Source organism: Streptomyces flavofungini (genome assembly GCF_030388665.1).
In the GTDB taxonomy this organism is placed as follows: domain Bacteria; phylum Actinomycetota; class Actinomycetes; order Streptomycetales; family Streptomycetaceae; genus Streptomyces; species Streptomyces flavofungini_A.
Map to the genome: position 1 here is coordinate 6,324,900 of NZ_CP128846.1, position 113,365 is coordinate 6,438,264.

Here is a 113,365-nt window from a genome sequence, read left to right on the forward strand (position 1 = left end):
TCCGTAAGGTTTCGTCAATCCGCTGGGCCACATCCAACTGCGGCTTACGAATAGCCTGTTCGAATTGGCCGATGTAGCCACCCGACACGAAGACCCGCGCACCCAGCTCGACCTGCGTGAACGCGGCCTCCTCGCGCCTCCGCTTGAGCTCGGCGCCGAAGAACTCCCAGGCGGCCTGCCGGGATCCATGAGCACCTTTGGCCATGGATGAACTCCCCTCCTCAGCCGCGCACTTGTAGCGCACAGACTCCTGCCGAGTGTAGGCGGAACGCGTCATCGTGGAGACACGAAGCGTGAAATCCGATGGCAAAGGGGAGCCACGTGACGGCGATTAACGTCGCAGGCCACCGGCACTCTGCGGGTGGGCTCCAAGAGACGGAGGAAACAGTGGAAGAATTGCGCGCCGCCCCGGAACGGACAGGAATTTCTTCGCCGAAAGCGGCCGGACACGGCCGGGGGGCGGTGCGGGCATGAGGCTGCCGATCGGCACGTACGCGGTGGACACGAGGTCGGGCCGGGTGGGCCGGGTGATGGGCTACGAGGGGCCGTACGTACAGCTGCGGCCGTACGGGGGCGGCCGGGAGTGGGACTGCGCCCCGGAGGTGCTGAGGACGGCGACGAGCGCGGAGCGGCTGCGCGCGGCTACGGCGTACGCGAACGCCCGCAGCCGGGGCGAGGTCCCTTGACCCTGCGGGTCGGCCGTCAGCCGGTCCAGGTGATGTGGCAGACGTAGACGCACTCGTGGCGAGGGACGGCAAGAAACTGAATGAAGCCGCGCCCGCCTAGGAGGCTGAATACGCGCAGCCCACCCTCGCGGTCGTCTGGGCTGCCGGCCCGCACGCTGTCCGGCCCAAGGGCGGCGAGTTCGGTTGCCAAGCGCTCGATCTCGGCCACCACGCCGGGGGGCAGCCCTTCGGTGAGGAACTCCTCACTGGGGTTCCAGTCCCAGGTCCAGTCGCTCACCGAAGTCCGGCCTCGACTTCCGCGGCTTCCCAGATCTGGCGGATCTCTGTCACGGCGTCCATGGGCTCGCCTTCGCCAGCGTCGATGAAGAGCTCAAGCTCGCGCAATCGGGCGGCGCGCTGCGGGTGCCGATGGATGGCCACGAAGGCGGCCCAGTAGTGGATGAACGCGCGCAGGGGGGCGAGGCTCTGGGTCTGCTGCGCGTTCGTCGTTGCCTCGAAGAGGCGCCGGGTCAGTTCGGGAACCCGACTGGGCGCGATCTTGGCCACGGCGGCACGCAGTGCGTCGGGCGTCAGCTCGGGCATCGGGATCAGCGGGCCGTACGGGCCATCGGGCTGGCCGCTCATGGAGCCTCCGGTCTGCGGGACTGATTCTCGTACGCTACCGGGTCACAGGCGGGTCTACGCGGCGAACGGCGGCCCGACGGGGCCTGGGTCACCGCCCCCGCGCCGTACGCGAGAATGGCCCCATGAGCCTGTTCCGTGACGACGGTGTGGTGCTGCGCACCCAGAAGCTGGGTGAGGCGGACCGCATCATCACGCTGCTCACGCGCGGGCACGGACGCGTGCGGGCCGTGGCCCGCGGGGTGCGGCGGACGAAGTCCAAGTTCGGGGCGCGCCTGGAGCCCTTCTCGCACGTGGACGTGCAGTTCTTCGCGCGGGGCAGCGAACTGGTGGGCCGCGGGCTGCCGTTGTGCACACAGAGTGAGACGATCGCTCCGTACGGTAGCGGAATCGTCACGGACTACGCCCGGTACACCGCCGGGACGGCCATGCTGGAGACGGCGGAGCGGTTCACCGATCACGAGGGCGAGCCCGCCGTGCAGCAGTATCTGCTGCTTGTGGGCGGCCTGCGCACCCTCGCCCGCGGCGAACACGAACCGCACCTCGTCCTCGACGCGTTCCTGCTGCGCTCCCTCGCCGTGAACGGCTACGCGCCCACGTTCAACGACTGCGCGAAGTGCGGCCTGCCGGGCCCCAACCGCTTCTTCTCCGTCGCCGCGGGCGGCTCGATTTGCGCCGACTGCCGGGTGCCGGGCAGCGTCGTGCCGTCGGCGGAGACACTGACGCACCTCGGCGCGCTGCTGACCGGGGACTGGGCGACGGCCGACTCCTGCGAGGCCCGGCACGCCCGCGAGGGCAGCGGCCTCGTGTCGGCCTACCTGCACTGGCACATGGAGCGCGGCCTGCGCTCGCTGCGGTACGTAGAGAAGAACTGACCAAGCAAGCTCAGCTAGGAGTGAGAGTCCCTCATGGCAGTCGCACGACGCGGAATCCTCGGACGGAGCCGCCGCGAGTACAAGGTGCCGGAGCCGCACCCGTCCGGCGCGCGGCCGCCGAAGATCCCCGGCGAGCTGGTCCCCAAGCACGTCGCCGTCGTCATGGACGGCAACGGCCGGTGGGCCAAGGACCGCGGTCTGCCGCGCACCGAGGGGCACAAGGTCGGCGAGGGCGTCGTCCTCGACGTCCTCAAGGGCTGCCTGGAGATGGGCGTCAAGAACCTCTCCCTGTACGCCTTCTCCACCGAGAACTGGAAGCGCTCCCCGGAGGAGGTCCGCTTCCTCATGAACTTCAACCGCGACGTCATCCGGCGCCGCCGGGACGAGATGGACGAGCTGGGCATCCGGATCCGCTGGGTGGGCCGCATGCCCAAGATGTGGAAGTCCGTCGTCCAGGAGCTCCAGGTCGCCCAGGAGCAGACCGTCAAGAACGACGCCATGACGCTGTACTTCTGCGTCAACTACGGCGGCCGCGCCGAGATCGCCGACGCCGCGCAGGCCATCGCACGCGACGTGGCGGCGGGCAGGCTCGACCCGGCGAAGGTGAATGAGAAGACCTTCGCCAAGTACATGTACTACCCGGACATGCCGGACGTGGACCTGTTCCTGCGCCCCAGCGGCGAGCAGCGCACGTCCAACTACCTGATCTGGCAGTCCAGCTACGCCGAGATGGTCTTCCAGGACGTCCTGTGGCCCGACTTCGACCGCCGCGACCTGTGGCGCGCCTGCCTGGAGTACGCCTCCCGGGACCGCCGCTTCGGCGGCGCCATCCCGAACGAGGAGCAGATCGCCAACAGTTGATCAGGGGGTGTGGGGGGCACGAAGTGCCCCCCACCACCTGAAAGGGCGGGTGGGTGGGGAGTGCGGGCCCGCCACGGGCGTGCTGTTCAGGCCTGCGCCGAGCAGTCCGCGCACGTGCCGAAGACCTCCACCGTGTGCGCCACGTTCACGTACCCGTGCTCCGCGGCGATCGTCTCCGCCCACTTCTCCACGGCGGGGCCCTCGACCTCCACGGCCTTGCCGCAGACGCGGCAGACCAGGTGGTGGTGGTGCTCGCCGGTCGAGCAGCGGCGGTAGACCGACTCGCCCTCGTTGGTGCGCAGCACGTCGACCTCGCCGGCGTCGGCGAGGGACTGGAGCGTGCGGTAGACCGTCGTCAGACCCACGGAGTCACCGCGGTGCTTGAGCATGTCGTGGAGCTCCTGCGCACTGCGGAACTCGTCCACCTCGTCGAGCGCGGCCGCCACAGCGGCGCGCTGCCGGGTGGACCGGCCTCGTACGGGGGGTCCCGCAGCGGTCGTCACAGGTGCCTCCTAGCACTCGCCAGCACTGGTCCGCACTCTCGTGGTGCGTCGTCTCTCGCCCGGCCATTGTGCCAGGTCGCTGCCGGACGGTGACCAGAGTGATCTCAGACAGTGACCTCGTCGGACGTGCCGCGCGCGCCCGGCACGTCCGCCGTGCACGCCGCCTCGCGCGCCGCCGAGGCCCGTGCCCGCCTGCGCGCGAGGGGCGTCGCGAGCAGCGTGAGCACGATGAACACGCCGATCGTCAGGAGCACGATCGTCGCTCCGGGCGGCACGTCCTGGTAGTACGACGTGACCGTGCCGCCGAGCGTCACGGAGACCCCGATGGCCACCGCGATCGCGAACGTCGCCGCGAAGCTCCGGGTGAGCTGCTGCGCCGCCGCGACCGGCACCACCATGAGCGCCGAGACGAGCAGCAGGCCCACGACCCGCATGGCGACGGTGACCGTGACCGCCGCCGTCACGGCCGTGAGGAGGTTCAGGGCCCGCACCGGCAGGCCCGTCACACGCGCGAACTCCTCGTCCTGGCTCACCGCGAACAACTGGCGGCGCAGCCCGACCGTGACGAGGACCACGAACGCGGCGAGCAGACAGATCGCCGTCACGTCCTCCTCGGAGACCGTCGAAAGGGAGCCGAAGAGGTAGGAGCTCAGGTTGGCGTTCGAGCCGCCCGGCGCGAGGTTGATCAGCATCACGCCGCCCGCCATGCCGCCGTAGAACAGCATCGCGAGGGCGATGTCGCCGCGCGTCTTGCCGTACCAGCGGATCAGCTCCATCGCGACAGCTCCGACCACCGCGACCGCCGTCGCCATCCACACCGGGGAGGTGGAGAGCAGGAAGCCGAGGCCGACGCCCGTCATCGCGACATGGCCGATTCCGTCACCCATGAGGGCCTGGCGGCGCTGCACCAGATAGATGCCGACCGCGGGCGCCGTGACGCCGACGAGGGCGGCGGCGAGCAGCGCCCGCTGCATGAACTCGTAGTTCAGGAATTCCATCGCCGGGTCCTCAGGTGAGCAGGCCGGTGCGGACCGGGGCCGCGTCGGCGTCGTGCGGGTGGACGTGGTCGTGGCCGGGCAGCGCGTGCTGGCCGACGGCCTTGGGCGGCGGGCCGTCGTGCAGCACGCAGCCGTCGCGCAGGACCACCGCGCGGTCGATCAGCGGCTCCAGGGGGCCCAGCTCGTGCAGCACGAGCAGGACCGACGTGCCCTGCGCGACCTGGTGGCGCAGGGTGGCCGCGAGGACCTCCTGGCTGGCCAGGTCGACGCCCGCCATCGGCTCGTCCATGATCAGCAGCTCGGGTTCGGAGACCAGGGCGCGGGCGATCAGGACCCGCTGGTGCTGGCCGCCGGACAGGGCGCTCACGGAGTCCTTGGCGCGGTCCGCCATGCCGACCTGCTCCAGGGCGTGCGCCACGGCCTCCCGGTCGGCCTTGCGCAGGACGCCGAAGCGGGCCCGCGAGAGCCGCCCGGACGTGACGACCTCGGCGACCGTCGCGGGGACGCCGCCCGCGGCCGTGGTGCGCTGCGGGACGTAGCCCACCCGCGCCCAGTCCCGGAAGCGCCGCCGCGGCGTACCGAAGATCTCCACCGCGCCGCCGGTGACCGGGACCTGCCCGATGACGGTGCGCACGGCCGTGGACTTGCCGGAGCCGTTCGCGCCGAGCAGCGCGACCACCTCGCCGCGCGCCACGGCGAGGTCGATGCCGCGGAGCACCGGGCGGCCGCCCAGCTCCGCCGTCACCGCGCGCAGGGATATGACGGGCTCGCTCTTGGAGTCGGCCATGGCGGATGCCTTCCGTGACGGTGACGGGCTTGTGATGGGGGTCACTTGGCGCCGAGCGACTTCTGGAGGGCGGCGAGATTGGACCGCATCACCTCGATGTAGTCGTCGCCCCTGGACTTCTTCGTGATGCCCTCGATCGGGTCGAGCACGTCCGTCTTGAGCTTCGTGTCCTTCGCGAGGGTCTTCGCCGTCTTGTCGCTGACCAGCGTCTCGTAGAACACGGTCGTGACGCCGTCGGCCTTCGCCATCTCCTGGAGGTCCTTGACGCGGTTCGCGCTCGGCTCGCCCTCGGGGTCGAGGCCGGAGATGGCCTCCTCGGTGAGGCCGTAGCGCTCGGCGAGGTAGCCGAAGGCCGCGTGGGTGGTGATGAAGACCTTGGTGTCGGTGTTCTTCAGGCCGTTCTTGAAGTCCGTGTCCAGGCCCTTGAGCCGCTTCACCAGGGCGGCGGTGTTCTTCTCGTACGTGGCCCTGTGGTCCGGGTCGGCCTTCGCGAAGGCCTTGCCGACGCCCTCGGCGACCTCGGCGTAGCGCACCGGGTCCAGCCAGATGTGGGGGTCCTTGCCGCCCGGGGTCTCGTGGGTGTGGCCCTCGTGGCCGTGCTCCTCCTCGGAGCCGTGCTCGTCGTGCTCGTCGTCCTTGCCGTGCTCGTCGTGCTCCGCGTGCTTGTCGGTGGACCCGCCGACCTCGGTGCCGTGCTTCTCCAGGCTGGTCAGCGAGGCGGTGTCGATCTTGGTCTTGATGCCGGACTGGCCGATGGCCTCGTCCACGGAGGGCTGCAGCCCCTTCAGGTAGAGCGCGGCGTCCGCGTTCTCCAGCTGTGCCGTCTGCTTGGCGCTGATCTCCAGGTCGTGCGGCTCCTGGCCGGGCTCGGTGAGCGTCGTGACCTCGACGTCGTCGCCACCGATCTCCTTGGCCAGGAACTCCATCGGGTAGAACGACGCCACCACGTCCAGCTTGCCCTCGTTGTTCTTGTCCGCCGCGTCGGCGGAGCAGCCGGACAGGGCGGTGACGCCCAGGACCGTGGCGGTCGCGAGGGCGGCGGTGGGTATGAGGCGTCGTCGTACGTTCATGACAGTCATTTTCAACAAACTTGGAAACGGTTGTCAACAAAGTGTCGATGTGTACGCAAACGCTCGCGCTGAGCGATGGGTGTATGGCCCACCCGCCGCCGCCGTGCCCCGCGTCGCGCGGCCGGAACCCATCGTGAGCACAACCGATTTGATCCGAGGGGTACGGCCGCCGGTAATCTGAAGCATTCGCTCCTGAGGCATGCGCTTCGTCAGCCCCGAAGCGTGGCTTCGCCGTCGTCGTAATGAAGAGAGCACCGTGGCCGCCGACAAGATCGACACCATCGTCAGCCTGAGCAAGCGCCGAGGCTTCGTCTTTCCGTGCAGTGAGATCTACGGCGGCCAGCGAGCCGCCTGGGACTACGGACCCCTGGGCGTGGAGCTGAAGGAGAACCTCAAGCGCCAGTGGTGGCGCTACATGGTCACCTCGCGGGAAGACGTCGTCGGTATCGACTCGTCCGTGATCCTGGCCACCGAGGTCTGGCAGGCCTCCGGCCACGTCGCCACCTTCACGGACCCGCTCACCGAGTGCACCTCCTGTCACAAGCGCTACCGCGCCGACCACCTGGAGGAGGCGTACGAGGAGAAGAAGGGCCGCGCCCCGGAGAGCCTCGCCGACATCAACTGCCCCAACTGCGGCACCAAGGGCCAGTTCACCGAGCCCAAGCAGTTCTCCGGCCTGCTCTCCACGCACCTCGGCCCCACCCAGGACAGCGGCTCCGTCGCCTACCTGCGCCCCGAGACCGCCCAGGGCATCTTCACCAACTTCGCCCAGGTGCAGACCACCTCCCGGCGCAAGCCCCCGTTCGGCATCGCCCAGATGGGCAAGTCCTTCCGCAACGAGATCACGCCCGGCAACTTCATCTTCCGCACCCGCGAGTTCGAGCAGATGGAGATGGAGTTCTTCGTCAAGCCGGGCGAGGACGAGAAGTGGCAGGAGTACTGGATGGAGCAGCGCTGGAACTGGTACACCGGCCTGGGCCTGCGCGAGGAGAACATGCGGTGGTACGAGCACCCGAAGGAGAAGCTCTCCCACTACTCCAAGCGCACCGCCGACATCGAGTACCGCTTCCAGTTCGGCGGCTCCGAGTGGGGTGAGCTGGAGGGCGTCGCCAACCGCACCGACTACGACCTGTCGGCGCACTCCAAGGCCTCCGGCCAGGACCTCTCCTACTTCGACCAGGAGGCCGGCGAGCGCTGGACTCCGTACGTCATCGAGCCCGCCGCCGGTGTCGGCCGCACGATGCTGGCCTTCCTCCTCGACTCCTACGTCGAGGACGAGGCCCCCAACGCCAAGGGCAAGCTGGAGAAGCGCACCGTCATGCGCTTCGACCACCGCATCGCCCCGGTGAAGGTCGCCGTCCTGCCGCTGTCCCGCAACCCCGAGCTGTCCCCGAAGGCCAAGGGTCTCGCGGCGGCGCTCCGGCAGAACTGGAACATCGAGTTCGACGACGCGGGCGCCATCGGCCGCCGCTACCGCCGCCAGGACGAGATCGGCACGCCGTACTGCGTGACGGTCGACTTCGACACCCTTGAGGACAACGCGGTGACGGTGCGCGAGCGCGACACCATGAAGCAGGAGCGGGTCTCCCTCGACCAGATCGAGGGCTACCTGGCGACGCGCCTCGTCGGCTGCTGACGTTCACCCTTTCTTGGCGTCGAGGCCCCCGGTTCCGGCCACGGAACCGGGGGCCTTGCTGCACACTGGGCGCCATGCCTTCGACGACCACGAGCAAGGTCACCAGATGGGACCAGCACGGGCGTGAGCACGTCGTCCACGTGCAAAGGGTGGGCGTGCAGCGGCAGTTGACCTGCGACACCTGCGGCTGGACCCGCAAGGCGCAGTTCCTGCCGTGGCTCAAGGCGGAGGAACACCTGGCCCAGGAACATCAGGCGACGGTGGATCCGTCGGGGTCGGCCCCGTGAGGGGCGCGGGGAACCCTATCCGGCGCCGCGGACGAGGTCGGCCGCCTTCTCCCCGATGACCAGGGCGGCGGCGTTCGTGTTGACCGACACGATGCTCGGCATCACCGACGCGTCCGCCACCCTGAGCCCCGTGACCCCCCGCACGCGAAGGTCAGGCCCCACGACCGCCTCCGGCCCCACCCCCATCGCGCAGGTCCCCGCCAGGTGGAAGTAAGGACCGGTGGCCGCCGAGAGGAACGCCCGCAGCCCCGCCGCGTCCCGCACCCCGGCGCCCGGCAGCACCTCACGCGCCCCCCACTCGGCGAACGGGCCCGCGGCCACGGTCTCCCGCGCCACCTCTAGCCCGTGCAGCATCCGCCGCACGTCCGACTCGTCGCCGAGGTACCCCGGGTCGATCAGCGGCGCCGTCCCCGGGTCGGCGTCGGCGAGCCGCACCGAGCCCCGGGCGCGCGGAACCGTGGCCACGCCGAGGGTGAAGCCGTTCTCCGGCGCCGCCATCGTGGGCGGGTGGTACGGCACGTGGATGAACATCAGCTGCATGTCGGGGCCCGGCAGGGACGGGTCGCCGCGCCACGAGAGGGACGCCTCCGAGAGGTTCAGGGAGCCCGCGGGCACCGGCCGCCGCGCCTCGTACACGAGCCCGCACAGCGGATGGTCCTGGAGGTTGCGGCCCACCCCCGGCAGGTCGTGGCGCACGGCGACCCCGGCCCGGCGCAGCTCGTCGGCGGGGCCGACGCCGGACAGCATGAGGAGCCGGGGCGAGTCGACCGCGCCCGCGCTGACGATCACTTCGGCGCGCGCGTACGCCCGTACCGTCCGGCCGGCGCGGGTGAACTCCACGCCGGTGCACCGGTCGCCGTCGAACAGGAGCCGGTGGGCGCGGGAGTCCGTGGACACCGTCAGGTGCGGGCGGTGCGCGGTGACGGGGTGCAGATAGGCGTCGGCCGCGCTCTGCCGGACCCCGTCGGCGACCGTCAGGTCGTGCAGGCCCGCGCCTTCCTGGCGGGCCCCGTTGAAGTCGTCGGTGCGGGGGTGACCCGCGGCCACGGCCGCGTCGACGAAGGTGCGCGAGAGCGGGTGGACGTCGGCGTCCGAGGCGGGGGCGGGCCGCAACGGGCCGCGGTCGCCCCGGAGTTCGGCGCCCGCGCCGCCACCGCCGGGCACCGACTCCATCCGCCGGAAGTACGGCAGCAGGTCGTCGAACCCCCAGCCGTCGCAGCCCGCCGCCGCCCACGCGTCGTAGTCGGCGCGGTGGCCGCGCAGGAACACCATGGCGTTGATCGCGCTGCAACCGCCGAGGGCGCGGCCGCGCGGACAGGGCGGCGCGATCCGGCCGAGCCCGGCCTGCGGCACCGAGGTGTAGCCGTGGTCCACGTCCGAGCCGAACAGCGACGGCCATGCCGAGGGCGTCGCGAGGTCCGCCTTCGTCTCGCCGGGGCCCGCTTCGAGGAGCAGCACGCTGGTGTCCGCGTCCTCGCTGAGCCGCGCGGCGAGCACGCATCCCGCCGACCCGGCGCCGATGACGACGTAGTCGGCCTCGATCGCCCCTCGCGCCGCCAACTCGCTTGCCCCTGACGCCACTTCAGCCTCCTGATGTCCCACGGGTGTGCCGGGGTTCAGGGAACCAGGAGGGGCGGGGGCGAGTCAGCGGAACGGTGGAATCGGGCGCCCTTTCGGGTGTCCGTCAGGGCCGCAGGCCCCGGACGAGCAGGTCGAGCAGGGCCTGGAAGGCCTCCTCGGCGTCCGCGCGGGACCAGTCGGGCGCGTACGCCGGGTCGTGGTACCTGGCGGTGGCCTCGAACAGGGCGCGGGCTGTGACCTCGGGGTCGGACGGGGTGAACTCGCCGCCCTCGACGCCCTGTCGGACGATCGCGGCGAGCTGTCCGGTGAGGTCCGCGATGTGCTCGTCGACGACCTCGCTGGCCTCGCCGACCAGGACCGTGTACGTCCCGAACAGCTCGGGGTCGTCGCCCGCCTTGTGCTGCTTGGCCTCGAAGAGCCCGGCGAGCCAGCGCCGCAGCCGGTCCTCGGCGGGCCCGTCCGCGTCGACCACGCCGGACAGGGCGTCGGACGTCCGGTCCAGCCATCGCTTGGTGACCGCCTCGCGCAGCGCGGCCTTCGTGCGGAAGTGGCGGTACACGCTGGCGTGGCTGACGCCGAGCACACGGGCCACGTCCACCACGGTCGCCTTGGCGGCGCCGTGCCGGCGCAGCACCTCCTCGGTCGCGGCGAGGACGCGCTCGGCGGTCAGGGTCTCGGTCGTAGCCATGGTCAAGAAGGTACCTGGCGCGACCGGCGGACCTGACAGCGCCGACGGGCCCGACAGCGCCGACGGCGCCGGCAGGGCTGACGGCGCCGGTGTCCGGCCATGTCAGTGCTCGCTGTCCAGGTGTGCCATCTGCGCCTCGGGGTAGCGGGCGCCCGCGACGGCGTCGGCGGGGACGGCCTGCTCGATCGCGGCGAGGTCGGCGTCGTCGAGCGTGACGTCCAGGGCGCCGAGCGCCTCGGTGAGCCGGTCCCGGCGGCGGGCGCCGACCAGCGGCACGATCGCGGCGCCGGACTTCGGGCCCTGGGCGAGGACCCAGGCGATCGCGGTCTGCGCGACGCTCACGCCCTTGCCCTCGGCGACCTTGCGCAGGGCGTCGACGAGGTCGAGGTTGCGCTGCAGGTTGTCGCCCTGGAAGCGGGGGCTCATGCCGCGGAAGTCGTTCGCGGCGAGCTGCCGGTCGCGCTCGAAGTGCCCGGAGATCAGGCCGCGGGACAGCACGCCGTACGCGGTGACGCCGATGCCGAGCTCGGCGGCCGTGGGCAGGATCTCGGCCTCGATGCCGCGGGAGATCAGGGAGTACTCGATCTGCAGGTCCGAGATGGGGGCGACGGCGGCGGCGCGGCGCAGGGACTCGGCGCCGACCTCGGAGAGGCCGATGTGGCGCACATGGCCCTTCTCGACCAGCTCGGCGATCGCGCCGACGGTCTCCTCGACGGGGACGTCCGGGTCGAGGCGGGCGATGCGGTAGACGTCGATGTGGTCGACGCCGAGGCGCTGCAGCGAGTACGCGGCGAAGTTCCGCACCGCCGCCGGGCGGCCGTCGTAGCCGGACCAGCCGCCGTCCGGGTCGCGGAGGGCGCCGAACTTCACGCTGGTCAGGGCCTGTTCGCGGTGGGCGGCGGGGGCGGTGCGCAGGGCCTCGCCGATGAGGAGTTCGTTGTGGCCCATCGCGTAGAAGTCGCCGGTGTCGAGGAGCGTGACGCCCGCTTCGAGGGCGGCGTGGATCGTCGCGATGGACTCCGCGCGGTCGGCCTCGCCGTACAGCGCGGACATGCCCATGCAGCCGAGGCCGAGGGCGGAGGTGGTGGGGCCGGTGGTGCCGAGCTTCAGGGTGCGCATGAGGGCTCCAGAGCCTTGGGTGGACGAGGGGGTGCCCGGCCACGGGATGCCCCTGCCGGGGGGCGGGCGCGCTCCCGTGGCGGGGGCGTGGTTCCACCATGCACCCTTCGATGACAGATTTCAAGTTTTGTTATCTGTCATCTGTAACTTGTCAGTCGAGGTGAGCCGCTCCGCCGTCCGCCGCGCGGTCTTCCGCGCCCACGCCCCACTGGTCAGGGCCCCGACGGCCAGGACCGCGCCACCGCAGCCCGCGATGATCCACCACGCGGGGCGGCTCGCCTCGGTGAAGTCGGCCGCGTACGAATCCGTGTGCGCCGCCGCGACCCCGGAGGCCAGGACCGCGCCGATCACCGCGATGCCGAGGGTCTGGCCGATCTGGCGGCTGGTGGAGGCGACGGCGGCGGCCACGCCCGCCCGGTCGCGGGGCATCCCCGCGACCGCCGTGTTGGTGATGGGCGCGTTCACGAAGCCGAAGCCGAGGCCGAACAGGACGTACGCGAGGATCCGGCTCGGGACCGCGGTCTCCGCCTCGAAGGCCGCGAAGAGCACCCCGGACGCCGTCATCGCCACCCCCGCGATCAGGAGCGAGGGACGCGGCCCCCGGGCCCCGACGAGACGCCCCGACAGCGGCGCGCACACCAGCGTCATGGCCGCCATCGGCAGCATCCACAGACCGGCGTGCAGCGCGTCGAGCCCGCGTACGTCCTGGAGGTAGAGGGTGGCGAGGAACAGGAAGCCGCCGAGGGCCGCGAACGCCGCGATCGCGATCACGGTGGCGCCGCTGAACGGCGCCGAGCGGAAGAAGCGCAGGTCGATGAGGGGTTCCGCGCGGCGGGGCTCGTACAGGAGCAGACCCGCGAACGCGGTCGCCGCGATGGCGGCGAACGTCATGATCAGCGGCGAGGTCCAGCCCGCCGTGGGCGCCTCGATGATCGCGTACGTCAGGGCGCCGAGCACGCCGATGACCAGGAGCTGCCCGACGGGGTCGGGGCGGCGGGGCTTCGGGGCGCGGGACTCGGGGACGTAGCGGGCGGTGAGGAAGAGCGCCGCGAGGCCCACGGGCAGATTGACCCAGAAGATCGCCCGCCACCCCACCGAGTCCACGAGAAGCCCGCCGACCAGCGGGCCCGCCGCCATCGAGATGCCGACGACACCGCCCCACACGCCGATGGCGCGGGCCCGCTCGCGCGGCTCGGTGAACGTGTTCGTGATGATCGACATGGCGACGGGGTTGAGCATCGAACCGCCGACGGCCTGCACCATGCGGAACGCCACCAGGCACTCCAGGTTGGGGGCGAGGGAGCACAGGACCGAGCCGAGCGTGAACACGAGCAGGCCCGCCTGGAACACCTTGCGGCGGCCGACGCGGTCGGCGGTCGAGCCCGCGAGCATCAACAGGGAGGCGAGGACCAGGGTGTAGGCGTCGATCGTCCACTGCATCCCCGAGACCCCGGCGCCGAACTCGCGGCGCATGGTGGGCAGCGCCACGTTCAGGACGGTGTTGTCGAGGCTCACGATCAGCAGGCTCATGCAGCAGATCGCGAGCACGAGCATCCGGCGCCGCTGACTCAGCTCGGGCATACGGTCGACGGTATCCCCGGGTGGCGCGCCTTGCCCCGGCCGGACCCCGGCCCCGGAGCGGCGCGCCCCGCCCAGGCCCGGCGTCAGCCGAGGTCGCGCGGCAGCCGCAGGCTCAGCACGGCGAGCCCGAGGAGCCCGGCGAGCTGGACGGCCAGGACCGTCGCGAACGCCTCCCGCAGGCCCACCCCGGAGTACAGGGCCAGGAACAGCGACCCGAGCGTCGCCACCCCCACGGCCAGGCACGACTGCTGCGCCGTCGCCGCGAGGCCGCTGCCCGCGCCCGCCCGCGCGGCGGGTACGGCCGACAGCAGGACGCGGAAGTACAGCGGCAGCTGGACGCCCTGGCCGAAGCCGCACAGGGCCAGGCCCGGGGCGAGCGCGAGCGGGGTGAGCGCGGACCAGGGCGCCCACAGGACGGTCAGGGCGAGCACGGTGACGCCCGCGCCGTGGACCAGGGCGCACAGGGTCAGGGCGCGGCTGCCGAGCCGGTTCACCAGGCGGGGCGCGAGCAGGGACGCGGTGAACTGGGCCACGCCCATCGGGATCAGGGTCAGGCCCGCCTTGAGGGCGCCGTACCCGAGGCCCTCCTGGAGGGTCACCGCGCTCACGAACATCCAGCCGCTGAACCCGATGAAGATCGGCAGACCGATGAGCAGGCCCCGACGGACGCCCGGCTCCCGCATCAGCGACGGCGGCAGGAGCGGACTGCCGCCGCTGTCCTCCGCGCGGCGCTCCACGACCGCGAACGCCCGGATCAGCAACGGCGCCGCGACCAGCGTCACGATCGACCACAGCGGCCAGCCCGCGGCCCGGCCCTCGGTGAGGGGCAGCAGGAACGCGGTCAGGGCCAGGGCGAGCAGGACCGTGCCGCCGACGTCCCCGCGCGCCGGGCGCTCCGCGCGGCTGTCCGGCACCGAGCGCACCGCGAGCACCAGGGCGAGCGCGGCCACCGGCACGTTGATCAGGAACACCATGCGCCAGCCGGTGCCCGCAAGATCGGCCGCCACCAGGACACCGCCCAGTATCTGCCCGAGCACCATCGAGACCCCGCCGACGGAGCCGTACAGCGACACCGCGCGGGCCCGGCGCTCCCCGCTCGTCGTCGCGTGGATCGTGGCGAGCACCTGCGGCAGCATCAGCGCCGACGCCGCGCCCTGCGCCACCCGCGCCGCCACCAGCCACCAGGCGGTCGGCGCGAGCCCGCACGCCAGCGAGGTGACGCCGAAGGCCACGACGCCCCACAGGAACAAGCCGCGCCGCCCGTAGCTGTCGCCGAGCCGCCCGCCGAGGACGAGCAGCACCGCGTACGCGACGGCGTAGCCCGCGACGACCATCTCCAGGGTCGCGGCGGGGGCGTTCAGGTCGGACTCGATGTCGGACAGCGCGACGTTGACGACGAAGAAGTCGATCATGGGCAGGGCGGCACCGAGCAGGACGGTGACGAGGCCCAGGGGGGTGAGGGCGGGGGCCTTCGCCTGGGCGCGGGGCACGGGGGAGGCCCCCGTCCGGGGCCGGGGAGAGGAGGTCGCTGGAGTCACGGATACGACGATGGGCGGCGCCCCAGGGGGGTACCAGAGTCTCTTTATCCTGGTAGCAGGCGCACCTGGAAACGGGGTGGGGGGTGCGGCAGCCTGGGGGTGTGACCATCACCGCAGAGCCCGCCGTCACCGCAGAGCCCGCCGTCACCGCAGAGCCCGCCGTCATCGCGGAGCCCGCCGTCGCGGCGGCCCCCGCCGGAGCCCACGACGCCGTCCCCGCGGCGGCCCCCGACATCCGCCGCCAGGAGCTGGCCGCCTTCCTGCGCAGCCGCCGCGAACGCGTCACGCCGGAGCAGGTGGGCCTCGTGCGCGGGGCTCGGCGCCGGACGCCGGGGCTGCGCCGCGAGGAGGTCGCGCACCTCGCCGCCGTCGGCGTCACCTGGTACACGTGGCTGGAGCAGGGCCGGGCCATCCGGGTCTCCGCGCAGGTCCTGGACGCCGTAGCCCGCGCGCTGCTCATGGACCCGACCGAGCGCGCCCACCTCTTCGTGCTCGCGGGCGTCATCGACCAGCGCCCCGACTACGACTGCCCGCTGCTCTCCCCGACCGCGCTGCGCCTGATGCACACCATCGCCCCCTACCCGGCCACCCTCCAGAACGCCCGCTACGACGTCCTCGCCCACAACCGCCCCTTCGCCCAGGTCTTCGGCGAGCTGACCGCGCTGCCGCCCCGCGAGCGCAACTGCCTGTGGCTGCTCACCACCAGCGCGCACTGGCGCGAGACGTTCCTCGACCGGGACGAGATGCTGCGCGACCTGATCGCCAAGTTCCGCGTGGGCATGGCCGAGCACGTGGCCGAGCCCGCCTGGAAGGAGCGGCTCGACGGGCTGCTCGCACAGTCCGCGGAGTTCCGCGAGCTGTGGGGGCGGCACGAGGTCGCGACCATGTCGCCGCACGTCAAGCGGTATCTGCACCCCGAGGTGGGGCTGCTGAGCCTGGAGCACCGCAACCTGTGGATGGCCCCGCAGCCGCAGGCGCACCGGCTCGTGGCGTACGTGCCCGCCGACGAGGAGACGGAGCGGGCGCTGGGGCGGCTCGCGGAGCTGTCCGGGGACTCAGGGACAGGGCCGGCGGAGCTGTCCCGCGCGTGAGGGACAATGGAGGCTTGCCCCCTTCCCGTACGTTCCCGGAGAGCCGCCCGATGTCCCAGCCGCTGACGCCGTCGCCGACGTCTCTCGCCATCGGCCCGCACACCGTGCGCCCGCCCGTCGTGCTCGCGCCGATGGCCGGGATCACGAACGCGCCGTTCCGCACGCTGTGCCGGGAGTTCAGCGGCGGCAAGGGGCTCTTCGTCAGCGAGATGATCACCACGCGCGCGCTGGTCGAGCGCAACGAGAAGACCATGCAGCTGATCCACTTCGACGCGAGCGAGACGCCGCGCTCGATCCAGCTGTACGGGGTCGACCCCGCGACCGTCGGCAAGGCCGTCCGCATGATCGCGGAGGAGGACCTGGCCGACCACATCGACCTGAACTTCGGCTGCCCCGTCCCGAAGGTGACCCGCAAGGGCGGCGGCTCGGCCCTGCCGTACAAGCGGCCGCTGCTGCGGGCCATCCTCAAGGAGGCCGTGAGCGGCGCCGGGGACCTGCCCGTCACCATGAAGATGCGCAAGGGCATCGACGACGACCACATCACGTTCCTGGACGCGGGCCGGATCGCCGTCGAGGAGGGCGTCACCGCGATCGCCCTGCACGGGCGGACCGCCGCCCAGCACTACGGCGGCACCGCCGACTGGGACGCCATCGCCCGCCTCAAGGAGCACGTCCCGGAGATCCCCGTGCTCGGCAACGGCGACATCTGGTCCGCGCAGGACGCGGTGCGGATGATGCGCGAGACCGGGTGCGACGGGGTGGTCGTGGGGCGCGGGTGCCTGGGCCGGCCGTGGCTCTTCGGGGACCTGGTGGCCGCGTTCGAGGGCACGGGGGCGCCCGCTGCTCCCTCCCTCCGTGAGGTCGCCGCCGTCATGCTGCGGCACGCCGCGCTCCTCGGTGAGTGGATCGGGGACGAGGCGCGGGGCGTCATCGACTTCCGCAAGCACGTCGCCTGGTACCTGAAGGGGTTCGCGGTCGGCTCCGAGATGCGCAAGCGCCTCGCCGTCACGTCCTCCCTCGCCGAGCTGGAGGACGGCCTCGGCGAGCTGGACCTCGACCAGGCGTGGCCCGTCGGCGCCGACGGACCCCGCGGCCGCACGTCCGGCAACAACCGTGTGGTCCTGCCCGACGGCTGGCTGAAGGACCCCTACGACTGCGCGGGCATCTCGGCGGACGCGGAACTGGACACGTCGGGCGGCTGACCCGCCGCTGCGGGGCGGCTAGGGGCCGCCCACCGCCGTCAGGAGGGCCAAGGGGGCCGCTGCCGAGCGGGACTCGCGGACGCAGGCGTGGGGGTAGGGGACCGGGGCGGTGTGGGCCGTGCGGGCGTAGCCGGCGAGGACTTCGGGGAGGCGGCCCGAGGCCGTGGCGGCGGCGTCGACGAGGGCGCGGGCGACCGTGCGGGCCTCGTCGTGGAGCCCGTAGCGGGCGAGGCCGAGGGCGATGAGGGCGTTGTCGTGGGGCCAGACGGACCCCCGGTGGTAGGAGAGCGGGTGGTAGGCGCCCTGCCCGGCGGCGAGCGTACGGACACCCCAGCCGGAGAAGAAGTCCGGTTCGAGGAGGCGCCGCCCGACCGCCTCGCCGTACTCCTTGTCGAGGAGCCCGGACCAGAGCAGGTGCCCCGCGTCGGAGGCGAGGGCGTCGACCTGCCCGCCGTCCCCGTCGAGGGCGAGCGCGGGGAAGGAGCGCGACGGCATCCAGAAGTCCCGCTGGAACCGGTCCCGCAGGTCGGCGGCGGTCTGCGCGAGCAGGGCGGCGTACACGTCGTCGTCCCACACGGTCCGCGCCAGCCACGCCGTCCGCCGCAGCGCGTCGTAGGCGTACCCCTGCGCCCCCGCGGCCATCACGGGCCCGAGCGTCCGGTTCCCGTCGGCGTCGCAGATCGCGCCGGGGGAGTCCTTCCAGTTCTGGTTGGCGAGCCCGCCCTCGTCCGCGCGGTACACCAGGTAGCCGCGGCCGGTGAGCCCGCCGTGGTCGAGCATCCAGCCGACCGCGGCCCGCGCGTGCGGCTGCAGGCGCCGGGCGAGCGCGGTGTCGCCGGTCTGCTCCGTGTACGCGCCGAGGAGTACGAGGAACAGCGGGGTCGCGTCGACGGAGCCGTAGTATCGCCGGAAGGGGACCTGACCGAAGTGGGCCAGCTCCCCGTGCCGCACCTCGTGCACGATCTTGCCGGGCTGGGCCACCCGCCCCTCGGTGTGCTCACCGGCCTGCGTGGCGGCGAGCGCGGGCAGCGTCGCGGCGGCCAGACGCGGTACGTAGGGCAGCGCGAACAGGGAGGTCAGGAGGGCGTCCCGGCCGAGCAGCGTGAGGAACCACGGCACCCCGGCGGCGGGCACGCTCAGCTCCTCGCCGTCGGGCCCGCGCGCGGGCACCTGGAGCGAGGCGAGGTCGGCGAGGCCGCGCGAACAGGCCGACGCCAGCTCGGGCCAGCTCCCGGGGAGCGTCACGGATGACGTCAACTCGCGCTGGGCGTCCGTGAGTTGGCGCATGGCTGCGTCCGGCGAGCGGGGCGGGGCGGGCAGCGGCGGCCCGCCGTGCGGCCCGGCCGTGACGGTCAGGGCCAGGTCGGCCGACCCGTGCGCGGCCAGCTCCAGGCTCCACACCATGCGGCGCGCACCGGTGCCGGTCTCCTCGACGGCGTCCGGGGCGGGATCGGCGGTGACCGTGGTGCGCGACAGCCAGTCACCCCGGCGGTACCCGAACTCGACGCCGAGCGGGGCGGCCGGTGAAGCCACCACCCCGTCGGGCCCGGCCGCGCCGTCCGCCGGCGCGAGCAGCACCCGCCGGGACCGCACGGCCCCCGACTTCGTGTACGTCCGGTGATCCGAGCGCAGCTCGAACTGGTCGGTGAAGTCGGCGTCGACGGTCAGCGCGAGCAGCAGCGTCGTCGGCGCGGACAGATTGCTGGTGATCCGCAGCGCCTCCACCAACGAGCCGTCCACGACGGCCTGTTCACGAAAGAGCGTGTACGCGGGCGGCTCCTGGCGCCCGCCGCGCGGCACGAGCACGCAGCGCGCCACGTCGGCGTCGGCGGTCGGGCCGTACGCGGTGGCGGGCGTGAGCACTTCGGGCACGGCGCCGTCCACCGTCAGCTGCCAGCGGCTCAGATGGCGGGCGTCACGCACGAAGAGCCCGTCGGGAGCGGTGCCGCCGGGCACGCCCCGGATGTCGCCGCCCGCGCCCACGGCGGCGAACGTCGCGCCCCGCACCAGCAGTCGATGCTCCCGGTCAGTCATTTCCGAGCCCCTTCGTCCGCACCAGGCCCCGCTGTCGAATCCTTGCTCAAGTCCCTGCTCAAGTTCCCGCCCAAGTCCCCGCTCATGGCCCTGTCCGAGTCCCCGCCCAGGCTGAGGTCGTGGGCCGGCCCCGCGGCCACGCCCAGGTCGAGGGCGAGCGCCGCGCTCCAGCTGAAGCCGCGGGCGCCGCAGCCTTCCCCGGTGTACGGATCCACGTACTCCGCGAAGTCCGATGCCACCGCGATGTCGAGGAACGCGGCGCGCAGCGCGTCCGCGTGCTCCCGCGCGCCGTGCAGCCGAAGCCCGCGCTCCAGGAGCCAGTTGGTGTTGAACCAGGCGGGTCCGCGCCAGTAGCGCCGCGGGTCGAACGCGGGGCTGAGCAGGTCGTGGCTCGGCACCAGGCGGGCCCGGCCGCCGAGCTCGAAGTGCGGGCCGCGGGCCGTGCGCACCAGATCGGAGGCGACGTCCCGGGGCAGCCCCGGCACCATCAGCGGGATCAGCCCGGTGACCCCGCGCTCACCCACGAGCGCCCCGCTCGCGCCCTCGCGCCCAGGGGCCCCGGTCACCGGATCGGACCCCCGGGCCAGCAGGTCACGGCACCGGAAGATCCCGCCCTCCGCGTCCCACAGCCGCTCCACGAGCACCCGCGTCAGCCGCTCCGCGCGGTCGTGCCGGGCCGTCGAGGGCACGCCGAGCTCGCCGGTGATACGGGCGAGGGCGTGCTCGGAGGCGATGAGGAGGGCGTTGAACGCGGGGTCCTCGACGGCGAAGCCGAAGCCCCGGCCGGCCCCGCCGGACGCCCTGGAACCCGCACTCGCCGCGCCCCCGGGCCCCGGCCCGGCCCCGTATCCCCCGTCCCGGTACTCCGCCGCGAGCCGCACGTACCGGCCGTAGTCCAGGTCCGTCGGCCGGTCCTGGGGCGAGCCGTGGTCGAGGTCGGCGCGGCGGTAGGTGCGCGGGCGCGCGGGTGGGACGCGGCTCAGCGGGCCGTCCCAGCAGGGGCTGTTGTCCATGCCCTGTTCCCAGGGGTGGACGACGGCCGCGAGGCCCGCGCCGCCGAGGTCGCGGTGGTGCAGCAGATGGCGGTGCCAGGCGGCGAGACGGGGGTGCAGGCGGGCCAGGAAGGAGCGGGCCCGGGAGAGGCCGGGGTCGGCCAGGTGCACCAGCCAGGCGGCGAGCGCGTGCACCGGGGGCTGCACGATGCCGGAGGTCTGCACGGCGAGCGGCGCGCCCGCCGCGCGCCCTGCGGTGGTGGAACGCCAGAAGTCGGGGCTCGGGAAGTACGCGTCGAGGGGGACGGCGGGGTTGAACACGATGTGCGGCACGCGGCCGTCGGCCCACTGCGCGGCCAGGAGCGACTCCAGCTCCAACTGGGCGCGCAGCGGCGAGAGGTGGCGTAACCCGATGGCGATGAAAGCGGAGTCCCAGGACCACTGGTGGGGGTACAGCGCGCGGGAGGGGACGGTGGAGGCGCCGGTCCAGTTGGCGCCGAGGACGCGGGCGGCGCGCTCGCGGAGCGCGGCGGGGGCGGCCTGCGGGGCCCCAGGAGTGCGCGGGGGGAGGGCCGAGGGCGAAGGGCCCGCGCCGCGCCGCGCCGAGGGCCCGGCGGTGCTTGCGGCAGGGGGCCGGATCGCGGCCCTCGTCGTGGTCGTACGGTCCACGCGGCACTCCCGGGGGCTGGGGGACCGCACGCCGAAGCCGCGCCCGACAGCCTGTCAGTTTGAATCCATCCACCATAGAGTTACGTCTGCGCAACACGCAAAACTCAATATGTAACGTCGAGTTGACGAGCGCAAGAGGCTGTCGGGCCGCGGGCCCGGGCAGGGAGTGGGCATGAGGAACGGGACTCCGGCGCGTCCGGCCGCCGCTCAGGCGAGCGCGGGCGATCTGCTGCACCTGGTCCGCAGCGGCCGCGCGACCACGCGCGGCGCGCTGCAACGCGTCACCGGCCTGTCCCGGGCCACCGTCGGCCAGCGCCTGGACCGGCTGTTCCGCGCGGGCTGGCTGCGGGAGGGCGCGGGCACCCCGGTCAGCTCGCCGCTCGGCGGCCGCCCCTCGGTGCGCCTGGAGTTCGACGACGAGCACGCCGTCGTCCTCGCCGCCGACCTGGAGACCCGGCACGCCCGCACGGCCCTGCTGACCCTCACCGGTGAGGTCGTCGCCGAGCGCGGCGGGGCGCTGCGCGTGGAGGACGGCCCGGAGCGGGTCCTCGACCGGCTCGGCGCGGTCTTCGGCGAGCTGCTGTGCGAGAGCGGCAGGGACGCGGCCGCGGTGTGCGGCATCGGACTGGCCGTGCCGGGCCCGGTCGACACCGCGACCGGCCGGGTGGTGCAGCCGCCGATCATGCCCGGCTGGGACGGCTACGACATAGCGGGCAGGCTGCGCCGGGCCTTCACGGAGCACGCCGAGAGCGCCGGGCGCGCGGCCGCCCCCGCCCAGGTGCCGGTGCTCGTCGACAACGACGCGAACCTCATGGCGTACGCGGAACAGCGCGCCCACTACCCGGACTGCTCGGCGTTCGCGCTCGTCAAGGTCTCCACCGGGATCGGCGCGGGCGTCGTCGTCGACGGCTCGCTGTACCGGGGCATCGACGGCGGCGCGGGCGACATCGGGCACATCCGGGTGCCCGGGGCGCCGGGGAGCGCCGCCGCCCTGTGCAAGTGCGGCTCGTACGGCTGTCTGGCCGCGGTGGCCAGCGGGCGGGCGGTGGCGGCCCGGCTCGCGGCGGCGGGCGTGCCGGCCGCGTCGGGCTCGGACGTGCGGGAGCTGCTCGCCGCGGGGCATCCGGAGGCGGTGGGGCTCGCGCGGGAGGCCGGGCGGCAGGTCGGCGAGGTCCTCGCCACCGTCGTGACGCTCCTGAACCCCGGCGTTCTCATGATCGCCGGAGATCTGGCCGGAACCCCCTTCCTCACCGGCGTGCGCGAGCTGCTGTACCAGCGGGCCCTGCCGCGCTCCACGGCCCATCTGGAGATCGTCACCTCGCGGCTCGGGAGCCGGGCGGGGCTCGTCGGAGCGGGTGCCCTGGTGGTGGAGCACCTGTACGCGCCGGAGCGGGTGGAGGAGCGGCTGGTGGCGCTCGGGGTGTGAGGCGGTGGCGCGGGGGTGTCGGCGAGCGGGCGCGGAGGTGCCCGGATGCCGAGACCGGGACCGGATCAGGCCGCTTCAAACGGCGTGATTCTCGCCACCCTTGATGGGGCTTGCGCTCAGATGAGCGAGATATGGGTGGCTGCACTTCTCCAAGGGGTGGCACTCAGTGCCATCGCTCGATCATTTATGACCTGAACTCACATCTGAGTTCACCCCGCTCATCTGAGCAAAATGGCGGTTGATCGGGAGTTCCGCGTTCGACTCTTGAACTCAGTTGGGCCACTTGCGCTACTCCGGAGTCACTTTCGATCTAGCGGCGGACGGGTGGTTACGCCCCGGCGACCCACAAGTGGACGTACCCAGACGCCTTCGATCTGGGTATGTTCCTCGCCGTCAGGGCAGCCACCGCGTCCTCGAGGAGTCGAGACCCGTGTCGGAAAACAAAGATCCCCACGTACCTCAGGGAACTCAGGGCGTGAAGTTCGTCTACGACTTCACCGAGGGCAACAAGGAGCTCAAGGACCTCCTCGGCGGCAAGGGCGCGAACCTCGCCGAGATGACCAACCTGGGCCTTCCCGTGCCGCCGGGCTTCACCATCACCACCGAGGCCTGCAAGGTCTACCTGGAGAGCGGCGAGGAGCCCGCGGCACTGCGTGACGAGGTGAGTGCGCACCTCTCCGCCCTCGAAAAGGCGATGGGCAAGAAGCTCGGCCAGGCCGACGACCCGCTGCTCGTCTCCGTCCGCTCGGGCGCCAAGTTCTCCATGCCCGGCATGATGGACACCGTCCTGAACATCGGGCTCTCCGACAAGTCCGTGCAGGGCCTCGCCAAGCAGTCCGGCGACGACCGCTTCGCGTGGGACTCCTACCGCCGCCTCATCCAGATGTTCGGCAAGACCGTGCTCGGCGTCGACGGCGAACTCTTCGAGGACGCGCTGGACAAGGCGAAGCAGGCCAAGAAGGTCACGGTCGACACCGACCTGGACGCGGCCGAGCTGAAGAAGCTCGTCACCAAGTTCAAGAAGATCGTCAAGTCCGAGGCGGGGCGCGACTTCCCGCAGGACGCCCGCGAGCAGATGGACCTCGCCATCCACGCGGTCTTCGACTCCTGGAACACCGACCGCGCCAAGCTCTACCGCCGCCAGGAGCGCATCCCCGGCGACCTCGGCACCGCGGTCAACGTCTGCTCCATGGTCTTCGGCAACCTCGGCCCCGACTCCGGCACCGGCGTCGCCTTCACCCGCGACCCGGCCTCGGGCCAGCAGGGCGTGTACGGCGACTACCTGCAGAACGCGCAGGGCGAGGACGTCGTCGCGGGCATCCGCAACACGGTCCCGCTCGCCGATCTGGAGGGCATCGACAAGAAGTCCTACGACCAGCTCATGCAGATCATGGAGACCCTCGAAACGCACTACAAGGACCTGTGCGACATCGAGTTCACCATCGAGCGCGGCCAGCTGTGGATGCTCCAGACCCGCGTGGGCAAGCGCACGGCGGGCGCGGCCTTCCGCATCGCCACGCAGCTGGTGGACCAGGGCCTGATCGACGAGGCCGAGGCCCTCCAGCGCGTCAACGGCGCGCAGCTGGCGCAGCTGATGTTCCCGCGCTTCGACGAGGACGCCAAGGTCGAGCAGCTCGGCCGGGGCATCGCCGCCTCGCCGGGCGCCGCCGTCGGCAAGGCCGTGTTCGACTCGTACACCGCCATCAAGTGGTCGCGCTCCGGCGAGAAGGTCATCCTGATCCGTCGCGAGACCAACCCCGACGACCTCGACGGCATGATCGCCGCCGAGGGCATCCTGACCTCGCGCGGCGGCAAGACCTCGCACGCGGCCGTCGTCGCGCGCGGCATGGGCAAGACCTGTGTCTGCGGCGCCGAGGACCTGGAGGTCGACACCAAGCGCCGCCGCCTGACCGTGAACGGGCACGTCGTCGAGGAGGGCGACGTCGTCTCCATCGACGGCTCCACCGGCAAGGTCTACCTGGGCGAGGTCCCGGTCGTCCCGTCCCCGGTCGTGGAGTACTTCGAGGGCCGCATGCACGCGGGTGCCGACGACGCCGACGAGCTGGTCAAGGCCGTGCACCGGGTCATGGCGTACGCGGACCGGGTCCGCCGGCTGCGGGTGCGCGCCAACGCCGACAACGCCGAGGACGCCCTGCGCGCCCGGCGGTTCGGCGCCCAGGGCATCGGCCTGTGCCGCACCGAGCACATGTTCCTCGGCGAGCGCCGCGAGATGGTCGAGCGCCTGATCCTCGCGGACACCGACGAGGAGCGCGAGAACGCCCTCAAGGAGCTGCTGCCGCTCCAGAAGAAGGACTTCGTCGAGCTGTTCGAGGCCATGGACGGCCTGCCGGTCACCGTCCGCCTCCTCGACCCGCCGCTGCACGAGTTCCTGCCCGACATCACCGAGCTCTCGGTGCGCGTCGCCCTCGCCGAGTCCCGCAAGGACCACAACGAGAACGACCTGCGCCTGCTCCAGGCCGTGCACCGCCTGCACGAGCAGAACCCCATGCTGGGCCTGCGCGGCGTACGCCTCGGCCTGGTCATCCCCGGCCTGTTCACCATGCAGGTCCGCGCCATCGCCGAAGCCGCCGCCGAGCGCAAGAACGCCAAGGGCGACCCGCGCGCGGAGATCATGATTCCGCTCGTCGGCACCGTCCAGGAGCTGGAGATCGTCCGCGAGGAGGCCGAGCAGGTCATCGCCGACGTCGAGCGCAGCACCGGCGTGGCCCTGAAGCTGGCGCTCGGCACGATGATCGAGCTGCCGCGCGCCGCGCTCACCGCCGGGCAGATCGCGGAGGCCGCCGAGTTCTTCTCCTTCGGCACGAACGACCTCACCCAGACGGTGTGGGGCTTCTCCCGCGACGACGTGGAGGCCTCCTTCTTCACCGCCTACCTGGAGAAGGGCATCTTCGGCGTCTCCCCGTTCGAGACGATCGACAAGGACGGCGTCGGCAAGCTCGTCCGCGACGCCGCCGCGGCAGGACGCGCCACCCGCCCCGACCTCAAGCTCGGCGTCTGCGGCGAGCACGGCGGCGACCCGGAGTCCGTCCACTTCTTCCACGAGGTGGGCCTGGACTACGTCTCCTGCTCCCCGTTCCGCATCCCGGTGGCCCGCCTGGAAGCCGGCCGGGCCGCCTCCACCTCCACGGGCAGCGACCACCGCTGACCCCGGCGGGCCCTCGCCCGCGAAGACCCCGGGCCCGCCGCCGTGTCCCCGACCCTCAACCGATGCGGCGGCGGTCCCGGCCCACGAGGAAGAGGCGCCACCCTGTGCGGGGGTGGCGCCTCTTCGCCTCGCCCTGGACCTCTCCCGGCGGCCCCCGGCGTACAGCTCGGTGTGCCCCGGTCCACCGGCTCAGCGGGCCATCCACCGGTCCATCTCCCGAGCCCGCGCGTCCAGCGTGTCGACGGCGGAGGGCGACGCCGCCTGCGCGGCTCCGGGGACCTGCACGTCACGGCCGTCGGGCACGAGGCCGTCTCCAGGGGCGAGTGTCTCCACCTCGATCCGTGCCCGCCGCGCGAGCGCGACCGCTGTCGCCACGAACCCCTCGGACAGCGCGAGGATCACGGAGTGCCCCGTCCGGCTGTGCCAGGCGACCAGGCCGCGCACGAACTCCGCGTAGAGCGACGCGTCGATCTCCAGGGTGTCCGGGTCACCCCGGTCCTTGCCCGGGCCGATGCCCGAGGGCAGTCGCAGCTCCGCTTCGAAGACCTGTGTCTGCCGCAGGAAGAGACGGCCGGCCCCGTTGGAGGGGTTCCACAGGGTCTCTTCGCCCACGTCGAAGTACATGCTCACCGTCGATCCCCCGCTCACTCGCCCCGGCTCAGGGTAGAGGGCGATCCGATGGAGGTGTCCAGGGCTCCTTCTGCGTCCAACTGAGCGGTACCCAAAACCGATCAGAAGGAGCGTCACGTGCAACATTCCGCATATCGGCGGCGCCTCGTGCCGGTGCTCGCGCTGGGAGTGGTGGCCGGGCTCGCGCCGGGGCTCGTCGGCGGGTCGGCGTCGGCGGCCCCGGGGGACGGGGCGGCCGCGTCGTCCCCGGTGGCCAGAGCAGACGCCGACGCCGACCGGCTCGCCCCGTTCACCCGGCAGAAGCTCACCTGGAAGCGGTGTGCCGCCGATCAGCCCGCCAAGTACCAGTGCGCCACGCTGAAGGTGCCGCTCGACTACGACAAGCCCGAGGGGAAGCGGATCGACGTCGCGATATCGCGGGTCAAGACCAGTGTGCCGGGCAAGCGGCGCGGGGTGCTGACCTTCAACCCGGGCGGTCCCGGCGGGGCGGGGCTCGACCTGTCGCTGGTGTTCGCGGGCGGGCTGCCGAAGAACGTGCGCGAGCAGTACGACATGGTCGGGTTCGACCCGCGCGGTGTCGGCGAGAGCACGCCCGTGGAGTGCGGGCTCACCGAGGCCGAGCAGGTCTTCCCGCGGCCCACCCGCAGTGCCGCCGAGCACGCCGCGAACACCAAGTGGGCCAAGAGGGTCGCCGACAAGTGCCGGGCCAAGTACGGGAGTTCGCTGGCTCACATGAGCACGCGCAACACCGCGCGCGACATGGACGTCATGCGTGCCGCCCTCGGCGAGAAGAAGCTGTCGTACTTCGGCGTCTCCTACGGCACCGCGCTCGGCGCCGTCTACATGCAGCTGTTCCCGCAGCGCGCCGACCGCTTCGTCCTGGACAGCGCCGTCGACCCGGGGCGGATGTGGCGCGGCATGTTCCAGGTCTGGGCGCCGGAGGCCGAGCGGGCCTTCAAGCGGTGGACCAAGTGGACGGCCGCGCGCGACGCCACCTACCACCTCGGTGACTCCCCGGCGAAGGTCGCCAGGACCTTCCGCAAGCTGGTGGCGCGGGCCGACGTCGACCCCATCGTCGTCGACGGCCAGAAGCTCGACGGCGCCGCCGTGCGCGACATCACGCGCGCCGAGTTCTTCACCGTCCGCAGCGGCGCCAAGACCGTCGCCGACCTGAAGAAGGCGGCCGAGGGCCGCCAGGTGCGCGAACTGCCCGGCGCCCAGGAGCAGTCGCCCGACAACGTGACCTCCAGCCAGCTCGCCGTCGTCTGCTCCGACGCCTCCTGGCCGCGCGACCCGGAGACGTACCGCCGCGACGCGATCCGCGACACCGTCCGCTACCCGCTGTACGGCGACTTCGCCTCCTCCATCACCCCCTGTGCCTCCTGGGGCAAGGGCGCCGAGCCCGCCACCAAGGTCGACAACGCGGTCAAGTCGCTGGTCGTGCAGAACGAGTGGGACTCGCAGACCCCGCTGGTCACCGGCCAGGCCATGCACCGCGCCCTGAAGGGCTCGCGCATGGTCACCGTCTCCGGCGGCGAGGGCCACGGCGTCGTCTTCGGCGACACCCGCAACTCCTGCGCGGAGAAGGCCACCATGGGCTACCTGCGCACCGGCAGGCTCCCGGCGAAGGACCTCACCTGCAAGGCGGCCTCCGGCGGCCAGCGGCGCGCCGAGACCGCGCGTCCGGCACCCACGCCCTTCGGGCTGCGCTAGGCCGGGGCCCGTGCGCGGGGACGCCCTCCCGCGCACGGGCGTCAGCCCCCGATCCCCGGACAGGACGCGATCCGGATCGCGCGAAAGCGCATCCAACCGATCCGGATCGGGCAACTGCGGCTGCTTTCTCCCGCTGTCACCTCAACGGGCGGTGCGACTTCCTAGAGTCCCCGCGTGGGCCGGAGAACCGGCCCGCACCACCCTTGGAGGAGGACCCGTGACCAGTGTGGAAGTGTCCCTCAAGACCCTGCTGACCGAGGCCGACGGAGCGCTGGGAGCCGCCGTCGTCGACTACACCAGCGGCATGGCGCTCGGCACCCTGGGCGGCGGAAAGGACCTCGACCTGTCCGTCGCCGCAGCCGGCAACACCGACCTGATCCGCGCCAAGGCGCGCACCATGGAGACGCTGGGCATGAAGGACAAGATCGAGGACATCCTGGTGACACTGGGCTCCCAGTACCACCTCATCCGGCCGGTGACCGGGAGGGCCGGCAACGGTCTGTTCATCTATCTCGTCATCGACAAGAGCCGGTCGAACCTCGCCATGGCACGCCATCTCCTGAAGCGCACCGAGGAGCAGATGGAGGTGTGACCTCGGGCGCCTTTTCTGCGCCCATTGCTTGAAGAATTCTTCAAGCAGTCATCTCTGCATCTGCCGAACTCTCGGCTCGAAAGGCCCCGGCCGGGAAGGATGGGACGTCACACCGGGTGCGGCGGCAGCCGAGGCCGCCGCACTCCGTCTCCAGGGCCTCATCCGCGTCAGGAAAGCGAGCGATCCCGTGCAGGCGCCCCTCTACCAGGTCAAAGCAGAGTTCTTCCGCATGCTCGGGCACCCCGTCCGCATCCGCGTCCTGGAACTCCTCCAGAACGGGCCGGTATCCGTACGGGACCTGCTCATCGCCATCGACATCGAGCCCTCGAACCTCTCGCAGCAGCTCGCCGTGCTGCGCCGCTCCGGCATCGTCGTCTCCACCCGCGAAGGCACCACCGTCACCTACGCGCTGGCCGGCGGCGACGTCGCCGAACTCCTGCGCGCGGCACGCCGCATCCTCACCGAACTCCTCGCCAGCCAGACCGCCCTCCTGGCCGAACTCCAGGACTCCAACGACCCCGAACGGCCCCCGGCGCACTCACCCCAGGCCTGACGGCGCCCGCCCGCCGCCTACTCGTCGATCCCCGACCGCTCCACCCCCGCCACGATCCACCGCTGGAAGAACAGGAACACCACGAGCAGCGGCACGATCGACACCGCCGCCGCGATGAACACCACGTGCAGGCGGATGACTTGAGAGGTGGTGAAGGAGGCGAGGGCCACCTGGACCGTCCACGCGTCCCGGTCCTGGCCGATCACCAGGGGCCACAGGAAGGAGTTCCAGGCGCCGATGAACACGATGGTGCCCACGGCCGCGAACACGGGGCGGGAGTTCGGGACGACGACGAGCCAGTACGTGCGCCAGTGGCCGAGGCCGTCCACCCGCGCCGCGTCCTCCAACTCCCTCGGGAAGCCCAGGAAGTACTGGCGGAAGACGAAGCAGGCGAACGCGGAGAAGAGCGTGGGGACGATCAGGCCGCGCAGGGTGGAGACCCAGCCGAGCGAGGAGACCAGGACGAAGCTGGGGACGAAGGTGACCGCGGCGGGGACCATCATCGTGGCCAGGATCGCGTAGAAGACGCGGTCGGCGTGGCGGTAGGGGATGCGGGCCAGGCCGTAGCCCGCCAGGGAGGCAAGGAGCAGGGTGCCCGCCGTCGTGAGGACGGCGATCAGGGCCGAGTTGTACAGGGAGCGGGCCATCGGGACGGTCGAGTCCTCGAACAGCTCCCGGACGTTCGACCAGTGCAGGGTGGACGGGAAGAACGTCCAGTCGGGGGACGTGATGTCCTGCTCGGACGCGAGCCCGTTGCGCACCAGGAGGTAGAAGGGGATCAGGAAGAGCAGGGCGAGGGCGATGAGCAGGGCGACCCTGAGGGCACGGCCCACCTTGACCCAGGCGTCGTACACGTCAGTCCTCCTTCCTGCCGAGGCCGAACCAGCGCGCCTGGCCGATCGCCACCACCGCGATGATCAGGGCGAGAAGCACGGCGCCCGCGCTGCCGAGGCCCAGGTTCTGCCCCTGGCCGAGGGCCGTGTAGTAGAGGTAGACGAGGGGCGGCCGGGCGTACGGCGGATAGCCGCGGGCGTCCGAGAGCAGGTTGTAGAACTCGTCGAAGGCCTGGAAGGCGTTGATGACCAGGAGCAGGGTCACCGCCACGGACGTCGTGCGCAGTTGGGGGAGCGTGATGTGGCGCAGGACCTGCCAGCCGGGCCGGGCGCCGTCGACGGCCGCCGCCTCGTAGAGGGTGGGCGAGATGCGTTGCAGGCCCGCCAGGAACAGGATCATGTAGAAGCCCGCCTGCAGCCAGAGCCGTACGGTGACGATGACCAGCCAGTACCAGGGCGGGTCCGTCGTGGACAGCCACGCCGTCTGCTCGGCGCCGAACCAGCCGAGCACGGTGTTCGCGAGCCCGAAGCGCACCCCGTTGAAGATCGACATCTTCCAGATCAGGGCCGCCACGACATAGCTGCACGCCGCGGGGAGGAAGAACACCGACCGCAGGAACGCCTGCGCGCGCCGCATCCGGTTCACCATCAGCGCGAGGGACAGCGACAGCACGAACGTCGTCGGCACGATGAAGGCCGTGAAGACCACGAACGTCCACAGGCTGTCGGTGAACGCGTCGTTCCGCAGCATCGACGTGTAGTTGTCGAAGCCCACGAAGTCCGTGGGCGAGACGGTGTTGTGGGCGTCGAAGAAGCTGAGGTAGACGCTCCAGCCCAGCGGTACGTACGTGAAGACGACCAGGCCGAGCGCGAAGGGGCCGACGAACACCCAGAACCAGAGGTTGCGGTTCTGCGGTCCCGCCAGGCGCCGCCACAGCCGCTCGCGCCGCCGCACGGCGCCCGCGCTCACGACGACTTCTTCTTCACCCGGTCCAGCTCCGCCGACACCTTCCGTACGACGGACCGCAGTTCGCTCTCCGGGTTCGCCCCGGATTTGATGATCCGGCTGAGCGCGTCCTGGTACGCGACCCGGCTCGCCGGGGTCCAGAGCAGCGGCTCGGCGTACCCGTGCCCGGTGGAGAAGCGCACCGCGTCGGCCGCCGGGCCCTCGGTGAGGACGTCCGCCTTCTTCGCCAGGGATAGCCGGGCCGGGATGTGGAAGCCGTACGACAGGGCGAAGTCCCGCTGGTAGCCGGTCTTCTCGACCCACAGCCACCGCACGAAGTCCTTGGCCTCCTGCTTGTGCGCGCTGCGGGCGCTGACCGCCGAACCGTACGCGCCCACCGGCACCGCGGGCTCGGCGCCGGGCGCGGCGGCGGGGAACGCGGCCACGCCGAAGTCGTCGCCGAGCGCCTTCTCGACGGCGGGCAGCGCCCACAGGCCCGACCACTGCATGGCCGTGAGCCCCTGCGTGAACGCCGACGGGTCCGACCAGTCCGAGGGCGCGCCGAGCAGCAGCGACCTGTCCTCGTACAGGGCGCGCAGCTGGGCCAGGGCGCGGGCGGCCGCCGGGTCGTCGAAGCCGACCTCGCCCTCGTCGGTGACGAGGCTCAGGCCCGCCGCGTACAGGGGCGTCCCGCCGAGGGCGCCCGCGCCGCCGTCGTTGCCGAGGAACAGCCCCTTGACCTTCTTGGTCGTCAACTCCTTCGCGGTGTCGACGAGTTCGTCGAGCGACGTGGGCGGGGTGCGGCCCGCGTCGGCGAGGAGGCTCTTGCGGTAGTACAGGAGCTGCATGTCGACGACCTGGGGGATGGCCCAGTTACGGCCGTCGTACGTCTTCGGCGCGAGCACCGCCTGGTTGAAGTCGTCCTTCACGCCGTCGAGCAGGTCGGTGAGGTCGAGGACCTGGCCGCCCTGGATCTGGTCCAGGGTGGGGCCGTTGACCTCGAAGACGTCGGGGCCGGACTTGGTGAGGAGCGCGGCGGCGGTCTGCTCGTCGTAGTTGCCGGGGCGCCACTGCACGGACACGTCGGCCTTGTCGTACGCCTCGGCGTACCGCTTCACGGCCTGCTCGGTCCCCGCCTCCCCGTACTGGTGGTACCACTGGGACAGCTTCGGCCCCTTGCCGTCCGAGCCGTCGCCGTCGCGGCCGGTGTTGGAGCCGCACGCGGTGAGCAGCCCGAGTGCGGCACCGGACGCGAGCACTGTCCTGCGGTCGATGGTCATGCCGTCTCCCCCTGAAGCGTGGATCGTCGGATACATGCCGGGCCCAACGATCAACCATGCAGGGGGATTACGACAGGGGTATTGCAGCCGCGTGCAGCCTTCGCGGGGCGCCCCGCGAGGGGCGCGGGGAACCGCGCGACCAGCCCGCACTGCCCCGCGGTCGCCCATGGCGCAGCCGTGGCACCCCCGTCCGCACGGCGGCGCAGCCGCTACTTCCGTCCGGCGAGGCGGAACCGCAACCGGCAGATCACCGCATCCGTGTCCCGCCGCACCGCGTGCGCGAGCACGGCCCCGCGCTGGTTCTGGAGCAACCGCTGCCACAGGTGGGCGGGCTCCACCTCGGGGATCAGCACGGTGACCCGCGTCCCCGGGTGGTACTGGTACACCTTCCGGACGTAGTCGGCCACGGGCCGCCCCACGGTACGCGCCGCGGAGGGCAGCTCGACCAGGTCCACGCCCGGCCCCCACAGCTCCCAGTCCCGGCGAAGGGACCGCGCGGCGGCCCGGTCCTCGGCGTCGTCGTGCGTGACCGTCACCGCCCGCACCTCGTCGCCGAGGGACACCGCCGCGTTCAGGGCCTCGCAGGTCAGCCGGGACAGGCCGGACACGGGGACGATCACCAGGGAGTGGTCGCGGCGCGGCGGCTCGGGGACCCGGCCGAGGCCGAGGTCCGCGCCGATGCGGCCGTACGCCCGGTGCACGACCTCGAAGACGGCGACGATCGCGGGCAGCGCGAGCACGATCAGCCAGGCGCCCTCGGTGAACTTCGTGGCCGTCACGACGACGGCCGAGACACCGGTGAGGACCGCGCCGAAGCCGTTGAGCAGCGCCTTCGCGGGCTTGCCAGCCTTGCGCCAGTGGATGACCATGCCGGTCTGGCAGAGCGTGAAGCCGACGAAGACCCCGATCGCGAACAGCGGTACGAGGGTGTTGGTGTCGCCGCCGGAGAACACCAGGAGCCCCGCGCCCGCGACGGCGAGCGCGATGACGCCGTGCCGGTGGACCTGCCGGTCGGCCTTGAGGGCGAAGACGTGCGGCAGGTAGTTGTCCCTGGCCAGGAGGCTCATCAGGACGGGCAGGCCGCCGAAGGACGTGTTGGCGGACAGCGCGAGCAGGATCATCGTGGCGAACTGCACGACGTAGAAGGCCCAGTTGTGGCCGAGGGAGGCGTCCGTGAGCTGGGCGAGGACGGTGACGCCCTCGACCGGCTGGAGGCCGAAGCGGGAGATGAGGACGGACAGGCCGATCAGCATCACGCCGAGCAGCGCGCCGAGCGCCACCTCCGCGTGCTGGGCGCGCTTGACGCGCGGGGCGCGGAACGACGGCACGGCGTTGGCGATGGCCTCCACGCCGGTGAGCGCGGAGCAGCCCGAGGCGAAAGCCTTCAGCAGAAGCAGCGCGCCGACCGAGGTGGCGTTGTCGGAGAGGACCGAGGCATGGCCCTGGGCGGCCTCGGTGGAGACGGGGCCGTCCCGGAACAGGCCGACGGCGACCATCGTGAGGATCGCGCCGACGAACACCGCGGTCGGGGCGATGAACACGCGCGCGGAGTCGACGATGCCGCGCAGGTTGACGGCCGTGATGACGACGAGGACGCCCAGGCACAGCGCGACGCGGTCGCCGTACAGCTCGGGGAAGGCGGAGGTGAGGGCCGCGACGCCCGCCGTCACGGCGACGGCGACGTTCAGGACGTAGTCGAGGACGAGGGAGGCGGCGGCGACCAGGCCGGAGCGGCGGCCCAGGTGCGTCTTCGCGGCGGCGTAGCTGCCGCCGCCGTCGGGGAAGGCGGCGATGACCTGGCGGTAGGAGGCGACGAGCACGGTGAGCAGCGCGGCGATGGCGAGGGTCACCGGCAGCGTGAAGCCGAGCCCGTACCCGCCGGCGGCGGCCAGGACGAGCACGATCGCCTCCGGCCCGTACGCGACCGACGCCATGGCGTCCAGGGACAGCGCGGCCAGGCCCTGGAGAGCGGTCAGGCGATGACGGTCGCCCGGGTCCGCCGCGCCGGTATCGGGAGGTTCCTCGATGGCCGGGGCGTCGGGGCGCTCGGAGACAGTCGTCATGCTGGTGCCTTTCATGCAGGTCAGCCGACGTGGTCAAGTCGGCGGCCATCCCAGCGTCGGCGTGTGCCGGCGACTCGTCCGCACTCCTTGGCGTGTCCTTGATGAGGCGGGCGCACCTCTTGACGACTTGTTGAGGGGGGTCGTCAGCGATGCGTCAAGGTGTGTCGCGGACGTGTATGCAGGACGTCAACGGGGCGGACGGCGCGGGGGCGCCGTCCTACGGTGCGGCACATGGGACATGACTGGACGACTCGGGGCACGCACCACCGGGTCACGGCGCGCGGCCGTGCGCGCGACCTCGTCCGCGGCTTCGCGCGGGACCACGTGCCGCACCCGCGTACGTCGCCCGAGGACGGCGGCGGCGACCTGCCCGCGCCCGGGGGCCGGGACGCGGTGGTGGAGGACCGGGGCCGGGCCGCGGACCTGCGGTCCGCCGTCTTCTGCTCGCTCGCCCTGTTCGCCCTGATCGTGCTGGTCGACTTCGGGGCCGGGACGCTGAGCGCCGTGCGTGCCGGGTTGTGGGCGGGGCTCGCCGTCCTGCTGTACGTCATCCTGTATCCGGCGCGCGTCACGGCGGGGCCCGGCTGGCTCGCCGTGCGGGGGCCGGTGCGGCGCGGGCACGTGTGCCTCGACCTGCTCACCACCGCGCGGGTCAGCGAGACCGTCGCCGCGCGGCTGGTGCTGTGCGACTCGCTCGGCAACCGGGTCGAGTTCGACCCGAAGGTGCTCGCGGAGAATCCGCTGTTGCTGCACCGCCTGGACGCGGGGGCGCGGGCTTCCCGGGCGTCGGGGCTGCTGAGATCCGGATCGGCGGAGCTTTCGCGGCTGCTCACGCGCTTGGACGGCCGGGAGGCCAAGGCCGTGTTCGAGGCGTCGGGCTTGCGGTAGCGCTGCGCTCGCGGGGCGGTGGGGGTCGCGCGCGGGTCCCCTTGACGGGGGCCGGGTGCCGCGCCGCCCCTGCGCCTCGTGCTCAGCCCTTCAGCGCGGCGTAGGTCACCCTCGTCAGCGCCTCCGACGCCGCCCACAGCCGCTCGCCCGCCACGTCGTCGCGGGTCCGGTCGGCTCGTGGGGACGGGGCGGGTGCCCCGCGCCAGGCCAGGAAGCGGGGGGCTCGCGGAGGAGTCCGGGCGCACACCGGGAGCCGTGGCCGCGTACAGCGTGGGCAGGGCGCCGGATTCCGCGGATGGGCCGACGGGGCGGTTGCCGACGGCCATGAACGCCTCCGTGGCACGGCGGCCCGCCATCCGGGGGTCGGCCGACTGGAGGTGCGTCGCGGTGCAGCCGGGGTGCGCGGCGGCGGCGACCACGTCGGCGCCCGACGCGGCCAGACGCCTGGCCGGCTCGTGGACGAACAGCAGGTCGGCGCCCGGCACTTCGGACAGGTGCCGCCGCACGCCGCCCCCACCGCGCTCCGCGCTACGACAGGCGAGCCCCCCGGGCCCCACGGCGAGCCGGTTCGCGGGCCATGACGTCCCCGATCCCGCTGTTGACCCCGGCGACCACGGCGACACGCCCCTCCTGCCCGGGCATGTCACGCGCACCCCGACCCCCCCGCACGCCGTCCGCTGCCCGTCATACGGCTGAGCGTGCGCCTGTCCGCGCGGGCCGTCAGGAGTCAGGCCGCCGCGCCCCCGTCGACCACCAGGTCCGTGCCCACCACCGACGCCGCGTCGTCCGACGCCAGGTAGAGGACGGCCGCGGCGATCTCGGTGGTGTCCGAGACGCGGCCGAGGGGGGACTCGGTGCGCATGCGGGTGGCGCGGTCGGTGGTGGATTCGCCGGGGCGCAGGGACATCGTGGTGGCGGACGGGCCGGGGCTGACGGCGTTGACGCGGACGCCGTCCTGGATGTGGTCCAGGGCCGCGGCCCGGGTGAGCGCGGAGACGGCGGCCTTCGCGGCCACGTAGCCGGCGATGCCGGGGCGGCGCTTGTGGGCGCCCAGGTTGGAGGCGATGTTCACGATCGCGCCGCCGCCGTCCTGCGTGCGCATCTGGCGCACCTCGGCCTGGAGGGCGAGGAAGACGCCGGTGACGTTGGTGTCGAGGAGCGTGTGCCAGTCCTCCTCGGGGAGGTCGGCGATCGGGGTGCCGCCGCGGAAGACGCCCGCGTTGTTCACGGCCACGTCGAGGGAGCCGAAGCGGTCGACGGCGGCGCGCACCGCGGCCTGGACGTCGGCGGCGCGCGTCACGTCGGCGGTGTGCGCGAGGGCTGTGCCGCCCGCCTCCTCGATCAGCGCCACCGTCTCCTTGAGCGGGCCCTCCGAGCGGCCCGTGACGACGACGGCCGCGCCCTCGGCGGCGAAGGCGAGGGCGATCGCCCGGCCGAGGCCGGAGCCGCCGCCGGTGACGAGGGCGGTGCGGTCGGTGAAGCGGGCGCGGGCGCCGGTGCGGGTGGTGGCGGGCATGGGGGCTCCCTCGGTGCGCGGGCGCGGGGGCTCTCCAGGAGGAGCGGGGCCCCGCGCCCGCCAGTATTGGACTGGATGATCCAATACTAGGCGCAGACCCTGGCCTCGTACACCCCGACCCCCACCTCGTCGTCGTCGAGGCACCGTCCCGTCTCCAGGTCGAAGCGCTGCTTCAGGAGCGGCGAGGCCACGAACGGGCGGCCGTCCGCCGAGCCGACCAGGCCCCGGGAGAGCACGGCCGCGCCGGAGAACGGGTCGCGGTTGTCGATGGCGTACAGGCGTCCGGCGCGGTCCAGGAACAGCGCCGCCTGCCGCCGCCCGTCGGGCAGGAGCACGGCCACGCCCCGGCCGGGAGTGAGGCGGGCCGTGGCGCACACCGTCAACCAGGCCCCGTCGAGGCGCAGTTGGACGCTGGTGTCTGCGGTGGTGGTGCTCGCGGCGGGGGCCGTCTCGGTCATCGTCGTCATCGCGCGGAACTTCCTTCCAGGGGCCGCAGGGTCAGCAGCGGCAGGTCGGGCTTGATCTGGTCGCGCTCGGGGACGAACGCCACCAGCGGGTCCGGCGCCTCGGGCGCGTTCACGAACGACACGAAGCGGGCCAGGCGGTCCGGGTCGGCCAGGGTCTCGGCCCACTCGTCGCGGTAGTGCGTGACGTGGTCCGCCATCAGGGCCTCCAGGTCGGCGCAGATGCCGAGCGAGTCGTCCACCACCACGTCCCGTACGTGGTCCAGGCCCCCGTCGATCCGCTCCAGCCACGCCGAGGTGCGCTCCAGGCGGTCGGCGGTGCGGATGTAGAACATCAGGAACCGGTCGATGAGCCGGACGAGGCCCGCGTCGTCGAGGTCCTGGGCCAGCAGGTCCGCGTGGCGTGGGGTCGCGCCGCCGTTGCCGCCGACGTACAGGTTCCAGCCGCTCGCCGTGGCGATCACGCCGAAGTCCTTGGAGCGGGCCTCCGCGCACTCGCGGGCGCACCCCGACACCGCCGACTTCAGCTTGTGCGGCGCGCGCAGCCCCCGGTAGCGCAGCTCCAGGTCGATGGCCATGCGCACCGAGTCCTGCACGCCGTAGCGGCACCAGGTCTGCCCGACGCACGACTTCACCGTCCGCAGCGCCTTGCCGTACGCGTGCCCCGACTCGAAGCCCGCCTCGACCAGGCGGGCCCAGATCGGCGGGAGCTGTTCCACCCGGGCGCCGAACAGGTCGATGCGCTGACCTCCGGTGATCTTCGTGTAGAGGCCGAACTCCCGGGCCACCTCGCCGATCACGATGAGCTTGTCCGGGGTGATCTCGCCGCCCGGGATGCGCGGCACCACCGAATAGGAGCCGTTCTTCTGGAGGTTGGCGAGGAAGTGGTCGTTGGTGTCCTGAAGGGCCGCCTGCTCGCCGTCCAGGACGTAGCCGTCGGCGCCGATCGCGGGCGCGAGGGAGGCGATGACCGAGGCGACGGCGGGCTTGCACGTCTCACACCCCTCGCCGCCGCGCGCCGACTCGCGGCCGTGCCGGTCGAGCAGGTCCCGGAAGGAGGTGACGCGCAGGGTGCGGACGATCTCGTACAGCTCCTGGCGGGTCTGCGCGAAGCACCCGCACAGGCCCTGATCGCCCGACCGCGGCAGCAGCTGGCCGATGAGCTTGACGCAACTCCCGCAGCCCGTACCGGCCTTGGTGCACTTCTTGACCTCGGGCAGCGTCGCGCACGCCTGCACGGCGGCCTTCGTGACGTTGTGGCAGTTGCACACCACGGCGTCGTCCGGCAGGGCCTCCGGGCCGAGGGCCGGGGCGGCGCCCGCGCCCGCGGGAAGCACCAACTGCTCCGCGGGCACCGGCGGCACCGACCCGGTCAGCGCCCGCAGCGTCCCGTACGCCTCGGTGTCACCGACCAGGACACCGCCGAGGAGCGTGCCGTCCGCGCCGATGACGAGCTTCTTGTACGTGCCCGCCCGCGAGTCCGCGTACGCGACGTCGAGGCAGCCCTCCGCCGTGCCGTGCGCGTCGCCGAACGACGCCACGTCCACGCCGAGCAGCTTCAGCTTGGTGGACATGTCGGCGCCCGTGAACGAGGCGTCCGTGCCCGCGGAGTCCTCGGACGCGAGGGTGGCCGCGGCTGTCTGCGCCATCTCGTAGCCCGGCGCGACCAGGCCGTACACCCGGCCGTCCACGGCCTGCGCGCACTCGCCGATGGCGTACACGTGCGGGTCGCTCGTGCGGCAGCGCTCGTCGACGGCGACGCCGCCGCGCTCGCCGACCGCGAGGCCGCAGTCGCGGGCCAGCTGGTCGCGGGGGCGCACACCCGCCGAGAACACCACCAGGCCGACGTCGAGTTCGGAGCCGTCCGACAGGCGCATCGCGCGCACCGCGCCCGCCTCGTCGGTCACGATCTCCTGCGTGCCCGTGCCCGTGTGCACGGTGAGCCCCCGGCCGGTCAGTGTGCGCAGCAGGGCCGCGCCGCCGCCGTCGTCGACCTGCGCGGGCATCAGGCGCGGGGCGAACTCCACGACGTGCGTGGTCAGTCCGAGCCCCTGCAGAGCGCCCGCCGCCTCCAGGCCGAGCAGGCCGCCGCCGACCACCGCGCCCGTCGAGGCGCCCGCCTTCGCGTACGCCTCGATGGCGAGGACGTCCTCGATGGTGCGGTAGACGAAGCAGCCGTCCGCGTCCCTGCCCGGCACCGGCGGCACGAACGGCACCGAGCCCGTGGCCAGGACCAGGGTGTCGTAGCCGAGGACGCGCCCGGAGCGCGCGGTGACCGTCCGCGCCTCCCGGTCGATGTGCTCGGCCGGGTCGCCGAGGCACAGCTCGATGCCGTGCCGCTGCATGAACCCGCCCTCGGTGACGGAGAGTTCGTCCGGCGTCGTGCCCGAGAAGTACGAGGTGAGCTGGACGCGGTCGTAGGCCGGGCGCGGCTCCTCGCACAGGACGACGACGCGGTGCGTCGCGGTCAGTCCGTGCTCGGCGAGTGCTTCGAGGAAGCGCTGGCCGACCATGCCGTGTCCGACCAGGACGAGGTTCTTCTTCGGTGCCGGGTGCGGAGTCGCACGCGGGGTCGAGGTCGCGTCCATGGGTCAGTGGCCTCCGTCGTGAGTGAGCAGGTGCAGCAGCGGACTGCCGTCGTCGGGCAGGGCCTCGTCGGCCGCCCAGGCCCGGGCGAGGGCGCCCACGGCCGTCAGCTCGCCGAGGAGCACGCCCCCGACGAGGCGGTCGCCGCGCACGACGACCTTGCGGTACGTGCCCCGGGTGGCGTCCGTGAGCCGCACCACGTCGTCGTCCGGGCGGGTCTCCGGGTCGCCGAACGCCGCGATGTCCAGGGGGTGTTCGTGGTGCGGCAGGGTCAGCCGGGTCAGGGAGCGGGTGCCGGCGTACGGGCGGGCCGACTCCGGGGCGGTCAGGGCGGCGGCGAGGGCGTCGGCCTGGTCGAGGGCGGGGGCCGCCAGGCAGGGGGCCGCGCCCGCGTGCTCGGCGCAGTCGCCGATGGCGTACACGTGCGGGTCGCTGCTGCGCAGGCCGTCGTCCACGACGACGCCGCGCCGCACGTCCAGGCCCGCCGCCCGGGCCAGGCCGGTGCGGGGGCGCACGCCGCAGGCCAGGACCGTCAGGTCGGTGCCGAGGACGTAGCCGTCGGCCAGTTCCACCGACCGTACGGCGCCGTCCGACTGCCGTACGCCGCGCACCCGGCACTCGGTGTGCACCTCCACGCCGAGCGCGGTGAGATGGCGGCGCACCAGCTCCGAGGCGTCCGGGTCGAGCTGCCGCTCCATCAGCCGGTCGCCCTGCTGGGCGAGCACCACCCGCACCCCCCGGTCCGCGAGGGCCCGCGCCGCGCACACCCCGAGCAGGCCGCCCCCGACGACGACCGCCCGCGCGCCCGGCCGGGCCGCCTCCGACAGGGCCAGGCAGTCCGCCATCGTCCGGAACGCGCGCACCCCGCCGGGCAGTTCGCGAGCCCCCGGCGCGAAGAGTCCGCGCAGCGGCGGAAGCACCGGGTTCGCGCCGGTGGCGAGCACCAGGTTCTCGTACGGGACCCGGGAGCCGTCCTCGCACAGCACCAGCCGCTCCGACCGGTCGATCCTGACCGCCCGGGCGCGCAGGTACCGGCCCGGCTCCGGCAGCGTGATCACCTCCGGGCCGTACCGGCCCGCCAGCACCTCGGTGAGCAGGACCCGGTTGTACGGCGCGTACGGCTCCTCGCCGATCAGCAGGGCGCCGTCGCCGAGCCTGGCGGCGAGCCGGGTGCCGGCGAGGCCGGCTCCCAGGACGACGGTGCGTGGCTGCGGGGCGCTGGTGGTCATGCTCTGCACCCTGCTGGGCTGGGGTTTCCCGGCGGGGGCCGGGGTGTTTCGGCGGGGGAACGGTGGGCTCAGCGAGGGGGCCGGCCGCTTGTGAGGACGGGGTCGGCCGCGGGCCCCGTCGGAGTCTTGGCCTCGGGCCGATGGGCGGTGCCCGCCGCTGGCGCGGCGGGGTTTCCCCAGCCGTCCACCCGCCCACCCGTTGGCCCCGGGACACGGGGTGGGCCCCGAGCCGGGCCGTTGGACCTGCCGCTTGCCGCTTGCCGCCTACTGTCTGCGGTCTGCCACCTGCCGTCTGTCGTCCGCCCGCCCTCCGCCACCTGCCGTGGTCCGGCCGGTGTCGCGGTCACCCTGGGACCACCGTGCGGTTGGACGGGTGGGACGGGCTTCGCCGCGCGGCGGCGGAGAACGGTTGCAGCGCCGGTCACGCCGCCCGCGGCGCCAACCTCTGAAGTCCCTCAAGTCGCCCCGATTCTCATGGACGCACCACCTACCCCGTCCATAGGGTCGCGATCATGCCCGACATATCGACTACCGCCGTCGTCGTCCTGTGCCTCGCCGCGTTCGCGGCCGGCTGGATCGACGCCGTGGTGGGCGGCGGCGGACTCCTGCTGCTGCCCGCGCTGCTGCTCGGCCTGCCGGGGTCGACCCCGGCGGCGACCGCGCTCGGCACGAACAAGGCGGTGGCGATCGTGGGGACGACGGGCGCCGCCGTGACGTACGTACGCAAGGCGCCCATCGACGTCGGCACCGCCGTGAGGATCGGGCTCGCGGCGCTCGCCGGGTCCATGGGCGGAGCCTTCTTCGCCGCCGGGATGAGCACCGACGTGCTCAAGCCGGTGATCATGGCTGTCCTCGTCGGCGTCGGCGCCTTCGTCATCTTCCGCCCGGACTTCGGCACCGCCCCCGCGACCGGCCCGCTGCCGCCCCGCCGCATCCTCGCCGCCATCGGCATCGCGGGCGTCGGCATCGGCTTCTACGACGGCCTCATCGGCCCCGGCACCGGCACCTTCCTCGTGCTCGCACTGACCGCCGTGCTCCGCTTCGACCTGGTCACCGCCTCCGCCAACGCGAAGATAGTCAACTGCTGCACCAACGCGGGCGCCCTCGCCATGTTCGCCTGGCAGGGCGCGGTGCTCTGGCAGCTCGCCGCCGCCCTCGCCGTCTTCAACCTCGCGGGCGGCACCCTCGGCGCCCGCACCGCCCTGAAGAAGGGCAGCGGCTTCGTGCGGATCGTGCTCCTGACGACCGTCGTCGGGCTCGTGGCGAAGATGGCGTACGAGCAGTGGGTGGCGTAGCCGCAGGCGCGCGAGCCGTCCGGCCCGGGCCCCCGGCCGGCGACCTCAGCGCGCGCCCGTCAAGTGCGCGAACACCACCACGTTCCCCTGGTAGCCCGTCTTCTTCGAGTACGCCCCGCCGCACGTGATCACCCGCAGCTCCGGGCGCGCCGCCGCCCCGTACACCTTCTCGTCGGGGAAGCCCTTCGCGTCGTACACCTCCACGGCGTACACCGTGAACAACGCCACCCCGCCGTCCCGCCGCTCCACCTCGATGACCCGGCCCTTCGCGAGGCCGCCCAGGCGGTAGAAGACCGCCGGGCCCTCCGCGTTGTCGACGTGCCCGGCCAGCACCGCGGTGCCGCGTTCGCCCGGCGTGGTGCCCGCCTCGTACCAGCCGGCGAGGTTCTTGTGCCGCGGCGGCGGTACGTCGAGGCTGCCCTGCCGGGTCAGGCCGAGGCCCATGAGGGGGGCGTCCACATCGATCGCCGGGATCCGGACGCGGTCGGGCGGCGACGGGGGGAGCGGGGCGAGGCCCGGGCCCGCCCGGGTGGTGCCCGGCGCCGCCGCCTGCGCGGCGGACGGCTGCGGGGGCGGGTGCCCGGCGGTGCCCTCACGCACCAGCCAGGCGCCACCGCACAGCGCGAGCGCGGTGGCCACCACTATGACCCAGGTACCGAACCTGCCTCGCCGCTCGGTCCGCCGCATGGCTCGCCCCCTCGGGGAAGGGTAGGGAAAAGTATCGGTGCAGGTGGTGGCGCTCCCGCCTCCCCCGCCGGTCGCGAGGGACGTGCGGCCGGACGGAGGAGGGGGAGCGTCGGTACCCGCGGACCGCGGAGGGGGTCCGTCAGATCCTGTCGCCTCTCGCCCGGCGATGCAGGAGCCAGGTACCGCCCGCGGCGGCGAGGGCGAGTGCCGCCACGCCCGCCGCGGTCTTCACGGGGTCGGGGCCGAGCGCGCCACCGACCCCCGTCTTCACGTGCCCCTTGGGATGCACCGGCACCGGAGCGGGCTGCTCCGCGCGGGCCGACGCCGTGGACGTGAGCGTCACCGACAGGTCGCCCGCCACCTCACGGCCGCCGGAACCGGCACAGCGCGCCACGATCTCGTACGTGCCGGGCTGCGCCGACGGCGGCACCTCGAACCGCCCGGACACCGCATCGGCCCGCGCTTTGGGAGCCATCGCGAAGGTGCCCGCGCCGACCGCGCTCGCGTCGCCCGTCGCGGTGCCGCCCGCACCGCACGCCGTGGTGCGCACCGTGACGGTGGTGCCGGGCGTGACGGTGGCCGGTGACACCTGGAGGCCGCCCGCGGGTCCGGCGGACGCGGGGGCGGCGCACAGGCCCGCCGAGGTGACGGCGAGTGCGGCGGCGGTCGTCAGCTGGCGGGCTGTGCGCATGGGGCTTGCTCCTGTCGAGGCCTTCGTGCGGGACGCACCTCCGAGGTAAGTGGCACCCGGCCGCGTACGCCTGCTGAAGCCCCGTCAGAATCCCTGCCCGGGCCCGGCCCCTGACGCATCGAAGGAAGCGTTCCAGCAGGTCACCACGCGTGTCGCGGAAAGGATCCGAAGCCGCGCCGCGGCGCCTGTGAATGGGTGACCCGGGGCCGGGCCGACAGCTGAGCCCGGCTCAGATCACGTCCTGGGGCACGGCCTCGTACACCTCGGCGACGGCCGCCATCAGCTTCTCGTCCACGGGCAGGTCCAGGTCGTCGACGCGGCGCACCGGGCTGATGCCCCAGGAGTTCGTGACGAGGGCCGCCCGGTACGAGGGCAGGTCCCGCAGCCGTACCGGACCCAGGCGCGTAGGCACGCCCGCGTCCGCGAGCCGCTCCCGGAGCAGCCGCATGGTGATCCCGGTCAGGTGCGGGGCGTTCGGCCACACGAGCTCGTGCCCGTCGAAGAAGGCCACGTTGGTGATGGCGCCCTCGCTGATCAGGCCGTCGGGGCCGGTGAGCAGCGCCTCGTCGAAGCCCGCGCGGCGCGCCTGCCGGCCGTGGTAGGCCTGCCCGAAGCCGCCGAGGTGCTTGATGTGCGCGACCGGCCGTACGTACGGCACGGACTTCAGGGCCTGCGCCCGCTGGGCCATCGCGGCGGGCAGCTCGGTGGGGGGCCGCACGGTGACCATCAGGGAGGGGGCGCCCGCGGGGGCGTGCACGTACACGCGGACGGAGGCGTCGGCGATGACGCCGGTCGCGCCGTCGGTGCCGCCGTCCCCGGCGAGCGCGTGCCGGATCAGCTCGCGGACCCGCTCCCCGTCGAGCTCCTGGTCGAAGAGCTCCCGCGTCGCGCCGTCCAGGCGCTCCAGGTGCGGCCCCAGGCCGCGCACCCTGCCGCCCCTGACCTGCATGGCGGTGAAGTGCCCGAAGGTGTCGAGGGCGCGGGCCCGCAGTGCGTCGACGGTGGCGGGGGCGCCGTCGATCTCCAGGCGGGTGACGTCGGTGGTGGTGACGGGTCCTTGTGCGGCCATGGGGCCACCGTACGTTCGGACTTCGGCGGCCTTCGGAGTCGGCCCACCGTTCCGCCCGTTCCGCCCGGTCCGCCCGGCTCACCCGGTCCGCCCGCCCCGTCCGGTCCTCTCAGCCCTCTCAGCCCTCTCAGCCCCTCAGTCCTCCAGGAGGCGGCGCGGGCCCGGGCCGCGCGCGGCCAGTTCGTCCCACGGGTTCGACAGGGCGCAGCGGTCCAGGGAGAGGCAGCCGCAGCCGATGCAGTCGCTCAGGTTGTCGCGGAGGCGCTGCAGGGTGCGGATGCGCTCGTCCAGGTCCGAGCGCCAGCACTCGGAGATCCGGGCCCAGTCCTCGCGGGTGGGCGTGCGGTCCTCCGGGAGCAGCTGCAGCACGTCGCGGATGGTGGCCAGCGGGATGCCGAGCCGCTGCGAGGTGCGGATGAAGGCGACGCGGCGCAGGGTGTCCCGGCTGTAGCGGCGCTGGTTGCCGCTGGTGCGACGGCTGGAGATGAGTCCTTCGCGCTCGTAGAAACGCAGGGCGGAGGGCGCGACTCCGCTGCGCTCGGCGAGTTCGCCGACGGTGGCTTCCTTGGCGTCCGGTGCGAGGTGCGTCGTCATGCCGCCAGATTAATCGCGGTCGCGGCTTGACCTGAACCAAGGTTTAACTAAGAAGCTCTCTGCATGAACACCACCACGGCCAAGGCCGCTTCCCAGTCGGCTTCCCCCTCTGTTTCCGCGTCCGATTCCCCCTCTGGTTCCCCCTCCGGTTCCCCCTCTGCGTCCCCCTCCACCGACCCCGCTTTCGCGGCCTCGACCCGTACGCCGGTGAAGGTCGCCGTGATCGTCGGCAGCAACCGCGAGGGCCGCTTCGGCCCCGTCGTCGCCGAGTGGCTGCTCGCCCGGGTGCGTGCCCACGAGGGCTTCGAGGTCGACCTCGTCGACCTGGCCGACGTCGACCTGCCCACGTCCCTCTCCTTCCGCCCGTCCGCCGATGTCCTCGCCGAACTCGCCAAGGTCACCCCGAAGTTGGCGGAGGCCGACGCGTTCGTCGTGCTCACGCCCGAGTACAACCACTCCTTCCCCGCGTCCCTGAAGAACGTCATCGACTGGCACCGCGACGAGTGGCAGGCCAAGCCCGTCGCCCTGGTCTCCTACGGCGGCATCTCTGGCGGCCTGCGCGCCGTCGAGCACCTGCGCCAGGTCTTCGCCGAGCTGCACATGGTCACCGTCCGCGACACCGTCTCCTTCCACAACGCCGGCGCGCTCTTCGACGACGAGGGCGCCCACCGGGACCCGTCGGTCGCGGAGGCCGCCGCGAAGGGGATGCTGGACCAGCTGCACTGGTGGGCGTGGGCGCTGCGGTCGGCCAAGGAGGTGCGGGCGTACGGGAGTTGAGCGGTGCGCCGGGCGCGGGGCGCGGCCGGGCCCGGCTCGGCTCAGGCCTCCGGCAGCCGCACCACCGCCACCGCGCCCCCGCCGTCCGCGTTGCTCAGCTCCACCCGCGCGCCGATGACCGCCGCCTGGCCCAGGGCGATGGTCAGGCCGAGCCCGGTGCCCTGGCCGCGCTCGCGGGCGCCCGTCTGGAACCGCTGCGGGCCCTCGCGCAGCAGGTGCGGCGGGAAGCCGGGGCCGTGGTCGCGCACCGTCACCGCGGCTCCGTCGACGGACAGCTCGACGGGGCCGCGCCCGTGTCGGTAGGCGTTGGCGACAAGGTTGGTCAGGATGCGCTCCAGGCGGCGCGCGTCGGTCCGTACGAGCCGCTCGTCGGCGCGCCTGACCCGCACCCCGCACCCGTTGAACTGCTCGGCGCGGCCCGCTCGTTGGACCATGCCCGCGACCAGCGTGCCGAGCGGATGCACCTCCAGGTCGGGCCGCTCCACGTCGGCGTCGAGCCGGGCGACCTCAAGCAGGTCCTCGGTGAGGCCCCGCAGCGCGCCGACGCGGTCGCGCACCAGCTCGGTGGGGCGGCTCGGCGGCAGGAGTTCGGCCGCGGTGTGCAGCCCGGTCAGCGGGGTACGCAGTTCGTGGGCGACGTCCGCGGTGAACCGCTGCTCGGCCTCCAGGCGCCGTTGCAGCGTCGCGGCCATCGTGTCGACGGCGGTGGCGAGGTCGGCGACCTCGTTCCTGCCGTGCCGGAAGCCCGGCGGCAGGGGGTGCCCGATGCGGGCGTCGAGATCGCCCTGGCTGATGCGGCGCGCGGTCGCGGCCGCGGTGCGCAGATCGCGGCTGAGTCTGCTGGCGAGCCCGGCGCCGCCGAGCGCGGCGAGCCCCACGACGACGGCGCCCGACACGATCAGCTGCTGGTCGAACTCGGCCATCTCGTCGGCCTGTTCGCGCAGCGGGAGCCGCACGGACAGGACGTGGTCGCCGACCGGCCGCGCCGCCCACACCGACGGCTCGTCCGCGTCCAGGTCCAGGTACGTGGCGCGCTGCCCGTCGAGCGCGGCGGCCCGCAGCGGCTCCGGAAGTCCGCGCGCGTCGATCGCCGCGTCCGTGTCGTCCCGCGGGACCTGCCCGGTCAGCTCGTACACCTGACGTACGCGCACGAGCTGCGCCGTGGCCGCGGAGCGCGCGCCCTCGCAGACCTGGTCGAGGCGCGCGTTGTGGATGAGCAGCCCGATGGCGACGGCGACGACCGCGCACCCTCCGGCGAGCAGCGCGGCGATCTTCCAGCGCAGGCCGAGGGTGTGCCAGCGCAGGCCGAGAGCGGTCAGGGCGGCGAGGGCGCGGCGGGCTGCGGCGCGCACCCGGTGGACGCCCGGAAAGCGGAGCCTCATGGGCGGGTCCCGGGGGAGCCCGTGGAGTCCGGGTGCCCGGAGCCGCCCGGGCCGCCATCCGTGTCGCCCTTGCCGCCCTTGCCGTAACTCTTGACGTCGCTGACGGTGGACATCCGGGTGCCGTCCCAGTGGAAGCGCACGGCCTGTTCGCCGCCCTCGGCGCAGGGGCTGCGTACCAGCAGGTCGGTGCCGAGCGTCTCGACGGCGAGGCGCCGCCCGGCGGTGAACAGGATCGGATGGACCTTGCCGCGCTTCTCGTAGTAGACGACGAGCACGCTGCGCCCGCTCTCCACGTCGACGGCGACGAGCATCTCGGGTTTGCCGTCCCCGGTGAGGTCGGTGAGCACCGGCGGCCGGATGCCCGGCCGCCCCGGCTTCTTGACCAGCGGCCGGTCGGCGAGGGTGCGCAGCCGGGTGTCGGCGCGCAGCAGCTCCCGCACGTCGGCCTTGGCGAGCCCGCCGGGCCCGAGCGGGTCGAGCCCGTCCAGCGGCTCGGGCGGCGGCTGCTGCGACGTCGGATCGGCGCCGGGCGCCGACGGCGGCGAACCCGACCAGGCGGACCACAGCGGCTCGGGGCGCGGCTGCACCGACACCCGCGGCGCGGGCTCGGAGTCGCCGAGGCCGCTGGTGGCGCCGCACGCGGACAGCACGGCGACGGCCAGGGCGGCCAGGGGCACGCCGGGCGGGATGCGGAAGCGCGGGTTCATGTGAGGGCCGGGGGAGTGGGGGGCGGGATGGCGGTGACCGGTCACCGCCATCGACGCTAGGAAGGGCGCATCACGAGAACCGGGAGGTTGTGTAACAGCTGTGGCCAAAGTATTCGAACGTCCGATCTCGGGACCTTCGGCCTGGCCGGTAGCCTCCCCGTACCTGGGGCCCGAGGCCCCGAGAGGCTCCGAGGAGAGGAAGCGTCCCCCGTGACCGACCAGACCGCCCCCGCCGCCGTGACCGTACTGACCGTCCTGACGACGACCGACACCCCGGACAAGGCGGACGCGCTGGCGCGCGGTGCCGTGGCGGCGCGGGTGGCGGCGTGCGCGCAGATCAGCGGCCCGGTGACGTCGGTGTACCGCTGGGAGGGCGCGGTCGAGACGGCCCGGGAGTGGCAGGTGCTCCTGAAGACGACCGAGTCCCGCTACCCCGCCCTGGAGTCCTGGCTCCTCGCGGCCCACGACTACGAAACGCCGGAGATCATCGCGACCCCCGTGGCCCGGGGCAGCGCGGCGTACCTGGCCTGGGTGGCCGAGGAGACGAGCGCGGGGGACCCGGCGTGACCCCTGCCGACGCGGACGCCGATCACCTGGAGCACCTGCCGTTCTTCGTCTACGGCACGCTCCGCCCCGGCGAACGCAACCACACCGCCCACCTGGCCGGCCGCATCACGTCCCACACCCCCGCCCGCCTGCCCGACACGGCCCTCTACGACGGCCCCGGCTACCCCTACGCCGTGGAGACCCCCACCGCGGGCCCCGTCCACGGAGACCTGATCACCCCCCACCCCGCCGCCTACGCATCGGTCCGCACGGCCCTGGACCACCTGGAGGAATACACCCCCGGCGCCCGCCACAACCTCTACGAACGCGTCTCCCGCGAGGTGCACTGCGCGGACGGAACGCGGCGGAGAGCGTGGGTGTACGTGGCGGGGGAGAGGCTCGCGGAGCGATTGCGGACGCGGGGGGTACTGCTGCCCGGCGGCAGGTGGCCCCCGGAGGCCGAGGAGGCCGGAGCCGGCGGGGCAGGCCTCAGACCCGCTCCACCCGCACCGCACACACCTTGAACTCCGGCATCCTCGAAACAGGATCCAACGCGGGATGCGTGAGCGTATTGGCCCGCCCTTCCCCCGGCCAGTGGAACGGCATGAACACGGTGTCGGCCCGGATCCCCGCGGTGACCCGCACCGGCACCACCACCCGCCCCCGCCGCGACACCACGGCGACCTCGTCCCCCTCGGCGACCCGCAACCACGCGGCGAGCCGAGGGTGCACCTCGACGAACGCCCCGGGCGCGGCGGCGTTCAACTCCTCCACGCGCCGCGTCTGCGCCCCGGACTGGTACTGCGAGAGCACTCGTCCGGTGGTCAGCACGACGGGATACTCCGCGTCGGTCTCCTCGGCACAGTCCCGATGGGCGACGGCCACGAACCGGGCCCGCCCGTCCTCGGTGGCGAACCGCTCAAGGAACAACCGAGGCGTACCCCCACGAACACCCTCACCCTCCCTGCCCCCTTCCTCAGGCCCCTCAGGCCCCTCAGGCCCCTCAGGCCCCTCAAGTCCCTCAGGTTCCTCGGGGCAGGGCCAGAAGACCCCCTCGCCACCCCCCTCCCGCAACCGTCCGTAAGTGATCCCGGAATAGTCCGCGACCCCGCCCGCACTGGCCCGCCGCAACTCCTCGAACACCTCCTCCGCGACGACCGGGAACCTCTCCCCGTGCCCGAGCCGCGAGGCGAGCCCGTGCAGCACGTCGAGGTCGCTGCGCACACCGGCGGGTGGGTCGACGGCGCGCCGGCGCAGCAGCACCCGCCCTTCGAGGTTGGTGACGGTCCCCGTCTCCTCGGCCCACTGGGTGACCGGCAGGACGACGTCCGCGAGCCGAGCGGTCTCGGAGAGCACCACGTCGGCGACGACCAGGAAGTCCAACGACCGTATCCGCTCCTCCACATGGGCGGCCCGCGGAGCCGAGACCACAGGGTTGGACCCCATCAGGAGCAGCGACTTCACGTCCCTCCCGAGCGCGTCGAGGAGCTCGTAGGCGGACCGTCCGGGCCCCGGCAGGGAATCGGGGTCGACTCCCCACACCCCGGCGACATGCGCCCGCGCCGCGGGATCGGTGAGCTTCCGGTACCCCGGCAACTGATCGGCCTTCTGCCCGTGTTCGCGCCCGCCCTGCCCGTTCCCCTGCCCGGTCAGGCACCCGTACCCGGACAGCGGCCGCCCGGGCCTCCCCGTGGCGAGGCACAGATTGATCCAGGCGCCCACGGTGTCGGTGCCCTTGGCCTGCTGCTCGGGCCCGCGGGCGGTGAGCACCATGGCGTTCTCGGCGTCACAGAACCGCCGTACGACTTCCCTCAGTTGGGGTACGGGAACTCCCGTGACCCGTTCCACGTACTCGGGCCAGTGCGCCATGGCGGCGGCCCTGGCCTCCTCCCACCCGGTCGTACGCTCCCGGATGTACGCCTCGTCGACGCGCCCCTCGGCCACCACGAGGTGCAGAAGGCCAAGAGCGAGGGCGAGGTCGGTGCCGGGGCGCGGGGCGAGATGGAGGTCGGCGTGCTCGGCGGTACGCGTACGCCGCGGATCGACGACGATCAACGTACCGCCGTTGTCCTTGAGTCCGGTCAGGTACCGCAGCGCGGGCGGCATGGTCTCGGCCAGATTGGAGCCGACGAGGATCACGCATCCGGTGCGGGCGACATCGGCGAGCGGAAAGGGCAGCCCCCGGTCGAGCCCGAAGGCCCGGATCCCGGCGGCAGCGGCGGAGGACATGCAGAACCGCCCGTTGTAGTCGATCTGCGAGGTCCCGAGGACGACCCGCGCGAACTTCCCCAACGCGTACGCCTTCTCGTTGGTGAGCCCGCCCCCGCCGAACACCCCGCAGGCATCCGCCCCGTACTCCCGCCGAACCCGGGCGAGCCCGTCGGCGACCCGGTCCAGCGCCTCGTCCCACCCCGCGGGTTCGAGCTCCCCGCTGACGGGGGACCGCACCAGCGGCTCGGTCAACCGCACCCGCGACGACAGCAGAGCGGGCGCCGTGCGCCCCTTCCCGCACAGCGCGCCCCCGTTGACGGGAAACGCGGGCCGCTCGACGACTTCCACGCCCGCCGCTCCCCGTACGAGACCCATGCCGCACTGGAGGGCGCAGTAGGGGCAGTGGGTGGGGGTGGCCTCGCCGGGCGCGACGTGCTCCGAGGGGGCGGGGCGCGGTGCCGGCGCGGAGGGGATCCGTTCGGGTGCGACTGTGGGGTGCATACGCCCACCCTGGGTCGCGCGTGTTTCACGCCACGGGCCGACGCGTTACGCGAGCGGTACGGCGACCTCCGGCGGGGCCGGCCCCGGCTGTGAGGCCGGGGCCGATTCCGGATGACGTGAACGCTCCGGCTCAGATGATGTGAACGCCCTGGCCGCCCGACACATAGCCGGTGGCCCCAGGAGCGACGACCTGGAGTTCCTTCAGGTCCCGGCAGCGCGGGTCGGCGTACACGTAGGCGTCGCGCCCGGTGTTGTTGACGACGAGGGCGTTGGGCGCGTTGCTGGGGTAACAGCCCGGACGCGGGTCGTTGTACGTGGTGCCGTTGATCGTCAGAGACCCACCGGGCTCGGCGGCGACGACGGGCGTCGCGAACGGCAAGGTCAGGGCCACGGCGGTGGCGGCGGCACACATCAGGGCGGAAGCACGGGGCATGGGAGGGGTCCTCGTCTGATGCCTGGGCGGAGCTGATGCCTGGGCGGAGCAGGGTTCGTCCGATGGACCGGGAGCCTATCGACCCGCCGCCGCGTTTCGTCGGTGCCACCCTCGCGCGAGTCCGGCTCCTGACGCGCCCACTCCGTGTGGCCGATCACCGCCCACCCTCACCATCACCCCACCCTGACAGTCCCCCCACCCCACCAGTGAGCCCTCCCGAAAGCACTCGTCACGGCGACGCAACGGGACCGCAATCTGCCCCCGCCATCCTCGGTCCATGACGCCGTCGCATCCGCATCCGGACCCCACGGCCCTGCCGGACCCCACGGCATCGCCGGACCTCGCCTCCCAGGCGGCCCCCACCGCCCCTGCGGCCACCACCCCTTCCGCCCTCACCGCTCGTTCCGACCTCACCGCTCCCTTCGACCTCACCGCTCCTTTCGACACCACCGCCCAACTCATCACCCGCATCACCAGCGAGCTGGGCACCCGCCTCGGGCACGTCACCCTCACCGGGTCCCGCAGGACGGACCCCGACCGCACCCCCGCCCCCGCACTCCCCGCCCCCGCACTCCCCGCTCCCGCCTCCGCACCCCTCACGCCCCCCGCGCCCGCCCTCGTCCTCGTGGCCCACGGCAGCCGTGACCCCCGCGCCCGCCTCACCGTGACCGCGCTGAGCGACGTCGTCCGTGCCCTTCGCCCGGGTCTGGACGTGCGGCTCGGGCACATCGAGCTGAACGAGCCCGGTCTCGACGAGACGCTGCGCGGCCTGCCCGCCGACGGCCCCGGCGCCGTCCTCGTACCGCTCCTGCTCAGCCGCGGCTACCACGTCAAGCACGACATCCCCGCCGCAGCCGCCGCCGCGGCGGCCCGCCCTCTCCTCCTCGCCGCCCCTCTCGGCCCCCACCCCCTCCTCGTCGAGGCCCTGCACACCCGCCTCGCCGAAGCGGGCTGGCCCGCCGGGGCCGCCGCGGAGGGACACGGCGTGGTCCTCGCCGCCGCGGGCTCCCGCGACCCGGACGCCGCCGTGGACACCCGCAGGGCCGCCGGTCTCCTGGCCCGCCGCCTCGGCGTCCCGGTCGTGCCCGCGTACGCCGCGCCGACCGAGCACACCCCGACGACGGTGCCCGCGGCCCTGCGCGCGCTCGCGGCCCGCGGGGTGCGCCACGCCGCCGTGGCGTCGTACTTCACCGCGCCCGGCCGCTTCGCCACCCAGGTCGCCGACGCCGCGCCGTGGCTCGCCGCCGCCCCGCTCGGCGCGCATCCGGCCCTCGCGGCCCTGCTCCTGCACCGCTACGACCAGGCACGGTCGGCCGCACCCACGCGCCACCGGCAGCTGGCGTCCGCCTGACGCGGACACCCCGCCGCAGCCGGGCCCCCCGCGCGGCCCGCCTCCCGTCCCGTCTACTGTCAGTCCATGGCAGGCACCGCACCGCACCCGCACACCGTTCTCTACGACGAGGCAGCCGTCGAGCGCTGGGCGCCCGAGCCGGACAAACGGCCGGGGCGCACGGACTTCCAGCGGGACCGGGCGCGGGTGCTGCACTCGGCGGCGCTGCGCAGGCTCGCGGGGAAGACGCAGGTGGTGACGCCGGGCACGAAGAGCCAGGAGTGGGACGCCAGCGCGCGGACGCGGCTGACGCACTCGCTGGAGTGCGCCCAGGTCGGCCGGGAGCTGGGCGCCGCGCTCGGGTGTGATCCGGACCTGGTGGAGACCGCGTGTCTCTCCCACGACCTGGGGCACCCGCCGTTCGGGCACAACGGCGAGCAGGCGCTGAACGAAGTCGCCCAAGGGTGCGGGGGGTTCGAGGGCAACGCCCAGTCGCTGCGGCTCCTGACGCGCATCGAGCCGAAGCGGTTCACCCGGGGAGGGCGCGACGGCGAGCTGATCAGCGTCGGCCTCAACCTCACGCGTGCCGCGCTGGACGCCGCCACCAAGTACCCGTGGCCGCGCGGCTCCCACCCCACCGACCCGTCGTCGGTGAAGTTCGGCGTGTACGAGGACGACCGGCCGGTGTTCGACTGGGTGCGCAAGGAGGCGCCCGCCCACCCGGGCTCCGGGCACCGCACCTGCTTCGAGGCGCAGATCATGGACTGGTCGGACGACGTCGCGTACTCGGTGCACGACGTCGAGGACGGCCTGCACGCCGGACACCTCGACCCGAACCTGCTGCACGCCGAACCCGAACGGCAGGACGTCTTCGCCGTCGCCATCGGCCGCTACGTACCCGAGGACACCGACCCCGAGGAGCTGGCCGAGGCCCTCGACCGGCTGCAGGAACAGCAGTGGTGGCCGCACGGGTACGACGGGTCGGCCGTCGCCCAGGCCCGGCTCAAGGACGCCACCAGCCAGCTCATCGGCCGGTTCTGCCTGGCCGCGGAGACCGCGACCAGGGAGCGGTACGGCACCGGACCGCTCACCCGCTACGCCGCCGAACTCGTCGTGCCCCGCGCGGCCCGCCTGGAGTGCGCGGTCCTCAAGGCCGTCGCGGACCGTTACGTGATGCAGCGCCCCGCCCAGGAGCGGCTCCGCGCCGACCAGCGCGTCATCGTCGCGGAACTCGCCGCCGCCCTCACCGCCCGCGCCCCCGAGGGCCTCGACCCGCAGTTCCGGGCGCTGTACGACGCGGCGACCGACGACCGCGCCGCCCAGCGCGTCGTCATCGACCAGATCGCCTCCCTCACGGACGCCGCCGCGCGGTCCTTGCACCTGCGGCTCACGGGCGGTCGTCCTGGGCAATGATCGGAGCAACCCATAAATTGAGGAGCCCGAACGGTGCGTAACCGGTTCCGCGCGAGCGGCGCCGGTTTAGGCGCAAAAGGGTGCCACAGGGCCGCGCACCCCCTTCCGCCATCACCCTCCGTGCGGGACGCTCCCATGAGCTGAAGGTTTCTAGGAGGCATCAAGTGGTCGACGCGGATCAGACGTTCGTCATCGTCGGAGGGGGCCTCGCGGGTGCGAAAGCGGCCGAGACGCTCCGGGCCGAGGGCTTCACCGGGCGGGTGATCCTCATCGGCGACGAGCGCGACCACCCCTATGAACGCCCGCCCCTGTCCAAGGGCTACCTGCTGGGCAAGGAGGACCGCGACAGCGTCTTCGTCCACGAACCCGCGTGGTACGCGCAGGCCGACGTCGAACTGCACCTCGGCCAGACCGTCGTCGCCATAGACCGCGCCGCGCACACCGTCCGCCTCGGCGACGGCACCGTCATCCGCTACGACAAGCTGCTCCTCGCCACCGGCGCCGAGCCACGCCGCCTGGACGTCCCCGGCACCGGCCTCGCGGGCGTGCACCACCTGCGCCGCCTCGCCCACGCCGACCGCCTCCGGCACGTCCTCGCCGCCCTCGGCCGCGACAACGGCCACCTGGTGATCGCGGGCGCGGGCTGGATCGGCCTCGAAGTCGCCGCCGCCGCGCGGGAGTACGGCGCGGAGGTCACCGTCGTCGAGCCCGAGCCGGCGCCGCTGCACGCCGTGCTCGGCCCCGAGATCGGCCAGATCTTCGCCGACCTGCACGCCGAGCACGGCGTCCGCTTCCACTTCGGCGCCCGCCTCACCGAGATCACGGGCCAGGACGGCATGGTCCTCGCCGCCCGCACCGACGACGGCGAGGAGCACCCGGCGCACGACGTGCTCGCCGCGATCGGCGCCGCGCCGCGCACGGCGCTCGCCGAGTCCGCGGGCCTGACCCTGGTGGACCGCTCGGACGGCGGCGGCATCGCCGTGGACACCTCCTTGCGCACCTCCGACCCCGACATCTACGCCGCCGGCGACGTGGCCGCCGTCCTCCACCCGCTCTTCGGCGTCCGCCTGCGCGTCGAGCACTGGGCGAACGCCCTCAACGGCGGGCCGGCCGCCGCCCGCGCCATGCTCGGCAAGGAGGTCACCTACGACCGCGTGCCGTACTTCTTCTCCGACCAGTACGACGTCGGTCTGGAGTACTCCGGCTGGGCGCCGCCCGGCTCGTACGACCAGGTGGTGATCCGCGGGGACGCGGGGAAGCGGGAGTTCATCGCGTTCTGGCTGCGCGAGGGGCAGGTCCTGGCCGGCCTGAACGTGAATGTGTGGGACGTCACGGAATCCATCCAGAACCTGATCAGGACCGGGGCCCGCCCCGACCCCGACACCCTCGCGGACCCGTCCCGCCCCCTGTCCGCCCTCCTGGGCTAGGCCTCGCGGGGGCGCCCCGGTCCCGCCCCTTCTCCGAGAACGGGGGCCGCGCCCTCTGGCCCCCCTGAGGGGCGGGACCGGGCGTCCCCGCGAGGGCACTGAGGACAGGCGTGTCCGCGCCGAGCCGTAGAATCTGGGCGTGGCTGGGCGGATCAATGACGAGGATGTGAAGGCGGTTCGGGACGCGGTCCCGATCGACGCCGTGGTGTCCGAATACCTCCAGCTGCGCAACGCCGGCGGCGGAAACCTCAAGGGCCTCTGCCCCTTCCACGACGAGAAGTCCCCGTCGTTCCAGGTCAGCCCCAGCAAGGGCCTGTTCCACTGCTTCGGCTGCCAGGAGGGCGGCGACACCCTCACCTTCGTGATGAAGGTCGACCACCTGACCTTCTCCGAGGCGGTGGAGCGCCTGGCCGCCAAGGCGGGCATCACGCTGCGCTACGAGGAGGGCGGGTACAACCCCTCGCACCAGCGAGGCGAACGCATCCGCCTGATCGAGGCCCACAAGGCGGCCACCGAGTTCTACATCGCCCAGCTGGAGAGCCCCGAGGCCGAGATCGGCCGCAAGTTCCTCGCGGAGCGCGGCTTCGACCAGGCCGCGGCGGCGCACTTCGGCGTGGGCTACAGCCCGGCGGGCTGGGACCACCTCACCCGCTTCCTGCGCGGCAAGGGCTTCACGGACAAGGAACTGCTGCTCTCCGGCCTCTCCCAGGAGTCCCGCCGCAACCCCATCGACCGCTTCCGGGGACGGCTGATGTGGCCGATCCGCGACATCGGCGGCGAGGTCGTCGGCTTCGGCGCCCGCAAGCTCCGCGACGACGACAACGGCCCGAAGTACCTGAACACGCCCGAGACCCCGATCTACAAGAAGTCCCAGGTCCTGTACGGCATCGACCTCGCCAAGAAGGACATCGCCAAGGCCAGCAGGGCCGTCGTCGTCGAGGGCTACACCGACGTCATGGCCTGCCACCTCGCGGGCGTCACCACGGCCATCGCGACCTGCGGCACGGCCTTCGGCGGCGACCACATCAAGATCCTGCGGCGCCTCCTCATGGACAACGGCTCGGCCCGCGTGATCTTCACCTTCGACGGCGACGCGGCCGGCCAGAAGGCGGCCCTGCGCGCCTTCGAGGACGACCAGAAGTTCGCCGCCGAGACGTACATCGCCATCGCGCCCGACGGCATGGACCCCTGCGACCTGCGGCTCGCCAAGGGCGACGAGGCGGTCGCCGACCTCGTCCAACCCCGCACCCCGCTGTTCGAGTTCGCGCTCCGCCAGATCGTCGCGCGCTACGACCTGGAGACCCCCGCGGGCCGCGCCGCCGCCCTGGACGAGGCGGCGCCCGTCGTCGCCCGCATCAAGAACACCGGCGCCCAGCACGAGGTCGCCGTGCAGCTCGCCGGCATGCTCGGCATCCTCGACACCCAGTTCGTCGTCAAGCGCGTGGCACAGCTCGCCCGCTGGGCCCGCGAGCGCGGCGGCAAGGGCCCCGCCCCGCAGCGCGGCACCGCCCCCCAGGGCCCCGCCCCCGCCGCCCCCCGGCAGGGCCACGCGGGTCCGGCCCTGAACCTCCGCAACCCCGTGTACGCCACCGAGCGCGAGCTCCTGAAGCTCGCCCTCCAGCACCCGGACCTGGTCTCCCCGGCCTTCGACGCGTACGGCGTCGACGAGTTCACCGCCGCGCCCTACGCCGCCGTGCGCCAGGCGATCCTCGACGCGGGCGGCGCCGAGTACGGCACCCAGGACCCGCAGGACTACTTGGTCCGGGTCCGCGACGCCGCCCCCGACGACGGGGTTCGCGCCATGGTCACGGAGCTGGCCGTCGAAGCGATCATGCGCCGCACCGTCGACGCGGCGTACGCGGGGGAGCAGCTGGTCACGGTCCGGCTGCGCGCGGTGGACCGGCGTGTCCGCGACGTCCAGGGCACCTTCGCCCGCCTCGCAGGAAGCCACGGCGACCCCGAGCAACTCTCCGCCGTCCAGAACGAGTTGTGGGTCCTGCAGCAGTACGGCCGCGCGCTCCGCGAGCGCGGCGCGGCGGCGCTCTGACCTGCCCCTCACCCGCCGCAGGGGCCATATCGGCCCGTCCGGCGCTGGAGGACGAGGCGCGGAGCGCCGATTCGGCGGGGGCCTGTCCCACCCGCCGGGGACGCCCGCCCGAGTCAGCCCGTCCGGCGCTTGAGGGCGAGCCGCGGAGCGCCGACAAGCGGGGGTCCAGGGGGCGCGGCCCCCGGTTTCGGAGAAGGGGCGGGACCGGGGCGCCCCGCGCGGGGTAACCGACCGGTCACGCACCGGACTCAAAAAGTCCCCGCACGCCCCTCGTGGCGGCCGTGTGTCGTACTCCACACTGGGTTGCGGTGCCTGAGTCCTCGGAGCGCGGCCGGCCCGCAGAAGCCAGCGGGTCCGACATTCCCGCGGTTCCACACATCGTGTTCGGGACGGACAGCGGCGAGGCCGTCGACCCCGGTCCCGCTGTACCGCTGCCGCCCCCCGCCGCAGCGATCACCCTGGAGGTCGCCCCCGTGCAGACCCAGACCCTCACCCAGACCGACACCGCCGCGCCCGCGGCCGCGACGGAGGACGTCGACATCATCGCGGCGGTCCCGCCGCAGGCCCCCGCGCCGCTCCACCCGGAACTGCCGGAGGCAGCCGAACAGGCCCCCGAGCAGCCGCCGGAGGAGGTCGTCGAGGTCGTCGAGGTACCGAGCCCCCGCAGCCGCGCCGACACCGGCGGCCCCTCCTCCGACCTGTTCCGCCAGTACCTGCGCGAGATCGGTCGGATACCGCTGCTCACCGCCGCCGAGGAGGTCGAGCTGGCGCGCAGCGTCGAGGCGGGCCTGTTCGCCGAGGAGAAACTGGCGGGCACCTCCGACCCGGACTCCCAGCTCGCCCTGGACCTGGACAAGCTGGTCGTGATGGGCCGGATGGCCAAGCGCCGCCTCATCGAGGCCAACCTGCGCCTGGTCGTCTCCGTCGCCAAGCGGTACGTGGGCCGCGGCCTGACCATGCTCGACCTGGTCCAGGAGGGCAACCTCGGCCTGATCAGGGCCGTGGAGAAGTTCGACTACGCCCGCGGCTACAAGTTCTCGACGTACGCGACCTGGTGGATCCGCCAGGCCATGTCCCGCGCCCTCGCCGACCAGGCCCGCACCATCCGCGTGCCCGTCCACGTCGTCGAGCTCATCAACAGGGTCGTACGCGTCCAGCGCCGCATGCTCCAGGAGCGCGGCTACGAACCGACCCCCGAAGAGGTCGCCGCCCACCTGGACCTGCCGCACGAGCGGGTCAGCGAGGTCCTGCGCCTCGCCCAGGAGCCCGTGTCGCTGCACGCGCCCGTGGGCGAGGAGGACGACGTCGCGCTCGGCGACCTCATCGAGGACGGCGACGCGGCCAGCCCCGTGGAGTCCGCGGCGTTCCTGCTCCTGCGCGAACACCTGGAGGCCGTGCTCTCCACCCTCGGCGAACGCGAACGCAAGGTCGTCCAACTCCGCTACGGCCTCGCGGACGGCCGCCCCCGCACCCTGGAGGAGATCGGCCGCATCTTCGGAGTGACCCGCGAACGCATCCGCCAGATCGAGTCCAAGACCCTCAACAAGCTGAGGGACCACGCGTTCGCGGATCAGCTGCGCGGCTACCTGGACTAGAGGGTTCGGCCTGTCGCTACGGCCAGGGGCGCGGGGCTCTGACGTGTGCGGCACCGCCGCGTGGGCGCGACCAGCCACGACGGACCGGCACACGCAGAACCCCGAAAGCCCGACGACCCTAGTCGACCTCAGCCACGGCCTGCGCGAACTGAGCCGCGTACAGCCGGGCATACGCCCCCTCCGCGGCCAGCAGCGCGTCATGCGTGCCCTGTTCCACGATCGCCCCGTCCTCCATCACCAGAATCGTGTCGGCGTCACGAATCGTCGAAAGACGGTGAGCGATGACGAACGACGTGCGCCCGTGCGCGAGCCGCGCCATCGCCTTCTGGATCAGCACCTCGGTCCGCGTGTCCACGGAACTCGTCGCCTCGTCGAGGACGAGGATCACCGGGTCGGAGAGGAACGCCCGCGCGATGGTGATGAGCTGCTTCTCACCCGCGCTGACCCCCGTGCCCTCGTCGTCGATGACGGTGTCGTACCCGTCGGGCAGCGTCCGGATGAACCGGTCGGCGTGCGCGGCCCGCGCGGCCTCCTCGACCTGCTCGCGCGAGACTCCCGCCCGTCTCCCGCCACCACCCTTGCCTGAGGCGCTGCGCGCCGCCCCTCCTGATGCGGCTCCGTACGCGATGTTCTCCGCGATGGTGCCGCCGAACAGCCAGGTGTCCTGGAGCACCATGCCGATGCCGCCGCGCAGTTCGTCGCGGGACATCCGGGCCACGTCGACTCCGTCGAGGGTGATGCGGCCGCCGGTGACCTCGTAGAACCGCATGAGCAGATTCACCAGTGTCGTCTTGCCCGCGCCGGTCGGTCCGACGATGGCGACGGTGTGCCCCGGCTCCACGACCAGCGACAGGTCCTCGATCAGCGGCTTGTCCTGCTCGTACCGGAAGGACACGTGCTGCATCTCCACGCGCCCGCGCGGGTCGACGGGACGCTCGCCCGGCACGGGGTCGGCGTCCTGCTCGTCGGCGTCGAGGAGTTCGAAGATCCGCTCGGCCGAGGCGACGCCGGACTGCACCAGGTTCGCCATGGAGGCGACCTGCGTCAGCGGCATCGAGAACTGCCGGGAGTACTGGATGAAGGCCTGCACGTCACCGATGGACAGGGCTCCCGAAGCCACCCGCAAGCCGCCCACCACGGCCACGAGGACGTAGTTCAGGTTCGACATGAAGAACATCAGCGGCTGCATGATGCCGCTGTTGAACTGTGCCTTGAACGACGCCTCGTACAGCGCGTCGTTGTGCTCCTCGAAGGCCTTCGCGGACTCCTCCTGGCGGCCGAAGACCTTCACCAGGGTGTGCCCGGTGTACATCTCCTCCACGTGCGCGTTCATCGCGCCCGTGGACTTCCACTGCTGCACGAACTGCGGCTGGGAGCGCTTGCCGACCTTCGTCGCCACGACGAACGACAGCGGCACCGTCACCAGCGCCACCAGGGCGAGCAGCGGGGAGATCCAGAACATCATCGCGAGCACGCCGACGATGGTCAGGAGGGAGTTGATGAGCTGGCCCATCGACTGCTGGAGCGTCTGGTTGATGTTGTCGATGTCGTTCGTGGCCCGGCTCAGGACCTCGCCGCGCTGCCGCTTGTCGAAGTACGACAGGGGCAGTCGCGACAGCTTCGCCTGCACGTCGCCGCGCAGCCGGAACACGGTCCGGTTGATGGCCCGGTTGGAGAGCCGCGTGGCCACCAGCATCATCAGGCCCGCCGCGAGGAACGCGCCCGTCGCGAGCAGGAGCACCGAGCCGACCGCGCCGAAGTCGATGCCGTCGCCCGGCGTGAAGTCGAGCCCGGAGAGCATGTCGGCCATGCCGCCGTCGCCGTGCTCGCGCAGCCGCTCGATGGCCTCGGCCTTCGACTCGCCCTCGGGCATGTCCCGGCCGACGATGCCCGCGAAGACCAGGTCGGTCGCGTGACCGAGGATCTTCGGGCCGAGCACGGACAGCGCGACGCTGATCACGCCGGCCGCGAGCATCCCGTACATCGTGACCCGCTCGGGCCGGAACTGCGCGAGCAGCCGCTTCCCCGACCCCTTGAAGTCCATGGACCGGGAGTCGGGCCCCATCATCGGTCCACCGATGCCACCAGGGGGCATTACGCGGCCTCCGCTTCCGTCAGCTGGGAGAGGACGATCTCCCGGTACGTCTCGTTGTCGTCCATCAGCTCGTGATGGCGGCCCGTGCCGACGACCCGGCCCTCGTCGAGGACCACGATGCGGTCGGCGTCACGGATGGTGGACACCCGCTGGGCGACGATCACGACGGTCGCCTCGTGGGTCTCTTCGGCGAGCGCGGCCCGCAGCGCCGCGTCGGTGGCGTAGTCGAGCGCGGAGAAGGAGTCGTCGAAGAGGTAGATCTCCGGCCGCTGCACCAGCGTCCGCGCGATGGACAGGCGCTGCCGCTGACCGCCGGACACATTGGAGCCGCCCTGCGCGATCGGCGCGTCGAGCCCCTCCGGGAGCCCTTCCACGAACTCCTTGGCCTGCGCCACCTCCAGGGCGTGCCACAGCTCCTCGTCCGTCGCGTCCGGATTGCCGTACCGCAGATTGCTCGCCACGGTCCCGGCGAACAGATACGGCTTCTGCGGTACGAGTCCGACGGTGCGGGCCAGCAGCGCGGGCTCGACGGTGGCCACGTCGACGCCGCCCACCAGGACCTCGCCCTCGGTCACGTCCGTCAGCCGCGGCACGAGGCCGAGCAGCGTCGACTTGCCGCTGCCCGTCGACCCGATCACGGCGGTCGTCTCGCCGGGGCGCGCGATGAGGTCGATGGCCTTGAGCACCGGCTCCTCGGCGCCCGGGTAGCGGAAGCCGGCGCCGCGCAGCTCCAGGTGGCCGTGGCCGCGCAGCTCCCGCACCGGCTCCGCTGGGGGCACCACGCTGGTGTCGGTGTCCAGGACCTCCTGGATCCGCTCGGCGCACACCTCGGCCCGCGGGATCATCATGAACATGAAGGTGGCCATCATCACGGACATGACGATCTGCATGAGATAGGCGAGGAACGCGGTGAGCGCGCCGATCTGCATGCCGCCGTCGTCGATGCGGTGCGCGCCGAACCAGACGACGGCGATCGACGACAGGTTCACCACCGTCATGACGATCGGGAACATGAACGCGAGCAGCTTGCCGGTGCTCACCGAGACCTCGGTCAGCTCGGCGTTGGCGCCCCGGAAGCGCTCCTTCTCGTAGGAGTCGCGGACGAAGGCGCGGATGACGCGGTTGCCGGTGATCTGCTCGCGAAGCACCCGGTTCACCGTGTCCAGGCGCTCCTGCATGGTGCGGAACAGCGGCCGCAGGCGGCGCACGATCACGCTGACGCTGATGCCGAGCACCGGCACCACGGCGAGCAGCACCGACGACAGCGGCACGTCGAGGCCGAGCGCCATCACGATGCCGCCGACGCACATGATCGGCGCCGACACCATCAGCGTGAACGCCATCAGCACGAGCATCTGGACCTGCTGGACGTCATTGGTCGTCCGCGTGATCAGCGTGGGCGCCCCGAACTGGCCGAGCTCCCGCGCGGAGAAGGACTGCACCCGGTCGAACACGGCGGCCCGGACGTCCCGGCCGACGGCCGACGCGGTGCGGGCGCCGTACAGGACGGCGCCGATGTTGCACGCCATCTGGCCCACGGTGACGGCCAGCATCAGGGCACCGAACGACAGGATGTAGCCGGTGTCCCCCTTGATGACACCGTTGTCGATGATGTCGGCGTTCAGGGTGGGGAGATAGAGCGAGGCGCAGGTCTGCAGGAACTGCAGGAGCACCAGCAAGGCGATGGGCTTCTTGTACGGACCCAGATGGGTCCGCAGGAGTCGTATGAGCACGCTCGTCTCTCGGCTGAGTCTCGGATGGGGGAGGCGTCGACGAAGTCGCCCACCATCCTGCGCCACCGCACCCGCCCTCGTGCAACCGATTAACCCATGACTCGGTCAAAAATCAGCCTTGGTAAAGAACTGGGCACACTGAACGCTTTGATTCCCTCACGCAGTGCTGCGGAATGCCCGATTCCGCAGCAAAACGGCCGACCCGGCCGAACGTTGCCGACGGGTCGGTGGCAATGGCTGGGGGACAGCTCAGGCGACCGGCGTCCCCGAGAACGCCCCCGGGTGCGCCTGCTCCCGCACCGTCACGTACTGCTGCCGCACCGCCTGCCCGACGGCCAGCTCCTCACCGGGCTCGAAGACCTGCGCGACCGCGCCCTGCCACAGCGGCAGCTGCCCGGTCAGCGCCCAGGCGGCCTGCCGCGCGGCACCGATCGCCGCGTAGTCCGCGGGCTGTACGACCACGACCTGCGTGCCGAACAGCATCGGCGCCATCGCCCGCACCGCGGGCAGGTCGGCGGCGGGGCCGAGCAGGAACACGCGCCGCACCTCGACGCCCCGCCCGCGCAGCACGTCGAGGGCGTCGCCGAGCCCGCACAGCATGCCCTCGAAGGCGGCGCGCGCCAGGTGCTCGGGCTTCATCGACTCGCGTCGAAGGCCGGTCAGGGTGCCCGCCGCGTGCGGCAGGCTCGGCGTCTTCTCGCCCTCCAGATAGGGCAGGAGCACGAGTCCGTGGGCGCCGGGCGTCGACTTCAGGGCCAGGTCGGAGAGCGCTTCGAGATCGGGCACGCCCAGCATCTCGGCGGTGCCGCGCAGCGTCCGCACGGCGTTGAGGGTGTGGACGACCGGCAGGTGCATGCCGGTGGCGTCGGCCAGCGAGGTGATCGTCCCGCTCGCGTCGACCAGCGCCTCGTGGTGCACCGCCATCACGGACCCGGAGGCGCCGAGCGAGACGACGGCGTCGCCCTGCCGCACCCCGAGCCCGAAGGCGGCGGCCATGGTCTCGCCGGTGCCGGCGGAGATCAGCAGCCCCTCCGGCGTCGTACCCGCGGCATCCGCCGGACCGATGACCTCCGGCAGCATCGCCTGGTGCCCGAGCGCGAGCTCCACCAGGTCCGGACGGTAGGAGCCGGTCGCCGCCGACCAGTACCCCGTACCCGAGGCCCCGCCCCGGTCGGTGCTGCGCCGCGCGGGCCGCCCGAGCAACTGCCACACCAGCCAGTCGTGGGCCTGCATCAGCATCTGGGTGCGCAGCGCGGCCTCCGGCTCGTGCCGGGCCAGCCAGCGCAGCTTCGTCACGGGCATCGGGGCCTGCGGTACGCAGCCCACGGCCTGGGCCCACGCCTGCCGGCCGCCGAGACCGTCGACGAGGTCGGCGGCGGCGACCTGGGCGCGCGGGTGGTTGCCGACGAGGGCGGGCCGGACCGTGTTGCCCTGCGAGTCGAGCGGCACCAGGGCGTGCTGCTGCGCGCACACGCCGATCGCCTGCACGCCTTCGAGCAGTCCACCGCCCGCGGCCTCACCGAGGGAGAGCAGCCAGGCCTGCGGGTCGACGTCCGTCGGTTTCCCGCCGCCCTCCGGAGTCTCCAGCGGATGCGGGGCATAGCCCTGCCTGAGTACGGCGCCCGTGTCGGCGTCACAGACCACGATGCGTGTGAATTCGGGCGAACTGTCCAACCCCGCGACTATCCCCATGCCGAGGATTCTGCCGCACAACGGACGATGCCCCGCACGGCTGTCCGTACGGGGCTCGTCGTCGCAGGTGACGCGCGGCGGAGCGCGCCCGGCGCACACCGGCCGCGCACGCTGCCGCCGACGCGGCTACGTGTTGCTGGTGCCCCAGTCGTCCTCCGCGCCCTGCCCGCGCTCGCGCAGCGACCGCACCCGGTCGGCCACGGAGTCCGGCATCCGGTCGCCGACCTTCTCCGACACCGAGTGGAAGGCCTTGCCCGCGACGCCCCGGCCCTGCTGGGCCGCGGACTCCACGGTGTTGCGGACGGCGGGGTTCTGGGAGATCTCACGAACCGATTTCTTCAGCTGCTCGTAACGCTCGCGTCCGGCCCGGGTCCCGAGCACGTACCCGAGAGCCAGACCTGCCACGAATGTGAGCCGGTAGCGCATGACGGCCACCCTTCCCTTGCCTCGACTGTCCCGACGTCGGTCGTGGGGGAACCGATTGGCGGAGCACCCCCCTGCTTGCGCTAATGTATGTGTCGCAGCAAGCGCACGCCGCCCGGGAATCCCCAGGTAGGTGACATTGTTGCAGTGACTCCGTCACCAAGAGTCATTCCCCTGTAGCTCAATTGGCAGAGCAGCCGGCTGTTAACCGGCAGGTTACTGGTTCGAGTCCAGTCGGGGGAGCGCGGTCTCCTGTAGCTCAATTGGCAGAGCAGCCGGCTGTTAACCGGCAGGTTACTGGTTCGAGTCCAGTCGGGAGAGCTGTCCGAGAGGGCCCCTGAAGCGTCCGTCCACGACGCCCCCGGGGCCCTCTCGCATACCCGGACCCCTCCGGGACCCACCCCCAACGATCCCTCGTACGTGCTTGTTTCGCCCCCGGTGGAACCACGCGGGCCGCAACGGGGTCCTCATGGTCGTGCATAGCCGACCAGCCGGAGCAGGAGATCGTATGAGCGGCTATGCTGCGGCAGACGGCGCGCACAAATGTGCGCGACGCGCCGTTAGGGGCGGTAGCTCAGCCGGTTAGAGCAGCGGACTCATAATCCGTCGGTCGAGGGTTCGAGTCCCTCCCGCCCCACTCCGCACTTTGTGCGAAGAATCGTTCTGACCAGCATCTTTGCTGGTCGGGGCGATGTCCGAGGGGTCCTGGCGGCTCTTGCTCGATCAAGATTTCATGATCGGCAGGACAAATTCGGGACGCGCGTCAAGCTGCGGGACGCAGACTCTCGTTCGGGTCGTCTTCTGGGACGCTCCGCCCTCTCTCAGGGGCCTCGATCTGATGGCTAGCGTCCTGCTCGGGGCGCTGAGGCCGGACGAAGTTCTCAACGTCGCGCCCTGCGGGCCGGGCGATGAAGAACCTCAGCAGAGCGAAGTAGGGGCGCTGCTCTTCGGAGTACTGGTTGGAGTGGTCCTCCACGCGCAGCACCTCGTAGCTGTTGCTGGCGCAGTGCTCGCTGATCCACTTGATCGCGGCGTCGCTGGTCTGGTCCGGGCCCTTACTCACGGCGCGGATCTCGCCCAGGACGTCGCCGTCGTGCCGGAGCTTGGCGCCGACGGACCATTTGCCTCCGGTGTACCGGGAGCCGTGGACGTAGAGCACGGCGACGTCGTCCCGGAAGGCTTCCTCGGGGACCTTCAGCCGCTGCTGTTCCTGGTACGGCACGTTGCGCGGGACGACTGCCAGGGTGGACTCCGCCTCGGCGCGCATCAGCTCGGGCAGGACGCTGGTGTACGTGTCGGAGGTGATCTGGCGTGAGGAGTGCCCCAGCCTTTCCTGGACCGTCTTGATGTCGTTCTTGGCGAGCAGCGAGAGGGTCGCGGAGATGTGGCGGAGGTCGTGAAGGCGCACAGGAGGGAGCCCGGACAGTTCCACCAGCCGCTGGAAGCGTCGACTGATCCAGTCAGGGTGAAGCGGCGCTCCGTTCTCCTGGGTGAAGACGCAGCCGGACTCTTGCCAGGCTTCCACTTCGGCCCACTGTTCGCGCTCCTGGTCCTGCTGGATGCGCCACGCGGTGAGGACTCTCCCTGATTCCTCGGTCAGGGTGTTCATGCGGACGCTGTCGGCCTTGGGGGCTTCGCCGTACAGCCGGTAGGCCACTTCGACGATCTGTGCGGAGATCCGCAGGGTGAGCGCCGTCGTGCTGACCTCCGTCCAGGGCAGGGCGGCCACCTCGCCGCGCCGCGGCCCGATGAACGTGAACGTGTGCCACATCGCGTACAGCCGGTCGTCTCGGACGAAGTCCAGGAAGGCGCCGGTCTGCTCCGCCGTCCAGACCATGACCGGCCCCGGCTTCACGCCTGTGCGCTTCCACTCCTCGACGCGTTCGGGCGTCCACACGAGGGGCTTGGGCCGCTTGATCGGCGGCAGCTCGATGAGTGAGGCCAGGTTGGTCGCGTACTCCTGCCTCTTGATCCCGTTGTTCAGGAACGAGCTGAGAGTTGCGTTGATGCGGTGTAGCGTCGCCGCGCTGGTGATCTTCCGCTTGCCCATGCGACCCTCGCGGAGGGCCGCGTTGGCCTTCAGGTAAGCCCGCCGTGCTTCGCGGCGCTCCTGCTGCTTCCCAGCGGCTCGAACCCAGGCCGTGTGGGCGGCGTCGCGTTTCAGCTCCAGCTCGACCACCTTGGCGTGGTGGAGCAGCCGCTCGGCGTTCTCCCGTTCGATGGCGTCGTACATCGCCTCGATGTGCCGGAGCTTGAGGTCACGTCGCTTGATGTGGCCCAGGTGCGGTTCGAGGTAGAGCTTGATGTGCTCCTCGTAGCCGTGCCGGGTGGTGCGGGCCAGGTTCCTCTTGCGCTTGAGCCAGGCGTGCAGATCCTCGCCGACCGTTGTCTTGCTCATGACGTCGGCGCCGCCGGTGGCCTGGAGGTAGATCTCCTCGGCCTTCTTCTTCGCATCGTCCTTCTTGGCGAAGCCGCCACGGCGGACACGCTGCCGCGTCCCGCCCTCGCCGGCTTCGAGCTCGAAGTAGAAGTACCAGGTGCCGTGGCCCTTCTGTTCGAGCTTGGGGCAGGTGGCGCCGATCTTGCGCTTCTTGGGTCTTCCGTTCGCCAGGAGTATCGGCGAGCCGTCATCGTCGAGGACGGCTTCCTGGCAGGCGCATTGCCGTGAGTAGCTGGGGTCGAACAAGGGTCCCCCTCCGTAGCTTTTCACTTGTGGACGTTCTGTGACGGTCCTTGTTGGACCACGCCCTTATCTTGCCCCAACACTCCAGTGTTGGCGTATCCTTAAAGTCACGTTGGCGCGGGGGAGGACGCGACAGCGATGACAAACAAGAACGCCTCGACAGTCACAAAATCCAAGGTCACCGACATGACCTTGGAGGAGTTGCTCGCGCTGCCGCCGACGGTGAACGTCGTCACGGCGGCACGCGCACTGGGCATCGGGACGCACAAGGCTTACGACTTGATCAAGGAGGGGTCCTTCCCCGTGCAGCCACTGACGCTGGGGCACACGGTGAAGATCCCCACGGCTGCGCTCTGGAAGGTCCTCGGTGTGAGCCCGATGGCACGGTGATCAGTCGTGGCCTTCGTTCCGGCCTGTCTGGCCATGGCCCGCTCCGGCGGGCTGTGGCCTAAGATCGGGCGGCTAACGGGGGCACGAGAAGAACGGACGACCATGCCACGGCTCTACGGGTTCGACGACCAGTCGCGTCAGCGGCTACGGGATGACGAAGTGGATCCCCTTCGGCAGATGGTCAGCCGCGCGCTGGCCGACGAGGAGCTGTCGAACGGAGACGTCGCCCTGTGGGCGAATGGCGAGGGCTACCGGGGCACGATGGGCGGAGAGTGGAAGGACGCCTCCGTCGGCAGGCTCTTCCGCAATCCCGCCATCGCCGGACTGCGCTACGACGACGAAGGAAACCTCGTCGACGCCAACCATCCCGGCGCGATCACCCGCGAAGAGTTCGAAGCTCTCCAAGAGCGAGACGCACGCCGGAAACCGGCCTCGGCGGCGCCCGTGTATCCGTATCTCCTCGTTGACGGGGCGAGTGAATGCGGCATGTGCAGCTTCCATCTCCAGGGGGCACGCACGAATGCCGGGACGCCTGGCTACCGGTGTCGCCCCAAGGACAAACAGGGACTTGGCGGAGGCTGCGGCGAAGTCCGTATCGACGCCGAGCTGCTGGAGACCCACGTCGCAGAGTACGCCGTCGCCGAACTCCTCAAGCCCGGCATCCGGGAGCAGATCCTCAAGGCGCAGGAGGCCGTGCGCGAGCAGGTCGAGGAGATGAAGGCTGCGGTCGAGGACCTGAAGGTGCGGCGCACCGAAGCTGGTGCCCTGTACGGCAAGCGTGAGATCAGCAGCGAAGCGTTCGTCGCCGCCGACCGTGAGATCACGGCCAGCGTCAAGGAGCTCGCTGCTCGGATCCGCTTCGCCGAACAGATGGTCAACTTCAAGCTGGGTGGCGCGAAGGATCTCGTCAAGTGGTGGAACAAGGCGCCGCACGTCTCCCGGAGCGCGATCCTCAGGCTCCTCCTGGAGAAGGTGGAGGTGTTCCCCGCGAGTGCTCGCGGGGTTCGCACCATCGAACCCGGTCGTGTCGTGTTGCACTGGAGGAAGCTGCCGCCGGAGTTGTCAGGCGTCGGCTGACGCCACTGTCTTCCGGGACGCGAGCCGCTTGCCGACCATGGCCATGGTCAGACCTGTGATCAACGCGATCACCGCCAGGCCCGCGAGAAGCGGAGAGACGACTTCCTCGTACCGCAGCGGCCAGGGATGGCCGAGGTAGTGCGTGACGAGGTACGAGCCCTTACTGACGGCGTAGGCGACGCCGAGGATGGCGGCCGTTGCGGAGACGATCAGGCCGCGGGCGGTCCATGCATGTCCGCCCTGCCGGGTGGACATGGCCATTCCGAAGCAGAGGAAGGCGATCTCTCCGCACGTCACCGCCACGTAGCAGAGGTAGACCATCAGGTAGACGGTGACGCCAGGCACCGTGGCGAACTCGGTGGTGAACTCGGTGTTCTCGTCGGTTGCGCCGATGAAGAGCGGGAGCATCGCTGCCAGTACGCATGCGCCGAAGGCGATACGCGCGTAGAGGCTTGCCTTGAGCACGTCACGGTTGTACGACCAGTCCACGAGCATGAGTTGGAGGCTGCCGCACCACAGCACCGCGCAGATGTGTGCGCCGAGCTTGGCGGCGTTGTTCATTCCGGTCAGGGACTCGAAGAATGACTCGACGGGGGGCACCGCGAAGAGGACCCCCACGCCGCAGACTCCGAAGGCCACCGTGCGCGCGAAGCGGGCGATGCGGTACTCCGCACGGGTGCGCTGACGCCAAGCCTCGCGGCCTGACAGTGCGGTGCCTGCTATGCAGACCAGAGCGCACAAGCCGAAGACGATGCCGTCCATTTTCAGGTTCCTTCCAGATCAGAGACGGCCCGCTCGGCTGCTTCGCTGAAGCTGAGCCGCCTTCGCCGGCCCGGCCGTGGTGTTTCAGCGGCAGGGGGCGGCGGCTCGGGAACTTCGGGGACGCCGAGGTCGCTGCGGCCATGGCGCAGCCGGATCTCACGTGCGGCCTCCAAGAGTTCAGCAGCTCCAGCCTCACCCAGGTCGTGGATGAGCAGCAGTGCTTTGCGGGCGTCTTGTTGGCCTTCATAGACCGACAGCGAGGTCAAACCGTTGTAACCCGGCAGTAGGTACGCTATCGGACAATCGAAAGCCTTTGCGAGGCCGACGAGTTGTGACGCTGTTGGGTTTTCCCGGACGCCGTTGAGGAGATCGTTGATGACCTGGTGGGTCATCGCCGGTTTGCCCCCTGCCGTTTGCGCAGTTGCTGCGGCAAGTGCCCGCGTACTGGGCGTTCTGCCGTTTTTGCCGAGCTTGCGCCGCAAGAGGTGAGCAAGCTTGCTGGATAGAGGGATATCCGAGCCGGGCGGCATGGCGGGGCTGCTCCTTCGGCGGGTCGGTTTGACGGGTGGGCGTGCGCACGGCAGCTGAACTGCCTTGCGGAGGGCGGGTGCTGACTTCGCGAAGTCTAATGTCTAGGCCAGTTGACAATAGGTGACGGGCACAGCAAGATCTGTAACGGTAGAAGCAGATCGCTGTACTCACCAAGCGGGTCGCCTCCCCACTTCCGCCCTCTGGACCGCGAAGGCGCGAACGTACTCTCGTGGCCCCTGATGTGTGCCGTGAACTCTTCTGTGTGGGGATCTAAGTGGATGCCCGCCCCAGTCGGCGGGGCGGACCGCTGCAACATGGAGGCGACGGGGTGCACATCGAACTCGGGCGCGTGCTGGCTCGATTGGAGGAGTCCGGCGGCGTGCCGAACGTTCGCCTGACGGACGGGGAGGTGGTGGAGCTGCTCGGAGCCCTGGCTGTGGTCGACCCGAAGAAGGTCGAGTCGCAGAAGGGGGTGTCGAGTGCGGTCGACGTAGCCGCGTGACCTGAACGTAGATCGCTTCACGAGTGCGGGCCCCGTCGGGGGAGGGCCCGCACTCTTGCGTTTGACCTGGGGAATCTTTCGGAAATTGTGGACCCAGACCCTCTATGCTTATAAAATAGAAGCATAAGGGGAGGGGGAGACGGACCCCCTCTCGACCTCTTGGAGTCCCGAAATGCCGCACAAGTACGCGACCTTGAAGATGGCCCAGATCCACCGCAACCCCGGGCAGCCTCGCGAGACCTTCGACGAGGAGGCGCTGAAGGAGCTGGCCGACTCTATCCAGCAGCACGGCCTGCTCCAGCCGGTCGTCGTCCGCAAGGCCGACAAGGGGTACGAGCTCGTTGCCGGAGAGCGCCGATACCGGGCGAACGGCATGGCGGGCAACATCCTCATCGAGGCGAAGATCCTCCTCGGCGACGGCGCGGAGGGCATCGACAGCCTCACGTCCTTCAAGAAGGCCATGGCCGAGAACCTGAACCGCGAGGACATGCTCCCGCTGGAGGAGGCCCGCGGCTTCAAGAAGGTCCTCGATGCCGAAGAAGGCGCCACCCCCGCCACCGTCGCCGCGACGTTCTCCAAGACGGTCCCGTACGTGACCCAGCGCCTCGCCCTGCTCGCCCTGCGCCCCGAGATCGCCAAGGCGGTCGACCTCGGCCACATCGGCACCCAGGCCGCCGTGCAGATCGCCGCCCTGGACCAGGGCAACCAGAAGGCCGTCTTCGAGACGTGGAAGAAGGGGCAGACCAGCGACAACCAGCTCGTCCACATCGCCTACGCCATGCGCAAGCAGGAGAAGGCGGCCACGCAGGACTCCATGGTCCAGGTCGAGGAGATGACGGAGGAGGAGAAGGCCAAGAGGGGGCGCGCACAGGCCAAGACCCGAAACGACCTCGACGAGATCGAGCGCATCTGCGGCCTGCTGGACGGCATCCGCAAGGCCGACCCGATGGAGCTCGCCCGGCACCTGGAGGGAGAGGTGGGCAAGAGGCTGGAGCAGATGGACCGAGTCTCCGACCTCCTCCAGAAGGCCCGATTCCAGCTCCGCCAGGCCAAGGCGCACGCCGACGCCAGCGAGATCATGGTCAGCCCTGACGCGGCAGCCCCCGACCTCGCCGCCGAAGCCGAGGCGGCGCAGGCGCAGTTGGCTGCGATCGTCGACGGCAGCGGAGAGGGTGAGCCGGACGCCGCGCCCACTCAGTCCGCGCCCGCTGCCGACGAGGAGGGCGAGGCCGCGCATGCCGTCGTCGGCGAGGGCGAGACGGACCAGTCACTCGCGAGAGCGGGCGAAGACGGGGCCAGTCACGCCGCCGAGGGTGAGCCCGCCGACGCCACCCCTGCGCTCGCAGGCTGACCTGATCGCACACGGCGGGCGGCCCTGTGGCCGACGCCAACCAAACGGCACAGATAGATCCCAACACTCGATGGTGGTACGGTCTATTTCGTTGGAGGGAACGGCCACAGCCGAGGAACCGGCCCGCCAACACGCCGTGGCACCGGCATTCCCAACGGTGTCTGGCGGGTGGCCAATCCCCCGCGCCCTACCCGCCAGACACCGGCTCCGCGCAGAGAGCGAAGCCACCGGGATGGCCGCCAGGCCCACGACCGCGACCGGACCCGCCCCACCCCATTGGGGCGGGTCCCCGTGCACTCAGGAGAGCCATGAGCGCAGACGACTTCAAAGGCCTCCCGGAAGACCGCGACCTGTACATGCGGCTCCTTGCGGAACGAGACGGCCAACTCCTCAAAGCACTCGCCGAGAGGGACCCCGGCCTCGCGCCACCGCGAAACCGGCAACAGGAGACAGCCGGGCCACGCGCAGAACCACAGAAGACCACCCTCGCCAAGTCAACGAAGAGAGTCGCAGCATGACCGAGCATCAGGACCCGTCCCAGGATCACCGCGAGCCTCCCGTGCCGGGAGCAATGTGGTGCAAGTCCTGCGACTCCTGGTGCCTACCTTCCGGCCTCTGCCGCTGCAACAACCGCTAGCGTCCGCGGCATGACCACCCCACGCCACGGCCGTGAGCCGGTCGACATCGACCGACTCACGGCCAGCACCATCACCGATGACCAACTCGACGCTATACGAGCCGAATTGCGCCGCTACCGCAACGCGTCGTCCACCGGACGCACGGACACCGCTCAAGACACGACAGCGCCACCGGAGCCAACGGCGGAGCCCCCGTCCACCCAGCTCGCGAAGCCTTCAACTACTCCGGAGGCGCCCCGGTGATCGTCTAGTGTTGGCGTGGCGTAGGGCGCGGGGAACGGCCTACACAAGGGACTCCCCGTGACCGCGACGCACGCCAACATCCCCGAACAGCTCCAGCCGCTAGCCGTCCCCACCGCGGACCTCACGCCGTACCACCGCAATCCGCGCAACGGCGATATCGACTCGATCACCGAATCGCTGACCATCAACGGCCAGTACCGCCCGATCGTCGTCAACAAGGGCAGCCGCACCGGCCGCACCAACGAGATCCTGGCAGGCAACCACACCTTCGCCGCCGCCCAGCAGCTCGGCTGGCAGCAGATCGCCGTCACCTGGATCGACGTCGACGACGACGCAGCAGCACGCATCGTCATCGTCGACAACCGCACCAACGACCTCGCGGGATACGACACCCAGCTCCTGGCCGAAGTCCTCTCCGAGATCCCCGACCTCGCCGGAACCGGCTACGACCGCGAAAGCGTCGACCAGCTCCTCGACGACACCTCTCTTCCCGAAACCCTCGAACTCACCAGCGACGGAGCGGGCACTGGGGCCGCCGCGACCGTCGACTACCTCCAATGGGGCTACCTCCAGTGGGAGTCCAAGCGCGTCCGGATCACCTCCGAAGAGGTCGAAGCCCTCAACGCGATCTACACCAAGTTCGTCGACGCCACGAACAGCGACCTCGGCTTCGGATGGCACGTCCTCCAGCAGGCCCACGAGGAAGGCCAGCCCGCATGAGCGCCCCCACCACGACCTTCCACGAGTCCTACCCGCTCGACCAGCTCCGCCCCGCCGACTACAACCCGCGCCGCCTCAGCGAGAACGCCTTCACCCGGCTCCAGACATCCCTCCGCCGCCACGGCGTCGTCAAGCCGGTCATCCTCAACGCCGACGGCACCCTCGTCGCAGGCCACCAGCGCACCAAAGGCCTCAAGGCCATCGGCCTCACCCACACCCCCGCGGTCATGCTCGGCACCAAGGTCCGGCTGCAGGACGAAATCCAGTTCAACCTCCTGCACAACCGCGTCGAGACCGAAGCCAGCGTCGTCTACGCCGAACCCGGCCAGCTCGGCACCTGGTCCTGGATTCCCTGGCAGACCATCCGCGTCGCCGAACAGCGAAACCTCTCCTTCGTCAACGCCATCGCCCACATGACCGCCGGCCACGGACCGTGGGGGAGCGTCGTCATCGACGACCAGGGCCGCGTCGTCCTCAACGCCGAGTACGCCGTCGTCGCCTCTCTCTCCCGCTTCGACGTCCTCGCCTGGACCGTGCCCTCCTCCGAAGCCGCCCAACTCCACGCCGACCTTTCCGGCGAGTACGGCGTCTACGACTGGACCGCCATCGAGAACAAGGCGCCCGTGTGGAACCAGCACATCGTCCAGCCCAAACGGCTGCGGAAGTTCTCCTCCAAGGCCAAGGCTGGAAAGCTCGCCTACGGGTCCGAGACGTGGGACCAGCTCGTCACCCCCTGGCTCAAGCCCAGCCACCGCGTCGTGGACTTCGGCGCCGGATACGGCGACTACGCCAAGCACTTGCGTGCCAAGGGCTTCAACATCCACGACTACGAGCCCTACCGCTGCCGCGCTGGCTCGTACGCGGTCGACATCCGCGCCGTCGTCGGCATGATCCGCGACATCGACAAGGACATCCAGACCCACGGCCTGTTCGACGTCGTCGTCCTCGACTCCGTCATCAACGCCACCACATCCCTCGACTACCAGCACTGGGTGATGACCACCGTCAACGCCCTATGCGCGGCCGACGGAGTCGTATGCCTCGGCACCCGCAACCTCGCCCGCGAACTCCGCGACGAGCAGGCCAAGCGCGTCACATCCTCGACCGCCACCACGAAGATGAGCTTCCTCGACGGAGACAACGTGGAAATGAACTTCGTCAAGGGAAAGTGGCAAAAGCTTCGATTTCACACCCCAGAAACACTGGAGCCCCTGCTCCGCAGGTACTTCAAAGAAGTCGAAGTCAGCGACCTCAGTGGGTCCAACCTCAAGGCCACCTGCCGTCAGCCCGTCACGCTCCCCAGGGAGGAATATGAAAGGGCGCTGGATGAGGAATTCAACATGCCCTACCCGAACGGCTTCCGGCATGACAGGCATCTGGAATTGGTGGCAAATTTGATAGAATTGACAATGAAAAGGAATGAATCTCTCGGCTGATCGATGGGGAATGGGGAGTGTGTGTCACCGCGAATACAGCTCTACATAGAATCACGGGACCGCTACCAGATCATGTGGCTAGCGGGCGTACGGCACGTGGCCCTCGATCAGCATTGCCTGCGCAGCTTCGGCCAGCCCGACAGGCCGCGCGTGAACCCGGCCCGCCGACATCAGCTTCTCGAACTCCCCACCCAGCACGCCCCGCTCGCCTGGTACCTGTGCGCCCTGCCCCAGCCATGGGAGTGGTCGAAGAACGCCCACCTGGCCTTCGAAGGCGCCCCCGGCGAACAGTGGGACGGGCCCGCACTCGTCCCCGGCCTCCATGTGCGGCTGAACAACGCTCGCCCCATCACCGGATGGGGCGAGCACAGCATCCCCGAGGAAGAGCCGCTCCGGCGCTCCAGCCGATATCGAACCTGCCGCAACTACCAATTCGCCTGGTGGCTCCGTGCCCACCGTGCGGCGCCTGACGCGCCGCACGAACCCGTTGCACGCAAGCGAGACAGCGACGGGGAGCAAATGTCACTGATGTGACGTTGGCGGAGCAGGGCGATTGCCGTCCGGCTCCGCTTCATCTTCGGGGTGCGACGGTGCTTCCTCGCTTGACTCACCCTCGTCTTCCCCGCGGGCTGCACGAAGGAGCTCACGCCATGACACGATCAGACGGCGAAGCTGCTCAATCAAGCCAGTGAGCTGAGTAAGAGCGATGGAGGCGACACCGGCCCAGGCCAAGACCCAAAGGATGATGGTCGAGTCCACTGTTCGGCTTCCTCTAAATCAGGGGCCGAACTGTGCGCAGGCACATCAGTCCGGCCACAACGAGTGGCTGAACTGAATTTCGTGCCGGCGGTTGAAACTCAGACGGTGCGGTATAAGCTCCGCTGACAGTGTGGTGGAGCAGGTTCGTGGTGATCATGCCATGGCGCTTGTATCCACACGGGTCGCCGGATCCGCTGGGGTGTTGAGGTACGCCATCGCTGGACTCATTTCAGGCTCCGATGATTCCCGCCATCAGAGCGAGTCCGTCTTCGAGAAGCAGGCTAGTCCGCACTTCGGAGGCTGTCAGGAACTTCTTGAGATTCGCTGAGGACTGCTTCGGGTTCACAGTGGTGCGATCATGGTGGCGGGCGCGGGGGCGCACCCGAGCTGTGGAGGACCCCGCCGTGGGACGCCCCGACAAAGCCGCGCGTGCGGCCATCGCACGCCGCCGCTCGGACGCCATCGACCTGCGCCTCGCGGGCGTGGACTGGCTGACGATCGCCCGCAAGCTTGCCGCCGACCCGGCCGCCAACTCCGACGGCATCGCCTACCCGCAGGGCTACGGCATCGAGCGGTACCGGAAGAAGCAGGACGCGCCGTCCGACGAAGCCCTCATCCATGCCGCCTGCCGAGATGTCCGCGCCGCACTCGCCGACCGGCGCGCTGAACTGAACGACGACGTCGATGAACTCCGCGCTCTCGAAGCCGACCGTCTCGACCGCCTGTTCTTCGTCGCGTACAAGAGAGCCGTCCGAGACCAGGACCTCGCCGCGGTCGACCGGACGCTGCGCATCATGGAACGCCGCGCACGCCTCCTCGGCCTCGACATGCCGACCAAGACCGAGGTCTCCGGCCCCCAGGGCGGCCCGGTTCAGGTTGAGAACGTCACCACTGACGAGCTCGACGCGTTGATCGACCTCACCGACCCCGGCACCGCATGACCCCACGCGATCACGCGAGCGTCGTCGCCCGGTACAAGACCCTGCCCGCAGCCCGCAGGCGCGCCATCGCACGACACGCAAGCCAGACGCTGCGGGCCGACCTCGCCCGCGCCGAGTGCCAACTCGCCATGGACCGCTCGCCAGGAGCCTTGGCCGCCGTCCTCACCGGCGGCCGGGAGATGCAGGCCCCCCACCTGGACTTGATCGACCGGGCCTTCATCGACATGGCCGAAGGGCGCTGCGACCGCGTCATGCTCACCATGCCCCCACGGCACGGCAAGAGCCGCCGCGCCTCACGCTGGGCACCACTCTGGTACCTGCGGCGCAACCCCGGGCACCGCATGATGATCGCCAGCTACTCCGCCGACCTCGCTGACGACCACGGCCGGTGGATCCGCGACGCCATCTACACCTGGGGCGACGACCTCGGCATCCAGCTCAAGACCGGCAGCCAGGCCGCCAACCGCTTCGACATCGTCGGCGGCGAAGGCGGCCTCCTCGCCGCAGGCATCGGCGGCGGCCTCACCGGCCGCGGCGCCCACATCGCCATCGTCGACGACCCCGTCAAGGACATGGCCGACGCCGACAGCCCCACCATGCGCAAGCGCGCCTGGGACTGGTGGACCTCCGTCCTCCAGACCCGACTCGAACCCACCGGCGCCATCTGCCTCATCCAAACCCGCTGGCACGAAGACGACCTCGCCGGACGCATCCTCGCCACCGAACGCGACGCCTGGCGCGTCATCGACCTCCCTGCTCTCGCCGACAGCCCCAACGACCCCCTCGGCCGGGAGCCCGGCGAACCGCTGTGGCCCGACCGCTTCGACGCCACCCACCACGCCAAGACCCGCAAGCGCGTCGGCGAACGCGTCTGGGGCGCCCTCTACATGCAGAAGCCCCGCCCGCCCGAGGGAGGCGTGTGGAAGCGCGAGTGGATCGACACCGCCCGCATCAACGCCGTCCAGTTCTCCGGCCTCGACATGGCCCGCATCGTCGTCGCCGTCGACCCCGCCGGCGGGGAGTCCACCGTCGGAGACGAGACCGGAGTCATAGGCGTGGGCCGCGACTTCGACCGTCACCTCTACCTCCTGGCCGATCGATCCGGTTCCATGGGCGCCAACGACTGGGGCCTTGCCGCCTGCCGCCTGGCCCTTGAACTCAAGGCAGACGCAATCGTGGTCGAGAAGAACTACGGCGGCGACATGGCCCGCCAGATCGTCACCCAGGCATGGGAGCAGCTCCGCCGAGAAGGCGCCACCAAGGGCCTGCTCATGCCCATGATCCTCGAGGTCGCTGCCAAGGTCGGCAAACGCCTCCGTGCCGCACCCGTCGCCCAGCTCTACGAACAGCAACTCGTCCACCACGTCGGTGAGTACACCGAGCTGGAGGACCAGATGGTCACCTGGGTTGAGGGTATGGACAGCCCCGACCGCATGGATGCCGCAGTCCACGGCTGACCGAACTGGCCGACCCTGACCAGCTCGACACACTGCCGGGCGGTGTCGACGACGGACGCTTCGACGGGCGTCGATAGCCTGATACGACGCATTGGAGTTGCAGTCCTACTTGTAGTTGTCTTCCTGTTCCAAAGGCACGCATAGACCAGTGCCCTGCCGTAGGGTCTTAGGAGACACCCAATCTTTTGGGTAAGGCGGCTGCGCTTAGAGCCGCAGCACGAGAACGGCGGACCGCCGCGATGAGCGGCAGTCCGCCGAGATGGTGCACAGGACCACGCGTGCAAGGCCAAGTCCTGCGCCCCCTCCAGGGGAGCGGTCGGTTGGCTAGCGGTCGATCAGCCAGAACAACAGCTGAATCAGCACCGTGAGTGCCAGCCGACCGTTCCGCCCATCATCGGGCGGATCGGGGCGGCGATGCCTTCCCGTTCCTCGTGACACCGAACTCTCCTCACTCTCAGGGCACCGCCCCTCGGCGGCGAGTGCCAATTGCTGAACTGCGCCGAGGGAGCAAGTGAGTTCGGTGACCTATCGCTCACCCTACGAGAGAAGCCCCGTCCACGATGGCCAGTTGTGGATATCGAGCTGCCTGCGGACAACCGCGGGAAACGGCCCAATGAGGAAACGGCCCCGGGCGCAGGCTGTTAGCCTCCCGATCATGGGGAGCAGGGGGAGTTGGGCCAAGGCTCTGTGCTGCGTCGCGATCACGGCTACAGCACTCGTCGGCTGCACCGACAAGAGCGAGAAGCCCACGGACGATCAGCATCGCGCCAGGCACCTGGAGCGGGTTCGCGAGACGTACAGGCTGGGGCGCAGCGAGGGCCTGGCGATGCAGGAGCAGAAGATCAACAGCGGTGCGGCCCCGTCCAAGGCGAGCCCCAGTGAGCGCGAGTGCAGCACGCGCTGGGACAAGCTCGGCGAGCGGAAGCAGACGGGAGGCGACCGGGCCGGTTTCATCGCAGCCTGCTCCTCCTTCCCAGCACCAGGGACGAACGGGTACGACGAAGCCGTGGCCGAAGCCGGGAGCGGCGCACCATGAGCAGAACGCGTTGCGCCGACCCCCTCCGCGCCATGATCAGACCGGTGGACGAGACGGCGGCCGCCCCCAGTGGGACGGCCGCCGCAGTCGAGCTATCGGCGCTGCTCGAACATGACCAGGAACGGGGAGACGAAGCCCGAGGCCTCGACCGGGCTCGTGTCTCCGAAGATGATCAGCAGGACACCAGCCACGAGGGAGAGCCCGTAGATGCGGGCGGCAGTGTGGTCGTGTCCGTTGTCGACTTCGGCCCTGGGACTGTTTTGGCACATACTGGAGAAGCTCCTGTTCATTGCTGGGCAAGGGCACGGTTACTCACAGCGACTAGGACCCCTGTGGTAACCAAGCGGCGGCTGAGGCGGCGGCGCATTCCCGTGCGCCTGTTGCCTCAGCCGTCAGTCATGAGTCGATACGAAGCCTCCTTCAGGGGTTGGCCAAACGACCTCGATGCACAGGGACGCGCACAGGTCGAGCAGGTCCTCCCTCGGCGCCGACGGCAGGAGCAGCGCGAGGGCAGGGGTCGGGTTGAAGAAGCGGCGGTAGTCCATGAGCTGGCCGATCGCTAGCCGAACGGACTGACGGGTGCTGCTGTTCTTCACTTCGATCAGCCTGTTCTCGGTCACGTCCAGAAGATCGATATAGGAAGTTCTGGTTTCGCCCTTCACCCGCACTTGCACAGCCGAGAGCTCGCGGCCGAGGCTGCGCAGATGGCTGGCGTAGTCCGCTGTCAGACGAGCTGTGAGGGCGCGAGGGCTTTCCTGAGCGCGCAAGCGGATGGGTTCAATGTGCGGTTCGGGGAGCGCCCTGAGGACGCGTGTTTCCGCTGCTGGAGTTGCTGGTAGCCGTGGCCCGCCCGCGGCCGTGGCGCCGACCGGCCGCAACCGAAAGACGATCACTGCCCGCATGTCTCCGCTCGCGTCCAGGGCGTCTGCTGTGTAGCACGGCTGCTCGGGATCCACTTCGAACCGGCCCAGATGGCGATACGTCCTGAGACTGACACCTTCAGTGATCTTCGGGAGCTGGTGGAACACGTGTAGTGCGCGGCCATTCTCTACATGGCGCAGTAGCGCGAGGTTGCCGCGCGTCATCTCCTGGTCGCCGTACATGCCAGCGCCCGTGAAGTGGAAGATGCCGTCCTCTCCCCACCCTGTGAGAGGGTCGTGCGGTCCTGGGTTGTCCGCGACGAACACCATGACCATCTGCGACTTCGCAGATGGTGAAATGCCGCCCTGTGGAGTGCCGCCGAACCGCTTGTGCAGCTCGCGCCGCGTCACGACTTCCCCCACAACCAGCTCATCCGTTGCCATCACGCACCTCCCGTTTGAAGGCTAGCCCAGTCACCCTGACAAGACAGGGTGACTTAGAGGCTCAAGGGGACGGTTTGGGCTCGAAAAGCGGTATGAACTGGTGCGTTTTAACTCTGAAGAGAACTCGTCTCGTTATCTACTCGTTATCATTGGTCTGTGATGGCAGCCTCGACGGCATAGAGTGTTGGCTCGGCGCGGGGCCGACTGCCTGGAGGGGCACCGTGCGCCTGCGCGACCTGATCACCGACGTGTGGAGCTGGCTGGACTACAAGCCAGCCATGGCTGACCCGCGCCGTGCCGGCCGCCGCAACGAGTGGGCGAAGCTGACCGGCTCGTGGGTGCCTGACGAGGACCTGCGCCGTCTCGCCGCGTACCGGATGCTGGCCGCCTATGACTCCAACCAGGCGGGGCAACTCGCCGCCGTCACCGGTGATGACGAGACTGGGCTGGAGCGCCGTGAACTCGGCGACGCCTCCAAGCTTGTTGACACTGCTCTCGGCTACCTACTTGGCTCCGAGCAGACCATCAGCGTTGCCGGGGCCGAGCACGCCGACGATGAACCGAGCCCCGAGGCCGCCGCGGCGCTCGCCGTGCAAGACCGGCTCCGTGAGTGGGCGGAGAAGGAACTGCTGCCGCTCCGGGGGCAGCAGGCCGAGCGCACCGCGATCCTCCTCGGCGACGCCGTGTACTCCCTCGCCTGGGACCCGGGCAAGCAGCGCGTCCTGCTGCGCACCTGGGACCCGGGCCTGTATTTCCCCGAGTGGCCAGAAGACGGCGAGCACGACGGAGCCGAGTTCCCCGCCCGCGTACACCTTGCGTGGGAGCTGCCGGAAGACGAGCGGCGCGGCCTGAAGGCGAGGCTGCGCCGGATCACCTACGAGCTGGCGCCCATCGCCCCGGCAAGCCGCCGCGGTACGACGAAGGACGGCAGCCCGGTACGCGAGTACCTGACCGCCGAGGACGGCGGACCCGCCCTGATCGCGGGCGACACCCTCACACCCGAGACCGGGACGATCACCCGCACCTACCAGTGGGCGCCGAACCGGCCCTCTGCGTGGACGTGCTTCCTCACTGACGCCGAATGGGACCTGGACGACCTCAAGCACTCCGACGTGCTGTACGACCTGCCCATGCACAAGGCGCGCTACCGGGTGCGCTCCGACGGTGAAGTGCTCGACCGGCTCGACCTCATGGTCGACTTCATCCCCCTCGTCCACCTCACCAACAGCATCCCCGCGAGTGGCGAGCACTGGGGCAAGCCCACCGTGGCCACCGTCCTCCAGGCCCTCGACGAGCTGTCCGCCACCGACACCGACAGCTCCGGCGCCTCCGCCACTACCGGCACCCCGATCATCGGCCTCGCCGGAGCCCGTCTCCCCATCGACCGCACCACCGGCCAACCCTTGCCAGTGAAGGTCCGCGCGGGAACCGTGTGGCAGCTCAACGACAACGGCCGCATGGACGTCCTCGACACCTCCGCCCAACTCGCAGAGCTCCGCGCCCGCGTCGACCACGTGCTCGATCGCATCGCCGCGAACTCCCGACTCACCGCCGCCGGCCTCGGCACCCTCGACCCCACCGCCCTTCCCTCCGGATACGCCCTCCAGCTCGCCCTCGGGCCACTCGACTCCCTCGTCGCCGCCATGCGGCTGGCCCGCAACCACAAGTACGTCGTGCTGCTCCGCATGGTGCAACGCCTCCACCAAGCCGGACAGGCCGAAGGGTGGCCCGCGGGGGAGTCGCTGCTCGCGCGCCTGGTGTGGGGACCGCACACCCCGACCGACCGCGCGGCTGTCCTCGACGAGGTCGTGAAGGGCGTAGGCGCGGGAGTCCTGTCCGTGGAGACCGGCGTGCGCATGCTCATGGACGCCGGATACCCCATCGAGGACGCGCAGGAGGAGATCGAGCGCATCCAGGCCAGAGCCTTCGACGCTGCTGCTCGCCTTGCCGACGCCACCGGTGATAACACTGCGGTCCGTATGTATCTCGGGCTTCCTGAAGCGGATCTTGAGATGCCCGACGCTCGAAAAACGCTTCCCGATGAGCAGGGGAGGGGCGACCATGAGGCATGACACAGAACGGGGTATGGATCGGCTCTGACGTCGAGCAACCTGGCAGCGATGTGCGGTTCCCTCCCATCGAGTGGGCTCGACTACCTGCGCAGTGTGGTCGGCCACCTGGTAAAAAAGTCAGGGGAGAGGGTCAGCGCACGGGACCTTAAGTATGCGGTTCTACATCTCCAGGCCGCAGTTGAGGTTCTGCTTAAAGCGCGGCTTCAGCAAGAGCACTGGAGTCTGGTCTTCAGGAATCCTGGTGTTGCAGTGCGGAGTAGGTTCGAGTCTGGCGACTTCGAGAGCTGTGGCACGTCTGAGGCGATAGACCGCCTGCGGGATATCGTGGGGATCCATCTGAAGGATAAAGATGTCAAGGCGCTCCATGGTCTAGCTAAGACGCGCAACGGGCTGCAGCACTATGGGTTGGCGGCTAGCGGCCCTGCAACGGAGGCGCAAGCTGCAGCGGTGCTGGACTTCCTTAAAGTGTTCCTTGACGAGCAGTTACTGGGAACCTTCGATGCTGCTGATTTGGCCCGAATTGACAGGCAATACATGGATCACATTCGCGCTGGCCTTGCTGACGTCAAGTCTTTCGTCGCGAAGCGGATGAAGCGGCTGCGTAGCGAGCTCGATGAGTACTCGCCCAGGGTTGTTGTGTGCCCCACCTGTTGCCTCTTCGCGCTGCTCGTTGACGGAGATGCAAACCGATGTCATTTCTGTGGGATCGATTGGTTTGAAGACGCTGCAGGCCAGGTTGCTTCCCTGCAAGGTGGGTTTGTCGCGCCTCGGGTTTGCCCTGGTTGCGAATCTGAAGCTCTCGTTCGTGACGTCTGCGCTGCATATGATCCGAGTTCTCCTGTCGACCTGTGTTTCAACTGCAGTGAAGAGTTTGAAGGCCTTGTCGAATGTGGGAGGTGCCCCAGGCTGTTCCAGCCGAACAATCGTGGGGAAGATATTTGTGACGCCTGCGGGCAAGAGGATGATTACGAGATGCGGAACTACTATGCGAGGCTGGTTGCCGAAGAGTAGGTTCGGTCATGGAGCCGCCTTGCTGTGCATGAGCTGATGACTTGACTCGTGCCGCTGTCGGTAGACTGATCCTCGGCGTGGGGGCGCTGGAGATCTGTGGATGGTTCTTGCATGAAGCGCGTCTCACTTCCTCACCCGCTTGCGCCGGTGGGGTTTCGCCGTGACGGTCGGCCGATCTACCCGATCCTCGGTGCCGCGCCCGATGACGACTCCAACAAGCCCAGCGGGGACGACGACCCGTCGGCAGGTAGCGGTACGTTCACACAAAACGACCTGTCGCGACTCCTGGCCCGCGAGAAGACGCAGGGCGGCCGGGCCGCGGTGAAGAAGCTGCTCGGCGACCTCGGGTTCGAGAACTCCGATGCCTTGTCCGAGTTCGTCACGCAGAAGCGGGACGCGGACCGTGCCGCCCTGTCGGACATTGAGCGCCGGGAGCATGAGGTCGAGGAGAAGCTGAAGGCCGCCCAGGATCGTGAGGTGCAAGCGATCGCCAGGGAGCGGGCGGCAACCCGGCGCGCGGTGCTCGCCGGGCTCGGTGCCAGTGGCGAGGACCTGGACGACGCCGCCCTCCTGATCAACCGCGCCCTGGCCGAGCAGGCCGACCCCGACGAGGAGACGGTGGCCGCGGCCGCCGAGCAGCTGAAGGAGCGGCGGCCCGAGCTGTTCGGCAGCGTCCGTGAGCCATCGCCGCCCGCACCGGGCGGATCGCCCGCCGGCGGCCCGCCGCCGCGGACCGGAGTCCCGGCCAAGTCGGGCACGGCGGGCCTGGAGATGGCACGGCGGCGCGGCTTCATCACCACCTGACCCCCATACCCACCGGCGGGCAGGCCGGACTGAAGGGGACCACGCCCTGATTCCTCCCGTGGACGCCACCACCACCGGTGAGTGCGCGGACTCCGTTCGCTTCACGTCCACGGGAGGACGGCTGTGACACTCCAGCCCATCACCACGTCGACGTCGTACACCGCTGACCGGGCCTGGCTCGCGTCGCTGCACGGCACCGACTCCACCGAGACCGTCACGCTCGACATCTCCAAGCTGACCGCCGGAACCCACCACGTCGCCTCGACGGACACCGCCCAGCCCTACAGCCGCGTCCTGTCCGGAGTGCCCGTCGGCAAGATCACCGCCTCGGGCCTGTACGGCGCGTTCGACCCGGCCGCGACCGACGGCCGCCAGGCGCTGGCCGGGTTCGTGTTCGCCGAGACGCTGTTCGCCCCGGGCGCGACGAAGGTGCCCGCCGCGCTGCTGTGGCACGGCGTGGTCGCCGCGGCGAAGGTGCCCGGCGGCATCGACCCCAGCAAGGTCACCGCATCGGTGACCGGCCCGCAGATCCGGTTCGTGTGAGGAGCAGCCCATGACCATCCAGGACCTGATCAAGAACGTCTCCGCACACGACCTCACGGCCTTCGCGCGGGCCATCCCCTCGCAGAAGGATCACCTGCTCACCCAGAACAACGGGATCATCCCGTCACTGGAGATGGACGAGGTGAAGTGGCGGATCAAGGACAACGGCCGGTACGTCAACGTCGCCAAGTACCGCGCCTTCGACGCCAGCGTGCCGTTCGCGACCCGCGAGGCGTGGCAGACCACCCGCGAGGGCATGCTGCCCCCGCTCGGCCAGAAGCTCCTGGTCGGCGAGCAGGAGCAGATCCTGCTGGAGACCTCCCGCGGCGCGGACGAGGACCGGCTCATCGAGCTGCTCTACGACGACACCGAACGGCACGTCGAGGCGATCCGCTCGCGTATCGAGCTGGCCTGGGGTGACGTGCTGGTCGACGGCAAGTTCTCCCTGAGCGCGGAGAACGGCCTGACCGTCGAGGTCGACTGGGGTGTGCCCGCGGGCAACCTGCCCACCGCCCCCAAGCTGTGGTCCGATCCGGCCTCGGACCCGATCAAGGACGAGCTGGCGTGGATCCAGTACCTCGACGACCGGGGCGCCCCCTTCCCGGACATGGTGCTCACCAGCCGTAAGGCGTTCTCCTTCCTCGCGGCGAACAACGCCTACCGGGCCGCCTACTACGGCAGCGTCAACCCCTCGACTACGCCCACGGCCTCGCTGACCCCGCAGCAGATCAACGTGGTGCGCGGCAACTACGGGCTGCCGCCGATCACCTTCTACAAGGGACAGGTCCGCGTGGACGGCGTGCAGACGAAGGTGCTGCCTGAGGACCGGTGGATCATGCTGCCCCCGGACCGCACAAAGTGGGGGCAGACCATCTTCGGTGTGACCGCCGAGGGCCTGGCCCTGTCGCGCGGCACGAACCCGGAGATCACCAAGGAGGACCGGCCCGGCATCATCATCACTCGCGGGGTCCAGGACGACCCGGTGCAGATCTGGACTAAGGGCGCCGCCGTCGGCATGCCCGTGCTGCACACCCCCGACGCCCACATCGTGGCGAAGGTGATCTGATGGCCCGCCTCACCGCCGCCGTGCACGTCCAGCACCCCACCACCAGGGAGTGGATCGTCCTCGCCCCCGGCGACGAGCCCGAACCCGCGCTCGCAGCGGAGATAACCAACCCGTACGCCTGGGAGGACGGCGAGGTGCCCGACCGCTCGCCGGGGCCGGAGCAGGGGCCGCCGCCGTTCGGCTTCACCGGCCCTGACACTGCCCCGGAGCCGGAGCCGGAGCCGGAGCCGGAGCCGGAGCCGGAGCCGGAGCCGGAGCCGGAGACGACGTCGCCGAAGCGCCGTACGAAGACGACCCGCACCAACGCCTAGCCTCGCCCTCTCACCCGCCCCGCCAACAGCGCGCGGGGCGGGTGGGTCACGCCCACCTCGGGAGCCCGATGAACCCCGCCCTGCTGGCCTGGCTGCGCGCCCAGCTCGGCCCCGCCACCAACGAGCAGGACCTCACCACGCGCTACGCCCGGCTCGGCCGCGCCCGCACCGTCGCCGCCGAGGTCTTGGCCGAACGCCGCGCCACGCTCCTCGCGGAACCGCTGCGAATGAACGTGGACGGCGTGGTCACCATCGACCAGACCAACAACCTCGCCGGACTGGAACGCCAGATCGCCGCCCTGGAGGACCTGGTTGCCCCCGACGACCCGGCCCCGGGCGAAGCCGGGCCGGATCTGGTCAGCGCCCCGCTCCAGCCCGTGCGCCGCACACGGTAGTCGCGATGCCGTACGAGTGGCCGCCGTTGGTTCCGGGCGACCCTGAGGAGATCGCGCGCCGGGTCGCCGCCGTGCTCGACGACGCCTGGTCGCGACTTGATGCCCAGCAGCGAGCCATCCTCCAGCAGCTCGCCCGCAACCCCCGCAGAGCTCATGTCGCCGCGACCTTGGACGAGTTCAAGGAGGCGATCCGCGCGTTCCGGCGCCGCGTGGACGACGAGGCCCGGCAGTTCGTGCGCCGCCAACTCCCGCATCTGTATGAGGAAGGCGCCCGCGCAGCCGCCGAAACCCTGGGAACAACGTTCGCGTGGACCACATTCCACCGAGATGCGCTCCAGTCGCTCGCCGCCGACTCCTACGCCGACTTCCTGCGCCGCTCCCAGGAAGCCGAACGCATGGCCCACCAGGTCTACAGGGCCGTCCGCAAGGCCGCCCGTGAGGAAATGCCCCTGCTCGCCGCGGGCAACATGACCGGCAAGCAGGCCGCGAAGAACCTCGCGGACAAGCTCGCCGAGCGGTACGGCCTGACGCACGTCGTCTACCGCAATGGCGCCCGCGTCCCAGTGCGCGTCTGGGCGGAGGCAGCGACGCTGACGAAGTCCGCCGTCGCCTACAACGCCGGAACCCTTAACCGGGCCCGTCAGGCCGGCGTGCGCCAGGTCGAGGTCTACGACGGCGGGGACTGCGGCTGGACCTCGCACCAGGACCCCGACAAGGCGACCGGCACGCTGCGCAGCGTCGAGGAAGCCGCCGAGTGGCCCATCAGCCATCCGCGGTGCCGACGCTCCTTCGGCCCTCGACCCGACATAGAGGAGCCCTTGCCCACCGGGAGGGTGGGCAAGGGCTCGACGTTGAGCATCTAGGCGGCGCCGTTCGGTGGGCCTTAGATCTGGCCTTCGGCGACGGCCGTGACGAACTGCTGCCACACGGTCGGAGCGAAGGTGTGGGCTCCCAGGTGGCGGTTCTTGCTGTCGCCCGCGGCGATACGACCCCCGTCGGTTACCTGGTACTCGACGCAGTTCGGCCCGTTGTCGGGGCTGTAAGAGGACTTCCGCCACCCTTCCGCAGGAAGGTCGTGCCGCATCATCTGGTGTACCTGCCTCTAACTGGTCAGACTTCTGGCCGCTTTCGCGATCAGATCCATGGACTGCCGTGACGGTAGGGCGCTTGATCGGAGCTGGTCAAACGCGAGCTTGTACCGCTCAACAGGACCATCTTCCTCCAGATAGATGAGACCGTCGAGGTATCCCAGGCTCACAACGTCCAGGTCCATGGGATCTGGGTACGAGTAGACGCTGAACGCGCCATCGAGTCCAGCGTGGCACCCCTGGGAGAAGGGGATGATCTGGATGGAGAGGCGCGGCGGGTTGTTCACCTCGATCAGCTTGCGCAGCTGATCGGCCATGACCTTGGGGCTCCCGACTACGCGCCGGATGACCGCCTCGTCGAGGATGCAGACCAACTGGGGCGGGCTGTCGCGCTGCAGGATCTCCTGGCGTCCCATCCGCACGGAGACGTGTGACTCGACCTGCTCGTCGGAGTGGGAATCCTCGTCACCGCGGATGGAGACCTCGGCATACTCGCGTGTCTGGAGCAGGCCAGGAACCAGCAACGGCTGGAACAGAAGCATTCGTCCCGCGTCGGCCTCGATGCTGAGGTGCTCCTGGAACCGCTCGTCGAGTATGTCGCTGAACGGTGCCCACCAGTTCTTGCGTCGGCCCTCACGAGCGAGGGTGACGAGGGCGGTCTTCAGCTTGCTGTCCGAGACGCGGTAGAGGTCCAGAAGCGCCTCGATCTCCAGCTTGGTGACGCCTTGCCTTCCGTTCTCCTGCCTGCTGATCTTCGACTTGTCGCCGCCGATCCGCTCGGCGGCCTGGTCCATGCTGATCTTGGCGGCCTCGCGCAGGCGTTTCAGCTCGCTGCCGAGCCTGCGGCGCCGGACGGTCGGTTGCGGATGACGTGGGCGACTGGACAACGTGGCCCCCCTTCTGTGCAGGTCGGGCACCAGTGTGTCGTACGAGGCCACGTCCCCTCCAACAGTCGTCATATGCCAGCGAGTTAGGACTCTTCTTGCGGACTTGCAACTTTGGAGCGCGAATAGGTTGCGAATCCATCATAGGTGGGTCCACCCTGTTGGTCATCACTGAAGGCGCTTGGGGAGTCACGGAGCGTCGGCCATTCGTTTGCGCTGCTCAAGGCGCATGGAGGAGCCATGGCCGTCATGGCACGGACAGGAACGCACTACCAGCAGCAACTCACCGCAGATCCCGTGCAGATCGGACGGGTGCGCCGCATCTCGGCGGCACTGCTTCGGTATTGGGGCTGGGGCGAAGTGGCGCATCCGGCGCTGCTGTGCGTCACAGAGTTACTGGCCAACGTCGCCCGGCACACCTGCTCAGGAGACTGCGAGCTCCTGTTGGAGTCCTCATCGGCTTCGGTTCGGATCGTGGTGAGCGACGACTGCAAGGGCATGCCCGTCGTTCGCGAGATCGATCTGGACGCCGAAGACGGTCGCGGGATGCTCCTGATCGCCTCGACCGCCGACGCCTGGGGCGCAGCCCCAACGGCCTCCGGAAAGAACGTGTGGGTCATCTTCTACCCACGCTCTCCGCGTGAGGGAGCCGACGGATGACCTTCGTACCCGACTTTCCCCTGCGTGCTGGAACCGACTTCGCAGGGCGGGAGATTGAGCCCGCTCGCCCGGTGCCGCCCGATCTCGCGCAGCGGGTACGGGGAGCGTTATGGGCGTCGCTGCTCACCGACGACGTCCTCGACGTGCTGGACCGGATTCTCGACGACGCGGTGCCACTGTCGGCGGTGGAGGCAGAGCGGTACGTGCGCCTGCTTGGTGAGTGCGCATGGGGCCTGCTCGGCGACGAACTCCAGCGCAGTCACCGGTGTCCCGACGACTACCTGGTCTTACAGGTCAGGTTCGCCGCTGACCTCCACTTGGAGCGAACCCGAGCCGGGGCCGTCCCTGATGCCGGGATCGCGCGACGTCTGGCTCTCCTCGTCCTGAACCTCCTCGACCGTCTCGACGGCTCGCCTCCGTTGGCCTTCACTCCCCACAGTCCGGACGGGAGCAAGCCATGAGGCGGCCGCTCGCGCGCGCCTACTGGTGCCACCTCGACGTACGCCCTCGCACACCAGAGCGGTCGGTCGTGCCAGGGGCCGCTGTTGAGCCGCTCCCGCCCAGCGGCGTCACCACGCCACATCCGCAGGTGGCGCTGAGCTGGCTCAGGGCGGAGATCCGCGACCTGGCCGTGGTGGACAGCGCGTCGTCCAGTCAGGCCCAGGCCTGGCTGGAGGACCGGATGTGCGCCGACGCGATTCTGCGTGAGCTGCGCAGGCAATTCCCCGTCTCCTTCGAACTGAACACGCCCATGGGGACGTGGGCGTGGGCTATCCGCCCCGTCTCCGTGCTGCCCCTCCTCGCCGTCTGCCGGGAGGCCGACCACTTCGGGCTGCCGCCGATCGTCTTCTGGACCCAACGCCCCTGACACCGCGCCCATGTGAACCCTGCACCAAGGCTCTGGAGATCTTGTGACCGCCAACATCACCTCGCTCACCGACCGCTTAGGCCCCCACGCCCGTCCTGACGCCCGCCGGGCCGCGTCCACCGCCTCGCTCGACCTGCACAACGCATGTACCGCCGCGGGCCTCAGCCTCTCAGCCCTGCCCAGCACGGAGCGCCCCGGACAGGTGGACATCGGGTGGGTGGCACCGGAGACCGCGGACGAGTTGACCCGCCTGATCCGCCGCAGCATCAAGCAGGCCCTCCGCGCCAGCGAAAGACTCCGAGCCGCCTTCCACGCCCGCGCGCTCGATATCCCTGACCCGTACGTGCGCCATGGTCGGATCGAACTCGGGCAGTTGCCCCTCGCCGCCGCGGACCGCCTGACCGGCCTGCTCGGCGGCCCGCTCCCGGACCCGGACGTGGAACTCTCCTACTGGCCCGAAGCCCAGCTCCTCATCGCCCGACTGTGCAAAGCCTTCAAACAGGCCACGCGGGGCGGCTTCCTGGATCCGCAGTTCCATCCGGACTGCCTGCACTGCAACGCCGAAGCCTTGCTCGCGCTGGGCTCCATCCCCGTCGCGACCGCGCGGCGTCTGGCCGACGCCCTGGAAAGCCACCCGGAGCCGGCGTGAGCCCGATACCGGCCCGGCCGGACCTGGCCCGCGACCTCCTCGACCGCGCAGAGCAGGCACGCTCCCATCGCGCCCGGCTCACCCGTGGACTGCTCACTGCGGACGCCATCGGCCGGGGCCAGCATCTCGAACACGCCACCGCTCAGGTCCTGCGCCGGATCCTCGCCGACCACGGCTGGCCCGGCGCCGACCTCGTCGGCAAGGAGGCGGCCGAGGCGGCCTGGTGGATCATCCTGCACGCCGACCACCTCCCCGACCTTCAGACCGCTGCCCTGCGCCTGCTCCACGCGGCCGCCGAGAAGGGCCAGGCGACCCCTCAGCAGTGGGCACACCTGCACGACCGGTGCGCGATCCGCTCCGGCCAGGAGCAGACCTACGGCACCCAGTACCAGCTCGGCCCCCACGGCATCGAGGCCCTGCCGGTGCGGGACCCGACCCGGCTCGATGCCCGCCGTGCCGGAGTCGGCCTACGGCCAGCCGCGACCGCGCTGCAGCACCTGCGCCACCGCTACGCCCGCGACCCGCAGAACACGGCGGTCCGCGACGAGCACGACGAGGACGACACCCACTCTGATCTCAGGAGGATCGCCGCATGACCACGGCCCGGATGCCCAGCCCGACGGTCAAGGACGACGTGATCCGCGTCGTCACCTGGAACCTCGAGCACAACGGCATCGACCGCAACGGCGACGACACCCGCTGGCACACCGCCATGCACGTCCTCGCCGACCTCAAGCCACACCTGCTGCTCCGCCAGGAACTGACCCGCGCGCACATGTACGGCGCCCGCACGGTCTGGGCCGAGGCCGCACAACTCGGCGGAATGATTCCGTTCCTGGCCACCGCCACCCCGGAGTCCGCGAACCCCACCGGCGTCTACGTCGACCCGCGCTTCTTCGACGTGGTCGAGTACTACGAGCACGTCACCGGCATGTGGCACCCGGTCTGCAACCCGGTCGTCCGCCTCAAGGGCACCACCACCAACCTCAGCGTCGCCTCGTTCCATCTGTGTTCCTTCGACCCCCAGCAACGGGCCAGCGAGGCGAAGCGGCTCACCACGCTGGGCAAGCCCGGCATGGCCACCATCTCCGGCGGCGACGGCAACTCCTTCCCGCACACCCGCATGGAGACGGCCCCGATGCCCGACTGGTCGACCATCACCGACCGCTCCTACGTCGCGCACCGCACGCTCGAACGCGACGGCCGCCTGGTCTCCGACACCCGCCCGGACGAGATCCTGTCGGGCCAGCACAACGGACAGCCACCCGTCTTCCGGGAACTGGGGCACTACGCCGCCACCGAACTGGGCCAGCAGTACAACAACCCCCTCGCGCCCACGGCCTCCTTGTGGCGAAAGGACCAAGGACCCATGCGGCGCATCGACCGCCTCTACGCCACCCCGCAGGTCGCCAAGGCCCTGATGAAGCTGGAGGTCATCAACACCGAGGACGTACGGCACGCCTCCGACCACGCGCCCGTCGTCGCCACCTTCAGCCGCGCGAAGCTGCACCAGGCCCTCTCGCCCGACCTGGAACTCACCGCCTGACGGAGGACCGCCAGCTCCCGGTGCACGGCCGTCCCTTGATCCGGCCGTGCACCGGTGACCACGGATGCGGCACGGGCGGGTGGCCTTTCGCGATCGGTTCGCCCCTGCAAGCCTGAACCTCGCCGAATCCGGTCGTCACGAGGGCTTCATGCGGTGCTTGCGCAGTCGGCTGCACGCAGCACGGCAGCCGAGTGCGGGAGCCCCGCGCTCCCTCGTCCGCGCGCGGTGCGGACGGACCGCTAGCCCCGGAGGTGCTGGATGGACACGCTCATAGAAACGGTGCCGTTCGCAACGGAGGAGTGGGAGTTGGACATCACCATCACCGACACACCCCGCATCGCAGCGTCGGACGAGTGCGACACCAGTGACGGGTGCGAGTCAACCTGTGACTCGTCCTGCACCAGCTAATCCTCAGCCCCGTTCTGTGCGGGTCGGCGCTGCCGGCCCGCACAGGCCCAGCAGATCAGGAGCCAGCGATGAAGCGCAGTCGCCTACTTCAGCGCGGAGACGCCCTCCTCCTGCGCGCGACAGTCCTTCCGGCCGAGATGCAGCACACGTGCTGGCCATCGGGCGAGGATACGGCGGAGTGCCGACAGTGGCTGACTGAGGTGTGGTCGCAGGCCGCCTTCGCTGAGGCGGTGCGCGCCGCATCTCCCCAACTGGCCTTCGCTGTTGAAGCGGCGATCACGAGTGAAGCAACGCTGCCCAGGAAGGTGCACAAGGCGACCAACGCGGTCGCCAGATACCTGTTACGGGCGACCGGCCGCCCGACGCCCTTCGGGCTCTTCGCAGGCGTGACCACGGCATCGTGCGGCCCGGCCCAGGCTCGGATCGGCTCCGCACACCGGGTGCTCGCGCGCCCCGACACGCTGTGGCTCGACCGCGTTCGCCGTGACCTCCAAGGCCGCCATGACGTCGTGCCTCACCTGCGGGTGCAGGTCAGCGACCTCGTGGTGCGGCTCGGAGACGATTTGGAGCGGCCCCTTCCCGGCGGTCGTAGGGCAAAGGTTCGCTTGACCCGGCCCCTGCAAGCCGTCCTCGACGCCGCCGTGAACCCCGCGCGGTGTGCTGAGATCGCCGAGCAGCTGACCCCCAGGGGCGCAACAGCCGAACTGATCCAGCAGTTGATCACCAGCGCGCTCGATGTGGGGCTGCTGACCAGCTCACTGGCCGCACCTGTGACCGACACCGACCCCTTAGGTCATCTCGTGGGCGCGCTGCTGCCCGTGGCCGCGGACCTGGATGTCGAGACCGTCGAGGTCTTGCGGGAACTCGACGCCATCCACCAGCTCCTCACCGATCACAACACGACACCGAAGCCCACCACCGCGGCGATGCTGCGGCGGACAGCCGAGGACCGGATGTCCGGCATCAACGACCAGGGCCGCGTCCGCCTCAGCGTCGACCTATGCCTTGATGCCGCCGTGCAGATTCCCGAACATGTCCTGGACGAAGCAGAGTTAGCGGCCGATGCCTTGCTGCGCCTGACACGGAACCAGGGAGAGCGGCCCGTGTGGTCCGCCTACCACACGCTGTTCTGGGAACGGTACGGTGCCGGAAGCCTGGTGCCCGTACGGGACGCTGTCGACCTCGCGGCGGGGGCGGGGCTACCTGCCGACTTTCCGATGTCGCTGTGGCCGCAGCCGCCCGCCAGATCGCTGCCGCGTGACGAACTGCTGATGGCCAAGGCGTGGCAGGCCGCGGTCGCAGGCTCGCGCGAGGTCCAGCTCACCGAAGACGATCTCGACGACCTCTGCGGACCTTCGTCCGAGGACACCGCGATCGCTCCGCACATGGAGATGGGCATACGCGTGCACGCGCCGAGCTCGCAGGCCCTTGACCGTGGGGAGTTCACTCTCGCCGTCCGGCCCGCCTGGAGCACGGGCACGCTCACCGGCCGCTTCGCTTCCCTCCTCAACGACAGCGCCCTGGCTGCCACGTACGAGAAGCTGCCCACCCTGGTGGACGGAGCACTGCTCGCCCAGCTCTCCTTCGCTCCGACCTATCCGCACGCCGAGAACGTGGCCCGTACTCCCGCCCTCGTGCCGCACGTGATCTCCGTCGGAGAGCATTGCGCTTCACAAGCCCACATCATCCCCGTCGACGACCTTGCGGTCCTGTCCACCAGCCGCCGTCTGCACCTGGTCAGCCTCTCCCGGCGACGCATCGTCGAGCCAGTCGTCCTACACCCTCTCGCGCTGGAGAAGCAGGCGCCGCCCCTGGCACGGTTCATCGCCCTCATAGGGCGCGGATTCGCCACTGCCTGGACGCACTTCGACTGGGGACCAGCCGCGAGCGGGCTGCCGTACCTGCCCCGAGTCCGCTACCGCAAGACCGTCCTGTCTCCCGCGCGGTGGCGCTTGAGCGCCCGTGCCCTTCCCGCCGGCCCCTACCGGGTGGAGTGGCGCGCGGGGTTGGAGGAGTGGACGCGGACCTGGAAGTGCCCGTCGATGGTCGACCTGCGCGACGACGACCGCACCTTGCGCCTGGACCTACGGGAGGCCCTGCACGCACGATTACTGCACCGCCACCTCCAGCGGCACCCGCATGCCGAACTGCTGGAGACACCGGCCGACGATGCACTGGGCTGGATCGGCCACGCCCACGAGTTCACCGTGCCCCTTACCTCCATCCGGCCGCCCCAGCCCCACCCGGACCTCGGCTCTGCCCCCGTCGTCACCAATCAGATGCTGCCCAACCCCGGCGACACCGAGCAGCCTTGGGTCCAGGCCAAGCTGTTCACCCACCCGAACGCCATGGACCAGATCCTCACCCGCCGCCTACCCAGCCTCCTACATGAACTCGGCGCCCCACGGTGTTGGTTCGTGCGCTACCGCACCCCGCAGGAAGAAGACCACCTCCGGCTCCGGATCGCCGTCCAAGGACCGGCCCGGCACGCTGAGACCACGCAGGCACTCGCTCGGTGGGCAGCCCACCTGCAAACGGACGCGCTCGCCGCGCGACTCCTCTTCGACGGCTACCGACCCGAGTCCGGCCGCTACGGCACCGACCAGGCCCTGGCCGCCGCCGAGGACGTATTCGTCGCGGACAGCACTGCGGTGCGCCAAACCCTCACCGATCTCGGGCTCGACCGACACGTGCTGTGCGCCCTGGGCATGCTCGACATCGCCCGTGGACTCCTTGGCCAGGACGCCGGAACACAGTGGATGGCCACCACACCCGCCCGCGGAAGCGCCGATCCCACGGTGACCCGCCAGACCCTCCAGCTCGTCCGTGACGGCGGCCTCCCAAAATGCCTCGGTTTGACTGTCCAGCTCGATGACCTCTGGGCACAGCGCCGCAACCTCCTGGCCGCCTACCGAACCCACCTCACCAACGACCGAGCGGTCGCAGTACTGGAATCCCTCCTTCACATGCACCACAACCGCCTCATGGGCCCAGGCCGGGAAGCCGAGGCAGCATGCCGCCACGCCGCCCGGCAGGCAGCCCGCTCCCTCACGACCAGGCGAGGCCGGACGTGAGTGACCTCGTCCACGACCTGGGGAAGGGCCTAGCGGGAACCGCCCTGCATGAGGGCGTCCTTGCCCGCGACAGCGGCAAGTGGGACGCGGCCCACCAGATCGCGAAGAAGATGGCGGGCCAGCCCGCCACCGTGAACGAGGCGGACGCCAGCCTGTACCGGGGCGCCCCCGCCGTCGCCTACGCCCTTCACGCTGCGGGCCACCCCGCCTACCAGACGGCGCTCGATACCCTGGACGAGCGGATCGCACCGCTCATCGACGCACGCGTGACGGGCGCGCTGCACCGCATGGACACCGGCACACCGCCGCGCATGCAGGAGTACGACCTGATCAGCGGCCTCACCGGGCTGGGCGCCTACCTGCTGCATCGAGGCACTCGGCCCGACCTGCTCCACGGCGTGCTGGGCTACCTGGTCCGGCTCATCGAGCAGCCCGTCACTGTCCACGGAATCCGGATGCCCGGTTGGTGGACGACGGACAGCCCCACCGGCCGACCCGCCGAGGACTGGCCTGGTGGGCATGGCAACTTCGGCATGGCCCACGGCGTTTCCGGGCCCATCGCCCTGCTCGCCCTGTGCGCCCGCGCCGGATATCACGTACCCGGACACCACCAGGCTCTGCAACAGGCCTGCCAGCTCCTGACCGACTGGGCCCGGCCCGCCCCCGGCAGTGCCTGCTGGCCCGAAACCCTCACCCTGGAGGCGTGGCTGGCCGGTCCGCCCGCACGTGCGTACTCGGGCCGGGCCTCATGGTGCTACGGCGCACCGGGCATCGCCCGCAGCCTCCAACTCGCCGCGCTCGCCAGCGACGAGGCCCCGGCCCAGCGCCGCGCCGAAGACGCCCTCGCTTCCTGCGCCGCCGACCCCGAACAGCTGGCCCGCCTCACCGATGCCACCGTCTGCCACGGCTGGGCCGGGCTCAGCCTGGCCCTCGACCGCGCCGCCGCCGACGCCGGACCCGACAGCACGCTTCACCGCTGCCGACGCACGGCACACGAAGCCCTGGCCGCCCACGCGGATCAAGACACGCCGCCGCGGACTGCCGGACTCCTGACCGGAGCCGACGGCATCCTGCTCAGCCTGCACACCCTCACCCCATCCCGCCGCGTTGGACCAGGCAGGTGGGACACCTGCCTCCTCCTCGGCTGAAGACGAAAGAGACCTCGTGGACGACACGCCCTCCATCGACGACCTCCGGAACCAACTCGTCGACCAGATCACCGCCCAGCAGCCGCTGCCGACCTCCGTTGAGCACGCGCTGAGGACCGTACGCCGCGACCTGCACCTGCCCGGCCTCGACCCCAGCGCGGCCTACAGCAACCGCGCAGTCACGATCAAGGACAACCCCGACGGGCCCCTCGCGCTCTCCTGCGCCTCTGTCCCCTCCACCGTCGCGATGATGCTCGCCCAGCTGTACGCCCAGCCGGGGGAGAACATCCTGGAGATCGGCGCGGGCACCGGCTACAACGCGGCCTTGCTGTCCGAGATCGTCGGCCCCACCGGCACGGTCACCACCATCGACATCGACCCGGATGTCGCACTGCATGCCCGACGAGCCCTCAACCACACAGGCCACGACCACGTCCGCGTCATCCACGGCGACGGCCTGGCAGGAGCGCCCGAGCACGGCCCCTACGACCGGATCATCGGCACCGTCGGCTTCTGGGACATCCCCAGCACCCTGCACGACCAGCTCGCCGAAGGCGGTCGACTCGTCCTGCCGCTGCGCTGGCGCGGACAGACCCGGTCCGTCGCCCTCACCCGTCACGGCGACACCCTCATCTCCACCGGCATGCAACTGTGCGGATTCGTGCCCATCATCGGCCAGTACGGCGAACGCACTACCGAACTGGCAGGCGGCACCGTCCGACTCCACCACGACCAGGACCAGCCCATCGAGCCTTACCTGCTCGACAAGGCACTCGCTAACCCGGCCACCGACCTGTGGACCACGGTGCGCGTCGGCCGGACCGAGTCCTTCGACGGAATCTGGCTGCGCGCCACAGCCTTCGAGGACACTGTCTGCCGCATCCAGACCACGAAACAAGCCCTGACCAACGGCATCCGCCGCCCCGCGATCCCCGGCCTCAGCCCGGCGCTCGTCTCAGGAGACTCCCTCGCCTACCTCGTCGCCGAACGTGATGACCAGGACGCCGAGCGCCCGTCCCGCCTCGGCGCCGCCAGCTACGGCCCCAACGGCCCCGAACTTGCCCACCGGCTCACAGCCCATGTCACCGCATGGGGAGCCGACCGCATCGCGATTCCGCACCTCAGCGTGCACCCCATCGCCGCATCGGATTCCGACCTTCCGGCAGGCCACGTCATCATCAAGCAGGACAGCCGAATCGTCCTCACCTACAGCTAGTTCGCCAACTGAAGGCAACCGTCAGGCAGTTCACTCGTGAGCGATACCCGGTGTTTAAAGGGCGGCACACGTCACCCAAATCCAGATGTGTTGGCGCCTGCCCGACCTCAGTCGATGGGGCTCCTTGAAAATGGCACTGACCGGAATCCCGTGAACCTCATTGGCCTACGCCTGTGTCCAGCGGCGTTCCAGTTCAGCGATGTCCGGCTCGTGAGCTGCGGCCCATTTTAGAGCGGTCGGTTGAGAGGACCGAGGGTTGTCCGTACACCGCCGCAGGACCGCAAGTGTGATCTCGCAGGCTTTGATTGCCGACTCCATTGAGTAGTCGACGAACGTCGGGGCGCTGTGAGTGCCCAGAGGGTGAGGCACCGTCTCTTGCGGACTCTCCTTTGGGTGAGCTGCAGCGTCCCGGAGGTCGAACAGCCATTCAAAGTCGGTGACCCATTTCGTTTGGACGGGACCGGTTTCGAAGAGGGACTTCAGCGCCTCGCGGATCTTCCCGTGCCGCTTCGTACCCTTGCCTCGCCAGGTATCACGTGTGGTTTGGGGCACGGCCGTGGACCCATAGAGGGCATCGAGAGCATGGACTGCGTCTGCTACCGCGACCAGCGATGCGTCGAATTCCTGACGCATGCAGCGAGACACCTCCGCGCTGTCACTTTCCAGAAGCGCCGCGTGGCGGGCACGGCGAGCCGCGATCCCTCGATCAACAGTGATGGTCGCCCAGATCAGCCAGAGGTGGGTCGTCGTCTGAATAGACGCGGATTCGGCCGTGACGGATGCCCCCGCAACCCCGGCATGCGCCTGTACGTCTCGCCCCTCGGGTGAGGACTGCTGGGCTCCGGAGTCTGGGTACTCATCGCCGCCTGAGCTGAATCGAACCATGAGGCCACCGTAGAGGGCGACTACTGTCGAATCACACAACTGCGGCCGCAGCCTTGAAATCGGCTGCTGCACTTCGCCTCAGTTCGTGCGTTGTTGAAGCATGGGGAGCGAGGACTCAGTGATCAGCGATGGCAAGCGGACGCACATGGAGGATCTATGCCGGCGCAATCGCACTCTTCACAGCCGTAACGAAGGCGTCGTACGCATCACAAACTGCCGTGACGCTCTCGTCCACCTCGACGGATGTTCCCTTCCTCCGGAGGGTGTCAGCCACGTGTACAACCGCGTCACACAACTTCCGAGAAGCCTTCTCTGTTTCGACCGTGCCCACGAATCGGATCTGTGCTTGAGCTTGCACAAGCACGTACTCCGTCTTATTGATCTCAGGCAGATGATCCTTCAGCTTCTTCCGGGACGGGCCGGTCACAGGGCTAACAGCTGTGGTGAACGAGTGGTATGCAGCGAGAAGGGAGGCGTAGGACGCCAAGCCCTCCTGTCGAAGCCACCTATGGTGGTCATGCGACAACTGCTCGCGAACGATCTTTAGCTGGAACCTGGACGACAGGAAGGCGCCGACTGCACCGCCGAGCACACCAGCAGTGCCGCCGATTCCCGCAGCCAAAAGTGACACGGTACCCGGGTCCATACCAGCACCCTCGTCTTCTGCCCCTCCACGTGGCACGCAATGCTGGACCAAGCGAGTGAGTGCAGTGGCGAATGGCGAAGCCTGAATTTTGGCCGGCGCATGGGGAACTCCGGCAAGCAGGTCTGCCCCGCCCCGGGCTCAGGGGCGGGGAGATGCAAATAGCCCCGATCACCAGCAACCCTGGATTGGCCACGCCGCGCGGACTCGCGCCATTAAGGGACTCGCTACGCCAGGCGGACATTCGCCACCTTCGCTGAGATCGGACACCGTCAACGGCGTCATTTTCCGCAGTGAGGGCAGCGCCTACTTGGCCGACCTCTTGTCTCGATCACGACCCCCAGCTTGCGGAGGCGCTGCACTTGGTAGTGGGCCGACGAGGCGGAAGCGAGTCCAGCCGCTTCGGCGAGTTCGCGCAGCGAGGGTTCCTCCCCGTGTTCGGCGATCCACTCCCGCGCACCGCGCACGATCTGCTGCTGGCGATCGGTGAGGCTCATGACCCGGCCCTCTGGCGTGCCATCTCCTTGAGGGCAACTCGCGCCGCTGGCGTGCCGGCCGAAGTCTGCCAGTACGGGTGGCTTGCGATCAGCCGGGACAGGCGGAGAAGTCGTCGGCGGTCTGCGGTGTCACCGTCCGGTGGAGAGGCTGCGAGGTTCCTGTAGGTGACGTACCAGGCCGTCTGGGCCTCCAGGAGGTCCGAGGGGAAGGTGGTGCTGTCCATGTCTTGAATTAGAGCGCGTGTTCGATTTTCTGCGCAACATCAAGTCGGCTACGTCATGTGATCGAATCGTCGCGCGGGGGAGTTGAGGGGGGTGTCGATACCTTCGAGCACGTGAGTGAGAATGCCGTGGGGCTGACGCTGAAGGCCGTCAGCGCGATCGTCGAGAAGAAGATCCTCACCGACACGGTCAAGATCTTTCGAGCCGGGGAACCGGTATTCAACCCGGACACCGGCCAATACGAGCCTGGCCCACCAGTCACCGTCTACGAGGGCCCTGGCGCGATCTTTCCGGCGGGCGGGCCGTCCATGGTGCTCCACCTGGCCGGGCAGCCGTACGTGAACGACACCCCGTCTCGCTACCGGCTCCTCACGCCGCTGTCGGCCCCGGTGGCCTCCAGGGAGGACAAGGTCACTGTCCTTGCGTCCAGAGATGCGCCCGCGGCCGGGCGGACCTGGCGGGTGCTCGACATCGGAGAGACCTCCACCCTGCCCGTCGTCCGCACGACATGGGTGGACCAGAACACCCAGGCGACCACCGGAGGCCCGAAGTGAGCACAGTGATCGACCCGGAGGAGATCCGGAAACAGCTGGAGGCCAAGCTCCTCCTGGACACGGTGCGCATCACCCGGCCGATCGGCACCCCGAAGCTTGACCCGGCCACCGGGCTCCTGGGTGAGATTCCTGCGGAAGTGCTCTACGAAGGGCCTGGCGCCCTGCTGTCGGGCCACGGCCAAGTCACCGCCGAGGGCATCGTGGGCAAGCAGTGGCTCGACGACACCGTCTCCTGGTACCGACTCCTGACGCCCCTCAGCGCACCGGTTCCAGCCCGGTACGACCGGGTGGAAGTGACCGTCGCCCACTCGGGCAGCGCCGCCACTGGCGGCCGCGTCTGGCAGGTCCTCGACCCGGCGGAGGCGTCGACCGTGGAGCTGGTGCGAGTGACGCGCCTGGACGAGATCACACCGCCCTCGTGACGCGAGTTGGGACTTCCTTCAAGAGTCCTACGCTCGATGCATGAAGATCACTGATGGTGTGGCCGATGAAGCCCATCAAGTCCGCATAGCTATGGACGGCAGCAAGACCATCGAGGTCGACGGCATCGACTACTCGCGGGTGGTCGCTGCCTACACCCTCCATCAACAGGCCGGGGGGCCAGCTGAGTTGGTGATCCAGTGCGCCTCGGGGCGAACGGTCCCCGCCTTCGACGGGTACGCGCGCGTCGCCGTCGGTGTCCCATACGAGCCAGGGGAGGCCGCAGCGCGCTTCCTGAGCGCCATCGATGCCAGCTTGCTGGAGAAGGCGGCACTGGCGCGGCCGGATCTCGACGGCGGACAGCACGGATTCACCAAGGCAGTCCTGGCGCAACTCCAGCAGTGGGCACGGGGAGAGTTCACCGAAGAGGGGCGAAGCTGATGGCCGGAGGCTCGCGCCGTCGGGGCGGCGCGACCTCCAATGCCCCGCAGATCGCCGCCCGAATCAACGCCCGCGCCGCAGCAGCCCTGCCCGCGGTCGCCGGTGTGGTGCAGCATCACGCCATGCTGCTGGAGACCAGGATTAAGGCCCACGCCAGCGGGCGTCCCGGCCCGAACGCGCCGACGGGCGACTACCGGCGCTCCTGGACCCACGAGATCAGCAGCAACGGCCTGGCAGTCCAAGCCACCGTCGGCACGAACAAGCCGCAGGGGCGGCGGCTGGAGTACGGGTTCGTTGGAGCCGACAGCCTCGGCCGGATCTACAACCAGCCCCCATTCCCGCACGTGGGACCGGCCGTTGAAGAGATCCGTCCGGCCTTCCTGGCGGCCCTGCAAGCGGCGGTGGGCGACTGATGGCCGTATCCGGACGGATCATCAGCCTCGCCGTCCAAGCGATGCTCAGCAGCGCGACGGGCCGATCCTGCGGATACGGATCCGCACCCACCACCAGCAGCACTCCGACAGGGGCGGCCGTGCCGTACAGCGTCCTGTACCCCGTTGGCTCGACCAGCGACGGGCCCCCGTTCGGAGACGCCAGCGCCGATGCTCGGATCGTGTACCAGGTGACGTCGGTGGCCACCACAGCCGAGCAAGTCGAGTGGATGGCGGACAAGGTGCGCATCGGGATGCTCGCCCAGACCCCGCGCGGCTACGCCCATCCGATCACGCCTCCCGGGTACGTGGTGATGTCCCGCGAGCTGGACAAGGAGGAAGGCGTGACCGCTGCGAGCGGCGTATACAGTTACATTCAGCGGTTCGCCATCGAGGTCACCACCCTCGTCGCCTGACCGCAGAACCTCACCGCGGAGGCCCATCGCGGACGCCCGGCCACTCGGCACGGGCCGACTCCCAGCTTGATTTGTTGGGGACGGGCCTGCCGTGCACCGGGGCCGCCTTGGTCCCCGGAGAGTGAGAGTCGCGTGGCCGCCACGCAGCAACGCTTCATGCGCCGAGGGACCACCCTCTTCTATTTCCTCCAGAAGATCGCAGCCGACGACAACGTGCCCACACGAGCGGAGTTGGCCGCAGCCAACGCCACCGACTTGTCGGGCACCATCTCCGACGTTGAGGGGTGGTCGCTGGAGAACACCCCGATCGACACCCCCGACATGGGATCGACGTTTGCGACGTCGATCCCGGGCGAGGACAAGGCCGACAACAGCAGCCTCACGTTCTACGAGGACAAGGTCACCGACACCGTCGAGACGCTGCTGTCCAAGGGGGTTGTCGGGTTCATCGTCATTCTGCGGAAGGGGGATGTACCGGCGTCCAAGTCGCTCGATGTGTTCCCTGTCCGCGTCGGCAGCCGCAGTGCCTCCTACAGCACTGGCTCTGAACCGGCGAAGTTCAAGGTGACGTTCGGCATCACCGAGGAGCCCACGCTCGACGCCGCCGTGCCGGCCAAGAGCACCGGAGGCGGCACCGCGTGACCGCGATGGTCCCTGAACCTCCGGCGGCTGCTGTCGCCCGCGACCCTCACTGGTCGGCGAAGATGTCCCGGCTGAAGGCCAGGAAGCTGCCGGAGCGCGCCCTGAGGCTGTGTGATGACGACGAGGCGAAGAAGAACGCCACCGACGCCGCGTTGGAGTTGGCCAAGGCCCGCACCACCGCCCGCTCGGCGTCCGTCGAGCAAGGCGTGGCGGAAGCCGAACGCGAGCAGTGGATCACCGCCCAGGCCGAAGTCGTCGCCGCGCAGCTCCAGCTCGACGACGCCGAACATGCCCTGGCTGACGCCACGGTGGTCCTCACCTTCCGCGCGCTGCCCCGACCAGCCTGGGAGCAACTCCTTCGCGACCATCCGCCCACGGAGGCCCAGGCCGACCAGGGCATGGAATACAACATCGAGACCTACCCGGCGGCACTGATCGCTGCCTGCCACATCGAGCGTGACGACACCGGCACCGAAGTCGCGGGGATGACCGAGCAAGAGGCTCAGGAACTTCTCGATGCCTGGCCGGACTCGGAGGCGAAGGCCTTGTTCACCAGCGCGCTGGTGGTCAACCAGACGCTCAGGGCCGACCTGGGAAAAGGCTGATCTCTGATGCCGGATTCCGCGCGGAGATGGAGGTCTGCTCCACGTACGGCATCCCACACTCCCAGTTCACCGGAGCCGGGGACGGCCGGTGGACGGCGCTCGACCGCGCGAAGGCCGTCGCCTACCTCGCCTACGCCAGGTCTGTGTGCGAATCGTGCGGAACCCGCGCGCAGGAATGGGACGAACAAGAAGGAGGCGATCGGTTCGCGTACGTCACCGACACCCATCGGTGCCTCGGCTGCGAGCTGATCGCGATGGAGCAGGAACAGGTTCCGGACGGTCCGGAAGGCCGCGGGGTGAAGGTCGGGCTTCGGCCCAGGAAGGCGTAGCCGGTGGCTGGGGCCTACACCCTCTACGTTCATATCCACGCCGGAGTCGCAGGCCTTGTCGGTGGCCTGCGAACCGCCGCCGGCCACGTCACCGCGTTCGGCGGACAGATACGCCGCCTCGACGGCGACCTCAACCAGCTCGCCACGCGCTCGGACCAGACCCGCCGCGCCATGGTCACCGGCTTCACCGTGGCGGGCGCCGCCCTCGGCGGGGCCTTCCTCATCGGAGTGCACAACGCCATTGAGCTCGAAAAGCGGATGGCGAACGTCATGACGATCTCCAAGGAGATCAACAACACCAACATTGAGGGATTCACCGACCAGATCATCGAGCTGAGCACCCAGCTCCCGCAGACCGCCGACCAGCTCGCCGAGGGCCTGTACCAGGTCGTCTCGACGGGATTCGATGGCTCGGACGCGATGACGATCCTGAAGGTCGCCGCTCGCGGAGCCGCCGCCGGTCTGACCACGACTGAGACGTCCGCGCGCGCTCTCTTGGGCGTGCTCAAGGCGTACGGCATGGACGCCTCGCAGGCCAGCGACGTCATGGACGTCATGTTCCAGACCGTCAACTACGGCGTGGTGACGTTCGACGAACTGGCCCAACAGCTCGGCGACGTCATACCCATGGCCTCTGCCGCCGGAGTCGAGTTCGACGACATCAGCTCCGCCCTCGCCGCCGTCACCCTGACCGGCATTCCCGCGGCGGAAGCGGTGACGGCGCTCAACATGCTGATGACGCGGATGATGAAGCCCACCCGCGAACTCCAGGACATGATCAAGGGCTTCGGGTACGAGTCCGCAGCAGCCGCCCTGGAACAGGACGGCCTGTACGTAGTCATGCAGAAGGTCCGTAACGCCACAGGCGGCAGCGCCGACCAGCTCGTCCCCCTGCTGAAGGACATCCGCGCGGTGCGGGCGGCCCTGGCGCTGTCGGCCGCTGACGGGCAGAACTACGCCGACACCTACAAGGGCATCAGCGTCGAGGTTGAGCGGGCGGGCGCGACACAGCGGGCGTACGCCATCCAGATGGACACCACCGCAGGCCAGTGGAGTCTCTTCCGCAACCAGGCCGCCGCCCTCGGCATCGACATGGCCCGCGTTCTCCTCCCCGCCCTCCAGGCCGTCGGCGAGTACGCGAACGTCCTGGCGGGCGCGATCAACGACCTGCCCGGCCCCGTGAAATCCCTCATGGGCGTCCTGATCGGCCTGTCGGCTGCCGCGCTGCTCGCGAAGGCCGCGTTCCTCCGGTTCTCCGTCCAGTTGGCGACGTTCCGCACCCAGCTCGCGGCAGCACGTGCCGGAGGGTCGATGATGCCCGCTGTGCTCAGCGGCACGGGCATCGCCGTCGCAGGCCTCACCGCCCTGCTGGCGATTGGTGTCGGCGCGTACGCCGCGTACTCGGCCAGCAAGCAGAAGGCGAAGGCCGCCACCGAGGAGCTGGTCACCGCTCTGCGCAAGGAACGCGAGGAGGGCGAGCAGGGCGCGGGTCTGCGCACCCTCACGGAGCAGTTGACCAACAGCGATGACGTTGACCAGCTCAAGGAGGCCGACGTCGACGTCAACCGTGCCATCGACGCCATCACCTCGGGCGGCAAGAAGCTTCAGCGCCTCAGGGACGAGCTGGACCTGAAGAAGACCGAGTCGTGGGAGACCATTCCGGGCGGCGGCTGGACTTACGACGTCGACTTCGACCGGGCCAAGAAGGTGTTGAACAAGCAGCACAAGATCTGGTCGGACGCGGTCAAGAAGGAGAACGAGCTCGCGGCCAACATGGCCGTCGTCAACAACAAGATCAAGGCCAACCGTCGGGAGGCGGCTGGCGCCTGGGACATCACCCAAGGGCTGCCGACGGACAAGAACGGTGCTCCGCAGTTCACCGACCAGATGGAGGCGATGGCCAAGACCCTCGAATCCATCGTTGACCCTGCGAAGGCGTGGAAGGCCGCCCAGGACAACGTCGCCGCGGCCAACCGGAAGGCTGGCCGGTCTGCCGACGCCTCCAAGGCTTCGCTCGCCGACTACGTGAGGGAACTGCGCAAGCAGCTCAAGGCCCAGCAAGATTTCCAGCACAACCTGGGTCTGCTGGCATCCGAGGGCCGTCTGGATCTCGCTGATCACTTCTCCAAGCTCGGACCTGACTCGGCGCCGATCCTCGGCGAGCTCGTCAAGCAACTCCAGAAGGGCAAGGGGAGAGTCGCTGACGAGCTTGAAAAGATCATCTTGGAGTCGGCCGCACGCTCCACTCCCGCATTCCGTGCCGGGCTGGAACAGCTCCCGGCGATCTCTGCGAGATACGGGAAGAAGGTTGCCAAGGCCTGGGCCGACGCCGCGGCGACCAACGACCCCGGCAAGCTGTCTCGCGTCATGCGGGACATGGCCGTCGCGGACATGTCCAAGGCGGCCAGGCGCCTTCCCAAGGCCGCCTCCGCCCAACTTGAGAAGGGCATGAAGCTCCTCTCCGATGTGTCCGCGCGCTTCGGCAAGGAGGCCTCTACCTCGCTCGCCCAGTCCTTCCTGAAGGGCGACATCGAAGAGATCCGCTCCCAGCTCGGCTACTTGTACGGCGCGGGCCTGCCGATCAGCGCCCCGGACCTGTCCGCGGTGGTGGGCGCGTTCAAGTCGGCTGGCTCAACTTCCCACGCCGAGTGGTCCGGCATGCTCACCCTGATCGTGGCCGTGGCGCAGAAGAAGGGCAGCGCCGCGGCTGCCGCGCTGACGAGTGCCCTGCTGTCGGGGGACATGGCGGCCGTGCAGACACAGCTCGACGGCATCGGCGCCTCCGTGGAACGGATCCCCGGCTCGAAGACGATCACGATCAGCGTCAACCGGCCCTCGTCCGTCATCATCCCGATCATCGGCAGGGCCACGCCTACCTCGTGGGACCGCGACGCCAACTTCGTGCCGGACTCCATCCAGGCCCGCAAGCACGCCAACGGGGGCGTGATCGACTACTACGCCGACGGCGGGGTCCGCCGCCGAGAGAATCACGTCGCGCAGATCGCCCGAGCTGGCACGTGGCGGGTGTGGGCGGAGGAATCCACTGGAGGGGAGGCATACATCCCTCTGGCTCACAGCAAGCGTCCTCGCTCCCGCGCCATCGCGGAGGAGACCGTGAGGCGTCTGGGCGGCAAGGGCGTTCAGTGGTACGCCGAGGGCGGCCTGTCCGGCTGGTCGTATTCGCCAAACGGCCGTGCCGAGCTGTCCGACGTGTCGTCGATCCACTCGGACTCCATGCGGAAGGTGAAGCGGGGCAAGGGGAAGAAGAGGAAGGAGGTCGAGATCTTCGACCTTCGGCTCTTCGAGAAGAACCTCGATCGTGCTGCACGTCAGGCAGGGCGCTGGCGCAGGGACCTGGCCACCGTCGCCCGACGCGCCGGCCAGGATGTTGCCGACGCCCTGGAGGCCATGGGCGAGGACGGCGTTCAGCTCACCAGGAAGATGGCCAAGGGATCGAGCAAGTACATCCGGGAGATGGCCAAGGACCTGGAGAAGCTCGGCGTCATCGCGAAGGCGAGCATCGGCGACTTCACCAGCCAACTCCGCTCGGCAGTCAAGGACCAGACAGCTTTCGAGAAGAACCTGTCGAAGCTCAGCGCCATGGGCTTCGGTGACCTGGCCGGGATGCTCGCCGACCAAGCCGACGAGGACGCAGCGGAGATCGCCGCCCAGGCCGTGAAGTCCAAGTCGAAGGCCCGGAAGGCCAACAAGGCAGCTAAGTCCGCAGGGAAGGTCATCCCCGACGACGACCTCCCCGACCTCGTCGCGATCATCCGCGCGATCAAGAACAGCAAGACCGGCATCCATTCCGTGGCCGAAGCCACCGAGCTGGACGAGGACCGCATCATCGAAGTCGCGACGCTCGGCCGCTCGCGCATCAAGAACGCCCTCGGCTCGAAGGCAAAACGCTTCCTCAGCGATCTCGGCAAGGCGAAGAAGGGTCTGGCCTACCTCAACGGAGGCATCCTCACCCCAGGCATCTACGCCACCAGCAACGGACTGGTCCGCTTCGCCGAACCCCAGACCCAGGGCGAGGCGTTCATCCCACTCGGCGGGGCCCAGCGGAACTCAGCGATCGCGGTACTGCGGGATGTGGCCACACGCTTCGGCTACGAGCTGACCCGCTCCGGAGTCACCGGCCCGATGCGACTCATCGACGCTCGCCCACGGGGCGTCACTCAGGTCGTCGTCGTACGAGAGCAGCCGTCCGCCCTCATCGGCTCGATGCCCGTCACCGTGCACGGCAACGCCGCCCCCGCGGCCGCCGACCGCGTCGGTGTGGAAGTGATGAGGCGCCTTCGCAGCGCCCAGCGGGGAGGACGGATCTGATGGCCCAGATCACCGTCAACTTCGCCGGTGTGCCCATGGGGCCTGGAACTCCCTACCTGATCTCGGAGATTAGCGGTCTGGGCACACCGGAGCTGCGAACACAGGACGTCGAGCTGGCAGCCGACGACGGCGCGTTTCCCGGCGCCGACTACTACCAGCCGCGGGTGGTGATGATCGAAGCAGGCATCAGAACGCCCGGGGACCCGGCAGCGGCTACCGACGCTCTGGCCGAACTGCACCGTGCCGCGTCCACTCCGTCGATCCGCCGGGACGCGGGGGACCTGGCCGTGCTGCGCGTGCGCTGGCCAGGACGGAACGGAACCCGTCGACTCTACGGCCGGGTGCGCAGGGTCGAGACCGCCACCATGAGCAAGGTCAACTTCGGCTGGATCCCGATCACCTGCGAATTCGTCGCCACTGACCCGCGCTGGCACGGGGAGCCGGAGAAGACCCTCTCCTTGCCGCTGACGATCTCCACCAGTTGTGTCGGCTTCAAAGCCCCGCTCGTGGCGCCCATCACGACCGGAGTGGTGGAACCGGAGCGTCGCAACGGGTGGGCCATCAATGACGGAGACCTTCCGGCATGGCCCTCAATGACCATCCAGGGACCCGTCAGTAACCCCCGCATCGACTGCCAGGCCACCGGCCGCACCATCGCCCTGGACTACTCGATCAAGACGGGGGAGACCCTGCGCATCGAAACCCGCCCCGGAACGCGGTGGGTTCTCCACGACGGCGCGAACGCCAGCTTCGCTCTCACGCGCAACTCACGACTGGACCGCTTCACGCTCCCCGACGGCTGGTCCCACATTTCGTGGACCGGCAGCGACTACACCAACTCCACCCGCCTGACCGTCGCCTGGCGCGACGCCTACACCGCCCTCTAGGAGAAGCAGCCATGGCTCTCATCCAGCCGCCTCTGATGGTGAACGGCGCCACCCACTCGGCACGCGTGATGCGCATGATGGCCCGCAACCTGGCCCGCGCCTCGCAAGGCGTCGTCGAAGGCGACGATCTGCAGGTCCGGCAACTGGTGACGCCAGGAGACGGCGTACGTGTCGGCGACGGCGCCGCGATCATCACCGGTGCCACCTCGCGCTCCCAAGGTTCCTACACTCTGTTCAACGTTGGCGACACCACCGTCCCGATCGCCGCCACCGGCAGCAACGAACGTAACGACCTGATCATCCTGCGGGTCGAGGACCCTGAATACGAGGGCACCCTCGACCCGATGATGGACGCCATCGGCCACTACGAAGTGGTGTCGGGAGTGTCCGCTAATCAGACCTCGGCCCCGTCGGGTTACACGGCGATCCCCCTGGCGCGCCTCAACATCCCCCCGCGCACGGCCACCATCACCGACAGCATGATCACCGACCTGCGGCGCATCGCGAACCCCCGACGGGACCGAAGGCTCCACACGTCCTTCCCCTCCTCGCTGTCCAAGCTGACGTACCAGGACGGCAAGTGGCACAAGTGGCCTACCGCTGCCTCCTGGCAGATAGCGATCCCTCCGTGGGCCACCTCGGCGAAGGCGATTGTCACGATCGCCGGACTGCGTATGTACGACAACGACATCTGGGCCAAGATGCAGATCGCCCTGGGCGGCGACCTGGGCCAGGACACGATCATCGACGACAACCAGGGCACGCCCGTGCGACGGCAGACCGTCGTCATCGCCGACAACATCAGCATCTCGTCCGGCCAACGAGGCACCACCCAGCCCCTGTACCTGCAGACGTACATGTACAAGCAGGAGACCGGGAACCTGTCCGTGGACGCTGGCACGTCGATCATCCTGGACATCGAGTTCAGCGAAGGCCTGCGCTGATGGCCTACCGGTACATCACCGCCCGCGCGCTCACCGGCGACGTGCTCACCTGGGACCTGCCCATGAGCGACGTAGAGTTCGGCCCCGCGCTGTCGGCCGCGGGCAGCTTCTCCGGCGCGGTCGCCCCGAGGCTGGCCACCCTCGTGCGAACCCAGGTCGACGCCGGGGACACCTGGCTGTACGTCGAGCGCGATGGACGCCTGATGTGGGGCGGCCTCATCTGGCGGGCTACCCCCGAGGGCTCGCGGCTCACCGTGGAGGCGGCCGGGCCAGGGTCCTACCCGCACCGCCGCCACGACCTCCACGGCAACCTCGCAGGCCGCGGACCATACGTCTACGCCGACCCGTGCCGCGTCATCCGGGACGTTTGGGCGTACCTCCAGGATCAGCCGGACGGCGACCTCGGAGTGATCGTCGACTACACCACCTCCAAAGCCAAGATCGGCACCCCCAGCGACCGGTACAGCATCGACTGGTGGGAAGCCCCGGTGCTCGGCGACGTCATCGAGGACATGGTTCAGGTCGAGGGCGGACCGGAATGGACCGAGACCGTGTCCTGGGCGGGGGAGAAGCCCCGGAACCGCATCCGCCTCGGCTGGCCCCGCCTCGGCACCCGCCGCAGAGACCTCACGTTCACCACAGGCGTCAACATCATCGAGCCCGTCTCCGTCGAATACGACGCCGACGAGGCCGCCCAGGTCGTCATCGGCCTCGGAGCGGGCGAGGGCCGGAGCCGGCGGCGCGAGATCAACGCGGTACGCACCGGGCGCCTGCGCCTGGAGCACGTACTCGAGTTGCCCTCCGAGAAGGGCAAGGACCGCCTCGCAGCACGGGCGCGCACGGAGCGCATCGCACGCCAGGTGACCGGCGAGGTCACCGAGATCACTGTTCGCGATCACCCGGCCGCGCCGATCGGCTCCTGGCAGATCGGCGACGAAGTGCGTGTCCGCGTCCACGACGACTGGGCCGACTACGACATGTGGTCGCGCATCGTCTCCTACCAGATTCGCCCCGGCGCGGAGGACAGCGAACGGGCAGTGATCCAGCTCCAGCGCGCCGACCGATTCACGTACGGGGGCGAGACATGAGCAGAGAAATCGCCTCCCTTGCCGCCCGGGTCGCCGCCCTGGAGAAGCAGCTCACCCGTACGACCCGTACCGCGAAGCTGGCCCATTCGTCGATCGAGGGCGGGGCGGTCGAAGTCCACAACCACGTGGGTTCCCTCACCGGGATCGTGGGGGTGCAGCCGGACGGCACGACCGGCATCGTCGCCGTGAACGGCACACCTCCCCCCCACACCGAGCGCACCCCTCGTTGAAGCAGGCGTCGCTGCCGTCAAGGTCACCTGGGACGGAACGTTCACCGACGCCGTGTCGGCGCCGCTGGACCTGGCCCGCGTACAGGTGCATGTGCTGCCCGATCCCACGTCAGAGCCCGATGTACGTAGCCCCGCGGCGACGATCGAGGCCGCATCCGGGGCCACAGTGACGATCGGGGTCACGGGCTACCAGGCCGTGTGGGTGCGGCTCACCGCCCTGAACACCTCCGGCAACCCAGGCGCCGCCTCACCGGCCACGCCTGCAGCGCCTCGCCGCGCCGATCGAGACGACCTCGCGGCCGGTGCTGTCGAACTGACCCACCTGTCGGGGGCACTGGCTGACTCCGTCGCCCAGGGGTTCGCCGACGCCACGTTCAAGCCCTCCACCTGGACGGTCGTCGGCCTCGGCTCAGGAGCCTCGTGGACCGTCGTCGGCTCCCTCGACGCGCAGAGCGGTGGAACGGTCGGGCAAGCCACCGGGGCCGTCTCCTTGGGAGGACGTGTCCGCATCCCCTACGAGCCGACCACGCTCTACCGCGTGTCCGTCCGCGTACGCACCACCACTCAGGCGGACCCAGTCGCACCGGACACCGTCTTCCTGGGGCTGCTGGGGTACGCCGCTGACGGCACCACCCTCGTCAACCGCAACGGCGAGCCCTCGCTGCTGTCGCAGAACTACAGCGCGGCCGCCGGCGCGAGCGTCGCCGCTACGTCTGGCTGGACCACGTACACCGGATATGTGAGGGGCAGAGCCGAGCCCGGCACGAGCGGTCCGAACCGGGACCTGCGGAACCCGGGCACCATGCACGACTACGTCCGCTACATCAGCCCGTACGTCCGGCTCAACTACGAAAACAGCCTCGGCACGATGCAGGTC

General features: G+C 70.5%; 109 protein-coding genes, 3 tRNA genes and 1 pseudogene (2 of these 113 only partly in view). 67 read left to right on the plus strand and 46 right to left on the minus strand.

Annotated elements, in window-relative coordinates; translation table 11 throughout:
- Positions 1–205, minus strand: partial view of a helix-turn-helix domain-containing protein gene (locus QUY26_RS26825; protein WP_289950975.1) — the 5' portion only. 638 nt of this gene lie to the left of the window's left edge; only the first 205 of its 843 coding nucleotides appear in the window; its start codon is at positions 203–205; its stop codon lies beyond the left edge, outside the window.
- 265 nt (positions 206–470) lie between these two features.
- Here QUY26_RS26825 and QUY26_RS26830 point away from each other — a divergent pair, with 265 nt between their 5' ends.
- Positions 471–686 (plus strand): hypothetical protein, encoded by a 216-nt coding sequence (locus QUY26_RS26830; protein WP_125263386.1) that lies wholly within the window; start codon positions 471–473, stop codon positions 684–686.
- 16 nt (positions 687–702) lie between these two features.
- Here QUY26_RS26830 and QUY26_RS26835 read toward each other — a convergent pair whose 3' ends face one another.
- Together QUY26_RS26835 and QUY26_RS26840 are read right to left on the minus strand one after the other, a co-directional pair.
- A complete protein-coding gene (locus QUY26_RS26835; RefSeq protein WP_289950984.1) occupies positions 703–963 on the minus strand; it encodes a hypothetical protein in 261 nt (86 codons plus the stop codon).
- Positions 960–1,310: a hypothetical protein gene (locus QUY26_RS26840; protein ID WP_289950985.1), complete on the minus strand. Its 351-nt coding sequence runs from the start codon at positions 1,308–1,310 to the stop codon at positions 960–962. The genes QUY26_RS26835 and QUY26_RS26840 overlap by 4 nt, the downstream gene beginning before the upstream one ends.
- Before the next feature lie 122 nt (positions 1,311–1,432).
- Between QUY26_RS26840 and recO the strand changes: the two genes are divergently transcribed.
- On the plus strand, positions 1,433–2,182 hold the full coding sequence (gene recO / locus QUY26_RS26845) for a DNA repair protein RecO (protein WP_030357672.1): 750 nt from the start codon (positions 1,433–1,435) through the stop codon (positions 2,180–2,182).
- A gap of 33 nt (positions 2,183–2,215) precedes the next feature.
- The gene (locus tag QUY26_RS26850) at positions 2,216–3,043 is read left to right on the plus strand and encodes an isoprenyl transferase (protein WP_087884025.1); all 828 of its coding nucleotides are present in this window, start codon (positions 2,216–2,218) and stop codon (positions 3,041–3,043) included.
- Between the two features lie 86 nt (positions 3,044–3,129).
- Here the strand turns inward: QUY26_RS26850 and QUY26_RS26855 are convergent, their stop codons facing one another.
- The 4 genes from QUY26_RS26855 to QUY26_RS26870 all read right to left on the minus strand — a co-directional run bounded on the left by QUY26_RS26855 (position 3,130) and on the right by QUY26_RS26870 (position 6,401).
- Positions 3,130–3,546: a Fur family transcriptional regulator gene (locus QUY26_RS26855; protein ID WP_087884024.1), complete on the minus strand. Its 417-nt coding sequence runs from the start codon at positions 3,544–3,546 to the stop codon at positions 3,130–3,132.
- Positions 3,547–3,650: 104 nt separating this feature from the next.
- Positions 3,651–4,544: a metal ABC transporter permease gene (locus QUY26_RS26860; protein WP_289950997.1), complete on the minus strand. Its 894-nt coding sequence runs from the start codon at positions 4,542–4,544 to the stop codon at positions 3,651–3,653.
- 10 nt (positions 4,545–4,554) lie between these two features.
- Positions 4,555–5,331 (minus strand): metal ABC transporter ATP-binding protein, encoded by a 777-nt coding sequence (locus QUY26_RS26865; protein WP_289950998.1) that lies wholly within the window; start codon positions 5,329–5,331, stop codon positions 4,555–4,557.
- 41 nt (positions 5,332–5,372) lie between these two features.
- Complete coding sequence (locus tag QUY26_RS26870; RefSeq protein ID WP_289951001.1) at positions 5,373–6,401, minus strand: metal ABC transporter substrate-binding protein; 1,029 nt, start codon at positions 6,399–6,401, stop codon at positions 5,373–5,375.
- A 256-nt stretch (positions 6,402–6,657) separates the two neighbouring features.
- On the opposite strand from QUY26_RS26870, the gene QUY26_RS26875 reads away from it, so the two are divergent.
- Together QUY26_RS26875 and QUY26_RS26880 are read left to right on the plus strand one after the other, a co-directional pair.
- A complete protein-coding gene (locus QUY26_RS26875; protein WP_289951003.1) occupies positions 6,658–8,037 on the plus strand; it encodes a glycine--tRNA ligase in 1,380 nt (459 codons plus the stop codon).
- Between the two features lie 74 nt (positions 8,038–8,111).
- Positions 8,112–8,324 carry a hypothetical protein gene (locus QUY26_RS26880; protein ID WP_289951005.1) on the plus strand — a complete coding sequence of 71 codons (213 nt, stop codon included), beginning with the start codon at positions 8,112–8,114 and terminating at the stop codon, positions 8,322–8,324.
- 15 nt (positions 8,325–8,339) lie between these two features.
- On the opposite strand, the gene QUY26_RS26885 is transcribed toward QUY26_RS26880, so the two are convergent.
- The 5 genes from QUY26_RS26885 to QUY26_RS26905 form a co-directional block, all read right to left on the minus strand.
- Positions 8,340–9,905, minus strand: a complete 1,566-nt coding sequence (locus QUY26_RS26885) for a GMC family oxidoreductase (protein WP_289951007.1) — start codon at positions 9,903–9,905, stop codon at positions 8,340–8,342.
- Between the two features lie 103 nt (positions 9,906–10,008).
- The gene (locus tag QUY26_RS26890) at positions 10,009–10,593 is read right to left on the minus strand and encodes a TetR family transcriptional regulator (RefSeq protein ID WP_289951009.1); all 585 of its coding nucleotides are present in this window, start codon (positions 10,591–10,593) and stop codon (positions 10,009–10,011) included.
- 102 nt (positions 10,594–10,695) lie between these two features.
- On the minus strand, positions 10,696–11,712 hold the full coding sequence (locus QUY26_RS26895; protein ID WP_289951010.1) for an aldo/keto reductase: 1,017 nt from the start codon (positions 11,710–11,712) through the stop codon (positions 10,696–10,698).
- A 120-nt stretch (positions 11,713–11,832) separates the two neighbouring features.
- Positions 11,833–13,293, minus strand: a complete 1,461-nt coding sequence (locus tag QUY26_RS26900) for an MFS transporter (RefSeq protein WP_289951012.1) — start codon at positions 13,291–13,293, stop codon at positions 11,833–11,835.
- Positions 13,294–13,376: 83 nt separating this feature from the next.
- Positions 13,377–14,831 carry an MFS transporter gene (locus tag QUY26_RS26905; RefSeq protein WP_436840413.1) on the minus strand — a complete coding sequence of 485 codons (1,455 nt, stop codon included), beginning with the start codon at positions 14,829–14,831 and terminating at the stop codon, positions 13,377–13,379.
- Positions 14,832–14,932: 101 nt separating this feature from the next.
- Here QUY26_RS26905 and QUY26_RS26910 point away from each other — a divergent pair, with 101 nt between their 5' ends.
- A complete protein-coding gene (locus QUY26_RS26910) occupies positions 14,933–15,922 on the plus strand; it encodes a helix-turn-helix transcriptional regulator (protein ID WP_354670707.1) in 990 nt (329 codons plus the stop codon).
- Positions 15,923–15,972: 50 nt separating this feature from the next.
- Positions 15,973–17,124, plus strand: coding sequence for a tRNA dihydrouridine synthase DusB (dusB, locus tag QUY26_RS26915; protein WP_289951015.1), 1,152 nt, complete (start codon positions 15,973–15,975; stop codon positions 17,122–17,124).
- 18 nt (positions 17,125–17,142) lie between these two features.
- Here dusB and QUY26_RS26920 read toward each other — a convergent pair whose 3' ends face one another.
- Both QUY26_RS26920 and QUY26_RS26925 read right to left on the minus strand, forming a co-directional pair.
- Entirely contained in the window at positions 17,143–19,158 is a 2,016-nt protein-coding gene (locus tag QUY26_RS26920) for an amylo-alpha-1,6-glucosidase (protein WP_289951018.1), read from the minus strand.
- Positions 19,155–20,819 carry an MGH1-like glycoside hydrolase domain-containing protein gene (locus QUY26_RS26925; RefSeq protein WP_289951019.1) on the minus strand — a complete coding sequence of 555 codons (1,665 nt, stop codon included), beginning with the start codon at positions 20,817–20,819 and terminating at the stop codon, positions 19,155–19,157. Before QUY26_RS26925 ends, QUY26_RS26920 begins: the two co-directional genes overlap by 4 nt.
- A gap of 172 nt (positions 20,820–20,991) precedes the next feature.
- Here QUY26_RS26925 and QUY26_RS26930 point away from each other — a divergent pair, with 172 nt between their 5' ends.
- Positions 20,992–22,245 (plus strand): ROK family protein, encoded by a 1,254-nt coding sequence (locus QUY26_RS26930; protein WP_289951020.1) that lies wholly within the window; start codon positions 20,992–20,994, stop codon positions 22,243–22,245.
- Positions 22,246–22,675: 430 nt separating this feature from the next.
- A complete protein-coding gene (gene ppdK / locus QUY26_RS26935) occupies positions 22,676–25,411 on the plus strand; it encodes a pyruvate, phosphate dikinase (protein WP_289951022.1) in 2,736 nt (911 codons plus the stop codon).
- A 189-nt stretch (positions 25,412–25,600) separates the two neighbouring features.
- Here ppdK and QUY26_RS26940 read toward each other — a convergent pair whose 3' ends face one another.
- Positions 25,601–26,035, minus strand: coding sequence for a DUF6086 family protein (locus tag QUY26_RS26940; RefSeq protein WP_289956082.1), 435 nt, complete (start codon positions 26,033–26,035; stop codon positions 25,601–25,603).
- Between the two features lie 123 nt (positions 26,036–26,158).
- Between QUY26_RS26940 and QUY26_RS26945 the strand changes: the two genes are divergently transcribed.
- From QUY26_RS26945 to QUY26_RS26955, 3 genes are all read left to right on the plus strand, one after another.
- Positions 26,159–27,754 carry an alpha/beta hydrolase gene (locus QUY26_RS26945; RefSeq protein ID WP_289951024.1) on the plus strand — a complete coding sequence of 532 codons (1,596 nt, stop codon included), beginning with the start codon at positions 26,159–26,161 and terminating at the stop codon, positions 27,752–27,754.
- A 217-nt stretch (positions 27,755–27,971) separates the two neighbouring features.
- Complete coding sequence (locus QUY26_RS26950) at positions 27,972–28,346, plus strand: hypothetical protein (protein WP_289951026.1); 375 nt, start codon at positions 27,972–27,974, stop codon at positions 28,344–28,346.
- Positions 28,347–28,533: 187 nt separating this feature from the next.
- The gene (locus QUY26_RS26955; RefSeq protein WP_289951028.1) at positions 28,534–28,899 is read left to right on the plus strand and encodes an ArsR/SmtB family transcription factor; all 366 of its coding nucleotides are present in this window, start codon (positions 28,534–28,536) and stop codon (positions 28,897–28,899) included.
- Between the two features lie 17 nt (positions 28,900–28,916).
- Here QUY26_RS26955 and QUY26_RS26960 read toward each other — a convergent pair whose 3' ends face one another.
- From QUY26_RS26960 to QUY26_RS26975, 4 genes are all read right to left on the minus strand, one after another.
- Positions 28,917–29,753, minus strand: a complete 837-nt coding sequence (locus tag QUY26_RS26960; protein WP_289951030.1) for a carbohydrate ABC transporter permease — start codon at positions 29,751–29,753, stop codon at positions 28,917–28,919.
- 1 nt (position 29,754) lies between these two features.
- Positions 29,755–30,687: a carbohydrate ABC transporter permease gene (locus QUY26_RS26965; RefSeq protein ID WP_354670766.1), complete on the minus strand. Its 933-nt coding sequence runs from the start codon at positions 30,685–30,687 to the stop codon at positions 29,755–29,757.
- Between the two features lie 11 nt (positions 30,688–30,698).
- The gene (locus QUY26_RS26970; protein ID WP_289951032.1) at positions 30,699–31,958 is read right to left on the minus strand and encodes an ABC transporter substrate-binding protein; all 1,260 of its coding nucleotides are present in this window, start codon (positions 31,956–31,958) and stop codon (positions 30,699–30,701) included.
- A gap of 209 nt (positions 31,959–32,167) precedes the next feature.
- On the minus strand, positions 32,168–34,021 hold the full coding sequence (locus QUY26_RS26975) for an APC family permease (RefSeq protein WP_289951033.1): 1,854 nt from the start codon (positions 34,019–34,021) through the stop codon (positions 32,168–32,170).
- A gap of 231 nt (positions 34,022–34,252) precedes the next feature.
- Here QUY26_RS26975 and QUY26_RS26980 point away from each other — a divergent pair, with 231 nt between their 5' ends.
- Positions 34,253–34,909, plus strand: a complete 657-nt coding sequence (locus QUY26_RS26980) for a hypothetical protein (protein WP_289951036.1) — start codon at positions 34,253–34,255, stop codon at positions 34,907–34,909.
- Between the two features lie 82 nt (positions 34,910–34,991).
- On the opposite strand, the pseudogene QUY26_RS26985 reads toward QUY26_RS26980, so the two are convergent.
- The 5 genes and pseudogenes from QUY26_RS26985 to QUY26_RS27005 form a co-directional block, all read right to left on the minus strand.
- Positions 34,992–35,551, minus strand: a pseudogene (locus QUY26_RS26985) (hypothetical protein).
- A gap of 85 nt (positions 35,552–35,636) precedes the next feature.
- Entirely contained in the window at positions 35,637–36,425 is a 789-nt protein-coding gene (locus QUY26_RS26990; protein ID WP_289951038.1) for an SDR family NAD(P)-dependent oxidoreductase, read from the minus strand.
- An 86-nt stretch (positions 36,426–36,511) separates the two neighbouring features.
- Positions 36,512–36,892 carry a nitrite reductase small subunit NirD gene (gene nirD, locus QUY26_RS26995; RefSeq protein WP_289951039.1) on the minus strand — a complete coding sequence of 127 codons (381 nt, stop codon included), beginning with the start codon at positions 36,890–36,892 and terminating at the stop codon, positions 36,512–36,514.
- Positions 36,889–39,477, minus strand: coding sequence for a nitrite reductase large subunit NirB (gene nirB, locus QUY26_RS27000; RefSeq protein WP_289951040.1), 2,589 nt, complete (start codon positions 39,475–39,477; stop codon positions 36,889–36,891). Before nirB ends, nirD begins: the two co-directional genes overlap by 4 nt.
- A gap of 3 nt (positions 39,478–39,480) precedes the next feature.
- Positions 39,481–40,704, minus strand: coding sequence for an NAD(P)/FAD-dependent oxidoreductase (locus QUY26_RS27005; RefSeq protein ID WP_289951042.1), 1,224 nt, complete (start codon positions 40,702–40,704; stop codon positions 39,481–39,483).
- A 512-nt stretch (positions 40,705–41,216) separates the two neighbouring features.
- Between QUY26_RS27005 and QUY26_RS27010 the strand changes: the two genes are divergently transcribed.
- The gene (locus QUY26_RS27010) at positions 41,217–41,999 is read left to right on the plus strand and encodes a sulfite exporter TauE/SafE family protein (protein ID WP_289951044.1); all 783 of its coding nucleotides are present in this window, start codon (positions 41,217–41,219) and stop codon (positions 41,997–41,999) included.
- A gap of 45 nt (positions 42,000–42,044) precedes the next feature.
- Here the strand turns inward: QUY26_RS27010 and QUY26_RS27015 are convergent, their stop codons facing one another.
- The 4 genes from QUY26_RS27015 to soxR form a co-directional block, all read right to left on the minus strand.
- Positions 42,045–42,686: a class F sortase gene (locus tag QUY26_RS27015; RefSeq protein ID WP_289951046.1), complete on the minus strand. Its 642-nt coding sequence runs from the start codon at positions 42,684–42,686 to the stop codon at positions 42,045–42,047.
- A 139-nt stretch (positions 42,687–42,825) separates the two neighbouring features.
- Entirely contained in the window at positions 42,826–43,377 is a 552-nt protein-coding gene (locus QUY26_RS27020; RefSeq protein ID WP_289951050.1) for a hypothetical protein, read from the minus strand.
- Positions 43,378–43,606: 229 nt separating this feature from the next.
- The gene (locus QUY26_RS27025; RefSeq protein ID WP_289951052.1) at positions 43,607–44,446 is read right to left on the minus strand and encodes an aminotransferase class IV; all 840 of its coding nucleotides are present in this window, start codon (positions 44,444–44,446) and stop codon (positions 43,607–43,609) included.
- Positions 44,447–44,581: 135 nt separating this feature from the next.
- Positions 44,582–45,040, minus strand: a complete 459-nt coding sequence (soxR, locus tag QUY26_RS27030) for a redox-sensitive transcriptional activator SoxR (RefSeq protein ID WP_289951054.1) — start codon at positions 45,038–45,040, stop codon at positions 44,582–44,584.
- 63 nt (positions 45,041–45,103) lie between these two features.
- On the opposite strand from soxR, the gene QUY26_RS27035 reads away from it, so the two are divergent.
- Positions 45,104–45,817 (plus strand): NADPH-dependent FMN reductase, encoded by a 714-nt coding sequence (locus QUY26_RS27035; protein ID WP_289951057.1) that lies wholly within the window; start codon positions 45,104–45,106, stop codon positions 45,815–45,817.
- A 41-nt stretch (positions 45,818–45,858) separates the two neighbouring features.
- On the opposite strand, the gene QUY26_RS27040 is transcribed toward QUY26_RS27035, so the two are convergent.
- Positions 45,859–47,199, minus strand: coding sequence for a sensor histidine kinase (locus tag QUY26_RS27040; protein WP_289951059.1), 1,341 nt, complete (start codon positions 47,197–47,199; stop codon positions 45,859–45,861).
- Positions 47,196–47,906 carry a hypothetical protein gene (locus QUY26_RS27045; RefSeq protein WP_289951060.1) on the minus strand — a complete coding sequence of 237 codons (711 nt, stop codon included), beginning with the start codon at positions 47,904–47,906 and terminating at the stop codon, positions 47,196–47,198. The genes QUY26_RS27040 and QUY26_RS27045 overlap by 4 nt, the downstream gene beginning before the upstream one ends.
- Before the next feature lie 210 nt (positions 47,907–48,116).
- Between QUY26_RS27045 and cutA the strand changes: the two genes are divergently transcribed.
- Positions 48,117–48,473, plus strand: a complete 357-nt coding sequence (gene cutA, locus QUY26_RS27050) for a divalent-cation tolerance protein CutA (RefSeq protein ID WP_289951061.1) — start codon at positions 48,117–48,119, stop codon at positions 48,471–48,473.
- On the plus strand, positions 48,470–48,976 hold the full coding sequence (locus QUY26_RS27055; protein ID WP_289951063.1) for a gamma-glutamylcyclotransferase family protein: 507 nt from the start codon (positions 48,470–48,472) through the stop codon (positions 48,974–48,976). The genes cutA and QUY26_RS27055 overlap by 4 nt, the downstream gene beginning before the upstream one ends.
- Here the strand turns inward: QUY26_RS27055 and QUY26_RS27060 are convergent.
- Positions 48,942–51,038, minus strand: coding sequence for a molybdopterin oxidoreductase family protein (locus QUY26_RS27060; RefSeq protein ID WP_436840530.1), 2,097 nt, complete (start codon positions 51,036–51,038; stop codon positions 48,942–48,944). The two genes, QUY26_RS27055 and QUY26_RS27060, sit on opposite strands and share 35 nt — an antisense overlap.
- Before the next feature lie 256 nt (positions 51,039–51,294).
- Positions 51,295–51,597: a hypothetical protein gene (locus QUY26_RS27065; protein ID WP_289951065.1), complete on the minus strand. Its 303-nt coding sequence runs from the start codon at positions 51,595–51,597 to the stop codon at positions 51,295–51,297.
- A 277-nt stretch (positions 51,598–51,874) separates the two neighbouring features.
- On the opposite strand from QUY26_RS27065, the gene QUY26_RS27070 reads away from it, so the two are divergent.
- The 5 genes from QUY26_RS27070 (at position 51,875) to QUY26_RS27090 (ending at position 59,409) form a co-directional block, all read left to right on the plus strand.
- Entirely contained in the window at positions 51,875–52,948 is a 1,074-nt protein-coding gene (locus QUY26_RS27070; RefSeq protein ID WP_289951066.1) for a sirohydrochlorin chelatase, read from the plus strand.
- A 66-nt stretch (positions 52,949–53,014) separates the two neighbouring features.
- Positions 53,015–54,340 carry a deoxyguanosinetriphosphate triphosphohydrolase gene (locus QUY26_RS27075; RefSeq protein WP_289951068.1) on the plus strand — a complete coding sequence of 442 codons (1,326 nt, stop codon included), beginning with the start codon at positions 53,015–53,017 and terminating at the stop codon, positions 54,338–54,340.
- Between the two features lie 164 nt (positions 54,341–54,504).
- A complete protein-coding gene (locus QUY26_RS27080) occupies positions 54,505–55,767 on the plus strand; it encodes an NAD(P)/FAD-dependent oxidoreductase (protein WP_289951070.1) in 1,263 nt (420 codons plus the stop codon).
- A 139-nt stretch (positions 55,768–55,906) separates the two neighbouring features.
- A complete protein-coding gene (gene dnaG, locus QUY26_RS27085; RefSeq protein WP_289951072.1) occupies positions 55,907–57,814 on the plus strand; it encodes a DNA primase in 1,908 nt (635 codons plus the stop codon).
- A gap of 308 nt (positions 57,815–58,122) precedes the next feature.
- Positions 58,123–59,409: an RNA polymerase sigma factor gene (locus QUY26_RS27090; protein ID WP_289951075.1), complete on the plus strand. Its 1,287-nt coding sequence runs from the start codon at positions 58,123–58,125 to the stop codon at positions 59,407–59,409.
- Positions 59,410–59,527: 118 nt separating this feature from the next.
- On the opposite strand, the gene QUY26_RS27095 is transcribed toward QUY26_RS27090, so the two are convergent.
- The 4 genes from QUY26_RS27095 to QUY26_RS27110 form a co-directional block, all read right to left on the minus strand.
- On the minus strand, positions 59,528–61,477 hold the full coding sequence (locus QUY26_RS27095; protein ID WP_289951076.1) for an ABC transporter ATP-binding protein: 1,950 nt from the start codon (positions 61,475–61,477) through the stop codon (positions 59,528–59,530).
- A 26-nt stretch (positions 61,478–61,503) separates the two neighbouring features.
- On the minus strand, positions 61,504–63,237 hold the full coding sequence (locus QUY26_RS27100) for an ABC transporter ATP-binding protein (protein WP_289951078.1): 1,734 nt from the start codon (positions 63,235–63,237) through the stop codon (positions 61,504–61,506).
- 249 nt (positions 63,238–63,486) lie between these two features.
- The gene (locus tag QUY26_RS27105; protein WP_289951080.1) at positions 63,487–64,929 is read right to left on the minus strand and encodes an FGGY family carbohydrate kinase; all 1,443 of its coding nucleotides are present in this window, start codon (positions 64,927–64,929) and stop codon (positions 63,487–63,489) included.
- A 126-nt stretch (positions 64,930–65,055) separates the two neighbouring features.
- The gene (locus QUY26_RS27110; protein WP_289951082.1) at positions 65,056–65,355 is read right to left on the minus strand and encodes a YtxH domain-containing protein; all 300 of its coding nucleotides are present in this window, start codon (positions 65,353–65,355) and stop codon (positions 65,056–65,058) included.
- Positions 65,356–65,522: 167 nt separating this feature from the next.
- Between QUY26_RS27110 and QUY26_RS27115 the strand changes: the two genes are divergently transcribed.
- The 3 genes from QUY26_RS27115 to QUY26_RS27125 all read left to right on the plus strand — a co-directional run bounded on the left by QUY26_RS27115 (position 65,523) and on the right by QUY26_RS27125 (position 65,989).
- Positions 65,523–65,595, plus strand: a tRNA-Asn gene (locus tag QUY26_RS27115).
- Between the two features lie 5 nt (positions 65,596–65,600).
- A tRNA-Asn gene (locus tag QUY26_RS27120) sits at positions 65,601–65,673 on the plus strand.
- Between the two features lie 242 nt (positions 65,674–65,915).
- A tRNA-Ile gene (locus QUY26_RS27125) sits at positions 65,916–65,989 on the plus strand.
- Between the two features lie 126 nt (positions 65,990–66,115).
- On the opposite strand, the gene QUY26_RS27130 is transcribed toward QUY26_RS27125, so the two are convergent.
- Positions 66,116–68,038, minus strand: a complete 1,923-nt coding sequence (locus QUY26_RS27130) for a site-specific integrase (RefSeq protein WP_289951084.1) — start codon at positions 68,036–68,038, stop codon at positions 66,116–66,118.
- 135 nt (positions 68,039–68,173) lie between these two features.
- Between QUY26_RS27130 and QUY26_RS27135 the strand changes: the two genes are divergently transcribed.
- Both QUY26_RS27135 and QUY26_RS27140 read left to right on the plus strand, forming a co-directional pair.
- Positions 68,174–68,425: a DNA-binding protein gene (locus QUY26_RS27135; protein ID WP_289951086.1), complete on the plus strand. Its 252-nt coding sequence runs from the start codon at positions 68,174–68,176 to the stop codon at positions 68,423–68,425.
- Positions 68,426–68,527: 102 nt separating this feature from the next.
- Complete coding sequence (locus tag QUY26_RS27140; protein ID WP_289951088.1) at positions 68,528–69,502, plus strand: recombinase family protein; 975 nt, start codon at positions 68,528–68,530, stop codon at positions 69,500–69,502.
- On the opposite strand, the gene QUY26_RS27145 is transcribed toward QUY26_RS27140, so the two are convergent.
- The gene (locus tag QUY26_RS27145) at positions 69,488–70,264 is read right to left on the minus strand and encodes a hypothetical protein (protein WP_289951089.1); all 777 of its coding nucleotides are present in this window, start codon (positions 70,262–70,264) and stop codon (positions 69,488–69,490) included. The genes QUY26_RS27140 and QUY26_RS27145 overlap by 15 nt on opposite strands.
- A 2-nt stretch (positions 70,265–70,266) precedes the next feature.
- Positions 70,267–70,794 (minus strand): hypothetical protein, encoded by a 528-nt coding sequence (locus QUY26_RS27150; RefSeq protein ID WP_289951091.1) that lies wholly within the window; start codon positions 70,792–70,794, stop codon positions 70,267–70,269.
- Between the two features lie 329 nt (positions 70,795–71,123).
- On the opposite strand from QUY26_RS27150, the gene QUY26_RS27155 reads away from it, so the two are divergent.
- From QUY26_RS27155 to QUY26_RS27190, 8 genes are all read left to right on the plus strand, one after another.
- Entirely contained in the window at positions 71,124–71,297 is a 174-nt protein-coding gene (locus QUY26_RS27155; RefSeq protein WP_289951093.1) for a hypothetical protein, read from the plus strand.
- Between the two features lie 172 nt (positions 71,298–71,469).
- Positions 71,470–72,648, plus strand: a complete 1,179-nt coding sequence (locus QUY26_RS27160) for a ParB/RepB/Spo0J family partition protein (protein WP_289951094.1) — start codon at positions 71,470–71,472, stop codon at positions 72,646–72,648.
- 938 nt (positions 72,649–73,586) lie between these two features.
- Entirely contained in the window at positions 73,587–74,249 is a 663-nt protein-coding gene (locus QUY26_RS27165) for a ParB/RepB/Spo0J family partition protein (RefSeq protein ID WP_289951095.1), read from the plus strand.
- On the plus strand, positions 74,246–75,685 hold the full coding sequence (locus tag QUY26_RS27170) for a ParB N-terminal domain-containing protein (RefSeq protein ID WP_289951096.1): 1,440 nt from the start codon (positions 74,246–74,248) through the stop codon (positions 75,683–75,685). Before QUY26_RS27165 ends, QUY26_RS27170 begins: the two co-directional genes overlap by 4 nt.
- Positions 75,686–75,781: 96 nt before the next feature.
- Positions 75,782–76,219: a hypothetical protein gene (locus QUY26_RS27175; protein ID WP_289951097.1), complete on the plus strand. Its 438-nt coding sequence runs from the start codon at positions 75,782–75,784 to the stop codon at positions 76,217–76,219.
- Positions 76,220–76,848: 629 nt separating this feature from the next.
- Positions 76,849–77,385, plus strand: a complete 537-nt coding sequence (locus QUY26_RS27180) for a hypothetical protein (protein ID WP_289951098.1) — start codon at positions 76,849–76,851, stop codon at positions 77,383–77,385.
- Complete coding sequence (locus QUY26_RS27185; protein WP_289951099.1) at positions 77,382–78,842, plus strand: terminase large subunit domain-containing protein; 1,461 nt, start codon at positions 77,382–77,384, stop codon at positions 78,840–78,842. Before QUY26_RS27180 ends, QUY26_RS27185 begins: the two co-directional genes overlap by 4 nt.
- 655 nt (positions 78,843–79,497) lie before the next feature.
- Complete coding sequence (locus tag QUY26_RS27190; RefSeq protein ID WP_289951100.1) at positions 79,498–79,878, plus strand: hypothetical protein; 381 nt, start codon at positions 79,498–79,500, stop codon at positions 79,876–79,878.
- A 92-nt stretch (positions 79,879–79,970) separates the two neighbouring features.
- On the opposite strand, the gene QUY26_RS27195 is transcribed toward QUY26_RS27190, so the two are convergent.
- Both QUY26_RS27195 and QUY26_RS27200 read right to left on the minus strand, forming a co-directional pair.
- Positions 79,971–80,147, minus strand: coding sequence for a hypothetical protein (locus QUY26_RS27195; protein ID WP_289951105.1), 177 nt, complete (start codon positions 80,145–80,147; stop codon positions 79,971–79,973).
- Positions 80,148–80,270: 123 nt separating this feature from the next.
- On the minus strand, positions 80,271–81,182 hold the full coding sequence (locus tag QUY26_RS27200) for a restriction endonuclease (protein WP_289951107.1): 912 nt from the start codon (positions 81,180–81,182) through the stop codon (positions 80,271–80,273).
- Between the two features lie 221 nt (positions 81,183–81,403).
- Here QUY26_RS27200 and QUY26_RS27205 point away from each other — a divergent pair, with 221 nt between their 5' ends.
- The 8 genes from QUY26_RS27205 (at position 81,404) to QUY26_RS27240 (ending at position 88,247) form a co-directional block, all read left to right on the plus strand.
- A complete protein-coding gene (locus QUY26_RS27205; protein WP_289951108.1) occupies positions 81,404–83,254 on the plus strand; it encodes a hypothetical protein in 1,851 nt (616 codons plus the stop codon).
- A gap of 93 nt (positions 83,255–83,347) precedes the next feature.
- Complete coding sequence (locus QUY26_RS27210; protein WP_289951110.1) at positions 83,348–84,265, plus strand: hypothetical protein; 918 nt, start codon at positions 83,348–83,350, stop codon at positions 84,263–84,265.
- A 147-nt stretch (positions 84,266–84,412) separates the two neighbouring features.
- Complete coding sequence (locus QUY26_RS27215) at positions 84,413–85,069, plus strand: hypothetical protein (RefSeq protein WP_289951111.1); 657 nt, start codon at positions 84,413–84,415, stop codon at positions 85,067–85,069.
- A gap of 123 nt (positions 85,070–85,192) precedes the next feature.
- The gene (locus tag QUY26_RS27220; protein WP_289951113.1) at positions 85,193–85,612 is read left to right on the plus strand and encodes a head decoration protein; all 420 of its coding nucleotides are present in this window, start codon (positions 85,193–85,195) and stop codon (positions 85,610–85,612) included.
- A 10-nt stretch (positions 85,613–85,622) separates the two neighbouring features.
- On the plus strand, positions 85,623–86,678 hold the full coding sequence (locus tag QUY26_RS27225) for a major capsid protein (protein WP_289951115.1): 1,056 nt from the start codon (positions 85,623–85,625) through the stop codon (positions 86,676–86,678).
- Positions 86,678–86,989, plus strand: coding sequence for a hypothetical protein (locus tag QUY26_RS27230; RefSeq protein WP_289951116.1), 312 nt, complete (start codon positions 86,678–86,680; stop codon positions 86,987–86,989). The genes QUY26_RS27225 and QUY26_RS27230 overlap by 1 nt, the downstream gene beginning before the upstream one ends.
- A gap of 68 nt (positions 86,990–87,057) precedes the next feature.
- Positions 87,058–87,384, plus strand: coding sequence for a hypothetical protein (locus QUY26_RS27235; protein WP_289951118.1), 327 nt, complete (start codon positions 87,058–87,060; stop codon positions 87,382–87,384).
- A gap of 5 nt (positions 87,385–87,389) precedes the next feature.
- Positions 87,390–88,247, plus strand: coding sequence for a phage minor capsid protein (locus tag QUY26_RS27240; protein ID WP_289951119.1), 858 nt, complete (start codon positions 87,390–87,392; stop codon positions 88,245–88,247).
- A 20-nt stretch (positions 88,248–88,267) separates the two neighbouring features.
- On the opposite strand, the gene QUY26_RS27245 is transcribed toward QUY26_RS27240, so the two are convergent.
- A complete protein-coding gene (locus QUY26_RS27245; protein WP_289951120.1) occupies positions 88,268–88,471 on the minus strand; it encodes a DUF397 domain-containing protein in 204 nt (67 codons plus the stop codon).
- 15 nt (positions 88,472–88,486) lie between these two features.
- The gene (locus QUY26_RS27250; RefSeq protein ID WP_289951122.1) at positions 88,487–89,410 is read right to left on the minus strand and encodes a helix-turn-helix domain-containing protein; all 924 of its coding nucleotides are present in this window, start codon (positions 89,408–89,410) and stop codon (positions 88,487–88,489) included.
- Between the two features lie 186 nt (positions 89,411–89,596).
- On the opposite strand from QUY26_RS27250, the gene QUY26_RS27255 reads away from it, so the two are divergent.
- The 10 genes from QUY26_RS27255 to fxlM all read left to right on the plus strand — a co-directional run bounded on the left by QUY26_RS27255 (position 89,597) and on the right by fxlM (position 98,925).
- On the plus strand, positions 89,597–90,016 hold the full coding sequence (locus QUY26_RS27255) for an ATP-binding protein (protein WP_289951124.1): 420 nt from the start codon (positions 89,597–89,599) through the stop codon (positions 90,014–90,016).
- Positions 90,013–90,477 (plus strand): hypothetical protein, encoded by a 465-nt coding sequence (locus QUY26_RS27260; RefSeq protein ID WP_289951125.1) that lies wholly within the window; start codon positions 90,013–90,015, stop codon positions 90,475–90,477. Before QUY26_RS27255 ends, QUY26_RS27260 begins: the two co-directional genes overlap by 4 nt.
- Positions 90,474–90,884 (plus strand): hypothetical protein, encoded by a 411-nt coding sequence (locus tag QUY26_RS27265; RefSeq protein WP_289951127.1) that lies wholly within the window; start codon positions 90,474–90,476, stop codon positions 90,882–90,884. Before QUY26_RS27260 ends, QUY26_RS27265 begins: the two co-directional genes overlap by 4 nt.
- A gap of 43 nt (positions 90,885–90,927) precedes the next feature.
- On the plus strand, positions 90,928–91,533 hold the full coding sequence (locus tag QUY26_RS27270) for a hypothetical protein (RefSeq protein WP_289951128.1): 606 nt from the start codon (positions 90,928–90,930) through the stop codon (positions 91,531–91,533).
- On the plus strand, positions 91,530–92,129 hold the full coding sequence (locus QUY26_RS27275) for a DUF6624 domain-containing protein (protein WP_289951130.1): 600 nt from the start codon (positions 91,530–91,532) through the stop codon (positions 92,127–92,129). Before QUY26_RS27270 ends, QUY26_RS27275 begins: the two co-directional genes overlap by 4 nt.
- Complete coding sequence (locus QUY26_RS27280) at positions 92,126–93,079, plus strand: endonuclease/exonuclease/phosphatase family protein (RefSeq protein WP_289951132.1); 954 nt, start codon at positions 92,126–92,128, stop codon at positions 93,077–93,079. Before QUY26_RS27275 ends, QUY26_RS27280 begins: the two co-directional genes overlap by 4 nt.
- 258 nt (positions 93,080–93,337) lie before the next feature.
- Entirely contained in the window at positions 93,338–93,487 is a 150-nt protein-coding gene (locus tag QUY26_RS40965) for an FxLD family lanthipeptide (protein WP_354670708.1), read from the plus strand.
- Positions 93,488–93,555: 68 nt separating this feature from the next.
- Positions 93,556–96,561, plus strand: a complete 3,006-nt coding sequence (locus QUY26_RS27285; RefSeq protein WP_289951134.1) for a lantibiotic dehydratase — start codon at positions 93,556–93,558, stop codon at positions 96,559–96,561.
- On the plus strand, positions 96,558–97,709 hold the full coding sequence (locus QUY26_RS27290; RefSeq protein WP_289951136.1) for a lanthionine synthetase C family protein: 1,152 nt from the start codon (positions 96,558–96,560) through the stop codon (positions 97,707–97,709). Before QUY26_RS27285 ends, QUY26_RS27290 begins: the two co-directional genes overlap by 4 nt.
- A gap of 16 nt (positions 97,710–97,725) precedes the next feature.
- Positions 97,726–98,925 carry a methyltransferase, FxLD system gene (fxlM, locus tag QUY26_RS27295; RefSeq protein ID WP_289951138.1) on the plus strand — a complete coding sequence of 400 codons (1,200 nt, stop codon included), beginning with the start codon at positions 97,726–97,728 and terminating at the stop codon, positions 98,923–98,925.
- Positions 98,926–99,090: 165 nt separating this feature from the next.
- Here the strand turns inward: fxlM and QUY26_RS27300 are convergent, their stop codons facing one another.
- From QUY26_RS27300 to QUY26_RS27310, 3 genes are all read right to left on the minus strand, one after another.
- Entirely contained in the window at positions 99,091–99,810 is a 720-nt protein-coding gene (locus QUY26_RS27300; protein ID WP_289951140.1) for a hypothetical protein, read from the minus strand.
- A 154-nt stretch (positions 99,811–99,964) separates the two neighbouring features.
- Positions 99,965–100,456, minus strand: a complete 492-nt coding sequence (locus QUY26_RS27305) for a hypothetical protein (RefSeq protein WP_289951142.1) — start codon at positions 100,454–100,456, stop codon at positions 99,965–99,967.
- Between the two features lie 278 nt (positions 100,457–100,734).
- The gene (locus tag QUY26_RS27310; protein WP_289951144.1) at positions 100,735–100,950 is read right to left on the minus strand and encodes a helix-turn-helix domain-containing protein; all 216 of its coding nucleotides are present in this window, start codon (positions 100,948–100,950) and stop codon (positions 100,735–100,737) included.
- A 335-nt stretch (positions 100,951–101,285) separates the two neighbouring features.
- Between QUY26_RS27310 and QUY26_RS27320 the strand changes: the two genes are divergently transcribed.
- From QUY26_RS27320 to QUY26_RS27385, 14 genes are all read left to right on the plus strand, one after another.
- Entirely contained in the window at positions 101,286–101,726 is a 441-nt protein-coding gene (locus tag QUY26_RS27320) for a DUF6093 family protein (protein WP_289951148.1), read from the plus strand.
- A complete protein-coding gene (locus QUY26_RS27325) occupies positions 101,723–102,148 on the plus strand; it encodes a DUF6093 family protein (protein ID WP_289951150.1) in 426 nt (141 codons plus the stop codon). Before QUY26_RS27320 ends, QUY26_RS27325 begins: the two co-directional genes overlap by 4 nt.
- A gap of 40 nt (positions 102,149–102,188) precedes the next feature.
- A complete protein-coding gene (locus tag QUY26_RS27330) occupies positions 102,189–102,587 on the plus strand; it encodes a hypothetical protein (protein ID WP_289951152.1) in 399 nt (132 codons plus the stop codon).
- Positions 102,587–103,000, plus strand: coding sequence for a hypothetical protein (locus QUY26_RS27335; RefSeq protein WP_289951153.1), 414 nt, complete (start codon positions 102,587–102,589; stop codon positions 102,998–103,000). The genes QUY26_RS27330 and QUY26_RS27335 overlap by 1 nt, the downstream gene beginning before the upstream one ends.
- Positions 103,000–103,434: a hypothetical protein gene (locus QUY26_RS27340; protein WP_289951156.1), complete on the plus strand. Its 435-nt coding sequence runs from the start codon at positions 103,000–103,002 to the stop codon at positions 103,432–103,434. Before QUY26_RS27335 ends, QUY26_RS27340 begins: the two co-directional genes overlap by 1 nt.
- Positions 103,435–103,566: 132 nt before the next feature.
- On the plus strand, positions 103,567–104,076 hold the full coding sequence (locus QUY26_RS27345; protein WP_289951157.1) for a hypothetical protein: 510 nt from the start codon (positions 103,567–103,569) through the stop codon (positions 104,074–104,076).
- Entirely contained in the window at positions 104,073–104,681 is a 609-nt protein-coding gene (locus QUY26_RS27350; RefSeq protein ID WP_289951158.1) for a hypothetical protein, read from the plus strand. The genes QUY26_RS27345 and QUY26_RS27350 overlap by 4 nt, the downstream gene beginning before the upstream one ends.
- A 26-nt stretch (positions 104,682–104,707) precedes the next feature.
- A complete protein-coding gene (locus QUY26_RS27355; RefSeq protein WP_289951159.1) occupies positions 104,708–105,010 on the plus strand; it encodes a hypothetical protein in 303 nt (100 codons plus the stop codon).
- Between the two features lie 3 nt (positions 105,011–105,013).
- Entirely contained in the window at positions 105,014–109,339 is a 4,326-nt protein-coding gene (locus QUY26_RS27360) for a phage tail tape measure protein (protein ID WP_289951160.1), read from the plus strand.
- A complete protein-coding gene (locus QUY26_RS27365) occupies positions 109,339–110,226 on the plus strand; it encodes a phage distal tail protein (RefSeq protein WP_289951163.1) in 888 nt (295 codons plus the stop codon). Before QUY26_RS27360 ends, QUY26_RS27365 begins: the two co-directional genes overlap by 1 nt.
- Before the next feature lie 11 nt (positions 110,227–110,237).
- Positions 110,238–111,170 (plus strand): hypothetical protein, encoded by a 933-nt coding sequence (locus tag QUY26_RS27370; RefSeq protein ID WP_289951165.1) that lies wholly within the window; start codon positions 110,238–110,240, stop codon positions 111,168–111,170.
- Positions 111,170–112,258, plus strand: a complete 1,089-nt coding sequence (locus tag QUY26_RS27375; RefSeq protein ID WP_289951167.1) for a hypothetical protein — start codon at positions 111,170–111,172, stop codon at positions 112,256–112,258. The genes QUY26_RS27370 and QUY26_RS27375 overlap by 1 nt, the downstream gene beginning before the upstream one ends.
- The gene (locus QUY26_RS27380) at positions 112,255–112,488 is read left to right on the plus strand and encodes a hypothetical protein (RefSeq protein ID WP_289951169.1); all 234 of its coding nucleotides are present in this window, start codon (positions 112,255–112,257) and stop codon (positions 112,486–112,488) included. The genes QUY26_RS27375 and QUY26_RS27380 overlap by 4 nt, the downstream gene beginning before the upstream one ends.
- Positions 112,489–112,540: 52 nt before the next feature.
- Positions 112,541–113,365, plus strand: partial view of a hypothetical protein gene (locus tag QUY26_RS27385; protein WP_289951171.1) — the 5' portion only. It continues 816 nt past the right edge of the window; only the first 825 of its 1,641 coding nucleotides appear in the window; its start codon is at positions 112,541–112,543; the stop codon falls past the right edge of the window.

Bases quoted from the DNA above. Each gene is read 5' to 3' on its own strand.
- recO (WP_030357672.1), top strand. From the start codon at position 1,433: ATGAGCCTGTTCCGTGACGACGGTGTGGTGCTGCGCACCCAGAAGCTG.
- QUY26_RS26840 (WP_289950985.1), bottom strand. From the start codon at position 1,310: ATGAGCGGCCAGCCCGATGGCCCGTACGGCCCGCTGATCCCGATGCCC.
- nirB (WP_289951040.1), bottom strand. From the start codon at position 39,477: ATGGACGCGACCTCGACCCCGCGTGCGACTCCGCACCCGGCACCGAAG.
- QUY26_RS27240 (WP_289951119.1), top strand. From the start codon at position 87,390: ATGCCGTACGAGTGGCCGCCGTTGGTTCCGGGCGACCCTGAGGAGATC.
- QUY26_RS27340 (WP_289951156.1), top strand. From the start codon at position 103,000: ATGGCCGTATCCGGACGGATCATCAGCCTCGCCGTCCAAGCGATGCTC.
- QUY26_RS27225 (WP_289951115.1), top strand. From the start codon at position 85,623: ATGACCATCCAGGACCTGATCAAGAACGTCTCCGCACACGACCTCACG.
- QUY26_RS26870 (WP_289951001.1), bottom strand. From the start codon at position 6,401: ATGAACGTACGACGACGCCTCATACCCACCGCCGCCCTCGCGACCGCC.
- QUY26_RS27265 (WP_289951127.1), top strand. From the start codon at position 90,474: ATGAGGCGGCCGCTCGCGCGCGCCTACTGGTGCCACCTCGACGTACGC.
- QUY26_RS27020 (WP_289951050.1), bottom strand. From the start codon at position 43,377: ATGCGCACAGCCCGCCAGCTGACGACCGCCGCCGCACTCGCCGTCACC.
- soxR (WP_289951054.1), bottom strand. From the start codon at position 45,040: ATGACGACGCACCTCGCACCGGACGCCAAGGAAGCCACCGTCGGCGAA.
- QUY26_RS27365 (WP_289951163.1), top strand. From the start codon at position 109,339: ATGGCCCAGATCACCGTCAACTTCGCCGGTGTGCCCATGGGGCCTGGA.
- QUY26_RS27015 (WP_289951046.1), bottom strand. From the start codon at position 42,686: ATGCGGCGGACCGAGCGGCGAGGCAGGTTCGGTACCTGGGTCATAGTG.
- nirD (WP_289951039.1), bottom strand. From the start codon at position 36,892: ATGACGACGATGACCGAGACGGCCCCCGCCGCGAGCACCACCACCGCA.
- QUY26_RS26970 (WP_289951032.1), bottom strand. From the start codon at position 31,958: ATGACCATCGACCGCAGGACAGTGCTCGCGTCCGGTGCCGCACTCGGG.
- QUY26_RS27025 (WP_289951052.1), bottom strand. From the start codon at position 44,446: ATGGCCGCACAAGGACCCGTCACCACCACCGACGTCACCCGCCTGGAG.
- QUY26_RS27070 (WP_289951066.1), top strand. From the start codon at position 51,875: ATGACGCCGTCGCATCCGCATCCGGACCCCACGGCCCTGCCGGACCCC.
- QUY26_RS27300 (WP_289951140.1), bottom strand. From the start codon at position 99,810: ATGGTTCGATTCAGCTCAGGCGGCGATGAGTACCCAGACTCCGGAGCC.
- QUY26_RS27040 (WP_289951059.1), bottom strand. From the start codon at position 47,199: ATGAGGCTCCGCTTTCCGGGCGTCCACCGGGTGCGCGCCGCAGCCCGC.
- QUY26_RS27370 (WP_289951165.1), top strand. From the start codon at position 110,238: ATGGCTCTCATCCAGCCGCCTCTGATGGTGAACGGCGCCACCCACTCG.
- QUY26_RS27095 (WP_289951076.1), bottom strand. From the start codon at position 61,477: ATGATGGGGCCCGACTCCCGGTCCATGGACTTCAAGGGGTCGGGGAAG.
- QUY26_RS26980 (WP_289951036.1), top strand. From the start codon at position 34,253: ATGGGACATGACTGGACGACTCGGGGCACGCACCACCGGGTCACGGCG.
- QUY26_RS27110 (WP_289951082.1), bottom strand. From the start codon at position 65,355: ATGCGCTACCGGCTCACATTCGTGGCAGGTCTGGCTCTCGGGTACGTG.
- QUY26_RS27010 (WP_289951044.1), top strand. From the start codon at position 41,217: ATGCCCGACATATCGACTACCGCCGTCGTCGTCCTGTGCCTCGCCGCG.
- QUY26_RS27280 (WP_289951132.1), top strand. From the start codon at position 92,126: ATGACCACGGCCCGGATGCCCAGCCCGACGGTCAAGGACGACGTGATC.
- QUY26_RS26920 (WP_289951018.1), bottom strand. From the start codon at position 19,158: ATGACTGACCGGGAGCATCGACTGCTGGTGCGGGGCGCGACGTTCGCC.
- QUY26_RS26850 (WP_087884025.1), top strand. From the start codon at position 2,216: ATGGCAGTCGCACGACGCGGAATCCTCGGACGGAGCCGCCGCGAGTAC.
- QUY26_RS27380 (WP_289951169.1), top strand. From the start codon at position 112,255: ATGAGCAGAGAAATCGCCTCCCTTGCCGCCCGGGTCGCCGCCCTGGAG.
- QUY26_RS27235 (WP_289951118.1), top strand. From the start codon at position 87,058: ATGAACCCCGCCCTGCTGGCCTGGCTGCGCGCCCAGCTCGGCCCCGCC.
- QUY26_RS27190 (WP_289951100.1), top strand. From the start codon at position 79,498: ATGGGGAGCAGGGGGAGTTGGGCCAAGGCTCTGTGCTGCGTCGCGATC.
- QUY26_RS27375 (WP_289951167.1), top strand. From the start codon at position 111,170: ATGGCCTACCGGTACATCACCGCCCGCGCGCTCACCGGCGACGTGCTC.
- QUY26_RS27160 (WP_289951094.1), top strand. From the start codon at position 71,470: ATGCCGCACAAGTACGCGACCTTGAAGATGGCCCAGATCCACCGCAAC.
- QUY26_RS27135 (WP_289951086.1), top strand. From the start codon at position 68,174: ATGACAAACAAGAACGCCTCGACAGTCACAAAATCCAAGGTCACCGAC.
- QUY26_RS26895 (WP_289951010.1), bottom strand. From the start codon at position 11,712: ATGCGCACCCTGAAGCTCGGCACCACCGGCCCCACCACCTCCGCCCTC.
- QUY26_RS27285 (WP_289951134.1), top strand. From the start codon at position 93,556: ATGAAGCGCAGTCGCCTACTTCAGCGCGGAGACGCCCTCCTCCTGCGC.
- QUY26_RS26975 (WP_289951033.1), bottom strand. From the start codon at position 34,021: ATGACGACTGTCTCCGAGCGCCCCGACGCCCCGGCCATCGAGGAACCT.
- QUY26_RS27245 (WP_289951120.1), bottom strand. From the start codon at position 88,471: ATGATGCGGCACGACCTTCCTGCGGAAGGGTGGCGGAAGTCCTCTTAC.
- QUY26_RS27230 (WP_289951116.1), top strand. From the start codon at position 86,678: ATGGCCCGCCTCACCGCCGCCGTGCACGTCCAGCACCCCACCACCAGG.
- QUY26_RS27075 (WP_289951068.1), top strand. From the start codon at position 53,015: ATGGCAGGCACCGCACCGCACCCGCACACCGTTCTCTACGACGAGGCA.
- QUY26_RS26930 (WP_289951020.1), top strand. From the start codon at position 20,992: ATGAGGAACGGGACTCCGGCGCGTCCGGCCGCCGCTCAGGCGAGCGCG.
- QUY26_RS26880 (WP_289951005.1), top strand. From the start codon at position 8,112: ATGCCTTCGACGACCACGAGCAAGGTCACCAGATGGGACCAGCACGGG.
- QUY26_RS26830 (WP_125263386.1), top strand. From the start codon at position 471: ATGAGGCTGCCGATCGGCACGTACGCGGTGGACACGAGGTCGGGCCGG.
- QUY26_RS27150 (WP_289951091.1), bottom strand. From the start codon at position 70,794: ATGCCGCCCGGCTCGGATATCCCTCTATCCAGCAAGCTTGCTCACCTC.
- QUY26_RS27005 (WP_289951042.1), bottom strand. From the start codon at position 40,704: ATGACCACCAGCGCCCCGCAGCCACGCACCGTCGTCCTGGGAGCCGGC.
- QUY26_RS27195 (WP_289951105.1), bottom strand. From the start codon at position 80,147: ATGTGCCAAAACAGTCCCAGGGCCGAAGTCGACAACGGACACGACCAC.
- dusB (WP_289951015.1), top strand. From the start codon at position 15,973: ATGTCCCAGCCGCTGACGCCGTCGCCGACGTCTCTCGCCATCGGCCCG.
- QUY26_RS26900 (WP_289951012.1), bottom strand. From the start codon at position 13,293: ATGCCCGAGCTGAGTCAGCGGCGCCGGATGCTCGTGCTCGCGATCTGC.
- QUY26_RS27185 (WP_289951099.1), top strand. From the start codon at position 77,382: ATGACCCCACGCGATCACGCGAGCGTCGTCGCCCGGTACAAGACCCTG.
- QUY26_RS27140 (WP_289951088.1), top strand. From the start codon at position 68,528: ATGCCACGGCTCTACGGGTTCGACGACCAGTCGCGTCAGCGGCTACGG.
- QUY26_RS26890 (WP_289951009.1), bottom strand. From the start codon at position 10,593: ATGGCTACGACCGAGACCCTGACCGCCGAGCGCGTCCTCGCCGCGACC.
- QUY26_RS27310 (WP_289951144.1), bottom strand. From the start codon at position 100,950: ATGAGCCTCACCGATCGCCAGCAGCAGATCGTGCGCGGTGCGCGGGAG.
- QUY26_RS27060 (WP_436840530.1), bottom strand. From the start codon at position 51,038: ATGGGTCTCGTACGGGGAGCGGCGGGCGTGGAAGTCGTCGAGCGGCCC.
- QUY26_RS27330 (WP_289951152.1), top strand. From the start codon at position 102,189: ATGAAGATCACTGATGGTGTGGCCGATGAAGCCCATCAAGTCCGCATA.
- QUY26_RS27105 (WP_289951080.1), bottom strand. From the start codon at position 64,929: ATGGGGATAGTCGCGGGGTTGGACAGTTCGCCCGAATTCACACGCATC.
- QUY26_RS26990 (WP_289951038.1), bottom strand. From the start codon at position 36,425: ATGCCCGCCACCACCCGCACCGGCGCCCGCGCCCGCTTCACCGACCGC.
- QUY26_RS27255 (WP_289951124.1), top strand. From the start codon at position 89,597: ATGGCCGTCATGGCACGGACAGGAACGCACTACCAGCAGCAACTCACC.
- QUY26_RS27170 (WP_289951096.1), top strand. From the start codon at position 74,246: ATGAGCGCCCCCACCACGACCTTCCACGAGTCCTACCCGCTCGACCAG.
- QUY26_RS27355 (WP_289951159.1), top strand. From the start codon at position 104,708: ATGGAGGTCTGCTCCACGTACGGCATCCCACACTCCCAGTTCACCGGA.
- QUY26_RS26865 (WP_289950998.1), bottom strand. From the start codon at position 5,331: ATGGCCGACTCCAAGAGCGAGCCCGTCATATCCCTGCGCGCGGTGACG.
- QUY26_RS27035 (WP_289951057.1), top strand. From the start codon at position 45,104: ATGAACACCACCACGGCCAAGGCCGCTTCCCAGTCGGCTTCCCCCTCT.
- QUY26_RS27200 (WP_289951107.1), bottom strand. From the start codon at position 81,182: ATGGCAACGGATGAGCTGGTTGTGGGGGAAGTCGTGACGCGGCGCGAG.
- QUY26_RS27065 (WP_289951065.1), bottom strand. From the start codon at position 51,597: ATGCCCCGTGCTTCCGCCCTGATGTGTGCCGCCGCCACCGCCGTGGCC.
- QUY26_RS27305 (WP_289951142.1), bottom strand. From the start codon at position 100,456: ATGGACCCGGGTACCGTGTCACTTTTGGCTGCGGGAATCGGCGGCACT.
- QUY26_RS27045 (WP_289951060.1), bottom strand. From the start codon at position 47,906: ATGAACCCGCGCTTCCGCATCCCGCCCGGCGTGCCCCTGGCCGCCCTG.
- QUY26_RS27260 (WP_289951125.1), top strand. From the start codon at position 90,013: ATGACCTTCGTACCCGACTTTCCCCTGCGTGCTGGAACCGACTTCGCA.
- QUY26_RS27335 (WP_289951153.1), top strand. From the start codon at position 102,587: ATGGCCGGAGGCTCGCGCCGTCGGGGCGGCGCGACCTCCAATGCCCCG.
- QUY26_RS26940 (WP_289956082.1), bottom strand. From the start codon at position 26,035: ATGTACTTCGACGTGGGCGAAGAGACCCTGTGGAACCCCTCCAACGGG.
- QUY26_RS26860 (WP_289950997.1), bottom strand. From the start codon at position 4,544: ATGGAATTCCTGAACTACGAGTTCATGCAGCGGGCGCTGCTCGCCGCC.
- QUY26_RS27145 (WP_289951089.1), bottom strand. From the start codon at position 70,264: ATGGACGGCATCGTCTTCGGCTTGTGCGCTCTGGTCTGCATAGCAGGC.
- QUY26_RS40965 (WP_354670708.1), top strand. From the start codon at position 93,338: ATGGACACGCTCATAGAAACGGTGCCGTTCGCAACGGAGGAGTGGGAG.